Consider the following 110428-nt stretch of genomic DNA (forward strand, 5'->3'; position numbering starts at 1 on the left):
AGCGGGATGTTGAGATAGCGGGCGACCGCTTCGGCCAGCACCCTGTTGGAATTGCCCGCGAAAAGCTTCATGCACCGGTCCTGGTGAAGGATGGAGACTCTGGCAGACTCTCTTGAGCCCCTTAGTCGGGGCTTTTAGCGGCCCGTGCCGGTATTGCAAGCGTCGTGATCGGAATCGGCCGGCTAATCTCAATAAACGTCTACGACGAGGAAAGCCGGCAACATGTCAGCCCGCCAGTCACCCCGCTTGGCCGCCAAGCCATGTGGCAAACTGGTCGATCGTCTGGTCGGCGATCGCCTGCATGGTCTCCGGCGCGACCGCAGCCCAGCCTTCGCCACCATTGGCCGAGGGCGCCTTTTGCTGGCCATTGATGCGATGCAGCCGGTTGCCTGCCGGGTCATAGACGTCCCAGACATAGATGACGGTGGTGTCCTTGCCTTCCGACATCGTCGAGAAATAGCCCTTCAGCACGTGCGTAGGGGTCTGGCCGGCGCTACCGGCCAAGGTGATGCCGCGCTGCTTGGCTCGCGTCTGAAGCTCCGCGGTCAGCGGTGTCGCGGCTTCCACCGAGGCGCCGACGATCGGCGCTACCTGCAGGCGGGTTCGTGCGATGACGGCGGCGCTCTTTGCCGGCGGCACGGTCGTGGTTGCAGGCTGCGCAGTGGCGGAAGGCTCTGTTGCTGCGGAAGGCTGCGCGGTCGTTGCAGGTGTGGTGGGCGTTGCAGCCGTGCCGGTTCCGGTCGTTGGTACGGCCTGTGTCGACTGCGAGGCGATGGCGGAGGGTTCGAGAACGTCCTTCGCGTTGGTGCAGGCGGCCAGCATCAGCGCCGCGAGCAATGACACGGTCGTCACATGCGATCGCCTCATTTGCCTCAAAACTCCCTGGCGATGAACGCCCCTTGCATTCTTACCATTATGGATTCATTGCACAATCAAGTCGAGATCATGGCGGGACAGCGGTTTCGGCTGCGATTCGGTCGTCAGATACGTGCGGCCGAGCGTCATTGCCGTCTCGGTTTCGGAGTCCATGATGATCATGTGGGCGAACAGCGTCATGTTTGGCGCGATGGGTTCGGGATTGCCCTGATAGAACATCGGCATGTCCATCCATGATGGGGTGAATCGGGCACCGAGCGAATAGCCGCAGGCGTTGAGCCGGTGTTTGGTCAAGTTGTGCGCCTCGAGCGTGCGGGCATGCGCCTCGAACACGTCGCCGAAAGTATTTCCGGGCGTCATCGCCTTTTCGACGGCCAGAAGTGCGGCGCGTGCGGCATCGAACAGTTCCTGGTGACGTTTCGACACCTTGCCGGTCAGCACCGTGCGCATCATCGCAGCATGGTAGTGGTGGAAGACGCCGGCCCATTCGAGCGTCACCTGGTCGTTCTTGCTCAGCTTGCGACGGCCGGCCTTGTAACGGCAAAGCAGCGCGTCCAAGCCAGAGCCGATGATGAACTCGTTCGCCGGATAATCGCCGCCGCCGGCAAAGATCGCGCCCTGCATGGCAGCAAGGATCAGGGCTTCGTCGCCACCCTGCTTGATCAGCGGCAGGGCCGCATCCAGCGCGTCGTCGGCGAGATTTGCGGCCTTTTCCACCTTGGCGATTTCGGCCGGGCTCTTGAACAGGCGCAGCCGGCTGACGATGCCGGACGCGTCGGCGATCTGGCCAAAGGTCTGCAATTGCTCGTCCAGGCGCCGGCCATTGTAGGCGGTCAGGCCGTGGGTGTCGTATTCGACTCCGATGCGGGCGCCGAGCAGGTCGAGATCGTTGAGCAAATTGCGCAGGTCGATCGCCGGATTGGCGCCGTCGCGATCGGTCCACAGCACGATGTTGTCGATAATCGAGGTGTGGCGCGCCTGGCGCAGATCGGCCGAGCGCGTGAGCAGGATCATCGAACCGTCTGCCTTCACCACCAGGCACTGAAAGAAGCAGAAGCCGAACGTATCGTAGCCGGTCAGCCAGTACATGCTCTCCTGTGCAAACAACAGGACGGCATCGAGCTTCTTCTCGGCGATCTCGATCATCAGCCGATCGCGCCGCGCGTCAAATTCCGACCGTTCGAAATGCAGCGCCATTATTCAGTCTCCAAAACGATTGCCGAAATCTGCCGCCCGTAATCCGGCTCCTTGCGATGGGTGCTGCGCCGGTAGGAATAGAACAGATCCTCCTCGGCGTAGGTGCAGCGTCCAAGCCCATCGGCGGTGACGCCGGCTCGAGTCAGCCGATCGACCGTATAGAGGTTGAGGTCGAACATTGCATGTCCCGACTTTGCGGACGGCGCGAAATAGCTGATATTGTTGGCATCGGCCTCGACGAAGCGGGCGATGAATTCCGGCCCGACTTCATAGTTTTCGGGGCCGATGGACGGACCGAGAACCGCAACGATGCGCTCGCGCCGGGCGCCGAGGCCCTCCATCGCCGCAATGGTGTTTTCCAGCACGCCCGACAAGGCGCCCTTCCAGCCGGCATGGGCTGCGCCGATGACATGCGCCTCGGCATCGGCGAACAGCACCGGTCCGCAATCGGCGGTCGAGGCGCCGACGGCAATTCCTGGCCGGTCGGTGACGACGGCGTCGGCCCTTGGCCGCTCGCCGGGAAAAGGCTCCCTCGCGATGATGACGTCGGGCGAATGGATTTGGTGGGCGGTCAAGAGATGGCTCGGGGGCACACCCATCCAGTCGGCGACGCGGCGGCGGTTCTCGGCTACCTGCGTCTGGTCGTCGCTCGAGCCGGTGCCGATGTTGAGGCCTTGATAGATGCCGCTGGAGACGCCGCCAACACGGGTGAAATATCCGTGGCGAATGCCTTGCGCCCGCACTTTTTCCAGCAGGGGCGACCGAACGGGATCCGGTTTGGTCTGATTCAGCATGGCGGCGTTGTTGTCCGTGCGGGCGATTTCGTCAAGCGACAGTCCAAAAATCGGCGACAGTCCAAAATGGGCGACAGTCGGAAATTGGGAGAGTGGGAGAGGCGGCAGCGAAAAGTCAATCCGCCGTTGGAAAAGGCGGAACGGCGATGCCGGCAGGCAGGACAGCAAGCACCTTGAACAGGTCGCCCATGGCTTGCGGGCCGGCGAGGCGTTCGACCTCGCCTGCAATCTTTTCGCGAGCCGCTTCATCGGCATTGGCGCCGAGCTGGCCGGCGCGTTCGAGAAGACCCATTTCCACCAGAAATTCGCCTTGCGTGGAGAGATGGGCATCGAGGCCATGCGCCCGCACAATCGCGGCAAGGGCGGCGAAATCGACATGGGCGGTGAGATCGGCTTCGCCCGGATTGGCCAGCACATCTTCGTGATCGTGCTTGCGCAAGGCCTGCAACGTGTCGCCGATCCCTGGCCGGAAATAACCATAGTCGAGGAACAGGCCGGCGCCACCGAGCCGGTCCAATCGCTCAGCGATGGTCGCCATCAGCGCGGCTCGGGCCGGCGCGACCTCGACGATCGCGCCCTGTGGTGCGTTTTCGGCATCGTCCGGCAACAGCGTCGGATCGACCGAGCCGGCGCCGGCGAAGAAGTGCAATTCGTCAGCGTCATCGAGGCCGATCATCCGTTCGCGCCAGCCTGTTCCGGCACGGACGAACTGGCGGATCGGCACCGCGTCGAACAATTCGTTGCCGACGATGAAAAGCGGGGTCTGCGGCAGCGTGGCGATGCTTTCGTGCCAGCCGATCGTCGCCGGCGTGGCGGCAAGCGTTTGCCTTTGCACATCTGCCAGCCGCGGGCTGGTCTCGATCATGGCGAACGATGCGCCGGCGGTCAGCGCCGGATCGAGCCGCGAAAGCGTGCGCAGCATGTCCTTCATCAGCGTGCCGCGGCCGGGGCCGATCTCGGCGATGGTGACCGGCATCGGCCGGCCGGTCGCCAGCCAGGCTTCGTAGAGCCAGACAGCGACCAGCTCGCCGAACATCTGGCTGATCTCCGGCGCGGTGACGAAGTCGCCGGCAGCCCCGAACGGCTCGCGCGTCGTATAGTAGCCGTCCCGCGGATCGAACAGGCAAAGCGCCATGTATTGGTTGACGGGGATCGGCCCCGCCGCACCGATCAGCTCAACGATGCGGGCTTTCAGTCGGGTCATACCGGCTGTGGCTGTGTAACCGGCTTTGCCGTCGCCATCGCCCAGATGCCGGCCAGCAGCATCGGCAGCGACAGCACCATGCCCATCGTCAGCCAGCCGGTGCCGAGGAGGTAGCCGAGCTGCTGATCGGGCTCGCGGAAGAATTCGACGAAGATGCGCGAGAGACCGTAGCCGGCGATGAAGGCGCCGCCGACGAAGCGCGGCGTCTTCAGCTTGAGCCTGGAATGGGTGAGGAAGCGCAGGACCAGGAACAGCACCAGGCCTTCAAGCAGCGCCTCGTAGATCTGGCTCGGATGGCGCGCAAATGGCCCGCCATTGGGGAATTCGACCGCCCATGGCACGTCGGTCGGCCTGCCCCAGAGTTCGGAGTTGATGAAATTCGCCATGCGGACGAGGCCAAGGCCGACCGGCACGCCGGCCGCCACCACGTCGAACAGCGACCATGTGCGGATACCGCGCGACCAGGAAAACAGCGTCATGGCGAGAATGACGCCGAGCAGCCCGCCGTGGAACGACATGCCGCCCTGCCAGACGGCAAGGATATCGAGCGGATGGGCGATGTAACGTGGCAGGTCGTAGAACAGCACGTAGCCGACACGCCCGCCAAGCACCACGCCGATGGCCGCCCACACGATGAAGTCGTCGAGGTCCTCGGGTTTCATAGGCACCGTGCCGTCGGGCCAGAGCCTTGCATTGGTGACGAGCCGCTTGGCATACCACCAGGCGAAGAGAATGCCGACGATATAGCCGACGCCATACCAATGCACCGCCAGCGGCCCGATCTTGACGATGACCGGGTCGATATTGGGAAAGGGCAGGGCGGCCAACGGCAGCATAAAATATTCGCTCAACAGGCTCTCCCGGTTGCGATCGTGTTCGGGCGCGGACCATGCGGCAGGGTTTTGGCGCGGTCAAGGCGACGTGGATGCTTGCATTCCGCGTCGCGCGCCACTACGTCAAATCGAGCAAGCGAGGATTTGCCATGTCGACCGGACCGAACCGCATTCTCGATGAATTCGCCAAGCTGATGACCGACGCCGCAGGTGCCGCGCAAGGCGTGCGCCGCGAAGTGGAAACCGCCTTCAAGGGGCAGGCCGAGCGTGTTCTCAACTCAATGGACCTGGTGCAGCGCGAAGAATTCGAGGCCGCCCGCGATATGGCGGCGAAGGCCAGGGAGGAAAACACCCGTCTCGCTGCGCGCATCGAGGCACTCGAGGCGAAGCTCGCCGAATTGACCGGGCAGGCCGCACCTGCGGCCGCGGCAAAGCCCAGATCCAAAAAATAATCGTTAAACTTTTCCACAAAGCACAATCGCAAAAAGCGCTTTGTCGTGAATCGCTTACCGGCATTGCGTGAATCTTTGTGACAGCGGCTTTCCACATGCGAATGACGCAGTGCGAAAAATTGGGCTGGTCACGCGACTCCCGATCAATAGACTGAATTTGTTGCATGATTCGGAGCAGGGTCATGCGCCGGGCGGTGGGGTCCGGTCTGGGGTCTTTGCGTTGACGAAGTCCCGGCCGTCCGAGTTCTAGACAGAATTGTTCGTCGTGTGTGCCCCGCGGAGCGTGTGGGTTCCCCCTGAACGATAGGAAGCATTCCATGGAACTTCTCGAACTCGAATTCTCGCGCGAAATCCATCCGGTGGATGTCATCGAGCAGGTGGCTCACAACAACGACTGGTCCTTCGAACGGGCCGGCGACGACGAGATTTCGATTTCGGTTGCCGGAAGCTGGACCGACTACCACGTCTCATTCTCCTGGATGGAGGATTTCGAGGCGCTGCATCTGGCCTGCGCCTTCGACATCAAGGTGCCGGAGGCGCGCGCGCTCGAGGTGATGCGGCTGCTTTCGCTGATCAACGAGCAGATGCTGTTCGGCCATTTCGACCTCTGGGAACAGGAGGGCGCGATCATGTTCCGCCAGTCGCTGCTGCTCGCCGGCGGGGTCGAGCCGTCGAGCCAGCAGGTCGAGGTGCTGTTGTCGTCGGCACTCGAAGCCTGCGAATGCTATTTCCAGGCGTTCCAGTTCGTCGTCTGGTCGGGAACCTCGGCCAAGGATGCGCTGGCCGGCGTGCTGTTCGAGACCTACGGAAACGCCTGAGCCAGGCCTGACCCTCAATGAGTTCGAGCAGCCAGCGCAAGCCCGAGATCAGCTTCGCCGATTTCGACCGGGTCGATATCCGCGCCGGCACGATCGTCGAGGCCGAGCCGTTCCCCGAGGCGCGCAAGCCGGCGATCAAGCTGAAGATCGATTTCGGCCCGGCGATCGGGGTGAAGAAATCGTCGGCGCAGATCACCAAATATTATGCGCCCGAGACGCTGATCGGTCGGCAGGTGTTCGCGGTGGTCAATTTTCCGCCCCGCCAGATCGGACCCTTCATGTCGGAAGTGCTGACGCTTGGCTTTCCCGACGAAGAGGGTGCCGTCGTCCTCGGCGCAATCGAACGCAAGGTGCCGGACGGCGGCCGGTTGTTTTAGCTTCGTCATCCACGGGCGGAGCGGGAGCGAAGCGGACGCGCAGACCCGAGGATCCATGCCGCAGCAGTGGTCGATGAATAGGACGGTCCAGAATCGCGTTGTTCTTTCCTTGGCCGCTCCTGTGGAGCAAGGCGGCTCGCCGCCTCAACCAACTAGTTCTTCACCGAAGGGGCCGCTCGCAGGTCACGGAATGGATCCTCGGGTCTGCGCGTCGGCTTCGCCGCCGCTGGGCCTGTGGATGACGAAAGGTAATGTCAGTTTTTGCGTCGCTCCCAGCGCTTCCTCGACCGTGTCGAGAAACATTTCCGCGCAGGCTTTCCAGCTATAGCGCATCGCCCGTTCGCGCGCCTCGGCGCGGTCGACCTGGAGCGCGGCGAGCGCGGCTTCACGCAAATCGTTCGACACCGCTCCGCCAACGCCGTCGCCGACAATGTCGATCGGTCCGGTCACCGGATAGGCTGCGACCGGCGTGCCGCTGGCCAGCGCCTCGATGATGACATTGCCGAACGTGTCGGTGCGGCTGGGAAAGACGAAGACATCGGCCGAGGCGTAGATTTCGGCCAGTTCGTCGTTCGGGCGGTGGCCAAGGAAATGGGCATCGGGGTATCTGGCCTTGAGCCTGGCCAGTTCCGGCCCCTCGCCGACGATCACCTTGCTGCCGGGCAAATCCAGGTCGAGGAAGGCGGCCAGGTTCTTTTCGATCGCAACGCGTCCGACGCAGAGGAAGATCGGTCGCTTGAGCCCCAGATCCTTCCTCTTGTCCGGCCGGAAATGGTCGGTGTCGACGCCGCGCGTCCATGGCCTAAGCTTGGTGAAGCCGCGCGCCGCAAGGTCGTCTGCCAGCGACTGGGTGGCGACCAGCGTGCCCTGTCCGGAATTGTGGAAATCGCGAAGCCAGCGATAGGCCCACGCTTCCGGTATAGGCAGCCGCGCGCTCAGATATTCCGGAAAGCGCGTGTGATAGCTTGTCGTGAACGGCCGGCCGGCCTTGCGGCAATAGCGCCGCGCCATGATGCCGAGCGGGCCTTCGGTGACGATATGGATATGATCGGCGTTGCGCGCTTCGATCAGGCGCGCGACGTGTCTTGGCCTCGTCAGCGCCAGCCGGATATCCGGGTAGGTCGGCAGGGGCAAGGTGCGAAATATGTTCGGGGTCAGGAAGTCCGTCTCGACGTCGAAGGATTTGAGGGTTTCCGAAAGCCGTTCCAGCGTGTGGACGACGCCGTTGACTTGCGGGCGCCAGGCGTCGGTGACCATCAGGATGCGCATAGCAGCCCTTTGCTTGAAAGGTCGTCGGTTCCCTTGATGCGAGGCCGCAAGGCCGAATCAATCAGGATCACGCGCTTCATGCGCGCTCTTCAGCATGGTTTCATGACGCCCCGATGAAAGCATAGCCGATGGCCGTCTACAACCACTGGAAAGCACGATGCGTAGGTTCAAAGTGTCAGAGCGTACTTTGTGCGTCCAATTGGACGCACGTCGCTCTAATCAGGCCGGAACCTTGATGACGGCGCGCAAGCCGCCGAGCGGGCTCTTGTCCAGCATGATGTCGCCGCCATGGCTACGGGCAATGTCGCGTGCGATGGCAAGGCCAAGGCCGGTACCGCTGGCATCGAGATTGCGGGCCTCGTCAAGCCGCACGAAAGGCTTGAACACGTCCTCGCGCTTTTCGGGCGGAATGCCCGGACCGTCGTCGTCGATGGTGACGAGCAGCGAGCCGCGGCCGTGGTTGGCGTTGATCTCAACCGTCTTGGCGTAACGGAAGGCGTTGCCGACGACATTGGACAACAGCCGGGCAAAGGCGTGGGGGCGCACATGCAAATTTGGGTCGCCGGAGAGCGTGGTCGACAGTTTGCGTTTGCGCAGCGTGGCCTCCTCGCCGAGCTTGTCGAAATAGGCTTCAAGATTGAAACGGCCGGCGTCTTCCGTCGCCTCGCCGCGGGCAAAGGCGAGATAGCCTTCCAGCATCGACTGCATGTCATCGATATCCTGGCCGAGCGCCTCGGTGTCGGCCTTGGTCCCGGTCAGCGCAAGCTGCAGCTTGAAGCGGGTGAGGATGGTTCTCAAATCATGACTGACCCCGGTCAGCATGGCGGTGCGCTGTTCGAGCTGGCGTTCGATACGCTCGCGCATCTGGATGAAGGCAAAGCCGGCGCGGCGAACCTCCTCGGCGCCGCGCGGCCGGAAATCGAGCGGCATCGGCCGGCCCTTGCCGAAACTTTCGGCGGCCTCGGCCAGCGTCAGGATCGGCCGGATCTGATTGCGCAGGAAAGGGATGGCGATCATCAGCAGCACCAGCGAGGTGCCGACCATCCAGATCAGGAAAATGTGCGTGTTCGAGGCATAGGCCTGGCTGCGGCGCACGAAGGCGCGCAGCACCTTGCCCTCGAGCTGGACACGGACCTCGATGATATTGGAATTGCCGACCGTATCGATCCAGAACGGACGGTTGATCTGATGGGTGATCTCGGACGAGAGAATTTCGTCGAGGATCGAGAAGAACGGCTTTGGACCGGGCGCCGGCAGCGGATCGGGCGGAAGCAAGTCGATCTTCAGCTGCATGCGATCCTGCGCGATGCGGATGATGTTGGCGTAGTCGGCGTCGTTCGGATAGGTTTCCACCATGTCGACGATCGCGGCAATGTCGCGGACCGTGGCCTGCGACAGGCGCTGTGTCACGGTCTGCCAGTGGCGTTCCATGAAAACAAAGGCGAGGACCGATTGCAGCAGGATCATCGGTGCGATGACGATGATCAGCGAGCGGGCATAGAGCCGCTTCGGCATGTAAAGCGAAACGAGGCGCCAGAACCGTTTCCAGGCGAGCGGCACCGCCTTCAGTACCCGCGTGGCGCGAGCGCTCAAGCCGCGATCTCCCGGCCGTTCCAGTTGCGTGGTCGCCATTCGCCCTTTTTGCTCATCTTCAGCCACTCAACAAGGGGCTGTGGGCGTCAGTCTATTCCACGCTGAGCCGATACCCAATACCGCGCACGGTCTGCAGCCAAACCGGATTGGACGGATCGCGTTCGATCTTGCGGCGCAGCCTGTTGATCTGGACGTCGATGGTGCGTTCGCCGACTTCGGACTCGTCGCCGACAAGCTCATGACGCGGTATCGTTTCGCCGGCCCGCGCCGCGAAGATCGCCAGGATCTCCTGCTCGCGGTCGGTCAGCTTCAGAGCCTCGCCGCCGCGCTTGAGCTCCCGCCTGGCGATCTGGAACGTGTAGGGGCCGAAGACCAGTTGCTCGACTTTGGGCGTCGTAGCCGGACCGCCGCGGCGCAGGATGTTGTTGATGCGCAGGATCAATTCGCGGGGATCGAAAGGCTTCGGCAGATAGTCGTCGGCTCCGGCCTCGAGCCCGGTAATCCGGCTGTCGGTCTCGGAGAGCGCGGTAAGCATCAGGATCGGCACGTTCTTGCTTGCCCGCAGCGCCTTGGCCAGATCGACACCGGTTTCGCCCGGCATCATGATATCGAGCACGAGCAGATCGAAATCGAGGCCGGCGAGCTTGCGCCGCGCTTCGCCGGAATTTCCGGCAACGGTGACGCGAAAGCCGTTTTCGGTCAGATATTGTTTGAGAAGATTGCGGATACGGGTATCGTCATCAATCACCAGCAGATGCGGCGCGTCGTCGTCCGGTGCTGCCGGTTGATCAACCCTTTCAATGGTCTCCATGGCTTTTCCCTGACGTTTTTGCTGGCACAATGTCGATCTGCGCTCTTAGTTCCGGATTGACCATTGCTTCCAGGAAGCGCTCGATCAAGGTGCGTTCGGTGGCTCCGGCATCTTCCAATGCAGCATGGATGCGGCGTGACTGTGGCCGTGCCAGCGCCAGTGCCAGAGCGCGGCCCTTGGCTGTCGGATAGAGCTCGCGCTGGCGGCGGTCGCGCGGGCCCTGCAGCTGGACGATGTGGTCGGTGTCGATCAGTTGCTTGAGCACGCGCGCCAGGCTCTGCTTGGTGATCTTCAGCACGTCGAGGAGTTCGGCGACCGTCAGGCCAGGCCTGCGATTGACGAAATGCAGAACCCGGTGATGGGCCCGGCCGAAGCCATAGTCGGACAGGATCTGGTCCGGATCGGAGGTAAAATCGCGATAGGCGAAGAAGAACAGTTCGATGATGGCAAAGTCGATGCCGTCCTCGTCGGTGATCGCCGTCCTGATCGGTTTTCCGGCTGGGTGGCTGCGATCTGTCATCTTTTCTCCGTGCGAAGGGGAAATTATGTCAGTACTATTGACGTAATTTCCCGGCAATGCTAATTTTTGACAAGCTTTTCGGCGGATTGCGAACGAAAAGGCAAGGGAAGGCCGTTTTTCCGGAACTTCCTGTGTTTGCCAGAGCTTATATATCCGCCTACGCTTCGAGATACCGGCCGCCCGGCGCGGCTGACAAGAAACGCGCAACGATAATGTGCGGGCGGGCGCCCGCGGGAGGTTACCATGGCATCCGTTCCCTTTGACCAAATGGACGGCTTCATCTGGATGAACGGCGAGTTCGTCAAATGGGCCGACGCCAAGATCCACGTGCTGACCCATGGCCTGCACTACGCCAGCGCGGTGTTCGAGGGCGAGCGCGCCTATGGCGGCGAGATTTTCAAGCTGACCGACCACAGCGAGCGCCTGCACGAATCGGCACGCCTGCTCGGCTTCAAGATTCCCTATTCGGTTGCCGAGATCGACGACGCCTGCCGCACGCTGTTGAAGAAGCAGGGTTTCCAGGATGCCTATGTCCGGCCGATCGCCTGGCGCGGCAGCGAACAAATGGGCGTTTCGGCGCAAAACAGCCGGATCAACTGTGCCATCGCCATCTGGCAGTGGCCGAGCTATTTCGATCCGGCACAGAAGCTGAAGGGCATCCGTCTCGATCTGGCCGAATGGCGCCGCCCCGATCCGCGCACCGCGCCGTCGAAATCCAAGGCTGCCGGCCTCTACATGATCTGCACCATGTCCAAGCATGCCGCCGAAGCCAAGGGCTATGCCGACGCCATGATGCTCGACTGGCGCGGCCAGGTTGCGGAAGCGACCGGCGCCAATATCTTCTTCGTCAAGGACGGCAAGATCCACACGCCCACCCCCGATTGCTTCCTCGACGGCATCACCCGCCGTACGGTGATCGGCCTTGCCAAGGATCGCGGCTTCGAGGTGATCGAGCGCACCATCATGCCGGAAGAGCTCGAAGGCTTCCAGCAGTGCTTCCTCACCGGAACAGCGGCCGAGGTGACGCCCGTTTCAGAGATCGGTCCATACCGATTCGAGGTGGGTGAAATTGCCAAGACTCTGATGAACGACTATTCTGCGGCCGTTCAACCCAAGCACGCAATCGCCGCAGAATAACGAAAGTCACAGCTTTTTTTATAAGTAGGGGCGGTTTTCGGGCCGCCCCTTTATTTAAGCACTTCTGCATTTGACTTTCGTCCAATTCGGCGTCTCATGATGCTGTCGGCCCGGGAGGCTGGCAGCTATGGAGGGACTGGTAATATGGACATGAACACGCTTCTTCCGATCATTGTTCAGGTGATTATGGGTATCATCGGTGGCCAGGCGGTGGGCGCGGCGATCAAGACAGCTGCAGTGGGGCAGCTTACCAAAATCCTGGGCGGCGCCCTTGGCGGCGTCGGCGGTGCGGCCATCCTCGGCAGCCTGCTCGGCGGCGGCACGATCGATCCGGCTGCAGCCGCAGCGGCAACGAGCGGATTGGGCAGCGCGCTGAATGTGCAAAACATCCTCGGCGGTGCCGGTGGTGGCGCCATTCTGACGGCCATCATCGGCGCGGTCATGAATGCGACGAAGAAGTCAGCCTAGCGGTTTCGGGCTTTTGCATGGGCGGCTTCGGCCGCCCATTTCTTTTTTGCGTTGTGGCGACAGCCGGATGCGGTGGACGACGTTCGCGCGTGGATCTACATCAGGGGCGACACAGCGAAAGGACGATCATGGGTCAGCTCAACGCCGGCGTCGTGCCGGTCACGGCCTTCCAGCAAAACTGCACCATCCTCTTCGACATGGACGACAGACAAGGCGTCGTCGTCGATCCGGGCGGCGACATCGAGAAGGTGCTGGCGGTGCTCAAGAACAATGCGATCAACGCCGGCGCGATCTGGATCACGCATGGTCATATCGACCATGCCGGCGGCGCCATGGAGCTGAAGGAGGCGCTCGGCGTCGAGATCATCGGCCCGCATGAGGCCGACCGTCCGTTGCTTGCCAATCTCGAGAAACAGGCGAAACACTACGGCATCACCGATCCGGTGCGCAATTGCGTGCCCGACCGCTTTCTCAGCGAGGGCGATACCGTCTCGTTCGGCCAGCACGCGTTCGAAGTCTTTCATTGCCCCGGCCACGCGCCCGGCCATGTCGTCTACTACAATCGTGCTGCTAAGTTCGCCCATGTCGGCGACGTGTTGTTTCGCGGCTCGGTCGGGCGCACCGACCTGCCGGGCGGCGACCACGCCGCGCTGATCGCCTCGATCAAGGACAAGCTTTTGTCGCTCGGCGACGACATCGGCTTCATCTGCGGCCACGGTCCCGGCGGCCGCTTCGGCGAGGAGCGCCGGAGCAATCCATTCCTGATTTAAAACGCGTTGCGGCTGAGGAGCCTCACGCGACGCGCATCGGTCTCCTGCCTTTATGCATGCCTACGACCAAAAAGCGCTGGCCTGGCGGACAGCGCTTTTGTTTGGGGGCAGGGAAGCCTCAGTTCGCGGTGCAGAAATGCTGTTCGCCGTCATAGCCGGTGAATGTGCCGGTGCGGGCGTTGAAAGAGCGGTAGCGATCCGAACAATATTCATACCAGCCACGGGTCCATGGCTCGGCATAGCCGTCATTGTAGACGACTCGCGGTTCCGCGTAGTAGCGGCGCACCGGGGCGGGCCGTGGATAACGACCATAATCGTCATAGCCGGGGTCGTAATAGCTGGGCTGCGGGTTGTTGAGCGCACCAACGATCAGGGCGCCGGCCGCGAGGCCAAGGACGCCTGCCGCGATCGCATCGCCATTGCCACGATGGTGGTGCCGGTGACGCCAGTCACCAGCGCTGGCCGCTGGCAAGGTCGCGAGCGTGGTCGCAACAATCGCGGCGGACAGGATGGTGGTCTTGAAAATTCGGTTCATGTCGGTCTCCTTCGTGCCGGCCCGGGTAATCTGGAGGATGCGGTCCGGCTTTACCGAAGCTAATAGGCGACCGTGGCTGAACGGGGGCTGAACGAAATTGACGGGATGGGATCAGTCGATATTCATCGATCAGGCATGGCGCAAGGCACAAATATCGTACGCTCAACAAGGAGCGGACCTGCACGAAGGGGACCGTCCGACGCTGTCTCGAGCTCGGCTCAGCCGACCGACAGGTTGACGGCTTTCGGACCCTTGCCGCGTTTGTCCGGCTCGGTGTCGAATGTTACCTTCTGCCCATCCTCAAGACCGGGAAGACCCGACGCCTGCACGGCCGAAATGTGAACGAAGACATCCTTCGCGCCATCATCCGGCGTGATGAAGCCGAAGCCTTTGGCATGATTGAAGAATTTGACGGTGCCGGTCTGCGGCATGGGAAGCTCCTTTGATCCCATCAAGTCAAGTCTCGGGCCGGCAAATGCCCGAGTGGAAATTTGTCCTTTATTTTAGCGCTATCGGCAAGAGAAAGTTTTGCGAGCATTCACATGCCGCCCTGCCACGAAAAAGGCGCGACGAAAACCGCCGCGCCTTCGAAACTCGGGTCCGGCCCTGAAAGCCGGTTCAAGGCCTTTGGAGGGGCCTCATTCCTGGCACGTCCGGGCGGACGTGCGCGCGCCGACGGTTCAGTCCGCGCGGAGATTGACCGCCTTCGGCCCCTTGCCCATGCGGTCGGGCTCGACGTCGAAGGTGACCTTCTGGCCATCGACGAGCGTGCGCAGGCCCGAAGCCTCGATCGCGGAGATGTGGACGAACACGTCCTTGGCGCCGTCATCTGGCGTGATGAAGCCGAAGCCTTTGGTAGCGTTGAAGAATTTAACGGTGCCGGTCTGGGCCATTGGGGAAACTCCTTCACCCGTGTCAGTCTTTGTGGTTTGCCCGCCGCCTGACGCCGTGGGCAAGTCCGGTGGTTGCTTCGGCAGTCATGCATTGGCGCATGGTCAAAACCCCCCGCCGAAAAACGGGGCCGTCAGAGATTCACAGTATCGGGGAAAGGTCGTCCAAAACGTTCCGCTCTCCGGGTCGCAAATGCCCGAACACGAAATTTATCGCACGGAAAGGTGATCGTTGCAAGGTAGCGTCCGCGGGCCGCCCAATGGGCGCATTCCGACGCATGGCATCGATAGGACGGGGTGCTCGCCCGGTCATCGGCCAGCGCCTGGCCACGCATGGTCCAGCGGGCTGGGGGCTTGCAAACAGGGGTTGCGTTTGGCGGTGGAATGGCGAGGATCGGCTTGGAATGGAGCGCGCGCGTTTGCGCCGGAGCGGGGGCTCGAGGGAGATATAGTTATGAAATTTCTTGCGGCAGTCTTCTCGCGGCAGGGTTTTGCCATCCTGTTGCTGTCGGCAGTTCTTGCAGCCTGCACAGCGGTGGTGGTGGAGGAAGGACCGGGGTACCGCCCGCCAAGGCCCGGGCCGCAATTCTGCACCAGGCAGTATGATCCGGTCTGCGCCCGGCGCGGTGGCGACCGCCAGACCTTCGCCAATGCCTGCCTTGCCGAGCGGGCCGGGTATCGCATCATCCGCGACGGCCAGTGCCGCGACGGCGGCGGCGGTGGCGAAGAGCAGACATTCTGCACACGCGAATATGCCCCCGTCTGCGCACGCCGCCGTGGCGAATTGCGCACCTTCCCCAACGCCTGCGAGGCTCGCGCCGCCGACTATCGCATCGTCGACGACGGTCCCTGCTGAGAGGCTGGTTTCCTCCCCGTCTCCGGACGGGGGGAAGCCATCTATCAACCGGACACAGGCAGGTGAGGGTAGCTGGCGCCTCCTGCCTCTACGCCGGCAGCCTCGCTCTATGGCAGTGGGCGATGAACTCGGCCCTAGCCAATCCTGACCATATGGCTTCGGACGTTGTGTGATCTTTGATCCGATCCGCGCGGTGGCTGGATGAATGCCGGGCTGCTCATCCGTCCGCCGCTAGCCCTTGGACTTCGGCTTCAAACCGGCTTCCGCCTGCTTGACGGCCGAGCCGAAGGCGATGCCGGCTTTGCTGCCGCCTTGTCCTTCTTGGGCTTGCGTGTCTCGCGGTTGCTGCTCTGTTGACCCTTCGCCATTTCCTGGTCCCTCGTGATTGGTTAACGGTGGCGGCTGATGTGGGTCCTAAAGGGCGTCGCGTTGAAAAGGATTCAGCCGACGCGCTTTAAGTTTTTATTTTTACGCATGTCGTTGTCCCAAAACCGCTTCGCACGTTTGGGCGACATGCATTAGGCGCTCGGATTGTCGGCCACTTCGAGATTGTCTTCCGTGGTGACCCGCTCGTAGGCCTCCTCGTCGCTGCGGATGCGGTATTGCGGCGAGCCGTCCTTGACTGGCAGCTTGCTCTTGATTTGGAACAGCTCTGCGGTCTTCTGGACAAGGCCGGTGCGGCTCTTCATGCGAACGGTCTGGCCGATCGCGAAAAGATGCGCGGGCGTGTCGGTGCGCGGGCGCGCGTTCTGCTGGAAGCGGATCATGCAGCATTCTCCTGGTCGCGCTTCAGCGCGGTTTCGAGTTCGGCGAGGTCGATGGCGACCAATTGGCTGGTCTGGCTTTTCACCGTCCTTGCCGGCAGATGGATAGTGGCGACACGGCGCCAGGCAAGCCACGACGTGCTATCGATAAGCTCCTCATCGCGGTCGATGTCGTAGTCGCCGGCCGGCAATTTTCCTTCCAGGCCGCCGAGCATGAAGGGTGCCTCGAAATGCGCTATGGAATGGGTAGTTCGGCCAGACATTCTCGTGCCTCGAAGTCTCGTTTCCGGCTTGGATCCGATAGGTGATGCCCGCTTTGCGGCACCGGGACTTAAACGTCGTGTGTCCCTGTATCGGCAATTTGGGTATCGGCGATCTGGATGAGTTTGGCGGGTCGAGAACCTCTGACGCCGCGAGATGCCAAGCTTGGCCCAAAAAACGATCTCAATTCTCTAATCCGAAATTGCGGTTTATTCAAGAAGATTCCTGCCGGATCGTGATCCATTCACAAAATTCGCTCTCTATAATTATTTGTAGAATGCTGATATGATTCAAGAGCTTTCTGAAAATGTCTGAGACGTCGCCGGAACTTTTGTACCGGCATCTATGTTTTATTTCGTTCGAAAGGAAAAATTTCATGATCTCTGTGAAAACCGGGAGTGGCGTAACCGTAACAGTCAATCCCGTCGTCAAGCCGACCGTCGGGCCTGCGAAAGTCATGTCGGCGCGTCTGACGATACGAAGTGACGAGGCAGCAAGGCGTAAGATCGCCGACACCGACGGCACGCTGCGGCGGGCCAGACAGGTTGCGGAGACCAACCGCCTGATCTGACATAGCCGGTTTGCAGTGCCTACAGCGCGTTGCGCGTCCTTTTGGACGCGCAAAGGGCGCTGTAGTACTTTGATCTGCATGATCCTTTTTAGAACCTCCGGTTCGGGTCATGCGCTGAGGAGCTCGATCATGACGCCAAATTTTCCCAACCGCAGCCGCTCCTATGACGCGACGGCCAAGCGCATTCGTTTCGTCGGCCATGACGGCATGTTCGAAGTGCCGTTCTTTGTGGAGATTGCAGCGCTTTCGGCGGCAAGTCCGGCCACCAGTGGAGCGGAAGCCGAGTATATCAGCGCCTTCGATGCGGAGCGTTCGTCGATCCAGGATGTTGCGCGCGAAGCCTGTTCGCACGGCCGCAAGATGTGCTGACGCAGGCCGATTTCCGGTAAGCTGGCCTGCTAACCCTTGAACCTGCCGCGCCGATGGCCTAGATCGCGGCAGGCGGACAAAACACGGCAGGTTTCCCATCAACAGAGATCCGAGAAGACCGGCAGGCGCGGGCGCCAATTTCGGCTCAGGCGGACAGCAGCCGCTAGGGCTCGACCAGCGCGTGCAGCAGGCGCTGCAATTGCATCAGGCCGGCCGCCGGCAAGAAGCCGAGATGCTCTATCGGCAGGTGCTGGCGCAAAAGGCCAATCACGCAGCGGCAGCACATTTCCTCGGTTTGCTGCTGCACCAGACCGGGCGCAGCGCCGAAGGACTCGATCTCCTCGAACAGTCGGTGCGCCTGCAGCCCAAGAATCCAGATTTCCTCAACAATCTCGGCACGGTGATGCGCGACCTCGGCCGTGTCGGTGCAGCCGTCGATTTCTTCCGTGGCGCGGTGGCGCTGCGGCCGGACCAGCTCGCGGCGCGCGACAATCTCGGCTCCTCGCTTAAGCAGCTCGGACAATTCGAGGGCGCGGAGGAGATTTATCGCGGCACCATCGGTCGCAACCCGTTCCATGTCCGCGCCCGCATCGGGCTTGCCGAAACGCTGCAGGAGGCTGGGCGGCTCGACGAGGCGCTTGCCGTCTTCCGCGAAGCACTGGCAATTCGGCCGAAGGACGCCGATTTGCTGCACGGTCTGGGCGTCGGGCTGATGGAGAAGGGCAGCCTCGGAGAGGCGGCGGAGCATTTCCGGCAGGCGCTGGCGGTCGATCCCGGCATGGCCAGGGCCTGGCTGATGCTCACCCAGGTCAAGCGCCAGCAGGAGCGCGACGCCGAGCTTGCTGGGATGGAGGCGCAGCACGCCAAGGCGCCGGAAGGCAGCCTGGCGCGCATGCAGCTTTCCTTCGGCCTCGGCAAGGCCAATGACGATTTGAAGGATTATGGCCGTGCCTTCGATTATTTCGCCGAAGGCAATGCGATCCGCCGCACGGGCATCGACTACGATGCGGCCAAGACACGCGCCGAATTCGAGGCGATGAAGGCGGTGTTCGACAAGCCCTTCTTCGACAAGCACAGACCGAGCGGGATCGCCGACGATACGCCGATCTTCGTCGTCGGCATGCCGCGCTCCGGCAGCACGCTGGTCGAGCAGATCATCGCCAGCCATCCGCAGGTCTATGGCGCCGGTGAGCTCGGCATATTGAAGACGGCGCTCGGCAAGCAGTTTCCGCCTGCTATGAAGGGCGGCTTTCCCTGGGGCATCGCCGACATGCCCGACAAGGCCTATGCCGAGGCAGGCCAGGCCTATCTAGACCTGCTGCACGCCCGCTATCCGGGTTTCCGGCACGTCACCGACAAGATGCTCGGCAATTTCCTTTTGGTAGGCTTCATCCATCTGATGCTGCCCAAGGCCAAGATCATTCATTGCGTGCGCGATGCGGCGGCGACATGCCTGTCGATCTACAAGGTGCATTTCCGCGGCGACAGCCACCGCTACGGCTACGACCTCGGCGAGCTCGCCGATTTCCACAACCTCTACACCGATATGATGGCGCATTGGCGCACCGTTCTGCCTGATGTCGTGCATGATGTGCGCTACGAAGATTTCGTCGCCGACCAGGAAGGGCAGACGCGGGCGCTGATCGCCCATCTCGGCCTGCCATGGGACGATGCGGTGCTGTCGTTCCACGAGACCGACCGGCCGGTGCGCACGGCGTCGGCGGCGCAGGTGCGCCAGCCGATGTACCAGGGCTCGGTCGATCTGTGGAAACGCTATGGCGACCGGCTCAAGCCGCTGCTCGACCGGCTGGCGTAATGCGGGCCTACAGCTCGATGAACGGCTGAAAGCCGCCGAAGATCATGCGCTTGCCGTCGAACGGCATCGTCGACAAGTCGCCGTTCAGGCGCGGATCGGCCATCACCTTGGCCATTACGGCATCGCGGCTCTGCCGCGATTCATAGACGGCCCACGAGAAGACGACGACCTCGTCGTCCTTGGCCTGAACGGCGCGCGGGAACGAGGTGACCTCGCCATAGGGTACATCGTCGCCTGTGCATTCGACAAAGGCGAGCGCACCATGCTCCTTCCAGATGGCGCCGGCTGTTTCCGCCAGCTTTTTGTAGGCATCGAGATTTGCCTTGGGCACGGCAAGTACGAAGCCATCGACATAGGACATTTTGGTTCTCCCTGGGTTGGTGGCGCTGTTCAGCTAGGCGGCCTTCACGGGCGCGTTCATTGCCCACTCGACACCGAACGGATCGCGCATGTTACCCCAGCGATCGCCCCAGAACATCAGTTGCAAGGGCATCACTTCCTGGCAACCGGCATCGATGGCGCGCTGCCACCAGGCGTCGATGTCGTCGCTGCCCAGGTGGAGCTGCATTGTGAAGCCCTGCGGCTTCACCGCGGCCATTCCGTGCTCGGGATAGAAGTCGGAAATCATCAAGGTCGAACCGTTGATGTGGAGATGGATGTGCATCGTCCGGCCCTGCTCGTCCGGCGGGTAGAAGAAGACCTGCTCGGCGCCGAACGCCTTCTGATAGAATTCTGAAGCCTTGAAGGCGCCGTCCAGCTGAAGGTAGGGCGTCAATCCGCCGAGGACTTTGGCTGCGGGCTGGGTTTGGGGCTGATCGTTCATGTCTTGCTCCTCTCTGGTTGGGCGTTGCGAACCACAGGACGAATGAGGCAGCGACGATCCTACATGGCCGATGCGTTTTTTTAATGCCGACCGCGCGACGGCCGGTCCTTCTCAAGGAGCCAGGCCAATACGCGGGCTGTTCTGTGCGTCGACGACGATTTCCGGCCAGCCGATGTCCTTGCGGAGTTCGATCGGCAACGTAAGGAGGGCGCGCTCGCTGCGGTAGCGGGCGCGAGCCGCCGAATAACGGGTCGCTATGCGACCTACGGATGACAGAATAGACATGATGCTCTCTCCTCGATTGGCGCCGGCATCACCGTGTCGGCAACCCAAGGACGTGGCGCGCGGCCATGATCCGACAGATCGCGGAGAATTTTCTGTCGCAGGGCCTTATGTCGGGATACGTCTCAGATGACGGATGCGGCCAGAGCGGTGTCGTAATACTCCACCATCTCGATGATTTTGCCGTCGCGTAGCGTCCAGAAATCGGCGGTGCGCATGACAAACTCCTCGCCGGTGGTTCGGCTTGTCATATGGATCTCGACCTGCGCCGCAACCTTGTCGCCGCCGTCGATGATCTCGACCGGGATGAAGCGCCGGTATTCGAAATCGTCGTCCAGCGCCAAAAGCCGGGCAAGGAACTCCTGCTTACCTTTGGCCACCCCGGCATAGCGCGACTGCGCCGGCGACCCAGCGGAAGACGATATCATCGGCGCAGTCGACCAGCGCGCCCTCAATGTCACGTTTTGCATAGGTATCATACAGGTTCTTGACGACGTCCGCGCCACGCATGACCGTTTTCCTCCCTCGGTTTGCAAGACTTCAGGATGCGCCTTTTTCGGCTCGCGGGGAAGCGTGGGCCGGCAGCACCTTGAATGCCGGCCCGGCAGATGCGTGGCTTTCCTCAGCCATTCCCCTCAGCCACCGATCGAAAGAAATCCCCCGGGCTGTCGATCTCGGTCAACCGCCGCTTCTCGATCAGCCAGAAGCGGTTGCCGATCGCCCTGATGAAGGAGCGGTCGTGCGAGGCAAGCACGCAGCTTGCCTGATGGGCGAGCAGTTCCGCTTCCAGTGCCTCCTGGCCGTCGATGTCGAGATGGTTGGTCGGCTCGTCGAGCAGGTAGAAGTTGGGATTGGCGAGCCTCAGCGCCAGCATCATCAGCCGCGCCTTCTGCCCGCCCGACAGCGCGCCGATCCTGCGCTCCTGCATGTCGATGCTCACGCCCGCACCAGCCAGCAGCGAGCGGGCGCGCTGCTCGCCGACATCGAATCTGCGCGAGAGCATCGCCAGCGGCGTGTCGCCGCCGCTGATGCCCGACAACGCCTGGTCGCTGTAGCCGAGCACCGTCGACGGCGTCACCTTCACGCCTTGCGCTGCCGTCTCCGGCTCGACGACGGCAATTCTGATCAGGCTGATGAGTCGCGACTTGCCGACACCGTTACGGCCGAGCAGGACGATGCGGTCGCCTTGGCAGATGTGGCGCTTGCCGGTCCTGAACAGCAGCGTTCCGTCAGGCGTTTCGACCGCCAGGTCGTCGAGCGTGATCAGCACCTTGGCATGGGTGCCGCGATTGGCGAGCTTTATCGCGCCCGCCGATCTTTCGCGGTGCGCCGGTGCTGCGACCTCCTCGAGGCGCTGGGCGCGCTGGTTGAGCTGCTTGGTCTTGACCGTCAGCAGGTCGCTGCCCGAATTGATGCCGATGTTGTTAAGCTTGGCCGCCTGCCGGCGCAATTGCTGCGCCGCCCTCATGTCACGCTGGAATTTGCGCTCGGTCGAGGCGTCGACTTCGCTCAACGCATCGCGTGCCTTGGAATAGGGCAGCGAGAACACCGGCGATTGTTCTGGGCGCAGGAACAGCGTCCGGTTGGTCGTTGCGTCGAGGAAGGCCCGGTCGTGGCTGGCGATCACCACCGGCACTTCGCGCGGCAGCGTGTTCAGCCAGGTCTCGAGCTGGCTGATCTTGGCGAGGTCGAGATGGTTGGTCGGCTCGTCGAGAAGCAGGACGTCCGGATCGGTGACCCAGACGCGGGCGATCAGCGCCAGCCTTTGCCAACCGCCGCTCAAGGCCCGCATCGGCCGCTCGCGCATCGGCTGCGGTACGTCGAGTGAATCGAGAACCACGTCGACGCGCCATTGCTCGCTTTCAGCCTGCTCGGCCGGCAAGGCGTCGGCCACCACCCGCTGAAAACCGTGCTCGGCCAATGCTGCGGGAACGGCTTGCTCGACATAGCCGACGCGCAGGCCGCGCGTGCGGGTGATGTCGCCTGATGTCGGCTCCATTTCGCCGGTCAGACACTTCAGCAAAGTGGACTTGCCGCGCCCGTTGGCGGCAACGATGCCGAGGCGGTAGCCAGTGCCGATGGTGAGATCAAGGTTGGAAAAGAGCGGCGCACTCATGGTGACGCCGAGGGATTTGAGGCTGATCAGGGCCATGTGGGTTTCTCTGGTCTGCCCGGAGGGAGGTTCCGGTTCGATGCACTTTGACGGTGCGCTTGCCTTCAAAATCGGCGTTGCGGCACCACGAAGGGCAGACCAAGAAAATCGAAGCGGGAGAACCCGGACCGTCTCTGATCAGCCCTGCAAGCAAGCTCGCAGGGCACAGACAGGGCCGCGCTGACGGTGGTGGTCGAAAGTCACGCAGCCCTCCTTTCAAGACGTTTTGAGTGGAAACTGGCTACACCAAGGGCAGGGTCGATGGCAAGGGGTCCTGCTCCACCTTCTCCCCTTGTGGGAGAAGGTGGCTGCGAAGCGGTCGGATGAGGGGTGTTCCAGCTAGGCACCGACGGCGATCCGTCCAGCACCCCTCAACCGTCTCGGCGCTACGCGCCGATCCACCTTCTCCCACAAGGGGAGAAGGGAAGCTACCTACCGTCCCGGCCGCCCGGTCTTGCCGGGTCGGCGCTTCTCACGGCGGGCATCGGCGGGGTTTTCGTAGGAGCCGATGCCGGCACGTTCGCGCTTGACTGGCTTGTCGCCCCCAACGGGCTTTTCGGTCCGTCGCACCGTCATCTCGTCCAGCGAATTCTTCTTGAACAGCGGCTTGGTCGAGTCGCCTGGGATACCGAAGTCGGAGCCGTGCGCCTCTTGCGCCGACTGTTTCTTGAACAGCGAGCGCGACACCGCGCCGGCGGGCGTCGGCATGTCGGTGCCCGGCCCCATGGCGTCGAGCGAAGGTTTTGCGAAGAGCGGCTTCTTGACCGGCACGGCGCCGTCGGCGCCCATCTCGTCGAGATGCGGCTTGCGGAAGAGACTCTTGCCGTCATTGTCGACCGTGCGGTGGATGGCGCGGCCCTTGTTGTGCTTGCCCTTTTCGCGGCCCGAGACCGGGCTTTCCATGTCGGCATATTTGGCCAGCGGATCGTCGGAGATGGACAGCTCCATCTCGCGCAGCCGCTTGATCTCGTCGCGGATGCGGGCCGCCTTCTCGAAGTCGAGGTTGGCGGCGGCGTCACGCATCTGCTTGTCCATCGCGTCGAGATGGGCTTTCAGATTGTTGCCCATCATCGCGCCGGCGCTATCGGTGAACTGAGAGATGTCGGCGCGGACGTGGTCCTTTTCGTAGACCGAGTCCAGGATGTCGGAGATGCGCGACTTGACCGATTCCGGGGTGATGCCGTTGGCCGCGTTCCACTCCATCTGCTTCTCGCGACGGCGGTTGGTCTCGGCCATCGCCCGTTCCATCGAGCCGGTGACCTGGTCGGCGTAGAGGATGACCTTGCCGTCGACATTGCGCGCGGCGCGGCCGATGGTCTGGATCAGCGACGTTTCGGAGCGCAGGAAGCCCTCCTTGTCCGCATCGAGAATGGCAACGAAGCCGCATTCGGGGATGTCGAGGCCTTCGCGCAAAAGGTTGATGCCGACCAGCACGTCGAAGGCGCCGAGACGAAGATCGCGCAGGATCTCGATGCGCTCCAGCGTGTCGATGTCGGAATGCATGTAGCGTACGCGAATGCCCTGCTCGTGCAAATATTCGGTCAGGTCCTCGGCCATGCGCTTGGTCAGCACTGTGACCAGCGTGCGGTAGCCGGCCTTGGTGGTCTCGCGGATCTCGCCGACGACATCGTCGACCTGGGTCTTGGCCGGGCGCACCTCGACCGGCGGGTCGATCAGGCCGGTCGGGCGGATGACCTGTTCGGCAAAGACGCCGCCGGACTGCTCCATCTCCCAGCCGCCGGGCGTCGCCGAAACCGCGACGGAAAGCGGGCGCATGGCGTCCCACTCCTCGAAGCGCAGCGGCCGGTTGTCCATGCAGGACGGCAGACGGAAACCGTATTCGGCCAGCGTCGCCTTGCGGCGGAAGTCGCCGCGATACATGCCGCCGATCTGCGGCACGGTGACATGGCTTTCGTCGATGAAAACCAGCGCATTGTCGGGGATGTATTCGAACAGGGTCGGCGGCGGATCGCCCGGCTGGCGGCCGGTGAGATAGCGCGAGTAATTCTCGATGCCGGCGCAGGAGCCGGTCGCTTCCAGCATCTCGAGATCAAAGCGGGTGCGTTGCTCCAGCCGCTGCGCCTCAAGCAGGCGACCGGCCCGTTCGAGTTCGACCAGCCGATGCTTGAGCTCCTCCTTGATCGACTTGATGGCCTGGTTCAAGGTTGGGCGCGGCGTCACATAGTGCGAATTGGCGTAGATCTTGACGCTCTTCAACTCGCCGGTCCTCTGGCCGGTCAGTGGGTCGAATTCGGTGATCGCCTCGATCTCGTCGCCGAACAGCGAGATGCGCCAGGCGCGGTCCTCAAGGTGGGCCGGAAAGATCTCGATCGTGTCGCCGCGCACGCGGAACGAGCCGCGGACGAAGTTGATGTCCTGGCGCTTGTACTGCTGGGCGACGAGGTCGGCGAGCAGCGCGCGCTGGTCGAGCCGGTCGCCGATCTGCATCTGGAAGGTCATCGCCGTGTATGTCTCGACCGAGCCGATACCGTAGATGCAGGACACCGAGGCGACTATGATGACGTCGTCGCGCTCCAGCAGCGAGCGCGTCGCCGAGTGGCGCATGCGGTCGATCTGCTCGTTGATCGAGGATTCCTTCTCGATGAAGGTATCCGTCCGCGGCACATAAGCTTCCGGCTGGTAGTAGTCGTAATAGGAGACGAAATACTCGACGGCGTTTTCCGGGAAGAATTTCTTGAATTCGGAATAGAGCTGGGCGGCCAGCGTCTTGTTTGGGGCAAGGATCAAAGCAGGGCGCTGCGTCTCCTCGATCACCTTGGCCATGGTGAAAGTTTTTCCCGAGCCGGTGACGCCGAGCAGCACCTGGGTGCGGTCGTTGTCATTGACGCCCTCGACCAGATCCTTGATCGCCGTCGGCTGGTCGCCCGCCGGCTCGAAATCCGACACCATCTTGATGGCGATGCCGCCTTCGGATTTTTCGGGTCGGGCCGGGCGGTGTGGCGTCCACAGCACGCCATCCTTGTGCAAGGGGTTGCCGGATTCGATCAGTGCCGAGAGCGCCGCTACCGTGGCGGTGACGCCGCCGGAGGCCATGGTCTCGGCTTCCTCCAGCGAAACATCGAGGCCGGCGACCGGATTGAGACCGGCCGCGGTGCGCTCCCTGGCAGACGCCGCGCCGCCCATCGAGGTGCCGCGTGCCGTGCGGCCGGGGGAGGAGGAGCGTTCGGGGATCTTTTTCGCCGTCTTCGGCGATTTGCCGCCGTCCTTGCCGCCATTTTTGTCGGAACCGACTTGCCGCCCTTCCTTCTCCGCTTCCTGCTCGATCTGCTCGGCCCAATCCGCGATCGAGCCGGTCAGCTGCGTGCCTGAGAATTCGGCCTGCGGCGCCTCGGCAAAGCCGCCCTTGTGCAACGGCTCCGAGGCATCGAGGAAATCGGTCAGCGGGCTGCGCCGCTTGGGCAGCGAAGCGCGATCATCACGCGCCGGCGGCGGCGTTTTTTTATCGGAAAGTTTGGCCATGCCTCGAATATGGGAGGTATCGGCCAAAATGGAAAGAGCGGAGGGACCGGGGGCGCGAGACGAAACCAAGCTGCTGACACAAGGGTGTCAGGAGCGATGTCGAAACGCGCCCTCAGTTGAACCACAGCGCGAATGTCAAAAACCCGGCGCCGCCGAACTGGCGCTGGATCTGGTCGAACTCCTCGCCAGTTAGGATCTTTCCGGTCTCGAGATAGGGCGCGATGGCCGGACCGGTGATCGACAGCACAAGGTCGAAGGGTTTTGGTTCGTCGAAGAAGCGCTTCATGTTGATGCCTTTGTCGGCGATGCGAAAATGCGGCAGCAAGGTGCGGCCTTCGAGCAGATCCTCGGCCATATCGAGCGCGGCGTGCCAGGCCTGGACCTGCTCCTCGCCGACCTCGAGGCCGGTGAGTGGGCTGGCGCCTTTCTGTTGCGGGCCCGGCAGCCATTCACGGTCGTTGTCTGTCTCGGCGCGGATCGCCTTCCAGTCTTCGCGGGACAGCCGGATCATTTCCATGAGGTGGCGGCGCGCCGCCTGCCGGCGCTCCGGCTCGACGACCGGCCAGTTGACCAGATGAACCAGCGAGATGAAGTCGGCGATGCGCCATTCGGACGACAACAATGCCGCCGCTCATGCCGCCGTCTGGTGGAACCAGAGCGTCCTGCAGCGGCAGTTTGGCGCGCGGAAACAGCATGTGGAACGAACCGTCGAAGGCGTTCTTGAAATCATGCGCCAGCCAGAAACCCGCCTGCGCCATCAGGAATTCGGCATAGCCCTGCAGCCAATAGCCGTCGGCTCGGTCGAAGCGAAAGGTGAGGGCGGGTGCAGCCGGGTCTGGCGCACCGCCGCGTGACAGGGATGCCATGATCGCGGCGGCACTTTCGTCCGGCGCGATCTGGCCGTCCTCGTTGAGATCGATGCCAAGACGGGTGAGGTCGACCTCGATGCCGATATCGGCACCGGCGGGCACGGAGCCGAGCGTGGCGGCGGATTTTTCCAGCCGGTCACGGAAGGCGACCAGGATGGTGCGGAAGCCGTCGTAGGTCAGCGGCTCGGGATTGGGATTGTCCGGCACCGGCAGCCGCATCAGCGGCAGCATGAAGGATTGCGGGCTTTCGAAACCGTGGCGGTGCAGCCCGCCGGCCAGGATCTCCAGCGCGGTGAAGAATTGGCCGGCGCCGGCGGCGTAAACCGACGCGGGATCAGTGGGCGCGGCGGCTTCCAGCGCAGTAAGCGTGCTGTCGCGGTCCGCTACGGTCTTTGCCTCGAACAGGGCGGCCGGTTCGGGGGCTGCGGCCCCGGCGGAAGAAACCGGCAGCAGCAGAATGAGGGCGGATGCCAGCAGGCTCGAAAATCGCGTCATCTTGGTCCTCCGGTATGCCGTTCGGCGGCAACCATATACGCATCTTGTGTGATACGCCTACTGCGGGGCATCTGGCAGCACGATTCCGAACGGAGGCGCTTCGCTATATCGTGCGCATCGTCTACCGTGGCCGTTCATCCCCGGTGCAGGCTGCGCGTGTCGAACTATCCGCTTTCCTACAAATTGTCTTGGCTGCCGCGCTTCTTAAAGCCTTCGCTCAGCGGCGATCGCCAAGGCTTTGCGCCGGCGGCTGGAACGATGATCGAGCCGCCATCGGCGCGGACGGTGCGGCTCGCCTTTGTCGGCGATATCTCGGCGGTGGCCAATCGCAGCGCGCCGCAATGCGACCCGGCGATCGCCACGCTGCTCGGCTCCGCCGATCTGGTGATCGGCAATTGCGAAAGCCCGGTGGTGGAGCGGCCGAGCGCGACGATGGGAACGAAGCTTGGCACCCATCATGCCATGACCGAGCGGTTTCTCGCCGAGGCGCTGGCGGCGGCCGGCATCTCGCGCGAGAAGCTGGTTTTGTCGCTCGCCAACAACCATGTGCTCGACCAAGGCGTCGAGGGTTTCGACGAGACCGTGGCGGCGCTGACCCGTCTCGGCATCCGCAGCATCGGTACCGCCGCCGGCGGGCCGGTCAAGCGCCTTGTGGTCGGACCGCTGACAATTGGCTTTGCCGCCTTCACGCTGTGGCGCAATGCCGGCGCGGCTGCGTTCGCGGGCCGTGTGTCGATGCAAGGCGACCCGGCACGATGGCCGCGGGCAGCCGCCGTCGACCTCACCTGTGCCGTGCCACATTGGGATTGGGAATTCCGGCATTTTCCACAGGCCGCAACGCGGGCATTGGCCCGGCATTTGGCCGCGCAAGGCGTCGGGCTGATCGCTGGCCATCATGCCCATGTCGTGCAGCCGGTGGAGCGGATCGGCAAGGCGCTCGTCGCCTATGGGCTCGGCGATTTTCTAGGCACCGCCTTTGCGCGCCAGCCGTGGCCCGGCCGCATGGGGGGCATCCTGACCGCCGATATCAGCGCTGACGCCGGCACGCGTGGCGCCATTGCCGCCTACCGGCTGCATCCCTTAATGCGGCTGCGCGCCGGCGACCATGAGCGGCTGGTTCCCGTTGAGGCGCTGGAGGGCGCATTAAGGCAAAAGGTTACGGCCCGTTTCGTTGTGGTTTTTGGTAACGGGAATTGATAGCCATAGTTGACTGGTGGCTCAGATGAATCGTGTGCGCTCACCACCATCCCAACGCTGTAGTCGCGCGCCTTTCCGCAAAATCGGCTACTGTCCGAGCTGGGTGTTCGGTCTTTCGACGGGGGATGGCGATGGAAGCAGCGGATTTTATGCCAAGTGAAGCTGACATCGCCGGCATCAAAAGGAATCTCGAGGCCTATGAGGTCGAAAGGGTTGCGGCCTACCGGCAAGTCCGCTGGCGGGTGCCGCTGTTCATCGGCCTGGTGCTGTTGTCCGTGGCGCTCGTCGCCTGGCTTTTCAACACGGTCGCCGATCCATACGAGCGATGGTTCTCGACGCCGCATGTGCTGCTCTATGTCGTCGGGTTCGTGGCGGCGATCCTGCTCTATTTCCAGGCGATCAAGCCGGCGAGCACCTTGCAGCAATCGTTCCGCAAAACGCTGCTGCCGATCATCTTCGGTTTCATTGAAGATATGCGGTACCAGCATGAGGCGACGCCGAATTCGTTCGATCGGCTGCCGCGCGAGACGATCGGCACTTTTAACAGCAAGCGCTTCGACGACATCGTATCCGGCCGCTACGAGGGATTTCCGTTCGAGCTTTACGAAGCCGATCTCCGGCAAGGCACGGGCAAGAGCGGCACGATAGCATTCAAGGGGATCGTCGTCGCCTTCGAGACCATCGTGCCGTTCCCCGGCATATTGGTGGCCGCCCGCCGGACTGACGTGGCCGTCGGGTTCTTCCGCGGCATGTTCGCCAGCAAGATGCAGGAATTATCATGCGGCGTGCCCGAGCTCGATGCCGCCTACGACTTCCGCACCGACAATGTCGAGGCGGCGCAGCCGCTGGTGAGTGGCCGTCTGGCGCAGGCGCTGACATGGCTCAGCGAGACCTGGCCTGATGATCCGGCGCGGGTTGCGCTCAATGGCGGCGACGGTTTTCTACTGTTGCCGCAGACGAAGGACTTCTTCGACCTGCCTGATAAATCGGTGCCGCTAGACTACGCCAAGCATGTCGCACCGATAATATCAGACATGGGCGCGATGCTGGCAACGGCGGCGCTGGTGCGCAAGATCGGCGCAAAGGACGAGGCGGCGGGTTAGCCGCTGACGTTCAGCCATGGTCGGCTGCGATCAAGGCGCTGAGCGGCATCGCCTGAAGGCGCTTACAAACCGTTCGGCATTTTCGCCGCCAGCCAGTTCGCCGACCGCTTGGCCATTCCGAGGGTCGCGGATGCGGCGCGGCCAAGGTCGGTCTTGACCAAGGCGTAACCGTTCTTCGTGCGATACAGCACCGAGCGTCCGCCATCGACCGCAGCTTCAAAGGCGACCGGCCTGGCAGCCTCTGTTTCCGTGGCTGCTGCCTGCGACCCGACAGCAACGCTGGGCCGGCGGCTCAATTCGGACGGGAGTGGGTCGTTGGCGGTCTGCGCTGCCGCCGCCAACTCAAGCGTCGAGGCCGTCGCGGCAAGCTGCGACGAGGTCTGCGTCGCCCGGCAGATGCCGGACACGAGCGGGTAGTTGAAATTGCGCGCGTGCGACATCTGGCTTTTCATCGCCGCTTCGCAATCGGCGATGGTCGACCACTTGGCCGGCGTCTCGCCGATATACTCGCAAAGCCTGGCATCGCAGTCGCAGCCGACGATGGTCATGGCGACAAGGGTGGTCTTAATCACGGTCTTGTCCCTTCGAATTGCCTTGGCGAGTGCTACAAGGACGTGCTGCGCTGGTGCGTTCCCCAATCGCCGTAGATCAAGGCGGGATTTGGCCGCGATTGTGGAATGTGCGTGGCGAAGCACAAGGGAAGGTTTCAGGAGTTCCGCCTGTGGCCGAACGGCATCAGTAGTCGCAGACGTGCTCAAGCTTGGCGCCTGCCTTCATCAGCGCCGGCAGAACGGTGTGCAGCTCGATTGCGCCTGGTGATGAAGATCGTGCCCTCGGCACCGCAGATCGCGCTCGGCCAAGGTGTCCGGCGTACGCTGAAACCGCGCCAACAACATCGCGGGGATGGCCATGAAAGACAGTCGGCGCCGGGATTTCTCCCAGCGCCTCCCTGTCAGATCAGGACACGGTCGCGGCAGCAACTTCCGTAAAGACGTCGCGCCATGCCGGCCTTGATGTTGACGGTCCTGCCAGCCACCGCCCGAGGGCAGCGTCCGTTCGGGACCTCGCCAGTCTCCACCCTTGCGAGCTTCGTCCAGCGCGCCATCGAAGGGTTTTGCCGTCCTTCATGGCAGCATCGGTCCGCCGTAGGCGTTTGCACGCTTTCCGCGGCCCCGTAGGTCTCGGCATCCCTCGTCAAAACAGGCAAGCCTGCTTTCATTCGGGGGCCGTACGGGCCTCAGGAAATCCGCCGTTTCGCTTTGTCTTTCGACTTGGCAATCGGTAGCCGCCTGAGATGGGTTTAATGTACGCCGAGTAAGCGTTTGGCGAAACAGCCACGAGCCTGTGGATAGCGGGATTATCGGGGACCAAGTTCGGCGTCAGAGCGTTTTTCTGGACGAGATGCAGGGGCGGGACACGCCCTCATCTGCGGCGAGCAGCATGATCAGCATTCGGCTCTTGCCCCACATCGCGGCGCGGGCTTCAATGCCGGCAAAGGATTTAGGACAGCATTGTCGCTGCGATCCTTTGCGGAGGGCGTTCTTGAAGATCGGGGTGGTTCTCAATCCGATTGCCGGTGGCGGCCGGCTCAAACGACATTGGCCGGAGGTCAGTGCTTCGCTCAGGAAACATTTCGGCGATTTCGAGCTGCGCGAAACGCAGGCGATCGGCGACGCCGAACGGCTGGCGCTCGTCCTTGCCGCCAGCGGCTTCGACCTGGTGATCGCGGCGGGCGGCGACGGCACCGCCAGCGAAGTCGCCGACGGGCTGCTGCAGGCGTTTGCGGAAGGCGGTCGGACGGCCGAGCTCGGCCTGCTGCCTTGCGGCGCCGGCATCGATTTCGCCCGCGGGCTCGGCCTTTCGGGCGAGGTCGACCTGACGCTGAGGCGCATCGCCGGTGCCAAGGCCCACAAGGTCGATGCCGGCCGCATCTCCTATGTCGATGACCATGGCGCGCTGGCCAGCCGCCATTTCATCAACATTGCCAGCCTCGGGCTTTCGGGCGCCACCGACCGCGCGGTCAACGCCGACAAGCGCAAGGGCAAGGTGTCGGCCAAGGCGCTGTTCTACTGGCGCACCGTGTGGGAATTCCTGCGCTACCGGTTCCAGGACGTTGTGATCACCGTCGATGACGGCGTCCCGGTCGAGGCGCGCGTGGCGCTGGTGGCGGTGGCCAACGGAAAATTCTTCGGCGGCGGCATGATGATCGCGCCGGATGCCGAACTGGACGACGGTCAATTCGACATCGTCATACTGCGTGCGGCCGGCAAGCTGAAACTGATCTGGGATATCCGTCTGCTCTATGGCGGGCGGCACCGCAACCATTCGGCGATCACCATTTTGCGCGGCAAGAAAGTGGTTGTCGAACCGCTCGGTGATGCGCAAAAGAACGCCGCGCTGGTCGACGTAGACGGCGAATCCCCCGGGCGCATACCGGCCACCTTCGAGATCCTACCCGGCGCGCTGACGCTCAGATATTGAATCAAGGTGCTGAGAGACTGATTCAAGTCCCTTCGGGTGCGATTCCGACGATCCAGCCAATATGCTGAAATCGCTAGAGAATTGCCTGACGTCAGGCCTCGAGCCTGGCCGGAAAACCAGGGGCGCGAAGGTCGGTCCCGACGGCATCTTCCAGAAGCTTGACGATCATGGTCGACCAGGCGCTGCCACCATAGGTGTCCTTGCCCTGTTCGAATGTGGCTTTGACGCGCGCGGCGAGATCAAGCGGCACGCCGAATTTTTCGCCCATGCCCAATGCAAAGCCGAGGTCCTTCAATGCCAGGTCCATGGTGAAGCCGATGTCGTAGGACCCGTTCAGCACCAGCTGGCTCTCGGTCTCGTGGACAAAGCTGCTGCCGGACGAGGCTGATATGGCGTGGAAGGACTGGGCAAGATCCAGCCCGCCCTTCCTGGCCAGCATGAGCGCTTCGCCGGCGGCAACGAGATGGATGAAGGCCAGCATGTTGGTGATGACCTTGATCACCGCCGCCGAACCGATCGGGCCCATCAGGAAAGACCTTGCGCACATCGCCTCGATGGCCGGACGGTGGCGCGCATAGAGTGCCGCATCGCCGCCCACCAGGGCGGTGATCTTGCCGGCGGCCGCCAGATGCACGCCGCCAGTGACCGGACATTCGAGCGTTTCGACGCCACTCGCCTTAGCCAGGGATGCAAGGCGCACGATCTCGTCTTGGCCATTGGTCGACATCTCGACCCAGCTTCCGCCTTTGGGCAGGCCTTCGAGCAATCCGCCGAGGCCGGCCAGTACCGCCTCGCTGATGTCAGGCGACGGCAGGCAGGTGATGGCGTTGCCGGCCAGGGCGGCGGCCTCGGCTGGGCTCTTTGCGGCGGTGGCGCCGAGCGTCAACAGGCGCTCGACAGCGGCGGGATCGCGGTCGAAGACAGTGACGGCAAAGCTGTTGCGGAGCAGGCTGGCGGCGAGGTGACCGCCGAGATGGCCAAGACCGATGAAGGCGTAGCTCTCGCGCGCGCTCACGGCATTAACGGCGTCTGCATCATCTGCAGATGCAGGTCCTTGCCGGTCCAGGGATGCGCCTCGCAGACGGCTTCGTCGAGTTCGACGCCAAGGCCTGGTTCCTTCGACGGAATGACGTTGCCGTCCTGCCATTCGATCTTTTTCTTTAGCAGCTTTTCGTGAAAGCCGTCCCACTGCTTCAGCGATTCCAGGATGAGGAAGTTGGGCAAGGTCACGCCAAGCTGGATGTTGGCCGCACCGACGATCGGCCCGCAATAGCAGTGCGGGGCGACCTGGATATGATAGGCCTCGGCCATGGCGGCGATCTTCTTGGTTTCGAGAATGCCCCCGGAGCGGCCGAGGTCGGGCTGCAAAATGGTCGCCGCGCGGTTCTCGATGACACGGGCGAATTCGAACTTGGTCGTCAGCCGTTCGCCGGTGGCGATCGGGATCGACGTGCCACGCGCGACCTGCGCCATCACTTCGGGCATGTCGGGCGGCACCGGCTCCTCGAACCACAGCGGGTCGTAAGGTTCGATGGCGCGGGCCATGCGCAGCGCGCCCGACGCGGTGAACTGGCCATGCGTGCCGAACAGGATGTCGGCTCTTGTGCCGACCGCCTCGCGGATCGCCTTGATCATGCGGGCGGAGAGGTCGATGTCGACGAGACGCGGCTGGTGTCCGTCAAAGGCGGTATAGGGGCCGGCCGGGTCGAGCTTGACCGCGTTAAAACCCTGCTCGACATATTCGAGCGCGCATTCGGCCGCCATATCAGGGTCGTTGTAGACGTTCTTGCCGCGCGCGTCCTCCGAATGGACGCTGCCGCTGTGCGGGTAGAGGTAGGTATAGGAACGCAGCGTTTCGTTTACTTGGCCGCCGAGCAGCTTGTAGACCGGCTTCCCGGCCTCCTTGCCGATAATGTCCCAGCAGGCGATTTCGAGCGCCGAAAAACAGCCCATGCCGGACACGTCGGGGCGCTGGGTGAAGCCGGACGAATAGGCACGGCGGAAGAAGGTCTCGATGTCGTGCGGGTCTCGGCCGACGAGATAGCGCTCGGCCATGTCCTCGATCATCTTCGCGGTGACGTGGGCGGAGAAGGTAGCGTTGTAGGCCTCGCCGTAACCGACCACGCCGCCATCGGTGGTGAGCTTGACGAAGATGAAATACTTGCCGCCGATGCCGGGCGGCGGGTTGCCGACAACCCAGGTCTTGACGTCGGTGATTTTCATCTTTGGTCCTCCAGAACCAGTTCGGCGCCCTTCCATCCGGTCACGATCGAGGCGGCGTTGGTGTTGCCGGTGATGTTATCGGGAAAGATCGAGGCATCGATGACGCGCAAGCCGGCGAGGCCGTGAACCCGCAGGCGCGGGTCGACGACGGCGCGCGCAGCGTCCGGTCCCATGCGACATGTCGAGACCGGGTGGTAGACAGTGCCGGAGCGCTTCCTGAAATCCTGAATGAGATCCGCGTCGGACTTGATTGATGGGCCCGGCAAAACCTCTTCCTCGATGATGTCGGCCATCGCCGGCATGGAAGCGATCTTCCTCACGAACTTCACCGCCGCCAGCATTTCGGCGACGTCCGCTTCGGTCGAGAAGGCATTGGCGGCGATCTTCGGATAGTCACGCGGATTGCTGGAGCGGATCATGATCTCGCCACGGCTCGATGGACGGCAGTTGGACAGGCCGATGGAAAAGCCCGGCCACGGGTCGGGCGTCAGGATCGGGCGCTCGCCGCCCTTCGGGATGACGGTCGAAAACGCCTGGAAATAGAGCTGCATATTGGGCCGCGAAAGCGCCGGGTCGGTGCGGAAGAAGCCGCCGGCATTGTTCATCGACAGCGACAGCGGGCCGGAGCGCATAAGGATGTATTGCATGCCGACCATGAGCTTGCCCCACCACGGCCGCAGGATCTGGTTGAGCGTCGGCAGCCTGCCCCGATACGTGTAGTTGATGCCCACATGGTCCTGCAGGTTCGCGCCGACATTCTCATTGGCGTGAATGACGGGAATACCGAGCGCTCCAAGGAGCGCCGAGGGACCGATGCCGGAAAGTTGCAGCAATTGAGGCGAGTTGATCGAGCCGCCCGACAGAATGACTTCGTGGCCGGCGCGGGCAGTCTTCGACTCACCGTTCTGCAGGTACTCAATGCCAACGGCACGCTTGCCCTCAAAAAGGATTCTGGTCGCCAGCGCATTCATCTCGACGCGGACGTTTTTGCGCTTCATCGCCGGCCGCAGGAAGGCACGGGCGGCCGACATGCGGCGGCCGTTTTTGGTGGTGATCTGGTAGATGCCGGCGCCTTCCTGGGAGACGCCGTTGAAATCCGGGTTGAACGGCAGGCCGGCCTGATTGGCGGCCGCCAGATAGCGCTTGGTGAGCGGATGGACTGAGGTCGAGCAGTCGGTAATGTGCAGCGGACCGCCGACCCCGCGCCACTGGTCGGCGCCGGCCTCATTGTCCTCGAGCGCCTTGAAGGCAGGCAGCAGATCGTCGAAGCCCCAGCCGGGGTTGCCGGCCGCCGACCAGGCGTTGAAATCCTCGCGCGCGCCCCGGATCCAGACCATGGCGTTGATCGAACTCGAGCCGCCGAGCAGCCTGCCGCGCGGCCAATGATCCCTATTGCCGGCGAGGCCGGGGTCCGGCTCGGTCTTGTAGTTCCAGTTGACCGCCGGGTCGAAGAAGGTCTTGCCGTAGCCGAGCGGCATCTGCACGTAGAAGCGCCGATCGGTGCCGCCGGCCTCGAGCACCAGCACCGAGAAGCGGCCCGAGGCCGATAGTCTTTCGGCCAGAACCGAGCCGGCCGAGCCGGAGCCGACGACGATGAAATCATAGCTCTGCATGGTTGATGAGGCCGGCTCCGAATTTTCGCTCAACCTAGACGCCGCAAGCCGCCGCGATCACCGGACCTTCCGGCACCCTCTGTGAAAAAAGCGACCGGTACTTCGTTTGCATTCGGTGTCCTGCCCGAAGTTGCCTTTGCCTTGTGAACAAGCAGTCCAAGCATCATACGCCATCATCAGCATTTTGCATGAAATCATAACGCATGATCGGGCGGGCTGGCATCCTGTGAGCGAGCGACACTGAACCCGGCGCGAGCGAAGGTGGAAACGTATGCACTGCCGGAAGCGCTCGGCGCGATTGGCTCTCAAGTCCTGTTGCTTTCCGCTCGAACGTCGTTCCGGCGACGCTATGGGGTCAAGTCCAAGACTGCTGTCCTGCTCCGCATGTCGTCGGGGAGGGAAACGTGCTCGTGCGTGATCGTCCATCTGTCTTCAGATCGACGAAATGCATTGCTCACGCGCACCCAGTAGTCGACTTTCGCGCCGGTTTTCAAGGTGCCATGCGCTCGGATAAGCATCCATGCGGCGGCAACCGCGTCGCCGGCTGCGACATCCAGTTGGCCAAGCTCCTGGCCAATCGGACCAGACCAGCGGGGAAACCAATCCAGGAACCGCTCGCGATGGGCGTTGGATCCCACATACCGAAGCGGCGGTACGAGGTCGAAATAGACTATGTCGTTGGAGTAGTGGGACATAAGCCACTCGATGTCTTTGGCGCCCATGGCAGCCGATCGGCTCTCCAGCAGTTCCCTGATCGCGGCTTCAATGCCTGGCACCGTCTCCTCCAATCTCATCATTTCGCCCGCTTGCCGGGTCCGAGGCTGTCCTCCCAAATCGTCATCAAAGTAACCACCGATGGTGCCCCCCGACAACCAGCGAACTCAGCGCAGCCTAGACGCGACGGCTTCCCCGCGTCGCCGCGCCTTCCGGCATGCGTTGTGAAAAATGCGACCGGGAATATTCGGTTTGAATGTCGCTCAGTTACCAGATTCGCGTCTGCGCCCATCCGGGTTGAACAGCGCCGCCTCCTCATTGGCTTCTTCCAACAGGAAGGCGAAAACGCTCGAGTAGGATTTGACGTCACTCTCCCAGCGAAAGACGCTTCCGTCCGGATTCATGCCAATTAAATTTCTATTATCTCCGAGCGAACCAATAAAGATAACATCGTCCGGTGCGCTGATGGGGCGTCTCTGTACATTCGGTACGAGTATGGAGAAGGGTTGTTGGCCCGCTTCCACCAGATTTGTGCGTGACCAGCTACGTCGGAGCCCATATATATTCAAATAATTCGCAAACAGACCTATGCCGTTATGGAGCATGAGAAAACAACGGAAATTATCTGGAAGTCGGTCCGAAAGTTCAGTCTCCATCTGCTCAATTCCGGTGGCGCCAAGTGGTGCATACAGCTGATGCAGATACGCTTCAGGCGCGCGATGTGGCGTATGGCCGACCCACTCCGTTCCATCCGGATATGTCTTGTAACCGAGACTTTTCCATCCATCGACCAATGCCCGGATTTCTCTGTAAGCACGAGCGTCTTCTTCGTTTGACCATTCTTCCTGCGTGCGCATGCTTTTAGCGGCTCCCTGAGATAACTGGACCGATCGGTTCTCCATCGATGACGTTGCGCAGTCTACTCTTAGTGCATGCGCCGCGCAGCATGCCCGCCAACACAGGTGAGAGGGTACGTTGACGTATAATCATCGCCTCGCTACGGGATCGGGACAATCGATCTCGAGGGGATTTGGCGCATGGTGCATTACGCGGACGGCCGGCCGATCGGCGATCTGACGCTGCGCACGCTCGCCATGCCATCGGACGCCAATGCGGCGGGCGATATCTTCGGCGGCTGGGTGATGGCGCAGATGGACCTTGCCTGCGGCATCCGCGCCGCCGAGCGTGCCAAGGGCCGCGTGGTGACGGCGGCGGTGAAGGAGATGTCGTTCGCCAAGCCGATGAAGATCGGCGACACGCTTTGCATCTACACCCATGTCGAACGCGTCGGCCGCACCTCGATGACGCTCAAGGTCGAGGCGTGGGCGCAGCGCTATCTCTCCGACCTGATGGAGAAGGTCACCCATGCCGATTTCGTCATGGTCGCGCTGGACGGCGAAGGCAAGCCGAAGGCCGTTCCGGCCGAAAGCTGATCGACTGGATTTTCGAAGCCCGAATTGACTGGTTGCCTCCTCGCGCGGTTTGCCCCCTCATCCGGCCTTTCGGGCCACCTTCTCCCCGCTGGGGAGAAGAGGTCGGCGCCAGCGCTGGCGATCTCCTCTCCCCTCGGGGAGAGGTCGGATTGCCCCGAATTGCCCTTCGCAATTCGGTTGGCAATCCGGGTGAGGGGGCATTTTCCCAGACGCGATAGCCCATGCCGTGCGGGGATCCGGGCAGCGATCTCGCGGGGTCTTTGCCTGACGGGTTCCCGCAAGCACCTGCGGCACGACCGAAGGATCCTGAGGAGACAATGTGTCAACACATCCTGAACACTGCCGTGGCGAGCGCCTTTGCCGCGCTGCTCTGGCTGTTCATCGGCAACCGCCTTTGCCGAGGTCATGCAGGGCGATCTAGACGCTACCTGCACGTCGGAAAACCGCACCATCGACGGGCAAGCGATGTGCGTTGCAACGACGTGCCACACCGGCGCGATGAGCGTGAGCAATTGCTGCAAAGGGGCGGCCTGCGCCACCAACGCAAGGTGGTCAATCGGCCCCGAAATCGAAGCAGATCGAAAGCCGTCTGCGGGCCGGAATGCAGATGCAGCCGTAGAAATCGTCTACGCTACACGCCCTGCACAAACCCTTGCAGCGCAAGAGTTTCAGGCATGAATCCCATCGAACCTCGCCCGCGCGGCCTTGACCCGCTCGGTGTTCTTGCGCGCCCATTCGCCGAGCGCACCGACCGGCACAAGAAGCTCGTAGCCAAGATCGGTCAGCTCATAGTCGACGCGCGGCGGAATGGTCGGAAACACGGTGCGGGTGACGAAGCCGTCGCGCTCAAGCCCGCGCAACGTGGTGGTCAGCATCTTCTGCGAAATGCCGCCGACGGCGCTGCGCAATTCGTTGAAGCGCAGCGGCCCGTCACCGAGCTTGCCGACGACGAGTACGGTCCATTTGTCGCCGACGCGCTGCAGGATTTCCGAGATGGCGCGGCAGTCCTCGGTGCGGTGCGGGTGCCTTGGTAACAAAAAGGTGCCTCCTTGCGCCTCGTGAGTGCAGTCACTCATATAGCTCAGGTATCTAAACGATACCAGAAATTTGCCTGAAGGAGAGCCCCTCTATGTCCAAACCCAAAATCGCCATTGTCGTCGGTTCGACCCGCGCCGCACGATTTGCCGACGTTCCGACCCAGTGGATCGCCAAGATCGCCAAGTCGCATGCCGACATCGACGTGGAGGTGGTCGATCTGCGCGACTTCCCGCTGCCGTTTTTCGACGAGGTCGCATCGTCCGCCTGGGCGCCGTCGCAGAATGAAGTGGCAAAGCGCTGGCAGAAGAAGGTCGCCGAGTTCGATGGCTTCATCTTCACCGCCGCCGAATACAACCATGGCCCGACCGCTGTGCTGAAGAACGCGATCGACTACGCCGCCAATGAATGGAACAAGAAGCCGGCCGGCTTCGTCGGCTATGGCAGCGTCGGCGGCGCACGGGCCGTCGAGCAGCTGAGGCTGCATGCGGTTGAGCTGCAGATGGCGCCGGTCAAGTCCGCCGTCCATATTGCCTGGGCCGATTTCCTCGCCGTCAGGCAAGGTGAGAAGAAGCTCGACGAGCTCGAGCACCTGAACCAGGCGGCAACCGCGCTGGTAAATGACGTTGCCTGGTGGGCAAAAGTGCTGAAGGCGGCGCGTCAGGCCGACGCCGTGGCCGAGGAAGTCAAGGCGGCCTGAACCGCAGACCAGAACAATCCTCCCAAGGATTCCGGGGCGGCGCTTGCGTCGCCCCTTTTTTGATTCAGGCTAGGGCTGGCTGCCGCGCCTGCCGGGGCCTGATGATGCAATCGGCAAGGCGGTTCATTTCGTTCAGCTCATCCGCATGGTGCTGGCCCCACTCGCAGAGCGCCAGAAGAATAGGCTCGAGGCTAAGGCCGAGCCGCGTCGCCGAATATTCGACGCGTGAGGGAATTTCGGCAAAGATCTCGCGTCTGACAAGACCGTGTTCCTCCATTTCACGAAGCTGCTGGATCAGTACTTTCTGGGTGATATCGGGCACCAGCGTCTTCAGCACCGACAGCCGCCGGGGGCCGTCGAAGAGATGGTAGAGAATAACGGCCTTCCATCGGCCCGAGATCACTTTCAGGGCCCGTTCCGCCGGCAGCAGAGGCAGTCTCTTGGTTGGCAGCCTTTTGGTCAGCTTGGCCATGGTCACCTCCTGGTCAGCAGGGGACAAATGAGTGTGTAGTCGCGATCAGGCAGATAGTGGCAAACAGCATCCGATGCCATAGCGATGGGTGCATGCCATGAGAGCCATTCAACTGAAGCGTTTCGGCGGTCCCGACGTCCTCGACGTCGTCGAAATGCCGAAGCCGCTGCCGGAGGCCGGCGAGGTGCTGATCCGTGTTCGCGCGGCCGGAGTGAATTTCTTCGAAGTGCTGATGCGCGGCGATCGATACGCGGTCACGCCGGACTTGCCTGTCATTCTCGGCGTCGAGGCTGCCGGCACCGTGGAGGCACTTGGTCAAGGGGTCGACGCCTCCCTGACGGGGACACGCGTCGCGGCGCCGCTGTTCGCTTCGAAGCGCCCGTTTGGCGGCTATGCCGACTATGTGACGATCGACGCAAAGCTGGCCGTTCCTCTGCCGGACATACTCTCATTCGAAGACGCGACGGCGTTGATGGTGCAGGGGCTGACGGCTTTTCATCTGCTGCGGCAAAGCCCGCCCGCCGGCAAATCGGTGCTGGTCACTGCAGCCGCGGGCGGTGTCGGCTCGTTGCTTGTCCAGCTCGCCAACCGCCAGGGCGCCAGCACCGTGATCGCGGTCGCCGGCAGCAGGGCCAAGCTCGATCTTGCCCTGTCGCTTGGAGTCGATGCCGCGGTCGACTACAGCATGTCGGATTGGCCCGCGCGTGTCCGGGAAGCGGCAGGCGGCGCCGGCGTCGATGTCGTCTACGACATTGTCGGCGGCACGATGACGGCGGCGTCGCTGCAAGCTCTCGCGCCTGGCGGAGAGCTGGTCTTTGCGGCGCTGGGCAGATACGCGATCGGCGCTGCGGAACTGGAAGCGATGATCACCCGGAACAAGTCCCTGCGAGGTTTTGCCCTGCTTCCGCTGCTCTCTGCCGATGGCCTCAGGGCCAGCCTGTCGGAGCTTTTCCACCTGGCCGCCGGCGGCCAGCTTGCCGTGACGCAAGGCGGCCGCTATCCGCTCGACCAGGCCAACGAAGCGCATCGCCTGCTGGAGGAGCGACGCTCGACCGGCAAGGTCGTCTTGATACCTTAGAGCAGCGGTTCGGCGTTTCCGTGAAACGATGAACCGCTCTTAGTGGTCGACGATTAACTGCGCACAGGCCAATCGTGGAACCTGTCCGCTTTGCGCCCAAAAGTCGGCCCTTGCCGCGGCTACGGTGGATGTCGCGGTTGCGCCATTTCGAGACCTCCGAGCAATCGCCGGCAATGGGAGACCCTGAGTGCTCCGTCGCCGAGAAATTCGGCCTTTTTGCCGGACCGGCCCCCCCACATTGACGGGGATTCGTTCTCATGAGACGGTCCCTTTCGGGAGGAGAGACGGCTCCAAGGTGGAGCATAAGGACAATGACCGAACGTGAAATGAAGCTGGCCGAGGCCGCGAAGCTGGTGCGGCGGGGCAAGGTCTCGCGGCGTGATCTCATCCAACTGGCGTTGGCCGCAGGCCTGACGCTGCCGGTGGCGAATGTGATGTTCGTCGGGGTCGTGCGCGCCGAACCCAAGAAGGGCGGCACCTTGAAGATCGGCATCGGCGATGCCGCCGCCACCGATTCACTGGACCCGGGTAGTACCAACGTCAACCAGTTCACCGGCACCGCGCTATTCGGAACCTTGTCGAATGGCCTGACCGAGATCGATTCCAAGGGCAACGTGGTCCCCGACCTCGCCGAGAGCTTTGAGCCGTCAGACGGCGCCAAGAAGTGGGTGTTCAAACTGAGGAGAGGCGCCACTTTTCACAATGGCAAGACGGTTACCGCCGACGATGTCGTGGCCTCGGTCAGGCATCATAACGTCGAGGGCACGAAATCGGTGATGAAATCGCTCTTGGCTTCGGTCAAGAATGTCGTCGCCGACGATACCGAGACGGTGGTGTTCGAACTCGACGGCGGCAATGCCGACTTCCCCTACATCATGTCGGACATCCCGGTCATGCCGGCGAAAGAGGGCGGCGTCGACTGGGAGTCGGGCATCCGCACCGGCCCCTATATGCTCGAGAAATTCGAGCCCGGCGTCATCGCCACCTTCAACAAGAACCCGAACTACTTCAAATCCGACAAGGGCTGGTTCGACCATGTCGAATGCCTGGCGATCAATGATGTAACGGCGCGCACCAACGCGCTCTACACCGGCGAGGTCCACTACATGGATCGCTGCGATCTGAAGACGCTCGACATTCTGAAGCAGAACCCCGATCTCGTGATCTTGGAGACGACGGGCTACGGCCACTACGTCTATGTCATGAACGTCCAGAAAGCGCCCTTCGACAATCCCGATGTGCGTAATGCGATCAAGTACTCGCTCAATCGCGACGAGATCGTGCAGAAGGTGTTTCTCGGCCACGGCGCCATCGGTAACGACAATCCGATCGCACCGACCGTCAAGTTCGCGATCGATCCGCAGCCGAAGCACGTCTACGACCCCGACATGGTCAAGAGCCTCCTCAAGAAGGCGGGGGCCGAGAACACCCGGTTCGACCTGTCGGTCGCGGATGCCGCCTTCGCGGGTGCGACCGACTCGGCTCTCCTTTGGCAGGAGCATGCCCGGGCGGCCGGGCTCAACCTGAATGTGATCAGGGAGCCCAACGACGGCTATTGGAACAATGTCTGGCTCAAGAAGCCGTTCTTCGCCTCTTACTGGGCAGGCCGGCCGACGTGCGACTGGATGTTCACCGTCGCTTATGCGGCGGAAGCGGTGTGGAACGAAACGTTCTGGAAAGATCCGCGCTTTAATGAGCTGCTCGTCGCCGCCCGCTCGGAGACCGACGATACCAAGCGTGCCGGCATGTATGCCGAAATGCAGCAATTGCTGCATGACGACGGCGGGCTGGTGAACCTGGTCTTCAACTCCTATGTCGATGCCCACACCAAGGCTCTCGCCCACGGCGAGGTGGCGTCGAACTGGCCGATGGACGGGCAGAAGATCGCGGAACGCTGGTGGTTCGCCTAGACTAAGACTAGCTAGCCCGTGTACTCATAAAATTGGGACGGCGGACTGGACGGGTTTGATGTCCCCTTGTCCCCAACAGCGGCTCTGGAGCGGACATCGCAGCAGGTCCGAGTTGGGCCACAAGCGGAAATCGCCGGCGGGCGTCCAGTGTCCATCAATTACCTCTGATCTTGGACAACGCGTCCTTTGCGTAAATGCCAACCAGAGTTTCATTCTGGAGTGCCACGAGCGCAGGTATCGCAGCTTGTGCCGGAGGCCCGATCTTGCCCAGCGCCTCGATGGCGTCCCGGCGGAGATACTCAACCTTGAGCGTTTCAACCAGAGCCGGAACGACTTGTGACGCCGCTGGTCCAAACCAGCCCAGTCGCTTTGCTGCATATTGCTGGGAAAAGGGATTGCCGGTCTCAAGCTCTGCTTCCAGGCTCGTCACGGTGACGTCCAGCGGCAGCGCAGCGATACGGACACCGTCATTCAGGCGCTCCCGGACGCTTGCGTGTTCATAATCCCATTTGAACGAGAGGTGTAAGGTGTCGGGAAGGTTTTCGAGCCCTTTCTGGTCTAAACCCGGTCGGAACTTCAGTAGCATTTGTCTCGCTTCTTCCCGGCGACCGAGCTGCGCCAGCACGGAACTAAAAGGTAGAAAGAGCGCAGTTGCGTCTGGGTTTCGCCTAACGCCTTCTCCGAACACCTCAGCCGCTTGTTTCAGATCGCCCATTGCAAAAAGCGCCAATCCACGCGCGAGAACGTAGTGGCTTGGATAGTTCGGGTTGAGCCGCATGGCGGTCGCGACGAAATTCAACGCCTCTGCAGGTTCGCCTGAGATCGTCAGCGCCCAAGCCGTTGCGATGTGTGCCTCGGGGTCGTTGGGATCCAAAGCAATCGCTCGACCGGCATTCCTGCGTGCATCTTCGGCCAGACCTTGATAGACGTCCCGCAAAGCCTCGACCGTATAAGACAGTGACGTTGGATATTTTTTGGCCAGCTCTATGTAATCGTGAGCTCCCCACCAGAAATAGGGTTCGTCCCTACCGAGTTCTTTACCCCAGAGTGACTCCACGACGCGGAAGTAGGCCAGCGCCAGGGCGGCATAAGCGCGCCCATATTCGGGATCAAGTTCGGTTGCTTTTTTCAAGGAAGTAATGGCCGCAGCTGTGTCCTTTGCGTTGTAACGGAGATAAAGGCTCCAACCCTCTTCGAAAGCTTCCTTGGCTGCAATGTTGTCCGGGTTGGCGCGGGCAATTTCCGTTTTTTCGGTGGTGGTGAGATTGACCCTCAACGCTTCGACGATCTTTGCGACAAAAACGTCCTGGACCGCAAAAATATCAGCGACGTTTCCATCGAACCTGTCCGCCCACACATGGCCGCCGGTGAGGGCATCGATGAGCTGTGCGTTGACTCGCACCTGCTCGCCGGCTCGCCGTACGCTCCCCTCGAGAACGTAACGCACGCCAAGTTCTTCCGCGACCTGACTGATTTTCACCGGCTTGCCACGGTAAGCGAATGTCGAGTTCCGCGCGATTACGAACAGGCCGGAAACCTTTGAAAGGTCGGTGATCAAGTCATCGGTCATGCCATCAGTAAAGGTTTCTTGCCCCGCCTCCTCAGACATATTGGTGAACGGCAACACAGCGATGGATGGCTTGTCAGGCAGCGGGAGCACCATTCGTGCCTTCGAGGCCACCTCGACCGGCGGTCCTGAACCGTCCCCAAGCACCTTCCAAAGCGCTACACCTGCGGCGACCAGGATCAGCGCCATCGCCGCGACAGTCAGCCGGCGCCACTCGACATGAGGTTTGCGTTTTGCTGGAACCGTCCCGGATGGGGAGCGTGCCCGCGGGCCTACCCGATACAGGCGAACTGGTTTTTCGATGTTTTTGACTTGTTTTTCACCCAAAAATTCGAAGTCGAAACCCAGCTTTCTCTCGACCTGATCGAATGCCGTTCCCGAAATCAGGACGCCTCCGGGTTCGGCCATTTCTTCCAGTCTCGCCGCGACATTTACGCCGTCGCCATAGATGTCCTGCCCTTCGACAATCACATCGCCAAGGTTTACGCTAATGCGGAATTCGAGCTGTTTTTCCTTCGGCAGCTCGGCGTTGCACTCCGCCATCGTCTCTTGGATTTCGACGGCGCAACCAACTGCATCCACCACGCTGGAGAATTCTACCAGCGCGCCATCGCCCATGAGCTTCACGATGCGCCCCTTATGAGCGGTAATTTTCGGATCGATCAGATTCTCGCGGGTGCTCTTGAGGCGCGCCAAAGTATCCGCTTCGTCAGCTTCCATAAGGCGGCTGTAGCCGACAACGTCGGCGGCGAGAATCGCGGCAAGCCTGCGCTGCATGCCAGCTCCAAACGTGAGGCACGCTCGCTGTCATGATAGGCGAGTTTTGCTCCTGAGCCTAGGGGTGCTCAGGTCGGTTTCGGGTCACGTCACGACGACGCCCACACCCGTCTGAATGTCCGCTCGTGAAAGATTCGCAGACCGAAGCAGCCAGTCCGCTCCCGGCCAAGAGCCGCCACGGGGCTTACGCCATGATGGCTAAAGCGTCCGCGAAAAAGCTTTCGCCGCCGAAATTTCCCGATTTAAGAGCCAACACCATGTCGCCGTGACGACCTCCAATACTGTGCAACACGGGCACGCCCGCAACGATTTCCTGCCCGAGTCCAAATGCGGGAATGGCAAGCCGGTCGACCACCGCGCCGGATGTCTCTCCGCCCGCGACGATCAGGCGGCGCACGCCCCGCTCCACCAGGCCTTCGGCAATGGCCGCAAGGGACTGCTCAATGACTTGGCCGACCGCATCGCGTCCGTAGCGGGTTTGCAGCCTAGATACATCATCCGGATTCGAGCTGCTGGCGATGATGACGGGAGTTCGGGCCATCCGCTCGGCCGCCCAATCGAGGGCAAGCCTTGCCTCCTCCCGTCCGTTCATAAGCTTTTCCGGATCGAGCCGCAGGACCGGCATTGTCTGCTCGGCTTTGGCGATCTGTTGCAAAGTCGCCTGTGAACAGCTTCCGGCAAGAATAGCTGCTGGTCCTGCGACCGGCTTGCCGTACATAGCAGTCCGCTCGTGGCGACGTACGGTGCCCGCCGCGATCAGGCCGCGGGCAAGACCCAATCCCAGACCCGAGGCTCCGATCGACAATCGCTGACGAAGCGCCGCCGCGCCGATTGCTTCGAGGTCGCTCTCGAACACGGCATCGGTGATGGCCGCTCCGTTCCCATCGGAGGCAAGCCGCGCCAGCCGCTCGACGATCGCCTCGGCGCCGCGCGCAACGATTGCGAGATCGACGAGTCCAACCGCCGCAGCACTCTGCCGAGCTAGAACGCGGACCAGGTTGGCATCGTGCATGGGGTTGAGCGGATGATCCTTCAGCGGGCTTTCGTTGAGCGGCGCCGCACCGACGAACAGATTGGCCTGATAGACGGTGCGACCGGTCTGCGGAAAGGCCGGCGTCACCAGCACCGTTGCTTCACCGGCATCGGCGCGCAGGGAATCGAGCACCGGGCCGATATTGCCCGAGTCGGTGGAATCGAAGGTGGAACAGATTTTGTACATGACATGATCGGCGCCGCGCTCGCGCAGCCAGCGATCAGAGGCACGGGCACGTTCGACCGCCTCAGATGCGGCGATCGACCGGATCTTCAGCGAAACGACAATCGCATCGACTTCGGGCAAAGCCAGGTCGTCCGTGGGAATTCCGATGGTCTGGATCGTACGCAGACCCTCTTTGGCCAGCGTGTTCGCCAGGTCCGAGGCACCGGTGTAATCGTCCGCGATGCAGCCGAGCGAGAGCGTCATGGTAGAGCTCCACGCTTGCCACCTGAAATTGGGCGCTGGTGCTCGCCGGTATAGCGAGCGAGCCAGCTGAGCCCGTCGAGCGTCTTGCTCCTCGGCCGGTATTCGCAGCCGACAAAGCCGGCATATCCTAGCCGGTCCAGCTCATCGAAAATGAAGTGATCATTGAGTTCCCCTGTCGCCGGTTCATGCCGCGATGGCGCGCTGGCGATCTGGATGTGACCAATGAGCGACATCACCCGGCGAAGCGCCATGGTGACGTCACCATGCATGATCTGGCGATGGTAGATGTCGAATTGCAGCTTGAGATTGGGTAGCGCCAGGTCGCGGACAAGAGCTTCTGCGAAGCCGAAGTCGTTGAGGAAGTAGCCCGGCATGTCACGGCTGTTGATCGGCTCGATCAAGAGATCGATGCCTCGATGTTCGAGTTTTCCGGCCGTCCAGACGATGGCCTTCCGGTAGGCCTCGACAGCTTCCTTGTCGTCGCGAGAGGCAATCCCCGACATGAGATGGAGGCGCTTGACGCCGGTCGCCTCTGCGTAGGAGAGCGCTGTTTCAACGCCGACCTGAAGCTCGTCGAACCGTTCTGCCAGGGCGGCCAGTCCACGTTCACCGGCAGCCCAGTTACCGGGCGGCAGGTTGAACAGGACCTGGCTAAGACCGTTCTTTGCGAGGCGTTCCGCGATCGCATCGGGCCTATGCTCGTAAGGGAAAAGGAACTCGACCGCTTCAAAGCCGGCATCGGCGGCGGCAGCGAACCGGTCGAGGAACGGCCATTCGTTGAACATCATGGTGAGATTGGCGGCGAATCGGGGCATGGCTGGGTCCGGTCCTGGTCAGGTTTGCGGTTCGCCGGGCAAGTCGGTGCCCGTGATCCGTGCGTAGAGTCGGGCGACCGAGGCATCGTCATCGCGCCCCATCCCGGCCGCCGAGGTCATCAGGAACATCTGCAGCGCTGCGGCCGCGACCGGCACGGGGAACTTGGCGCTGCGCGCCATATCCTGGATGATACCGAGATCCTTGACGAAAATGTCGACGGCGCTGCGTGGGGCATAGTCGCCGTCGAGCACGTGCGGAATCCGGTTCTCGAACATCCATGAATTGCCGGCCGAGGCGGTGATGACCTCGTAGACCTTGCGAATATCGAGCCCTTGCCGTGCGGCCAAGGCGATGGCTTCGCTCGCTGCCGCGATATGCACACCGGCGAGCAACTGGTTTATCATCTTGAATGCCGCGCCGACGCCCGGTTCATCTCCAAGTTCATAAAGCTTGGTTGCCATCGCGTCGAGTGCGGGCCGCGCCCTGGCAAAGGCGGCGGCGCTGCCAGAGGCCAGAATGGTGAGGGCGCCTTCGGCCGCACGGACCGACCCACCGCTGATTGGGGCGTCGAGATAGAGCCGTCCGGTGGTTTCCAGCCGGGCGGCCAGATTGCGGGCAACGCCAGGATCCATGGTGGCTGAGGAGACGAACACCGCGCCCTCTGACAAGGTTTCGGCCACCCCATCCGCGCCGAAGAGGATCGCTTCGGTCTGCGCCGCATTGACGACGACTGAAACCACGGCGTCCGCGGCCTGGGCGGCCTGGGCGGGGGTTTGTGCCCCCCGGCCGCCGGTGGCGACAAAGCGCGCCACCACCTGCTCGTTGACGTCGAAGCCCGTCACCTCGAACCCGGCGCGGCGAAGCGACGTCGCCATCCCGAACCCCATCGAACCGAGGCCGATAACCGCGGCCCGTAGTGCGGCTGCAGCTGGGATATCCTTCTGCTTGTCGTTGGTGGCCATGATGGAAACTCCCTGCATGAGGCGGTTCGGCTAGCGGTTGACCAGTTTGGGTGGGACCGTCAGCACCAGGATCGCGCCGACCATCAGAATTGCGGCCAGCTCGTACATGCCGACCTGGGTCGTTCCTGTCAGATCCTTGAGATAGCCAACGAGATAGGGGCTGACGAAGCCGGCGAGATTTCCGACCGAATTGATGAGCGCAATACCAGCCGCAGCACCAGTTCCGCCGAGGAACGCTGTGGGCAGTGACCAGAACAGCGGCGCACAAGTGATCGCACCTGCCGCGGCCAGCGACAGAAAGGCAATTGCGATGGTGGGATCGGGCGAGGCGGCTGCGACCACAAAGCCGACTGCTCCAAAGAGAGCGGGAACCACCAGGTGCCAGCGGCGCTCGCGATATCTGTCGGCGCTGCGGCCAAAAAAGTTCATGGCGATCACAGCGCAGATAAACGGGATTGCGCTGATCAGTCCGATGTTGAAGTTGCCGGCGATGCCAGTCGCCTTGACCAGCGTGGGCATCCAGAACGTCAATCCGTACTGGCCCATTACGAAGCAGAAATAGATCAGACACATCAGCCAGATCCGGGGATCGCGAAAAATGCCGGCGACGGAGTGTGAGCGTTCCTTGCCGTGCTCTTCCTGGGCGATCTCTCGCTCGATCGCCTGCTTCTCCGCTTCGCTCAGCCACTTGGCGTGACGGATGCCGTTGTCAAGGAAGAAAAAGACTGCGATGCCGAGCAGGATTGCTGGAACCGCTTCGATCAGGAACATCCACTGCCAGCCAGCAAGGCCGTTGCTGCCATGGAACGAATCCATGATCCAGCCAGAAAGCGGATTACCGAAAATCCCCGAAATGGGGATCGCTGACATGAATATCGCGATGATCTTGGCGCGCCGGTGCGAGGGATACCAGTAGGTGAGGAAGAGGATGATGCCGGGGTAGAAACCAGCCTCGGCGACACCGAGCAGGAAGCGCAGCAGGTAGAACATCGGGGCAGATGCAGTGAACATGAAACCGGCCGAAATCAGGCCCCAGGTGATCATTATGCGGGCGATCCAGACGCGTGCCCCTACTTTGTGCAGGATGACGTTGCTCGGGATCTCGAACAGGAAATAGCCGATGAAGAAGATGCCGGCGCCAAGGCCGTAGACGGTTTCACTGAAGGCAAGATCGGTCGACATCTGCAGCTTGGCAAAGCCCACGTTGACGCGATCGAGATACGCAACGACATAACACAGCATCAGAAACGGTACGATGCGCCAGAAGACTTTTCTGTATGCATTCCTTTTGATGTCGTTTTCTGCTCCGGCCTCAGCCGGAAGCGTCGGGGTTAGTATTGTCATCTGTTTCCTCCCATAACGTAGGGGTGGGTCCCTCAGGGTCTCACGCCCCCGGCTGAGTTTTGGCAGCGCTTGCATAGTCCGATAGCATGAGAATGGCAGCGCTGCCAAACGAAAAGTGGCAGCGCTGCCAAATTCTGTTGAGTGCGGCGCCTGAATGTGACAAAAGAAGCGTCAGGAATTGGAGTCGTACCGACGCATCGAGCTGAGAAAGTGGAATGCAGAGCGAAGCAGAAGAAGGTACGCAAACCGGCGCGATGATAACCCTCACCGACGTTGCGCGCGCGGCTGGCGTCGGCGAAAGTACCGCCTCGCGCGTGTTGCGCGGGCATGGTTCCTTCTCGCCCAAGACACGCGAGAGTGTACTCACTGCCGCGCGGAGCCTCGGCTATGTGCCAAACCGGATCGCGGGAACCTTGGCCTCCATGGGGTCCAAGCTCGTCGGTGTCGTCATTCCTTCGCTAAGCAACATCGTCTTTCCGGATGTTCTGCGCGGCGCCAATACGGTACTGGTCGGCGCCGGCTTTCAACCTGTCGTCGCGGTGACCGACTACGATCTGGAGCGAGAGGAGAGCGTCATCGAGTCACTCCTCAGCTGGCGTCCAGCCGGGATTATGGTAGCGGGGGTCGAGCACACCGAGCGCACCGGAGCCATGCTGCGGAACGCCCGCATCAGAGTGGCCGAATTGCTCGATACCGATGGCGAGGGGATCGACATTGTGGTGGGCTTTTCCAACCGCAAGGCAGGCCGGGCAAGCGCTCAGCATTTGATGTCGCGCGGCTATCGCTGCATCGGCTACGTCGGCCACGACCTCAGCCTAGACCTTCGCGCGGCCAAGCGCTTCGCATCGTTTCGCGCGGCCCTGGGCGAAGCCGGGCTGAGCGTCATTGGAGAAGAAATCATTCCTGCCGCGTCCTCGATCGAAGCCGGGCGTGACGGGCTGGCTCAATTGCTGGAGCGTTGTCCCGATCTGGATGCGGTTTACTTCTCCAACGACGACATGGCGATCGGCGGCTATTTCCACTGTCTCGCCCACGGCATCACCATACCGGACCGGCTGGCGATCTTCGGCTACAACGGTCTCGATGTCGCCAGAAGTGCGCCGCAGCCACTTTCGACCATCCTGACGCCGCGAGTGACCGTCGGTGAGATCGGAGCACGGCTCGTCTGCTCCGATGGGCCATCCGCAGTGGTCGATATTGGGTTCGAGCTGATTGAAGGGGCGACGACGTGACTGAAACCAAGCTGAGGAACGATATCTGCCGCTTCGGACGGTCGTTGTTCGAGCGCGGGCTGACGCCGGGATCGTCAGGCAATATCAGCCTGCGGCTCGATGATGGCGGCTGGCTGGTCACACCCACCAATGCCTCGCTGGGATTCCTGGATCCTGCCCGAATTTCACGCCTCGATGCGCAAGGCCGGCTGACCTCCGGCGATGCGCCGACCAAGGAAATTCCATTGCATACTGCGCTCTATCAGACGAGGGCAGAGGCGCGCGCCATCGTGCACCTGCACTCGACCCACGCAGTCGCCCTTTCCATGCTGCCGGAAATAGATCCCAAGGCGGTGCTGCCGCCGATGACGCCCTACTACCTGATGCGCGCCGGACAAACCGCGCTGGTGTCCTATCATCGCCCAGGCGACCCGGCGGTTGTCGCTGCGATCAAGGGCCTCGCCGGGCGCTACTCCTCAGTGCTGCTGGCAAACCACGGTCCCGTGGTCGCGGGCGAAACGCTCGAGGCCGCCGTATTCGCTACCGAGGAGCTGGAAGAAACCGCCAAGCTTTATCTGCTGCTACGCGGCCTCAATCCCCGCTACCTATCGCCGGAACAGGTCGCCGATTTGGTGCGGGTTTTCGGGATATCCTTGCCGGAGCAAGACGGGCACCACCATTAGGAGCTAACCGGAACAGGCTCATCCCTGCTTGCGAACAGGCCCAGACATCGTGTTGATTATTAGCGCACTTCGCGATGGCCGCCGGGCAGGCGCGTGGCGATGAGCTTGTCGATGCGGCGGCCGTCGAGGTCGACGACCTCGAAGCGCCAGCCCTGCGCATCCACGCATTCGCCGGTCGCCGGGAGGTGGTGCATGTGCGACAGCACGTAACCGGCGACGGTCTCGTAGTCGCGGTTCTCGGGCAGGTCGATGCCGAGAACGTCCGCCATCTCGTCGGCCTGCATGTAGCCGGCGAGCAGCCATGAGCCGTCCTCGCGTTTGACGGCGTTTTCCTCGTCGCCGGCGTCGAGGTCCGCCCGGAAAACGCCGGTGATGGCTTCCAGTATGTCCGCCGGGGTGACAATGCCTTCGAAATGGCCGTATTCGTCATGGACCAGCGCCATCGGCACGTTGGATTCCTTGAGTGTCGAAAGGACATCCAGCGCGTCGGCCTGGTCATGGACGATGGGAGCGGTGCGCACGTGCCGGCGCGGGTCGAGTGCGCGACCGCCAAGCATCGCGGCCAGCACGTCGCGGGTCTGGACGACGCCGATCATGGCGTCGACACTGCCATCGCCGGCTGGCAGGCGCGAATGCTGGGTCTCCATCAAGAGCTTGCGGGTCGCCACGTCGTCGGACTGCAGGTTGATCCAATCGACCTCGGTGCGCGGCGTCATCACCGCGCGGACGGCGCGGTCGCCGAGCCGCATGACGCCGGCGATCATGCGCCGCTCGTCGGATTCGATGGTGCCGTGATGCTCGGCCTCGGCGACCAGCATCTTGATCTCCTCGTCGGTGACCTTCTCCTCGCTTTCACCGCGTTGGCCAAGCAGCCACAGCATAGCGCGGCCGGAAATGTCGAGCAGGAAGACCAGCGGCGCCGAGACGGTGGCCAGGATGGTCATCGCCGGAGCAACCCTGGCGGCGACGCGTTCGGGATCGCGCAGCGCGATCTGCTTGGGCACCAGTTCGCCGATGATGAGCGAGAAGTAGGTGATGAGGGCGACGACGATGCCGACGCCGATCGGGTCGGCAAGGCTTTCGCGGATGCCGGTCGATGTCAGGAACGCGGACAGCCGCTCACCGAGCGTGGCGCCGGAAAAGGCGCCTGACAAAACACCGACCAGAGTGATGCCGATCTGCACGGACGACAGGAATTTGCCTGGATTGGAGCCGAGCGCCAAGGCGCGTCCGGCACCCGTCACGTTGCGGTCGATCATCGCCATGAGGCGGGCAGGCCGTGACGAGACGATGGCAAGCTCGGACATTGCCAGAAGGCCGTTCACGCAGATGAGGACGACCACGATAGCGATTTCAGCGTAAAGCATGAGGGGTCAATAGCATTGCGGCGAGGCCTTCGAAAATAGATGGACGTCATTTTTCATGGCGGCGGGCGCAACCATCTCGCACGGCATCCCATGGTGGCGACGAAAAATGCTCGATCAGGGCGACGATGAGCCGGAGGCGAGCGGCTCGTCTTGCGCCTACGGCAACTGCAGCAGCACGCCCACTACGGCCTTGCCGTCGGTGAAATAGGGATCACCGCCGCCATTGCGCCCGGTCTTTGTCGCACCGATGCCTGATATCTCGCTGGTCGAGATCAGCATGCCTGCGGCAGAAAGCTCGCGGATCAGGAAGTCGCGCTCGGCGTCGATGTCGGGACCGATATGGTGGGTGATCGCGCCGGTGTCGTGGCTGAGGCCGACGCCGCGATCGAAGCTTGCCGCACCCAGCCAGAGCGGCCGGCCATCGTCTCCGGTCGCCTCTGTCTGCCAGAAGCGGACGTGATGACGCCGGTCGGCACTGTCGCCGACCGGCTTCTCGAAGGCCAGATCCTGTGCGCGGCCTTCGAATAACAACCGGCTGACCGGCGCGTCGGGATAAGGCCGATCGAACAGCACGCTTTCGCCGATCTCGATCGCGGTCTTCAGCGTGAGGGCGTCGGCCGTATCCCATTCGGCGACGGCGAAGGCGTGGACCAGCTCTTTTTTGGTACCAACGAGGCCGACATTGATCGGATCGCCCGCAATGCCCTGCGGCGTGTGCGTCACCATCTCGAAGCGCTGCGTTCGGAAGTTGCGGTCCCGCAGGGTCCAGAATTCCGGTGCGGCGAAATAGGCGAGCACGAGATAGCCGGCACAGAACGCCACCAGCCAGGTCGTTGCGCGTCGTCGAAGGCTTCGTCGGCTCACGAGACACCACCGTGGTGATATGACATCACCTTATGTGGCGTCATTCTACGCGGCGGCGCAGACCTTGGGCAGTGGGCACGCGCTCGGGCTCAGCGGCAGGCGCGGTAGCCGTTCTTCCGGTTCTTGATGTCGAAATGGAAATGGTTGCGGTGGTCGTAATTGTAGCCGGGGCCGAGCACGGTGGTGAAATACTGGCAACCGTCAGCGCGCACAGTGTTGAGGAAGCCGCGGGTGCGGAAGGCGAACAGGCCGGGCTTGCGCACGTCGATCTCCTTGCCATTGCCGAGCTCGATGCTCATGACGTCGAGCGCGTTGCCCTTGCCGTGCTCCGACAGCGTGCCTTCGCCGGCGATCCTGCGGCAGGAATAGCTCGAGCCCTGGCGAATGGTCCTGACGCCGGAGAAATAACGCCAGCGGGCGGACGGGACGAGTTCGTTCCTGGTCCAGCCGGCGAAGGTGGCGGCCATGTCGCAGGTCAGTGTCGCGGCCGGCTTCATCCCGATCCTGCCGATAGCCGAGACCTTGACTGGATAGTCGATGCCGCACTGGCCTTCGCGGATCGGCGCAAGGTCGGTGTAGACGACGCCCAGGCGCTTCAATTCCTTGCGGCAGTCGATCTCGCTGGCCGGCATCTGTTCGGTCGGTGCCATCGGCTCGTCCATGCGCGGGTAGGCGGCGGTCATGTATGGGTTGGACGGGACGAGGCGCTGCATGCCCGCGTAGTTCGGAACGGCTGATGTCTGGCTGCCGACATCGACGGCCGGTTCCAGCGAAAGTACGCTGCCGGTGGTGCATGCCGAGATCGCTGCGATGGCAAGCGCGCCGGGAATCATACGCGCGCGTCTGGTTTGCCGCACGGCGACAAGCGCGGCGTGAAATATCCCGGCCATCGACAAGATCCCTGTCCCCGAGCCTGATCCGATCAGGCTCTGTCTCGTTGTTTGATCATGATCTTTCTCCGAAAACCGGATCCCACTTTTCGCTGACGCGGACCTGCGGTTCGGGATCATGATCAGATGAGACAGAGCTTAACCGCCAAGAGTAAAGGAAAAATCAGCGGCCGCGTTTACGGCTGCGGCCAAATTGCGGCGCGCATTCCGGTCGTCACTGGCAGAAGGTGCCGCCGTTGCGGCGCGGTGCAAGATCGAGATGGAGATGCAGCGAATGATCCGCATCGCTGCCCGGGCCGAGCACGGTCTTGAACGGTCCGCAAGCTGCCTTGCGCACCGCGTTCAGGAACTTCGCGTCCTTTTCCGGCGGCACTGGGCCGACGTCGATCCTTCTCCCGTTCGACAAGGTGAAGCTCGCGATATCGAGCGCGTTGCCGAAGGCGTGCTCCGACAATTTCCCGCCGCCATTGCGTTGTCGGCAGACAAAGGCGGATGCTTGGCCGACCGACTTCAGTTCGGCGCCGAGCTCAGCCTTGGCCGCCGGCTGGATGATATCGGTAGCGAAGCGCGCGGCGGCCTCGGCCATCTGGCAGTTCAGCTCGGTTTCGGGGCTGATATCCAATGACTTGCCCAGCGTCTTTAGCGCGATCGGATAGGGGATAGAGCAGCCGACCGCCGCATCGTGCTCGGCCTTGCGTTCCTCGAAGTCGACACCCATCGACTTCAGCCGCCTGCGGCAAGCAAGTTCCTCGTCCGGCATTTTTTCCTGCGGCACAGAGGCCGAGCGCGGGTCGGGAGGGAATTCTTTCTCCTGCGCTTGCGCCGGCTTCTCCGGTGTTTTCGGGACGGTGGCCGGTGGTTCGGCCTCGGCTGGCTTTTCGCTCGGCGTTGGAGCGATTGCCGGCGGCTCCGGCCGGGCTTCCTTATGCTGGTCCGACGTCTGCTGGTCCATTTTGTCGGTCGCAGGTTGATCCGCAGGGCGCGGTTCGGGAACCGGCACGTCGGCAGGTGCGGTTTCTTGCGCCGATTGCGATCGATTGAGCTCCGGGACGGGCACGGTTTCAGGCAATTCCGGAGCTTGGGCCAGGGCCGCTCCTGCGGACAGCACCGCCGACGTCAAAGGCAGCGCCAATCTGTTCAATCCGGCCAATCTGTTCAATCCGGCCAATCTGATCAATGTGGCCAATCTGATCAATGTGGCCAATCTGATCAATGTGGGAGGGGTCAGCGCCGCCATCCGCCGTTAACGGTGAGCGAATGCGGAAGTTGCCTGAACGAGAGTCTTGGCCGATCACGAACGGTAACCGCGGTGTTACGCACCGATCGCTTCCAGCCCTTCCTCCAGCCAGTCGGCCAAGAGCGGCATGCCGAGCAGATATTTCGCCGTGCGCTTGTTCGCGCGCTCGCGCGCGGCCGTCAGCGCGTCCGCCCATTCCGAAGCGTCATAGTCGCCGCGGCCAACCCATGCCAGGGCGACGAGTTCGGCCGCCTCGTCCACATTGAGGTCGTTGATCAGTTCGCGCAATTCTTCTTCGGTGAGGTTTTCGGAACTTTCCTCGACGAGACCGTCATGATGATGATTGTCATGCGCCTCGCCGTCGAGTTCTACCTCGTGCTCGGCGCCATCGGCATAGTCTTCGTTGACGGCGGCGCTCAGCGCCTTCGCCTTTAGGATGAACAGGCGCACCGTGTCGGGACCGATCGAAAGCTCCCATTCCTTTTCAAGGCGCCGCCGCACTGGCCTTCTCCGTACACTCCGTTTGCTGTATGTTGGATGATAGCGAATTTGCAGCGCTCGTCACGTCACGTTCGGCTCTTCAATTTTGCGGCCGGCACCGACCGTTTCTAGAAGGTTTCAGCGGTTACGACTTTTTCCGGGATGAAACGGCTTTTGCTTGGCGTTAGTCCTGCATTGTCATGCTTCAAGGAGGGTTAGATGCGCAGACGATTGCTGATCCAGGTTCTGGCGGTTGCCGCCCTGCCGCTATTTGCTGTTCCGGTGTTTTCGGCCGGTGAAGGTGGAGGCGGTGGCAATGGCGGCCAGACGACACAGTGCAAGAAAGGCATGGTCTGGGACAAGAAGCTGAAGAAATGCGTTGCGCCCAAGCAAGGCATGCTGGACGACGACAACATCTATGAAGCCGGCCGCGCGCTGGCGATGGCCGGACGTTATGACGAGGCGATCGCCGTGCTCAGCCTGGCTGCGGACAAGAAAGACCCTCGCATCCTCAACTACCTCGGCTACTCGCACCGCCATTCCGGACGCGTCACCGTCGGTCTCGGCTATTACGAGGAAGCGCTGCGCATCGATCCGAACTATACGCTGGTACGTGAATATCTCGGCGAGGCGCATCTGCAGATCGGCGATCTCGCCGGCGCCCAGGAACAGCTCCGCGAGATCGAGAAGCGCACCGGCAAGGGATCTCGTGAATACGGCATGCTGTCTGAGCAGATAGACCGTTTCATGAAGAGCTGATTCGAAGCCCAAAACACTCCTCACTCCGGCTGTGAGCAATCGCAGCCGGTTCTTTTTACCGCTCGCCCGGCCAGCCGTGCTGCCGTGACGGCATTTAAAAAAAAGGGCGGGTGAATTTTTCAAAACCGATTTTTTGGCGTGAAAAACCCACGAAGATTGCTATATTGGGGGAAATTGCGGTGAGACGGTTCCGTTAGCCCGAGGCTGCCGGACCGTTTTCTTTTTGTACCCATCGACAAGGTCGCTCCCGGAATGCGGGGGCGGCGGCAGGAAAGGTCAGGCATCATGAACAAGGTCCCGATGACAGGCGAGGGGTTCGCGTCATTGAAGGAAGAACTGCGCTGGCGCCAGCAGGAAGAGCGGCCGCGCATCATCGAAGCGATCTCCGAAGCGCGCTCGCATGGCGATCTTTCCGAGAATGCCGAGTACCACGCGGCGAAAGAGGCGCAGAGCCTCAATGAGGGTCGCGTCAATGAGCTCGAGGACTTCATCGCCCGTGCCGAGGTGATCGATGTCACCAAGCTCAGCGGCGAAAAGGTCAAGTTCGGCGCGACCGTGGTGCTGGTCGACGAGGACACGGAAGAGAAGAAGACCTACCAGATCGTCGGCGACCAGGAAGCGGATGTGAAGTCGGGCCGCATCTCGATCTCCTCGCCGATCGCGCGGGCGCTGATCGGCAAGGAAGTCGGCGATGCGATCGAGGTCAACGCGCCAGGCGGTGCGCGGGGCTATGAGATCGTCCAGGTGCAGTTCATCTAGGGGTAGAGCGGGCAGGATTTGTCCTGAATCGCACTGTTTTAGCCCGAGGTTTGCGCTGCCCCTCATCGCCGGCAGGCGGATGAGGGGCGGCGCCGACCTTTCCATTTGGATTGATTCAATAAATCAACGTCTTCCGGTTGTCAGATCGTGCGCTTGGCGCTCCATAAGCCTCTCTGCCTCCGCCACCACTTCCGCAGGCACGACACGGCCGCCGGGCGCGGCCAGCAGCGTTGACGAGAACGGCCCGCGCGGGCCGGTCAGGCCGGGTTCTGTCGCCAGAAACACCGCGACCGTCGGCAGGCCGAAGGCACTGGCGAGGTGGGTGAGACCGGTGTCCGCGCCGATGACCAGCACCGATCGGCCGATGATCGCGGCGATCTCGGCAAGCGGTGATTTCGGCACCAGCACGGTCTGCGGAACGGCTTGGGCGATCGCCTCGGCAATCGCCTTTTCCCTGTCGTTAGACCAGGTGGTGACCGGCGTCATTCCTCTTCCCACGAGAAGCCGGGCAGTTTCGATCCAGTCGCCGACCGGCCATTTCTTGTCCTCGCGGCTGGTGCCATGCAGCAGGAAGGCGGTTTTTTCGCCGACAAAATTCGAACCGCCGGCCGGCGGCACGATGCCGGATTCGAGCCCGGAAAAATCCGGTTCATAGCCGAGCGCCAGCCCGAACAGCCGTCTTGTGCGTTCTATGGCGTGCAGATCGCGCGGCACAGCGTAGCGGCGGTCGTAGAACAAAGTCGCCGAAGGCTCGCGAGCGCTCGACCGGTCGAAGCCGGCGATCGGCGCCGCGGCCTGTTTCGCCACCAGGGCCGACTTCGCCAATCCTTGCGCGTCGACGACGAGATCGTAGCGGCAATCCCGCAAGGCGCGGCGCAATCCCGCTGCCTCGCGCCATGTGCCGCGGCCGAGTGGGCTTGTGCGCCAGCGCCGGATTGCCACTGTGTGGATGGTTGCGATCGCCGGATGCAGCGCCACGATGCCGGCAAAAGCCTCTTCCACACACCAGTCGAGCGACACATCCGGCCGGTTGCGGCGCGCATCCTCGACGGCCGGAAAGGTGTGGATGACGTCACCCATCGAGGATGTCTTGACGATGAGCACCCTCATGCGGCGGCCGGCATTTCCAGCAGCCGTTCCGCCGCTGCCGCGACCTGTGCCACCTCGAGCGTGCTCAGGCAATTGAGATGGCCGAGCGGGCAGATTTTCCGGTGGCAGGGCGAACAGGACAGGCCGAGCCAGACCAGTTCGCGCTGCTCGGCGAGGGGCGGCGTATTCTGCGGCGAGGTCGAGCCGTAGACGGCAACGATCGGCGTGCCGACCGCGGCGGCAACATGCATCAGCCCACTGTCGTTCGACACCGCAAGCCTGGCGGCGGAGATCAGGTCGATGGCGTCCTCCAGCCGCGTTTGGCCGGCGAGATCGACGACGCCAGGTGCAAGCGTGGCGATTTCCGCCGTTACGTCGGCGTCGTTCTTCGATCCGAACAGCGCGACCTCAAAACCTTTGGTCATCATGTCGCGGGCAAGGCCGGCATAGCGTTCGCTCGGCCAGCGTTTGGCGGGCCCGAACTCGGCGCCGGGCATCAGCGCGACAAATTTTTTCGCCTCCAGCCCGAAGCGGCCCAGCAATTCCGCCTGGTTTTTTGTATCGACAGCGAGCTTGGGAGCGCGGAACGTGCCCCCTTGCGCGAGGCCGAAATAGGCCTGCGCCGTGCGCCGTTTCAAATGGTCGGGCAAGGGAACGATATCGGTCAGCAGCCCGTAGCGCATTTCCTTGAGATGGCCGACGCGGCGCGGAATGCGGGCAAAGAAGGGGACGAGCGCCGACTTCCAGCTCCCAGGCATGACATAGGCGATGCCGTAGTGGCCGCGCAGCAGGCGGCCGAAGCGCCTTCGCATGCGGAATTCCAGCGCGCCGGATTTCGGCGGCAGATCGATCTGCTGGCGTATTTCGGGCATGCGCTTGACCAGTGGCGCCGCCCATGCCGGGGCCAGCACATCGATCGCGGCGTGCGGGTGAAGCTCTCTTAGCGCCGAGAACAGGCACTGCGCCATCACCATGTCGCCCACCCAGCGTGGGCCGATCACGAGGATCGTTGGGCTTTCAGCCATTCGACATAGTCTCTGACGCCGGTTTCCACTGTGCGAAACTGACCATTGTAACCGGCGGCGCGCAACCGGGACATATCAGCTTGCGTAAAACTCTGGTAGCTGCCCTTGAGGTGGTCGGGGAAGTCGATGAACTCGATCTCGCCTTTGCCCAGCGTGCCGATCACCGTTTCGGCAATGGCGCGGAACGGCTGGGCAAGGCCGGTGCCGCAGTTGAAGATGCCGCTTGAGCCCCGTTTCCACAACCACAGATTGACGTCGGCAACGTCGCCGACATGGATGAAATCGCGGCTCTGCTCGCCAGGTCCGAAACCGTCATAGGCGCCGAACAGTTTCGGGTTCTGGCCTTGCTCGACCTGATTGAACAGATGGAAGGCGACCGAGGCCATGGCGCCCTTGTGCGCCTCGCGTGGCCCATAGACGTTGAAATAGCGCAGGCCCGCCACCGGCGAATGATCGGTATCGAAGACGGTGCGGCGGACATAGTCGTCGAACAGCTTCTTTGAGTAGGCATAGGCATTGAGCGGGCGCTCGCATTCCGGCTCCTCGCGAAACTCGGCGCCGCCGCCGTAGACCGAAGCTGAGGAGGCATAGAGGAAAGGCAGCCGCAGTGCCAGGCAGGCATGCAGCAGCCGCTTCGAATAGGCGTAGTTCACCTCCATCATGAACTTGCCGTTCCATTCGGTGGTGGTCGAGCAGGCGCCCTGGTGAAAGACGGCCTCGATGCGGCCGAGGTCCCCGGCCTCCATCCGCGGCAGGAAATCGTCCTTGTCGAGATAATCGGCGATCTGGAGGTCGGCGAGATTGGCGATCTTGTGGCCGTCGGTCAGGTCGTCGACGACGACGATGTCGCTGATCCCTTCGGCATTGAGCGCGGCGACGATGTTTGAGCCGATCATGCCGGCGCCGCCCGTAACGATGATCATGAAAGCCTCTGGTATCTTATGCCGATTCCGGCCCTTATAGGGGAGGCTTGCGAGGCTGTCGATAAAGCAGGTCGCAATCCGGCGGTTGGATGAGCGCCACAGTGCCGCCGCAAAGCTCTCGCTTCAGTCGGCGATCCACCGGCGAAGCGTGACAGGAGCAAGGCAATGCCGTCGACCGAACTGCTCATCGCCTTTTTCGCCACCACCGCGATCTTTGCCTACATCCCCGGTCCGGCGATGCTTTACGCTGCTGCACAAACCATGGCGCGCGGCCGTTGGTCCGGCTTGACGGCGGCGTTGGGTATCCATCTTGGCGGCTATGTGCATGTCATTGCGGCCGCAGCCGGGTTGTCCGTGCTTTTCCACGCCGTGCCGACGCTCTACGTTGCGGTCAAACTGGCCGGCGCACTCTATCTGATCTGGCTGGGCGTCTCGCTGTTCCGCGCCAGGGCGCAAGACGATGCTGTTATGCCGGGCATTGAGCCGAAATCCGCCCGCCGCGCCTTTTTCGAGAGCATCACCGTCGAGGTGCTCAATCCCAAGACAGCGATCTTCTTCATGGCGTTCCTGCCGCAATTCATCGACGCGTCGGCGACATTTCCCGTCTGGCTCCAATTCCTTGTCCTCGGGACGATCGTCAATCTGATGTTCTCTTCGGCGGATGTCATGTGCGTGGTGCTGGCAGGTGCGATGGTCACCAGGCTGCGGCGCTCGAGCCACGCGCAGCGCCTTATGCGGCGTGCGGGCGGTGCGGTGCTCGTCGGATTGGGCGTTCATGTGGCTTTGCAGAAAAGCTGATCCGTCAACCGGCGTTGGCTGTGATCCGCTCGGCGCGCCTGCCGTTGCGCTGGGCCGAATTGCGGTATATCCGCTTCGCCATGAACGACCAGCCCTGCCAGTCCAGCGTTTTAACATCGGGACCGGCTCTCATTGCACGTCGCGGATGACATGAGCGAGCAATACCTGCCTTCTCCCGAACCCCTTCACCGCGCCATCTCGCGATTCGGCAACGTCACCGTGCTTGTGGTCGGCGACTTCATTCTCGACCGTTTCGTCAACGGCGTCATCGAGCGGATTTCGCCTGAGGCGCCCATTCCGGTGCTGCGCGGGCGTGGCGAAACGTCGGCGATGGGCGGCGCCGGCAATGTCGTCGCCAACATCGTCTCGCTCGGGGCCGCCGCGATACCGGTCTCGGTGATCGGCGCCGATCAGGCCGGCGACAATCTGATGCGCATTCTCGCCGAGTTTGGCGTCGACACTGGCGGCCTCGCGCAGGACGCGAACCGGATGACCTCGTCGAAAAGCCGCTTCAGCGCGCTCAACCAGCAGGTGCTGCGCTTCGACGAAGAGGAAATCAAGCCGCTGAGCGACGCGGAGCGGGCGACGCTGATCCGGCATTTCCGCGCCGCGCTCGCGCAAGCCGACATCGTTATCCTGTCCGACTACGGCAAGGGCATGTTGCTCGACGGCGTCGCCGGCGAGCTGATCTCGATCTGCCGCGAGGCGGGAAAGCCGGTGCTTGTCGACCCCAAGGGCCGCAATTATGCGTGCTATGCCGGGGCGACGGCGATCACGCCCAATCGCAAGGAACTCGGCGAAGCGGTCGGACGCGCGGTGTTTGGCGATGACGAGATCGTGGCCGCGGCACGTGAGCTGATCTCGGCACACGGCTTCGATTTCGTCGTCGCGACGCGCAGCGAAAAGGGCATGAGCGTCGTCGGCTCGGACGATGCCCGCCACATCGCCACGCAGGCGCGGGAAGTGTTCGACGTTTCAGGCGCCGGCGATACTGTCATCGCGACGTTTGCGCTGGCTCTGGCTGCGGGCGCCGACCGCGTCATTGCCGCCGCCATTGCCAACGCGGCGGGTGGCGTGGTGGTTGGAAAGCGCGGCACCGCGCGGCTGACGGTCGAAGAGCTTACCGGCGCGCTGTTTCGCTCGCACGGACCGATTGCCCATAAGGACGCGATCCTCGATGCCGCTGCCGCCGCACGGTTGGTGGCGACGTGGAAGGACGAAGGCCTGAGCGTCGGTTTCACCAATGGCTGCTTCGATATCCTTCACGCAGGCCATGTCAGCCTTTTGCATGCGGCACGCAGCCAATGCGATCGACTGGTTCTCGGCCTCAACAGCGATGCCTCGGTGCGCCGGCTGAAAGGGCCAGGGCGCCCGGTCAACGACGAGCATGACCGGGCCTGCGTGCTGGCGGCGCTTGCCTCGGTCGATGCCGTCGTCGTCTTCGAGGAGGACACGCCGCTCGCGCTGATCGAGGCGCTCAAGCCCGACATACTGGTCAAGGGCGCCGACTATACGATCGATCAGGTGGTCGGTGCCGAAATCGTGCAAAAGGCGGGCGGCCGCGTCGTGCTGGTCGATCTCGTCGTCGGCAAGAGCACGACCGGCACGATCGGCAAGTTGCGCGCCGGCAGTACAAACTGAGGTTTTCATGTCCGAACTGAACGAATACCTGGTCCGCTCGGCGGCCGCGATCACCGCGATGGTCGAGCGCGACCTCACCAGCGAGATGGAGCGGGCGGTGACCGCCGTCGTCGCGGCGCTTTCTCAAGGCAAGGCGCTGCTGATCTGCGGCAATGGCGGTTCGGCCAGCGACGCCATCCACATCGCCGGCGAACTGGTCGGCCGCTTCCTGAAGGAGCGCAAGGCCTACCACGTCATCGCGCTGCCGGCCAATGCGGCGGTGCTGACCGCCTGGGGCAATGATTACGGCTTCGACACGGTGTTCTCACGCCAGGTCGAGGCACATGGCGCGGCGGGTGCTGTGCTGCTCGCCATCTCGACCAGCGGCAACTCGGCCAGCATCCTTGCCGCCGCCGAACAAGCGCGCATGATGGACATGACGGTGATCAGCCTGACCGGCGACACCGGCGGCAAGCTCAAGCCGCTCTCCGACATCCTGCTCAACGTGCCCTCGACCTCGACACCGATCATCCAGCAGGGGCATCTTTGTCTCTATCATCATCTGTGCGAAATGGTGGAAGCGCGCCTCTGTGATGGCTGACAGGGACGCTGTCACGACCTCGCAGCCGTATCCGCTCGAAGAGCCTGGGCTCTGGGTCGAACGGATCGGTACTGCGGCCTTTCCAACTGGCACGCCGGCGCTGTTCCTCGACCGCGACGGCACCATCAACGTCGATAGCGGCTATCCCAGCGATCCGGCCGACATAGTGCTGCGGCCGGAGATGCTGCCGGTGATCCGAACGGCCAACATCGTCGGCCTTCCCGCGATCGTAGTCTCCAACCAGTCAGGCATTGCCCGCGGCTATTTCGGCTGGCCGGATTTCGCCGCAGTCAATGCCTGGCTGCTATCGCTTCTCGAAACGCAGAATTGCCGGATCGATCTGGTGCTCGCCTGCGCCTACCATTCGAGCGGGACGGGTGAACTCGCAGTAGGTGACCATCCGATGCGCAAGCCCAATCCGGGCATGCTTCTGCGCGCCCGCGATCTGCTGGCAGTGGATATCGGCCGATCGATCATCGTCGGCGACAAGGCCGATGACATGGAAGCCGGCCGGCGAGCCGGGCTATGCGAAGGCTGGCTGGTGCACGGCAGATCCAATCGGACTTCTGGCGATGGTATGTTCGCGACGCGCAAACTGACGACCTGCAACGACCACAGCAAACTCTGCGAGGCCATCGCCGAACTCGGCAGGGATTAGGTTCTCATTTCCCTGAAAGCCACCAGGCCCTCATCCTTGACGCGGCGAATGGTCAGCGCGGTGCGCACCGTATCGACATTCGGCGCCGAGGCCAGTTGCTCGATGACGAAAGTCTGGAAGGTGCCGAGGTCGCTCGCCACGCAATGCAGCAGGAAGTCGGATTCGCCCGACACCATCCAGGCGTCGCGCACGATCGGCCAACCGCGGGTGCGTTCGGCGAAGGTTTTCAGCTCCGCATCGGCCTGGTGATGCAGGCCGATAAGGCAGAAGGCGACGACATCCAGGCCGAGCGCCGGCGCATTGAGCAGGGCGCGATAGCCGCGGATAATGCCGGTCTCTTCCAGCCGCCTGACACGGCGCAGGCATGGCGGCGCCGAAATGCCGACGCGGCCGGACAGCTCGACATTGGTCATTCGCCCGTCGTGCTGAAGCTCGCGCAGGATCTTCCAGTCGATGGCGTCGAGATCGGCTTTGAGCGGCATGGATACCTCGGCGCTTCACGCAAGAATCTTTCGTGATTTTGTAATTAAACCACTTCGGTGTCCATTCCATCCCTTCAGAGACCGTTTGGAAACTCTACTCTGGCGGCCATCTGATGGCGTTTTCTGCGCTTCCGGTGCTCACGGACCAGCGCATGACCCCGGAAACCGATTTCGGTTTCCGGAAAGGATCATGCGCAAATGCAAAGTGTTAGAGCGTCCTTTGCGCGTCCAATTAGACGCGCAGCACTCTAATGTCCGCTGCGCTCGAAACCACCACCATATGACTCGCCGGAGCGAATTTCGAAACAGTCGCTAAGTCGGTGATTTCTGGACAGTCACCGCGCAAGATGTTCATGGATCGTCTGTTTGTGCGGAAGCTTTCCGGGGACGACGGCGCGGTCGTCTTGCTGGCGTCGCCTGCAACACCTAGATTAGGGGCCGATATCGATCCCTGTGCCGGACGCTTCATTCGCGTCCGGTTGTTGTGAAAGCCCGTCCATGACCACCAAGCACGCGCCTGTTCTCATCATCGGCTCCGGTCCCGCCGGCTATACGGCGGCAATCTACGCCGCCCGCGCCCTGCTGAAGCCGATGCTCGTCGCCGGCCTGCAGCAGGGCGGTCAGTTGATGATCACCACCGATGTCGAAAACTATCCGGGCTTCGCCGATCCGATTCAGGGTCCGTGGCTGATGGAACAAATGCTGAAGCAGGCCGAGCATGTCGGCACCGACGTCATCAACGACATCATCACTGAGGTCGACCTCAATGTGCGGCCGTTCCGCGCCAAGGGCGATTCCGGCACCACCTATACGGCCGACGCGCTGATCATCGCCACCGGCGCGCAGGCGAAATGGCTGGGTATCCCGAGCGAACAGACCTTCATGGGCTTCGGCGTATCGGCCTGCGCTACCTGCGACGGCTTCTTCTATCGCGGCAAGGATGTCGCCGTGATCGGCGGCGGCAATTCGGCGGTGGAGGAGGCGCTCTATCTTTCCAATCTGGCAAAGAGCGTGACGGTCATCCACCGGCGCAGCGACTTCCGCGCCGAGCGCATCCTGAGCGAGCGGCTGTTCAAGAAGGACAATGTCCGCGTCATCTGGGACACCGTCGTCGACGAGATCACCGGTCAGTCCGGCAAGATGCCGCTGCCGCCGTCGGTGGAGGGACTGAAGCTGCGCAATCTGGTGACCGGCCAGGAGATGCATCTGACGGTCGACGGCGTATTCGTGGCGATCGGCCATGCGCCGGCGGTTGAGCTGTTCGCTGGCAAGCTGAAGCAGAAGCCGAACGGCTATCTGTGGACGGCGCCGGATTCGACCTGCACCGACGTGCCGGGCGTGTTCGCCGCCGGCGACGTGACCGACGACATCTACCGCCAGGCAGTGACGGCGGCGGGGCTCGGCTGCATGGCCGCGCTCGAGGCGGAAAAGTACCTCGCCGGGATCGAAGTTCACCGCGAAGCGGCGGAGTAAGGAAGCGGCCGAGAAAAGCCGCGCAAAAGCCTGATTTTTCATTCAAACGCCAAAAAACAGAGCGAGGGGCATCATGGCGTTGGACTGGGACAAGCTACGCGTGTTTCACGCTGCGGCGGAAGCTGGGTCGTTCACCCATGCCGCCGAGACACTGCATCTGTCGCAATCGGCGATCTCGCGGCAGGTCAGCGCGCTCGAACATGACGTCGGCGTGCCGCTGTTCAATCGCCATGCCCGCGGCCTGGTGCTGACCGAGCAGGGTGAGATGCTGTTCCGCACGGCGCATGACGTGCTGATGAAGCTGGAGACGATCAAGTCGCGGCTGACCGAGGCCAAGGATCGGCCCTCCGGCGTGCTCAGGGTGACGACCACGGTCGGGCTCGGTGCGGGCTGGCTGACCGAGCGCGTGCAGGAATTCATCGAGCTCTATCCCGAGATCAGCCTGCAGTTGATCCTGGCGAACGAGGAACTCGACCTCACCATGCGCCGGGCGGACTGCGCGATCCGGCTGCGCCAGCCGCAGCAGCCTGATCTCATCCAGCGCCGCCTGTTCACCGTGCATTTCCATCTCTACGCCGCGCCTTCTTACGTCAACAAGTATGGCAAGCCGGCGTCGATCGCCGAGTTGAAGAGCCATCGCATCGTCACCTTCGGCGTGCCGGTGCCGGCGCATTTGTCGGAATTGAACTGGCTGGAAACGGTCGGCGATTTCGAAGGCGGGCAAAGGGTGCCGACGCTGCAGATCAACGACATATTGTCGATAAAGCGCGCGGTACAGGGTGGCGCCGGCATCGCCATGCTGCCCGACTATGTGGTCAGCAAGGACTCAGGGCTGGTGCAATTGCTGCCGGAGACCGAAGTGCCGTCCTTCGACACCTATTTCGCTTATCCCGATGCGATGAAGAACCAGGCGAAACTGCACGTCTTCCGCGATTTCATTATCGCCAAGGCCCGAAGCTGGTCGTTCTAACCTTCAGAAAATCGCTCCCCGCCTTGCACCGTCGACGATCAGCTCTTACGGGCCGCGCCATGGGGTCAGGCGGGGCAGCCAGCCTGGGACGGCGCGGCGGTAGGCCTCGTAGCCGGCGCCATAGCGGCGGGCAAGCGTCGGTTCCTCGTAGTACTTCACGAACGAGACCATGGCGATGGCGGCGATAGTGGCATAGGCGACGAGAGCCCAGCTCGAAAACAGCAGTGCCTGGCCAAGGATGATCGACAGCACCGCCACATACATCGGGTTGCGGACATGGCGGTAGATACCACCGACAACCAGTCGCTCGGTCGGCGCGACCGGGGCGGGCGTGCCCAGGCCTTCGAAAGCAAAACGGGCGAAGGCATGAAGCAGCAAGGCCGCTGCGACCACAATCAGGACCCAGCCGACCGGGACGAAGCCGGGCTGGGTCGACCATGGCAGACGATAGCGATCGGTCAACAGCCAGGGCAGCAATCCCGCGACCATGCCGGGCGCTGCGATGAAGAATAGCGCGCTGCCGGCGATCGCCTGACGTGTCCTCATCGAGGCTTCCTTCTAGAGCGACGTCCCGTCCACTTGGACGCACAAAATACGCTCAAGCACTTGAAATCTGCGCATCGTGCTTTCCGAAAAGCGATTCCTATCTCGGGCCGATGCGGCTGCTGCAAAAATAAACGCGTATTGCCTGATTCGCCGTCATTCGTTGTTTTTGCGTTCCGGGCCGAGAATTGGCTCTGATTCGCTATTTCCCAACGATCTTTGCCTGGCTGTGCACCGCATTTCGACGATTCTGCTGGTCCTATGAGGCCAAGGAATGGGTTAGACCACAGCCTGTGTCATTTTGCATGCGTGTGTTGCAAAATAGATGCTTGTTTCTTGAGCATGATGAGCACATATATAGATCATCTCCTGGGCGCGTTCTCCTCCCATTAGCGCCCTCGAGTGTTCCCCTCTGGAGGTTAGCCCTAACAGGCACTTCCAATCAAACTCAGCCGGATCTTCATTGATCCGGCTTTTTTGTTGCCCGAAACCTGCTGGCCCTGAGGGAAAGCCGACCGAAATTGTCACGTAACAGTGACATGTAACCTCAGGTAACCTGTCACAGCCGCCCAGCATCGACTAAGCAGATCATAGGACGCGGTGTGGTTCGTGCGGGAGATGGGGGCATCACTCGGGCGATCCGGGCTCAGGCGGCTACCGCGTCCGAACCATTCTTCCGCTGAGGCCGTCAGGCGCTGGCGGCATGTGCGGCGGACCTGCCGTTTCGCCTCCCACGAAGACGGTCCGCAAGAGAGCGGCGTCCGGATCATTGCGGACGCCGTTTCCTTGTGTTCTGCAGCCTGCGATACTGGCGCCAAAATCCAGTGTCAGGCGGCCTTGCCATTGGCGTTCAACGCCTCGTCGGCCAGGCGGCCGGTGAGTTCGGCCATATGGTCGAAGACGGCGCGATAGCTGGCCACGCCCGCGGTAGCCGAACGCAGCTCGATGATCAGGTCGCCGATCTCGGCCTGCGGCATGGTCGCCTCGACGACATCCCATCCCGGCCAGCCGGGCCGCGCATCGTAGCCGAGGATCTGGCCGCGCCGCTGCGGGATCAGGGCGATGATCCTCGACGTGGCGTCGGACGGCGTGACGATCTCGACCTTCATGACCGGTTCGAGCAGCACTGGCGAGCAGGCGGCCATGCCTTCCTTCATCGCCAGCTTCGCCGCCATCTGGAAGGCCATGTCCGACGAATCGACGGCATGATAGGAGCCGTCGGACAGGTTGACGGCGACATCGACCACCGGAAAGCCGAGCGGGCCGGATTTCAGATAATCACGCACGCCGGTCTCGACCGACTGGATGTAGGTTTTCGGCACGGCGCCGCCGGTGATGGTATCGGTGAACTGGAAGCCGGAGCCGCGCGGCAGCGGCTTGATCTCGATCACAACGTCGCCGAACTGGCCATGGCCGCCCGACTGCTTCTTGTGGCGGCCACGCTGCTGCGCCGTTTTGCGGATCGTCTCGCGATAAGGCACGGCCGGCGCATGGCCTTCGACCGGGATCTGGTTCTTGCCCTCCAGCCGCTCGCGCACGACACGCAGATGCATCTCGCCATGGCCTGACAGCACGGTTTCGGCCGAATCCTGATTGTGGCGCAGGCTGAGCGAGGGGTCTTCTTCGGCAAGTCGCTGGATGGCTGCCGACATCTTCACTTCGTCTTTGCGTTCCTTCGGGCGCAGCGCGAAGGCAAAGACCGGCTGCGGCGGCATCAGCGTGACCAGTGGCTTGATGCCGCCCTTTGCCGAGCTCAAGGTCTGACCGGTCGTGACGTCGTCCAGCTTGCCGAGCGCGACTGTGTCGCCGGCCCTGGCCGAGGCGAGCTTGGTCTGGTCCTTGCCGAGCATTTTGTAGATGCCGGAGACTTTTGCCGTGGTGCCATTCGAAAGGAAGAGCTCGGAGGCGTCGGCAAGCTGGCCGGCCAGGATGCGCGAGACCGACAGCTTGCCGCCATGCGCGGTGTGAATGGTCTTCATCACCTGGACCACGGTCGCATTGCCATCAGGTGCACCAAGGCGCTTGCGGGTCGCCTCGACGTCGGGCGCGTCGTGGCGGATCGTCTTCAACAGGCGCAGCACGCCATTGCCCTTCTCGGCGGTGCCGATCAGCACCGGCGTCACCGCGCCGTCACGCAGATCGGCGGCGAGGTCGTCGAAAATCGCGTCCTTCGGCGGCTCAATCTCTTCGAGAAGCTGCTCCATCAACTGGTCGTCATGATCGGCGAGCGTCTCCAGCATGGAAAAGCGCGCTTCCAGTTCGCGCGCCTTGTCGTCGCTGGGAATCTGGGCGACCTCGCTTTCGGCATATTCGCGATAGATGTAGGCTCGCTCCAGAGCGAGATCGATCGAGCCGATGACGACGCCGTTCTTGCGCAGCGGAATCTGGCGAAGCAGCAACGGCACCGAGCTTGCCGGCTGCAGCATCTTCAGCGTGTCGCGCACGCCTGATATCGCCTTATCGACCTTGTTGAGGAACATGATGCGCGGCACGCCGAGATCGTCGAGCTTGCGCATGATCAGCTGCAGGGCAGGGATCTTCTTCTCGTCGGCTTCGGCGACGACCACGGCGATGTCGCAGGCGGCGAGGACCGGCTCTGCCTCGAAGGAGAATTCGATGGAGCCGGGACAATCGACGAAAGTGAGTTGCTCGCCCATGAATTCGGTGGTCGCAAACGTCGCCTCGACGCTCATAGCGTGGGCGCGTGCCTCGGGCGAATGATCGGAAACGGTGTTTCCCGAGGAAACGGGATTCTGGCGGGGAATGGCGCCCATGCGGGCCAAAATGGCTTCGAGAAGTGTCGTCTTACCGCTTGCAAAGGGACCGACTATGGCAATGCATTTCGGTCCCGTGCGTCGTCCTCCGGCGCGAGTTCCCATGACTGACCTCCACTCAGGCGTTTCCCTGGGAGCGGCGGCCGGCCTGTCGACCGTCGCGGGCGGGGCTTTTTCAGTTTGCCACCTACCCAAAGGCATCGTCCCACGGGTGAGCCGGGAGGGCAAGGGATTTGAGGGTCGCCTGATGTCGTAGATGTTGAGCCGTGATCGGCGAAGCCGTCGGATGCGAGCCCAGCCTCCCATCAAGTCCCGCGACAAAGCCCGTCGCCGAACAGCCGCAAAAGCGGTTGCGCCATGATGGTTATCGGACGAAAGTGCCCGCTTCTTGCGACAAAAAGGAACGACCAATCGCCGACCGATCCGCCATCAGCTTGAGGACTCGCGACGATGAAGATCATTGCCTGCGGCAGCGTGCCGACCGCCATTGCGCCGGAAAAGTACTTCACCGGCCGCGTGTGGCAGACGCCGATCATCGAGAAGGAAGCGCCAGCGCGGCTGCGCGCCATCATGGTCAGTTTCGAGCCCGGCGCGCGTACCCACTGGCATACGCATCCGCTGGGCCAGACGCTCTATGTCATATCAGGCGCCGGCCTTGCGCAAAGCTGGGGCGAGCCGGTACAGGCGATCAGGGCCGGCGACGTCATTTCGTTCGCGCCTGATGAAAAGCATTGGCACGGCGCCGGTCCAAAATCGGCGATGGCGCATATCGCCATGCAGGAGGCGCTCGACGACGTCCATGCCGACTGGCTGGAAATGGTGACAGACGAGCAGTATGGCGGCTGAGGCTTTTGAGCCCACCAAACCCGACTGCGAGCCGGGTTTGGTGTTCGAGATGCGCCTGATCAGGTCAGCGAGGCGGTGAAGCGCTGGATGCGCGTGCAGGCCTCCTCGAGCAACGCCTCCGACGTGGCATAGGAGATGCGGAAGTTGGGGCCGAGGCCGAAGGCCGAACCGAACACGACCGCTACGCCCTCGGCCTCGAGCAGCTCCGAGCAGAAGGCTTCGTCGCCGTCGATCACCTTGCCGGCTTTGGTCTTCTTGCCGATCAACTGGGCGCAGGACGGATAGACGTAGAAAGCACCTTCGGGTGACGGACATGTGATGCCGCGCGCCTGATTGAGCATCGATACGACGAGATCGCGCCGAGCCTGGAAGATCGCCTTGTTTTTCGCAATGAAATCCTGCGGACCGTTCAGCGCCTCCACCGATGCCCACTGGGCGATGGTGCAGGCGCCGGAGGTCTGCTGGCCCTGTATCATATCCATCGCCTTGATCAGCGCCACGGGCCCGGCCGCATAGCCGATGCGCCAGCCAGTCATGGCATAGGCCTTCGAGACGCCGTTCATGGTCAGCGTGCGCTCATAAAGCTTCGGCTCGACCTCGGCGATGGTCTTGAAGACGAAGTCACCATAGATCAGGTGCTCGTACATGTCGTCGGTCAGCACCCAGACATCGGGATGCTTCAACAGCACGTTGGCCAGAGCGCGCAATTCAGCCTCGGTGTAGGCGGCGCCCGACGGGTTCGACGGTGAGTTCATCAACAGCCATTTGGTGCGCGGCGTAATCGCCTTTTCCAACGCCGCCGCCGTCAGCTTGAAGCCGTTGTCGATGGAGGTGTCGGCAAATGCCGGGGTGCCGCCGCAGATCGCTACCATCTCGGGATAGCTGACCCAGTACGGCCTCGGAATGATGACCTCGTCGCCGGGATTCAGCGTCGCCATAAAGGCATTGAATAGGATCTGCTTGCCGCCGGTGCCGACGATGGTCTGCTCCGGCCGGTAGTCGAGATTGTTCTCGCGCTTGAATTTTTCGACGATCGCCTCGCGCAGCGGCACGATGCCCGAAACCGGAGGATATTTCGTTTCGCCGCGGCGGATAGCCTCGATCGCAGCGTTCTTGATGTTGTCCGGCGTGTCGAAGTCGGGTTCGCCGGCACCCAACCCGATCACGTCGCGGCCGGCGTTTTTCAGCTCGCGTGCTTTCTGCGTCACCGCGATAGTCGCGGAAGGCTTTACGCGGGAAAGGACGTCAGCAAGAAAGGCCATGACGATGTTATCTCCTTGGGGATGCAGGCGGTCCATCTCGCCGCGGCGCTTCTCATGTCGCATCATTCCGCCAAGCGCAAGCACTGTCGGATGAGCCAGATCTCAAATCCCCGGCAAATTCGGCAACAATAAATTCACCTACAGGCGGTAAAACCTCGAGTGGCTGGATCACGACCCATTCCGCCAGTCTCGCAGAGCGAGGAACCGTGTCGCGCAGCATCGAGCATGTCCATATCGTCCGTCATGACGACGGCACCGCCAGCGGTGTCTGGGGCATCTATACGCTGCAGAGCGCTTTCCAGCCGATCTTCGCCTTCAGCAACGGCAAATTGTCCGTCACCGGATTCGAGGGGCTGATCCGGCCGTTCCGCGACGGCGAGCCGCAGTCGCCGGTGAGCTTTTTCAACACCTGTCCAACGGTCGACCGCCTGCATATCGAGGCGCTGACAAGGACGCTGCATCTTTTGAACGCCGGCGCCTGCCTGCCGCAAGAGGCATTCATTTTCATTAACTTCGACCCGTCGGTGTTCACCGATCGCAGCATCGCCGACAAGGCGCTGCGCGACATGCGGCTGGTGCTGCATGAGGCTGAGATCGATGCGAACCGGGTCGTCTGCGAGGTGACCGAGCAGAAATCGGCGTCGCAGGAAACGCTCTACAATTTCGTCGAGGCACTCAGGGCCAACGGATTTCGCATAGCGGTCGACGACTACGGCGCCGACGAGTCCGACATCAACCGCATCAAGGAGCTCAGGCCGGACATCGTCAAATTCGATGCCCACTGGATCATGCAACTGATGGAGTCCGGCGCCGGTTTCGCACTGCTCACCGCGATGGTGGCAAGTTTCGAACAGCAAGGCATCCGCACCGTGTTCGAGGGCATCGAGGAGAGCTGGCAGCTTGAACTGGCTGAGAAATCGGGAGCCTCGATGGTGCAGGGATTCGCGCTGGCGCGCCCGGAGCTTGCGCCGACCAGCTTTCACGTCTTCGGCAAGGACAGGCAGATGCCGGTGGCAGTGCCCGATGCCGACGAGGCGCCTGCGACTGTCTCGCCTTCGCCGAGGCCGAAACGGGCTTTCGGACGCAAGGTGGTGCCATGACCGGGCGGCCCGACAGGCGGCGCAATGTCGGCGAGGCAATCTTTGCCGACGAGGTCGGTATCGAATACGGCGTCTATGGCGCGTTCCGGCTGAGGAGCGCCTACCAGCCGATCTTCGCGCCGCGCGGCAGGTTTTTGAAGGCCGTCGCTGTCGAAGGCCTGATCGAGCCGCACCGCGCCGGCAGGTCGGTCGCGCCACGCGTATTTTTCGAGGGCGTACCCGTGGCGGATCGCCTGTTCGTCGAGACGATGTGCCGGGTGCTGCATCTCCGGAACTTCCGTAACATCGGCGTCGACGGGCTCGACCTATTCTTCAACTACAATCCGTTGATCAACGATGACCCCGGGCGAGCGCTGGCTGAGATCAGGCTGATGACCAGGCATCTCGCCGAGTTCGATCTGTACCCCGGCATGCTGGTCTGCGAAATCACCGAACAGGCGGCCGACGACAAGGTGCTCGTCAGCCTGGCCCGCGAGATGCGGCGTGACGGCGTCCGCATCGCCATCGACGATTTCGGGACCGGGCATTCGACGGAAGAGCGGGTTGCGCTTGTCCGGCCCGACATCGTCAAGATCGATGGCACCTGGTTCGCGGAATTCTGTCGCCATGCCGCCGCCGAACGATTTTTCCGGCCGCTGGTCTCAGCGTTGCACGACCGCGGCACCAAGGTGCTGGTCGAAGGCATCGAGCAATCCACGCATCTGCGCGTGGCACTGGACGGCGGCGTCGACCTGATGCAGGGTTTTTACCTTGCCCGGCCGGCGCTGGCCGGCACGAACTTCGACGAGGAGCCGCTGCCCATCGACAGGCTGCTTGGCAGGGACAACAACGTCGTGCCGTTGTTTGGGTGATCTATCAGCGGCGCTGATGGTTGCGCCAAAACAAATCACTGGATGAAGCCCTCGCTGCCAGGATAATTGCCGGTAAAGGCGGCTCCCGAGGGGAGCGGCGATGGGAGCAAAAATGACTACACTCTATGGAATGATCGACAGCGGCAATTGCTACAAGCCGCGGCTGTTGATGGCCAAGCTCGGCATCCCTTTCACCAATGTCGAGGTGAGCTCGCACACCGGCGACACGCGCAAGCCCGACTATGTCGCCAAGAACCCGAACGCCATGGTGCCGCTGCTCGAGCTTGACGACGGCAGGCGGCTTGCCGAATCCAACGCCATCCTGCTTTACCTCGCCGAAGGCACGCGGTTCCTGCCGGCCGACAGATACGGGCGGGCGCTGGCCTATCAGTGGCTATTCTTCGAGCAGTACAGCCACGAACCCTATATCGCGGTGCGCAAGGCGCTGCTCACCTTTCCCGAACGGGCCAAGGATGCGACGCCGGAACGGCTGGCGGTTACGCTGGAGCGCGGCAACAAGGCGCTCGGCGTAATGAACAAGCATCTGGCGGGCAGTGCGTTCTTTGCCGGTGAGGCATTCAGCGTCGCCGACATCGCGCTCTACGCCTATACGCATACGGCCGAGATGGGCGGTTTTCAGCTCGACGCCTATCCGGCGGTGGCGGCCTGGCTGAAACGAGTGGAGGCCGATCCGGGGCATGTGCCGATGGAGTGGCTGCCCTGATTTACTGGCGCACATTGCGATTTTCTGAGCAATGTTGACGATTAGCGAAAGCTTCGGCGAAGGACGCCGCATCGCCGGTTTCGCTAACCGTCGGCGTCTGAATCGAGGCAAACAAAAAGGCGGGACAAAATCCCGCCTTCCATGCTTGGTAGCCTGATCGGGAGCGTTTGGTCCGGGCCGGCAGCAATCTGCTGCTTCGGCTTGTCGGGGTTTTTCGCTCCGGTGCGCTTCTCGCGCGACCGTCAGTACATCCGTGACTTGCCGCGCGCCCCGAGCTATCGCCCGGCGCGCGCCATTCGCAAATCAGGCTGCCTTGCTCAGAGATCCAGCGGACGACTTGCCAGTGCGGCGGTCCTGCTCGATCTCGAAGTTGATCTTCTGGCCTTCGACCAGGGTCGACAGCCCAGCGCGCTCGACTGCGGAAATGTGGACGAAAACGTCCGCGCCGCCGCTGTCAGGCTGGATGAAGCCGAAACCCTTGGTGGAATTAAACCACTTGACCGTACCTGTTGCCATTTCGATAGTCCTTATACGTTTGCTTTAGCTTGACCGAACCGAAGTCCAGCCGGTTTGTATCGAGATTTTGGAGATAGACGTCAGCAAACGCGAATATCGCGAGGCCCGGATCGATCGGCCGAAATATCAATGAACCTCATATAGTCCGCTTCTTCGCAAAAAACAAGACGGCACGAAAAAAGCCGCTGATGCGACGCTGCCCAACGGCCGCCCCAATCGCGTGAAAGCCTTGCAACGTCGCGCGTTGCGGAGGGTTCGCATCGCCTATCGCGCACCTTGCGGGGAAGGATCGTGCCGCCTTCGGGCGCCCGGTCCTGTTTTTGGGAGAGGACCATGAAAACTGTTCTGCTTGCCGCCTGCCTGACGATAATGGCCGCCGAGGCGCAGGCGATCTCGCGCTATGACCCGAGCCGCATGAGCTGCGGCACGGTGCGCGCGACGATCGCGCGAGAGGGCGCCGTCATCCTGCGTTACCAGTCGACGCGCACGCCGGGGCTGCCGCTCTACGACCGCTATGTGCGGAGCCAGCGTTTCTGCAACATGGGGGAGGTCAGGGCACGGGCGTCAGTGCCGAGCGCCGATACGAACTCCTGCATCGTCTACAAATGCAAGCGGGTGGACACAGACCGGCGCTTCCGCCGGCGCATCTTTCCGGACTAGAGCGGTTCATCGTTTCACCGAAACGCCGAACCGCTCTATCTCTTTGTTTTTGCGCAATTCCGGACGGAAAACCGTTTCACACTTTTCCTGGAATTGCTCTAGCTACGTCCGGCCTCAGAATCCGAATGATACCTGCGCCGGCGGCGGCGGGCCGACACGCACGCCTTCCATCGCCAGCATCTTTTCCTTGGTGGTCGAGCCGCCCGGCGCAGAAAAACCGCCGATCTTGCCGCCGGCGGCAAGAATGCGGTGGCAAGGGATGACCAGCGGCACCGGGTTGGCGCCGAGCGCCGCACCCGTCTCACGCGCCAGCCCGGCATGGCCGGCGCGCTTGGCCAGTTCGCCATAGGTGGTGGTCTCGCCGAAGGCCAGCTTGCGCGCCGCGTCGTAGATGGCGAGGCGGAAATCGTCGACGCCAGTGAGATCGACCGGCACACTGGAGAAATCGATGTCTTCGCCGGCTGCATAGGCCTGTATCGATCCGATCAGCTCGGTAACCCATTGCGGTTGGGCGCTCGAACCGGCGCTGCCGGCATGGCGCAGCAGCCGGCGTTCCACCGCGTCGCGGTTGCGCTGGGGCAGGCAAAGCCTCGTCAGTCCGGCCTCGCTCCAGGCGATGCCCATGAAGCCGATCACGGTTTCGAAGACCGCGTGGCCGGCGGTGGTCTGAGAGGTGCTTTCCATGATGTGCTCCTTTCCGAAAGAACGGATGGGAATCCAGTACATATCGAGAACGAGATATCGGATTTTCAGGTTGCTGTTGCCACCCGAAAATCATTCGAAGTCCGCAACAGGCTGCGGATTGCCGGGGGAAAGGCGCTGGTGTAAGGACTTTCTTAACAGACGAACCGGACCCGAGCGCGGCTTGCCAGCAAAAATCATTTTTCCCGCGATCGGCGTGATGCTCGCTGCGGCCGGTCTCAGCGGCTGCAGCTCGACCTCGCAGACGAAGGCCGTGCCTTCCCTGACTGAAACCGCCGCCGCGGGCGCTGATGCCGGCTTTACGCTGGCGCTGCCCGACACGGTTTCGGTGCTGCCGGAATCGTCCGGCATCGCGCCTGTCCAGACGGTGGCGCTGGCCGTCAACCCCGCCGCGACGCCTGCCCAGCCAGCAGCCTTTGCCGGACCGACCCCGCTGGCCGCAACTGCACCTGCAGCCATGACGGTCGGTGCCGCCCCAGCCGGCGCAGCACCTGTCTATGCGACGGTCGCCATGCCGGTCAGCGGCGAGACAGGCAAGACGATGCCCGGCGTTCAACAGGCTGCCTATGTCGTGCCTGACGATCCGTCCGCCCTGCTTTCGACCAGCCCTGCCAAAGAGTATTCCGCCGGACCGCGCGGCGAGATCGAGCGGCTGATAGAGAAATATGCCGTCCTCTATGAGGTGCCGGTCGATCTGGTGCGCCGCGTCGTGAATCGTGAGAGCACCTTCAATCCCAAGGCCTACAATCGCGGCCATTGGGGGCTGATGCAGATCAAGCATGCGACGGCGCGCGACATGGGCTATGACGGGCCGGCGAGCGGGCTGTTCGACGCCGAGACCAATCTGAAATATGCGGTGAAATATCTGCGCGGCGCCTGGCTGGTGGCCGGCGGCAACGCCAAGCGCGCCGACCGGCTCTACCAGAGCGGCTATTATTACGACGCCAAGCGCAAGGGCATGCTGGAACAAACCGGCCTAGGCCGGGATCGCGCTCGGCGTCGCCTACAGCCCGATGCCTGAACACATGCCTGAGCCGCGCCCGCCGGCGCCGAACGACATAAGGCTGCGCAAGATCCTCGACGACACGCTTGCCCCGCCGCGTTGGCCGGAAGGTTTTATCATGCGCGGCTTCGAGGCCGCCGACGCGCTCGCTTTGCATGCGCTGCTGACCACCGTGTTCGATGATGGCGCCGATGGGCCGTTCGTGGAATGGTGGCCGCGCATTTCAAGCGACGCGGAATTCGACCCTGCCTTGTGTTTCCTGGTTATCGACAGCAAGGGTCGGCTGGCAGGCGCGGCACTGTGCTGGACGGGGGCGTTCGTCAAAGACCTTGCCGTCCACCCCGAGGCGCGCGGCCGAGGCATCGCCGAAGCGCTGATGTGGCACGTCTTCGCCGCCTTCCGCGCACGAGGCGCTTCGCATGTCGATCTCAAAACCAGCACGGTGGAGAACGCCGCCGCCGTCAGGCTCTACGAGCGGCTGGGAATGTTCGAAGTCGTCTGGGAAGGCTAGCCCGGCTCTGGTCGGTTCCGCCGTCACGCTGCGGAAAGTGTATTGTTGTGAAACTGCTTCACTTAGCTCGCCAACGGCAAATGCTAACACCCTGCCACGCCGTTCGGTCGGGGTAACGAGCGGAAGGTGTCGGAGGGGGCTGCACCGGCATCTGTCAGCCGCATTTCACGGCCGGTCCCGAGGTGGGTTCGGGATCCGCCTGCTCGTACGCTATCTGGCACCGCCCGCGAATCTTCCTGTTTCCAAGGCCAACCCGCTTTGTTATCGCTCAGTCGGGCGCGTTGCCGATCTTCTGCTTGAGCTCGAGCGCCCAGGAGCGGCCTTCGTCGCCGCCCCATAAAAGCCAGGCGATGTAACCGGCCGACGGGTTTTCTTCACTGCCGAAGTTGCGGCCCTTCTTGTCGGCCTCATGGCGAGCGAAATAGCTGACCATGCGCTGGATGGTAGAGGGCGAAAGCTTGTCGCGGTTCTTGAGCTCGGTCGCCCGCGCAACCGCGACCTCGGTGCCGCCGCGGCCAAATATGCCGCGCAGCCTGAGGCCCATGGCGGCATTGTCGGCGACGATCTGCGGACAGCGCAGGTCGATTTCGTCATTGTCGGCTTCGCGCATGGTTCTTCCTCGATATGGACCTATAGTCCTGAACGAAAAACGCGGTGAGATGCATCCGTTCCGCAGCGCTATTGCTTCGCAGTCGTCGGAGCCGGCCTGAAAGGAACTGTCCACCAAGGCGACAAGCTGCATCTTGCCTGTATTCGTCTCACGGTTAAGCTTTGTTACAGCGGGGGCTCTCGAAAACCGGAGAAACACGATGCGGCTTTCAAAAACCGGCCTCCCCATCTTGATCCTCGCCGTTCCGCTATTCGCCAATGCGGCGCGGGCGGCCGACGATTGCGCCAATGCGATGGATCAAACGACCATGAACGAATGCGCCGGCGAGTCGCTCGCGGAGGCCGACAAAAAGCTCAACGTCGCCTACAAACAGATCGAGGGTCGGCTGAAGGACAATGCGGCGTCAAAGAAGCTGCTGGTCGATGCGCAGCGCGCCTGGGTCGCTTTCCGCGATGCCGAGTGCAAATTTCAGGGCGGCCCGCCCGACATGGCCGGCAGCATGTATCCAATGGTCGTTGCCGGCTGCCAAGAGGCCGTCACCGATAACCGGCTGAGGGATTTCCAAGGCTATCTCAATTGCCAGGAAGGCGATGCCAACTGCCCGGTGCCGGCGGCGCAGTAACTTCGTTTGTCCCGCTATCCCATGTGAGGTCCCCCTCATCCGACCGCGGAGCCTGTCCTCGGGCTTGCCGGAGGCAAGACCCGTGGGCGGCCACCTTCTCCCCGGCGGGGAGAAGAGGTTGGCACCGGCGTTGACAGTCTCCTCTCCCTTGGGGGAGGTCAGCAGCGAAGCGGGGGCTGGGTGAGGGGACTTCTGCCGCCTGCGTGTGCAAAAATGTCGGAACCGTCCTTCGCGATGCGTCCTTGAGAGGCAAGGCGCGTTGCCGCGAACAGGCAGGCGTCGTCAAACGCACGGCTGATGGAGATGACGATGATCACCTTTCCCAACGAATCCCAGGAATACCGCGCCGCCCGCGAAACCCTTTTGCAGAAGGAGATCGAGCTGCGCCGCGCCATGGAGGATGTAGCCGTCGCCCGTCGCGCACTGCCGCCGGGCGGGCTGGTGCCTGAGGACTATGTGTTCGACGGGCTTGGCCCCGACGGCAAGCCGGCCCGGATAAAACTGTCGGAGCTGTTTTCGCCTGGCAAGGCCACACTGATCGTCTACTCGATGATGTTTCCGCGCCATCCGCAGGAGACGCGCGACGTGGCGACAAGCGGCGGCACGGCGAAGCTCGCGCGGGCCGACCAGCCATGCCCGTCCTGCACGGCGCTGCTCGATCAGTTCGACGGCGCCATTGGCCATCTGGAGGCCGCCGGCTTCAACTTCGCCGTGGTGGGCAAGACCGCGCTCGAAAACCTGATCACGCTTGGCCGCGACCGTGGCTGGACGAACATGCGGCTGCTCTCCTCGGCCGGCAACAGGTTCAAGCGCGACTACCACGCCGAGGCCGACGACGGCGCGCAGTTGCCGATGCTGTCGGTGTTCCATCGCGACGCCGATGTCATCCGCCATTTCTGGAGTTCGGAGCTTGGTTTCGCGCCCACCGAACCCGGCCAGGACCCGCGCGCCGTCGGCACCTGCGAGCCCTTGTGGAACCTGATGGATTTCACACCTGAAGGCCGGCCGGACTGGGACGAGCAGCTGCAGTATGCCGGCGCGTGCTGCCACTGACCTTGGCAGCCAAGCACATTCCGGCGTATCGGCGCCGGGCTGTGTTGGCAGAATCGCCGAAACCTCATTCCTGTCCCCTCGCGCAACTTCGCCGCTTGTGTCGCGTTGGACTCTTCGAGGATCACAAACCCGGAGATTTCCTGTGAAACCGCATCTCACGCTTGCCATGGTCGCTTTGCTTGCCGGCACGCCGGCGGCCTTCGCCCAATCCGCCACGTCGGCCGACATACCGGCTGTCGGCGAAACCAAGATCGAGACCGAGATCTTCACCAGAACCGTCCCCAGCGCCAACCGCTTCGAGATTGAAAGCAGCAAGCTGGCCGAACAAAAGAATGTCGCCGCCGATGTGAAGGATTTCGCCTCGCTGATGATTAGGGATCACACCAAGGCTGGCGAGGATTTCAAGGCAGCTCTCGAACAGAGCCAGACCACGGCCTCGGTGACAGCGAGCGGCCCGGCTTTGCTGCCGAAAGACCAGGCGATGCTCGACCAGCTCAAGGGCTTGGATGGCGATGAATTCCAGGCGAAATACATCCTCCTGCAGACCGAGGCACACAAGCAGGCGTTGGCGCTGTTTTCAACCTATGCCCAGTCGGGCGAAGATCCGGCGCTGAAGGAATTCGCCAAGAAGACGCTACCGACGCTGCGGGCGCACGAAGAGCGCCTAAAGGATCTGGTGGCCGCCCACAGCTAATGCATGTCGCTGCCCTCGGGCCTGACCCGAGGATGCGCGGCAGTTTTGGGATAACGACATGCGTAAAACGAGAGCTTAAAGCGCGTCGCGACGCGCTTAAAGCTGGCGCAGCTCTCACGTGTTCTTGATCTGCTCGACCGCGGTCACCAGCAGTTCGTCCATAACGCCGCGAATCTGAACATCCGACTGGGCGACGCCCGCCGCGTCGAAGTCGGCGCGTATTTTGCGTAACACGTCGTCGTCCCCGGCCTCTTCGAAGTCAGCGCGCACCACCTCTTTCGCATAGGCGTCGGCGTCCTCACCGGTTTTGCCGAGCTTTTCAGCCGCCCATAGGCCGAGCAGCTTGTTACGGCGCGCCATGGCCCTGAATTTCGTGTCCTCGTCCATCGCAAACTTCTTTTCGAAGCCTTCCTGACGGTCTCTCATACTGCTCATGGTGTGCCTCGTTCAGATGTGAGTCTCCGACCTTCCTCGATGGAGAAGAAGAGCGGCGGGCCGAACATGGCGCGCATAGATGTCATAAGCAAGACCGGACGGTTCCTGCCGAACGGCAATCGCTTCGGTTGGAGCTGCCCCTCACCCTTACCCTCTCTCCGTAAGCACGGGGAGAAGGTTCCGGCAGGGGGTTGAGGGGCGGCGCTGACTTCGGCATCGATCTCCGTAGCCGATGGCCTTCGCACCGATGTGATTTGACGTTGCCGCGCCGTGACCTACTCTCGAATGCGGTGGGATGAGGAGACGAGCGATGCAGTCACCTTTCAACGGGCTTCGCAGCGTCACGCTGACAGCGGCAGTGATTCTTGCCGCCGCCACCGCGGCCTATGCGCATCACGGCTGGTCGTGGACCGAAGACGGGTTTTTCGAACTCCGGGGCAAGATCACGGCCATCTATATCGGCAATCCGCACGCCACGCTGGATGTCGACGCGGAGGGAGAGACCTGGCGGGTGGAGATGGCGCCACCGTCCCGCACGATCGCCGCCGGCTTCACGGAGGAGGTCGCCAAGGTTGGCGACGAGGTGACCGCGATCGGCAACCGCTCCCTCGACGAGACCGAAAAGCGGATGAAGGCGGTCCGCGTCATCGTCAACGGCAAGAATTATGATGTCTATCCCGACCGCGTGCCGCCGGCGTGAATGGACGAGTTCCTCGCCGGCATCGAGCAACTCGCCTTCGTGCGGGCACTGAAGGCCTCCTTCGTCGCCTACCCCATAGTCAATGCGCTGCACATCATGTCGATCGGCGCGCTGCTGACCAGCGTCTGGCTCATGGATCTCCGGATCTTGGGCGCCTTCCGCTCGCTGCCGCAGGCGGCGTTTGTCGCGCTGCTGCGCCGCACGGCATTGATCGCGTTCGCCGGTGCGCTTGTCACCGGGTTGCTGCTGTTTTCGGTCAGAGCGAGCGAGTATGCGGCGAAGCCGATTTTCCTCACCAAGATGACGCTCATCCTGCTCGCCGGCATCAACTTCCTTGTCTTCTTGCGTTTGTCCCGCGTGAGAGGCGGTGAGGAGCCTGTTGGCGGGACCGTCGCCCTGGCTGTGCTCTCGCTGGTGCTGTGGACGTCGGTGCTGATGGCTGGGCGGTTTATTGGGTTTCTATAGCATCGTAGCGTGCCAATCGTCTCAGGTTTGAATTCGCATATCAGCCGGCGTTGGCGCCGCCCCTCATTGCCCTACCGGGCATTTCTCCCCGTATAGTGACGGGGAGAAAGAAGCCTGCGCCGATGATTTCGCCAATCACCGAAGTGGCAAGAAGAGCGCCGACGTTGCGGCCAGCCCCCTTCTCCCCGTCACTATGCGGGGAGAAGGTGCCGGCAGGCGGATGAGGGGCGGCGCCGTGGCGTATCATGGCGGCTTGTGGGCGTAATTTCTTAGCTAAAATACTCCTGCAGCGGCCGCACCTCCAGGCTCCCCGCCCTAAGCGCCGCAATCGCCTCCGCCACCGCAGCCGCACCCGACAGCGTCGTGTAATACGGCACCTTCTGCATCAGCGTCGCCCTGCGCAGCGACTTCGAGTCCGACACCGCCTTCTGGCCATCGGTCGTGTTGAAGACGATCTGCACTTGGCGGTTGCGGATGGCGTCCTCGATGTGGGGGCGGCCTTCCAGCACCTTGTTTATTTTCTCGGCGACGACGCCGTTTTCGGCGAGAAAGCGCTGCGTGCCTGAGGTGGCCAGCACTTTAAAACCCTGGCCGGCGAGGCGCTTGACTGCCGGCAAGATGCCTTTCTTGTCGTCGTCGCGCACCGAGACGAACAGCGTGCCCGCGCGGGGGAGATCAACACCCGCCCCGAGCTGGCTCTTGGCGAAGGCCAGCGCGAAGTCACGGTCGAGGCCCATGACCTCGCCGGTCGAGCGCATTTCCGGTCCGAGCAAGATGTCGACGCCGGGGAAACGGGCGAAGGGGAACACCGCTTCCTTGACCGCGATGTGGCCGGGATTTCTGGGGTCGGGCATGGCGCCGTAATGGGCGAAGGCGTCTTCCAGGCTCTCGCCGGCCATGATGCGGGCGGCAATTTTCGCTATAGGACGGCCGATGGTCTTTGCGACGAAGGGCACGGTGCGCGACGCCCGCGGGTTGACCTCCAGCACATAGACCGTGCCGTCCTTGATCGCATATTGCACGTTCATCAACCCGCCGACATTGAGCGCGCGGGCAAGTGCGGCCGTCTGGCGCTCCAGCTCGTCGACGAGCTCCGAGGGCAGCGAGTGCACCGGCAGCGAGCAGGCACTGTCGCCCGAATGGATGCCGGCCTCCTCGATATGTTCCAGGATGCCGGAGACGAAGGTCGACGTGCCGTCGCATAGGCAATCGACATCGACCTCGATGGCGCCCGAGAGATAGGTGTCGAACAATAGCGGGTTCTTGCCCAAGAGCGTGTTGATCTGGCCTGTCTTGTCGTTGGGGTATTTCTGCTTGATGTCCTCCGGCACCAGGCCGGGCACCGTGTCGAGCAGGTAGGTCTGCAGCATGCTTTCGTCGTGGATGATCTGCATGGCGCGGCCGCCGAGCACATAGGAAGGGCGCACCACCAGCGGGAAGCCGAGCTCGCCGGCGACGAGGCGGGCCTGCTCGACCGAATAGGCGATGCCGTTCTTTGGCTGGCTGAGGCCGAGCTTGTGCAGCAGCTTCTGGAAGCGGTCGCGGTCTTCGGCGAGATCGATCATGTCGGGCGAGGTGCCGAGGATCGGGACGCCGGCCTTCTCCAGCGAATCCGCCAGCTTCAGCGGCGTCTGACCGCCGAACTGGACGATGACGCCGACCAACTCGCCGGACGCCTGCTCGGCGCGCAGGATCTCCAGCACGTCCTCCGGCGTCAGCGGCTCGAAATAGAGCCGGTCTGACGTGTCGTAGTCGGTCGAGACGGTCTCCGGGTTGCAGTTGACCATGATCGCCTCGAAGCCGGCGTCGCGCAGCGCGAAGGCCGCATGGCAGCAGCAATAGTCGAACTCGATGCCCTGGCCGATGCGGTTGGGCCCGCCGCCAAGGATGACGACCTTCTTGCGCGACGACACCTGCGCCTCGTTGGCGAGGGCGCCGGCGAAGGGCGTCTCATAGGTGGAATACATGTAGGCAGTGGGCGAGGCGAACTCAGCGGCACAGGTGTCGATGCGCTTGTAAACTGGATGAACGTCGAGCTTTTCGCGTATCTTCTGGATCTCCTCGACGTCCTTTCTGACCAGTGACGCCAGGCGGGCGTCCGAAAAACCCATCGCCTTCAGCATGCGCAGATTGGCGGCGTCCTCGGGTATGCCGTGCTCGCGGATGCGGTCTTCCATGGCGAGGATGCTGGCGATCTGCTCGAGGAACCACGGGTCGATCTTGCACATGGCGTGCACGTCTTCGAGCGAGGTGCCCATGCGGATCGCCTGCGCCACCATGCGCAGCCGGTCGGGCGTCGGCGTGCCGAGGGCGGCGCGGATGGCGTTGCGGTCGTCGGCGTGGCTGGCCGCGCCGTGCGCGATGCCGGGGATCTCGATCTCGTCCAGACCCGTCAGGCCGGTTTCAAGCCCACGCAACGCCTTCTGCAGCGATTCCTGAAAAGTGCGGCCGATGGCCATGACCTCGCCGACCGACTTCATCGCTGTGGTCAGCACCGGCTCGGCGCCGGGGAATTTCTCGAAGGCAAAGCGCGGGATTTTGGTGACGACGTAATCGATCGACGGTTCGAACGAGGCCGGCGTCGCGCCACCGGTGATGTCGTTCTCCAGCTCGTCCAGCGTGTAGCCGACGGCGAGTTTTGCGGCGATCTTGGCGATGGGGAAGCCGGTCGCCTTGGAGGCGAGAGCGGAGGAGCGCGAGACGCGCGGGTTCATCTCGATCACCACCAGACGGCCATCGGCCGGGTTGACGGCGAACTGCACGTTGGAGCCGCCGGTCTCGACGCCGATCTCGCGCAGCACCGCGATCGAGGCGTTGCGCATCATCTGGTACTCTTTGTCGGTCAGCGTCAGGGCAGGGGCGACGGTGATCGAGTCGCCGGTGTGCACGCCCATCGGGTCGATGTTCTCGATCGAGCAGACGATGATGCAGTTGTCGGCCTTGTCGCGGACAACCTCCATCTCATACTCCTTCCAGCCGAGCACGCTTTCCTCGATCAGCACCTCGGTGGTCGGCGAGGCGTCGAGGCCGGACTGGACGATCTCGTAGAATTCGGCGCGGTTGTAGGCGATGCCGCCGCCGGTGCCGCCCATGGTGAAGGACGGGCGGATGATGGCGGGCAGGCCGACATGGTCGAGCGCCTGTGCGGCGATCGCCATGGCGTGGCTGATGTAGCGCTGCTTGCGGTCGCCCTCGCCGAGGTTCCAGCTTGTTTCCAGCGCGTCGAGCGCGGCGTCGAGGTTTTCGGGCTTCTCAGCCTTGAGTGCGGCGCGCTCGCCCTCGTGCGTCTTGCGGTCGGCGTTCTTGACGTCGGTGGCGTTGGCCAGCATCGACTTCGGCGTTTCCAGGCCGATCTTGTTCATCGCCTCGCGAAACAGCGCGCGGTCCTCGGCCTTGTCTATTGCGGTGGCGTCGGCGCCGATCATCTCGACATTGTAGCGTTCGAGCACGCCCATGCGGCGCAGCGACAGAGCGGTGTTGAGCGCGGTCTGGCCGCCCATGGTCGGCAGCAGGGCGTCCGGCCGCTCCTTGGCGATGATCTTGGCTACCACTTCGGGCGTGATCGGCTCGATATAGGTGGCGTCGGCCAGCTCCGGATCGGTCATGATGGTGGCCGGGTTGGAATTGACCAGGATGACGCGAAAGCCCTCTTCCTTGAGCGCTTTACAGGCCTGGGTGCCCGAATAATCGAACTCGCAGGCCTGACCGATGACGATGGGGCCGGCCCCGATGATCAGGATCGACTTGATGTCGGTGCGTCTTGGCATATCGAGGGTCCGTTCGGCAGGCGGCTTGCACGAAAAACCGGACGGGAAGACCCGGCCGGTTGTGCTCGCGATTCTGGTATCAGGCTAGGAGGGCCTTATAGGGAAGAGTTTTGCCTGATGTAACCCCCTAAAATGCGAGTAGGGCAGTAGGGCAGAAGGGCAGTAGGGCAGTAGGGCAGTAGGGCAGTAGGGCAGTAGGGCAGAGGTTCGAGCGCCCTTTAAACATATTGCCCTACTGCCCTACTGCCTTATTCCCCTTAGCCACTCATCCCCCAGCGCCAACTGATCCGTGATCTCGAAGCGTTCGGACACGCCGACACGGATCAGGTTCAGGCTGCCCTCGCGGGTGTAGCGGAATTCGCCTAATGCATTCGAGCCGGCGGGCCGACCGGCCTGGAAACTGATGACGCGGGTGCCGCCATCGGGCCAGGTCACGGTCACCTCGGCTTTGTCGCCCGTGTGGACAACGCCTGCCTTGCAGCTGGTCATCGGCTGGCCGACATAGCGCGCGCAAGGAATCTCGTTGCGGGCACCCAGGGCCGGCGCGGGCCTCCCCGGCGGCTGCAGCCGTGCAACGGTCTGTGCGTTGGCCGGAGGCGCTGTATTGACGGCGCGATGCCGGATGGGCTCCTCCGCTGCTGCGGGCGACTGCGTCTCGCTGGTCGAAGGATTTCCGCTGGCCGCGAGCGCCACGCGGTAAGCGTCTTCGATGGCCGCCCTGCCGATTGCGTCGGCGGCTGTCATCGTGGTTTCCGGCGCGCCCAGGCGCGCTGTCAGGTCGGGCAGCGGCTGATCTGCGGATACCAGGTTCGAGGCCTCGGCTGCAGGGGCCGTGCCTTCGCCGGTCGTTTCGGCATCCGCATCCGAAGCGGCCGCCGGATTGTCGGGGTTCAGGTAGCGCGCGGGAGCCCATCCCGTCAGTTGCGGATTGTCAATTTCTGCGACCTTGCACCAGCGGTAGCCATTGACGTCGTTGCAGCCGAGATTGTTGACGCTCGTACCGTTAGGCAGCCGAGCCTTGATCTTGCCCATCGCCGATGCCGTGGCGCGGACGTTCAGGAGATCGCCTGGAGCGAGGTCGGTCACGATGGAAACGATCGGCGCCTCCTCGGCTTTGGCCGGCAGCAGCGCCGTCAGCAGGAGAAGGGCGGCAGTGAGCGCGTACAGCGTCGTTCGGAGCGTAACTGTGCGCCTCATCATTTTGGCCGTGGGCGATAGAAGCATTCCCGGAGGTACGGCCTGGCACGGAAACGCCACCGCATTCCAGGTCGATTTTATAAACGACGACATGGCGCTATGTAAGTCGGAAAATGCGGCCCCGGCATGAACAAAGTTCAGCGTGCGGCATGAGCAAGCTCAGTCTGGAATGAACGCGTTCCGCGTTCAGCCTGGGGTATGAACTCGTACCTCGTTCAGCCTGGGGTATGAACTCGTACCTCGTTCAACCCGACATAAACCCGGTTCGCAGCGCGTGGGCCCATTCCGGCCGTCCCGCCTGTTCGGCCTGCCGCGCTGCCGCCTCATGGTCATAGTCGACGGCGATGGCCGCAAAACGGTCGGGGCGGCCCGGCTCACCCAGTTCGACAATGCCGTAGCGTGCATGCGGAGAGCCTTGCTCGGAGACATGCGCCGGTGGCGTGTCGTCGCCATAAGCGGGGCAGCCGATGCTGCCCGGATTGAAGACGACAGGGCCGTCGGGGATACGGATCAGTTCGCTGCGGTGGCTATGGCCGCACAGCACGATGCGGCAAGCGGGATCGAGCGCGGCCAGCCGTCGCTTGATGGCGGCCAACGGTGCGCGCACCAGCCGGCCGCCGGCCATCGTATCGGTCAGATATTTTTCGTCGTGGTCGGGCCGGGCATGGAAGGCAACCACTCCCGGCGCGATCTCCAGCGTGAGGGGCAAGGCCAACAGCGCCTCGCGCTGGGCTGACGTCAGCCGTTCCTGCGCATAGCGGTCGGACGGCCACATGGCTTCATCGGCGGTGTCGCGGGCGACGCGGCGGTCGTGATTGCCGCGCACCGTCGGCAGGGCGAGCGCTTCAAGCCGCGCAAAAGTCTCGCGCGGCCAGAGCGGGCCGGAGACGCAATCGCCGAGATTGACGACGAGGTCGGCGCCGCCGCGCTGCCGCAGATCGTCGAGCACGGCGTCCAGGGCGAGGACGTTGCCGTGGATATCGGCGAGGACGGCAATGCGCATGGGAAGCTCCCTTGGTTCGAAGCACGGCATAGCAGGAGGACTTCCAGGACACCAACCAATCCTGGCGAGTTGTGCTCGGTACTGGCGGGTGCCGGGAGACGGCTATGCTTGGATTTTGATCTCGTTGGCGCCTACCGCGGGCAGCGCCGTATCTTTGACGGCAGCGGCAATGACGCTGTCGAGCAGGCCCGGAAAGCGGGCATCGAGGTCGTCGCGGCGCAGCGTGATCAGCCGGCTGGTGCCGACCACCTCGGTGCGTGTGACGCCGGCCTCGCGCAATTTGGCAAGGTGATAACTGAGATTGGTTTTCGAGCAGAGGTCGAGGAACTGGCTGCAGTTCAGCGGCACGCCTTCCTTGCTGGCGAGATAGCGCACGATGGCCAGCCGGGTGGGATCGCCGAGCACGGCAAGCACGTTGGACAGGCTGATCTGGTCGGCGGTGGGATGGGGCAGGGTCATGCCCAGGAACTAAGCGCAATCAGGGCCGATTTCAACGCATCTCCTCCTTGATGGATGCACGCAGTTTCCACCTCCCGCCACCTTGTCCTGACATAGAGCTGTCAGGAGGGTTCCGCTATTCTCGGGTGGCTTCATTGACACCATGCCCCATTTTGTACAATTGTTCAATAACTTTTGAACTAAGGATTTGTTGCCATGGACAGACGCCTCATCTGGCTTGCGCTCGGATCATTCACGATCGCGACCGAAGGCTTCGTCATTTCAAGCCTGTTGCCCGACATTGCGGCCGACGCCGCCATCTCCGTTCCACTCGCCGGCACGCTGATCACCGCCTTCGCGCTCGCCTATGCGCTCGGCACGCTGATCCTGGCGACGCTCACCGGCGAATGGGACCGTCGGCGCGTCATCTTGTGGACGCTGGTGTTTTTCGTGCTGGGCAATCTGGCGGCGGCGCTGAGTTCCTCGTTCGAATTGCTGCTGATAGCGCGCATCGTCATGGCGCTGTCGTCCGGCCTGTTCGCGGCGACGGCGCAGGGGACGGCAGTGGCGCTTGTCGATGATCATCACCGCGCCCGCGCCATTGCCGTCGTCGTCGGCGGCACCACGGTGGCGGTGGCGGTCGGCGCGCCGCTCGGCGCGCTTGTCGCGACCGCCGCCGGCTGGCGCGGCACGTTCTTTGCCATCGCCGGGCTCGGCGCACTGGCCGGCGCAATCCTGTGGTACCGGCTGCCGCGGGGCATCGTCGGTACCAAGCTGCCGCTCAGGCAGCGGCTGGCAGCAACGCTTCGCCCCGGCGTGCCATCGATCCTGCTGACCACGCTGCTGGCGCTCACCGGCGCCTTCACGGTCTTTGCCTTTGTCGCGCCGCTAGCCATCGAAGGCGGGGGTTTGAGTCCGATCGCGCTGCCCGGCATGCTGCTTGCCTTCGGCGTCGGCGCCGTCATCGGCAACATTGCCGGCGGGCAGGCCGCCGACCGCTTCGGCGCGACGCGCACCGTCAGCTGGTCGCTGGCGCTGAGTGCGGTCATGCTGGTCATGCTTTCGGTCATCCCGGCATTCCTGCCGCACAGCATCGCCGGGCCGGCGCTGATGGCCATGATGGTCCCGTGGGGTATCGTCGGCTGGGCGTTCCCGCCGGCGCAGGCCAGCCGCATCATCAGGCTGGCGCCCGACGCAGCGCCCATCGTGCTGTCGCTCAACGGCTCGGCGCTCTATCTCGGCGTGGCGCTGGGCGCCGTCGTCGGCGGCACGGTGCTGCGCTATGGCGCGCCAGCCGATCTCGGCCTGGTCGCAGCAGTGTTCCCGATCCTGGGTCTTGGCGTCATGCTCGCCGGCCACCGGGCCGCCCGGGCGATTGCCATGCCGGCGGAGTAAAGTTCTGGCTACCGGCCGTCCGAGACCTCAGGGCGCAGCCGGCGGTATACCAAAATCCAGCGCGGCGATGTCATCCAGCGCCGCGCGCAGCCTTGCCGCCTGCTCCTTGCCGACTATGTCCTCGAAACGCTGCTGGGCGACGCGCCACAGCTTCATCGCTTCATCGAGCTTGATCAAGCCTTGCGGCGTCAGCCGCACGCGCTTGATGCGGCGGTCGTCCGGATCAGTGAAGGTCTCGACATAACCGTCGCGGATCAGAGGCTTCAACGTGTGGCCGAGCGCCGACAGGTCCATGACGAGGGCCGCGGCAATGTCGCCCATGGCCGGCTCGTCGCCGATATGGATTTGGTAGAGCAGGCCCTGCTGCGTGGCCTTCAGACCCGAGGGGGCCAGCACATCGTCATAGAACTGGCCGAGCTTGCGCGTTGCGCGGCGCAGCATGGCGTTGCTGCAAAGGGTCAGGCCGGGGAGGGTGGCTTTCGGCATCGTGTTTCCTTGACGGGGCGAGATGATGTCCAGCCGCCGCCCCACAAATAATCTTCGGTTCCATCATTGACAAGTTAATGGCATATGCCTACTTCGCGAATGGTGGCATATACCACTAAATGAGATCAGATGGCTTGCCGGCGAGGCGAGTGGCGATTGCCTATGCCACCGGCGCCTAGGTTGAAGCGAAGCAAATCGGTCGAGAAGGAACAGTAGAATGAGTGGACAAAGCAACAAAGGCACGGCGGTGGTCACCGGCGCTTCGTCGGGTATCGGCGCGGTTTATGCAGACCGGCTGGCGGGTCAGGCCTATGATCTGGTGCTGGTGGCGCGGCGCGCCGACCGGCTCGAGGAACTGGCGGAGAAGCTGCGCTATGCCTATAGCCGCAAGGTCAGCGTGATCAGTGCCGACCTCGCGGACGACAACGATCTGCGCCGCGTCGAGCAGGCCATATCAGCCGACGAGAGCGTCACGCTGCTGGTTAACAGCGCCGGCCTCGGTGGGGCGCAAGTGGTGGCGACAGCCGACGCTGACGTCGCCGAGCGCATGATCAAGGTCAATGTCGTGGCGCTGACACGTTTAACACGCGCCGTGCTGCCGGGCCTGATCGCGCGCAACCGCGGGGCCATCGTCAACATCGCCTCGGTGCTCGCCTTCGATACCTCCTTCGGCGGCATCTACAGCGGCACCAAGGCTTACGTCGTCAACTTCACCGAGGCCTTGCAGCGTGAAGTCGCCGGCACCGAGGTGAAGGCGCAGGTCGTGCTGCCGGGCGCTACCCGGACCGATTTCTGGGAGGTTGCCGGAAGCGATATCGATAACCTTCCGAAGGAGATCATCATGACGGCCGACGATCTGGTCGACGCCGCACTTGTTGGTCTGGCCAGGGGCGAAGCCGTCACCGCGCCGGCGCTTGCCGATGCGGCCAAGCTCGACATTTTTCTCGGCGCCCGGCAAGCCTTTTACGGCAGCCTGCACGCTGACAAACCGGCTGCGCGCTACGCGGCTTGAACCAAGGCGTGGCGGTTGGCGTCTACGCCGGCCGCCACATCGGAATGATCGAGGCGGCGAGCAGCAGGCCGAGCGCGATGTTGAGCGCGCGCCACTGCCGCTCGGTTCTGAGCAGCCGGGCAAGCAGCGTGCCCGCCATGCACCACGCCGACAGCGACAGCGCGGCTGCCAAGCCAAAGACCATGCCGAGCAAAACGGCAAGCTGCAGCGGTCCGTCGGCGAGTGCTGCAAACGACGCCGCAGCGCCCAGCCCCATGGCCCAGCCCTTGGGATTTATCCATTGCAGACCGGCGCCACCGAAAAAGCTGTTCGGCCTGGTCATGGTCATGTCCAGATTGGGTGGGCCGCTGCGGCCGATCTTGAAGGCGAGCCAGATCAGATAGAGCGATCCGGCTATCTTCATCGCCAGTTGCAAGGACGGAGCGGCCGCCAGCAGACCGGCGAGCCCGGCCGCACCGGCCGCGGCCACCGTGGCCAGGCCGGCCGCACTGCCGGCCATCAGCGGAACTGAGCGGCGAAAGCCGAACTGTGCCCCGGACGCAGTCGACAAGGTCGTGGCCATGCCGGGCGTGGAGGTCGAGACCAGCGCAAACAGGACGAGCGGAAGGATGGTCTCAAACATGCTGTTTCCTCTGTTGGGAACCAGCATGCTAAGCATGGGTATGCATCAGTAAATGCAATCTTTGCTATGCCTAACATTAGAGGATATAATGCAGCCCATGATCCGCAATCTAGACACGGCTTTGGTCCGGACTTTCGTCACCGTCGCCGACAAGGCCAGCATGACGGCGGCGGCCAACGCGCTGCATTTGACGCAAGGCGCTGTCAGCCAGCAGATCAAGCGTCTGGAGGAGGTTTTCGGCTGCAGCCTGTTCGAGCGCGACCGGCGCGGTCTGAGGCTGACCCGTTCCGGTGAGCGACTGTTCGGCAAGGGCAAGCGCCTGCTCTCCCTGAATGACGAGATATGGGCCGAGATGGCGACCAGCGCGGTCGCGGGTGAGGTGCGGCTCGGCGTGCCGTATGATCTGGTTGGCACCATGCTTGCGCCGATGCTGAAGACCTATGCCGAAACCTATCCGCAGGTTGAGATTTCGCTGGTCTGCGCCTCGTCGCCGGAACTTGCGGCGGCATTGGCGGCTGGTACGATAGACCTTGCCGTGATCGAGGAACCGGTGGGCCCGTCCGCCGGCGAATGTCTCGCCATCGACCGGCTGGTCTGGGTCGGCTCCAAAGGCGGCATCGCTCGCCACAAACGGCCTTTGCCGGTTTCGATGGTGGCCGAAACCTGCGCCTTCCGCCCGGCGGTGCTGGCGGCGCTCGGCGAGCATGGGCTGGAATGGCGGACCGTGTTCGAGAACGGCAATCTCGACGCGACGACGGCGACGGTGCGCTCGGACCTGGCCGTCACCACCTGGCTGGCCTCCACCGTGCCTGCAGACCTCGACATCCTGTCCGCCGATCCGGAGCTGCCGGCCTTGCCGAATTTCTCGATAAACCTGCATCTGCCGAAGCATGGCGTCGAGCCCGCCGCGCGGGAGTTTGCCGCGTGCATCCGCGACGGGCTGGCGCGTCGGCAACAGGCGGCGTGAGGGTATTGACTGGAAGCGTCGCGCTGCCCCTCATCTGGCTGCCGCCATCTTCTCCCCGTATAGGGACGGGAGAAGGACGCCGTCATCGATGGTTTCGCCAATCAAGGGGGTAGCTGGGAAGGGCGCCAACCGTGCGCCGAGCCCCTTCTCCCCGTCTCCATACGGGGAGAAGGTCCCGGCAGGGGGATGAGGGCAGCGCCGCCTGTCGGGGATGATCCCCAGCATGCTTACTTCCAGTTCTTACGCCGTTCGAGCTCGGCTTCGGAAGGCTGTTCCGGCACGAAAGACCCGGTCTTGATCTCGCCGGCGCGCTCATAGGTCGCCATGATGACACCGGTGCTCGACGTCTGCGAGCGGGTGAGCTTGAAGGCGGCGGGCATCGCGCCGTCGCCGAACAGCCGCTTGCCCTTGCCCAGCACCAGCGGGAAGATCAGCAGGCTGATCTCGTCGATCAGGTCGTTGGCGAGCAAGGTCTGGATCAGCTCGCTCGATCCCTGGATGAGCAGGTCCGGCCCTTCCTCCTGCTTGAGCTGGCGCAGAGCCGCCACGACGTCGCTGCCGAGCGACCGGCTGTTTTGCCACGACAGCGTGTCGGGCCTGTGCGTCGCCACATATTTGGTGACGGCGTTGAAGCTGTCAGCAATCGGACCGCTCTGATACGGCCAATGCGCGGCGAAAATGTCATAGGTCTTGCGGCCGAGAAGCAGCGCGAACGATTTCGAAAACGTCTCGCCCATGGCGGCGCCCATCACGTCATCCCAGTAGTGAACCGTCCAGCCGCCGAACTCGAAGCCGCCGACCGGGTCTTCCTCCGGTCCGCCTGGTGCTTGCATGACGCCGTCGAGGCTGACGAATGTTGCGGTGATGATCTTCCTCATTGGAACGCTCCCTTTTTCATCATCCGTGCGGTCGGGTCGGATTTCGGCCAAAGGACGGTCGAGCAGACACCGGTCCGACAGGGACCGGAAAATTTCTGGCGCGCCAGCCAGCGACGATCGGCAAGCACGGAATGCCTCGCCTCGGCGACGTCACGGCGACCGCCTGCCGCCAACGTCTTGCGACGAGAACCAGACGTCGCCGATGATGGCGGTAGCGGTGCGGTCCGGCGCCTTGCCGGCCGTCAGCCAGATCGAACGGCTTCGTGCCGCCTTGTCGCGGTCGAGGACCTTCGCCGCGGGGGCTACTGCCGAGGCGCCGGTGCAAGGGATGAACCATGACCGCATAAAGGGATCGCAAGCAAAACCCTGTTCGGTGCGGGTCACCATCACCGCGAGGCCAACGCGTTCGGCCGGACGCCACGGAAAGACCATGCGGCCGCCGGGCTTCAGTGCCTTCAGCCACTCGGCCGGCGGTGCCACGATGCCGGCATTGACATAGATGATGTCGGACGGCGGCAGGCGAGAAGTTACCGCATCGCCATGGATGACGTTGACGTTTTCATACGATTCGAGGTTGGACGCCGCGCGGCTGGCAAGGTCGGCGTCCAGTTCGAAGGCGGTGACGGCGCCAGGTGAAACCAGCCGTGCCAGCAGAGCTGTGTAATAGCCGGTTCCGGCGCCGACATGGATGACGGCCTCGGCGGGTTCCGGCGCCACCTTGCCGATCCACATGGCGTGCAGGAACGGCTCGCCATTGTTGATGCCCTTGTCGGCATCGAGCGCCACCAGCACATTCTGGTAGATGTGCACCGGATCGGCGCTCGGCGTTTCGATCGCGCCGCCATTGGCGACAACCTTCCACGGTCCCGGGCCGAGAAAAGCTTCGCGCGGCACTCCGGCGAAAACTGCTTCGAGACGCGGATCGGCGGAACCTGCTTGGGCGGCCATCAGCCGAGCATAAAAACGGCGCACATCGGCGAGATCGGTCATGGCATCAAGATAGCGCAGACTGCCGATTTGTCGCGTCAGTCCAGATCGCCTCTGGCTGACGCATCAGCGCCGAGAAGCTTGAAGCGTTTTGCAAGGCAATGATGGCGACACGCTAAGTCTGCCGCCCACCGCCTTTTCCGGAACCGCCGCGTTGCCGCTGCGTTTGAGGTCGTGCCAAGCGATTGGCGCGAGACCGAGGAGGATATCATGGGCGTTGAACAGGCACCGACAGCGAAGGGCAAGCAAGCGGCCGAGGGACTGAAGCAAGCTGCGGCGAAGGACGAACGCAAGACGGAAGCGGAAACCGGCCGCCCGCTCAAAAAGGGCGCGGCCCGCTTCGACGAGCGGTCGAAAAGCTCGGACGGCAAGAGCGCGGGTACCAAGCAGAAGATCTGAGCGTAACCGCTAAGTCCAAGACCAAAAAAGCCGTCGGCCGGGCTCTCAGCCGCGGGTGTCGTGCACCGACTGACCCCAGAGCCGGCGGCCCTTCATGCGAAAAATACTGTGACTTGGCGCAACCATTGAGATAATTGTTTGTTGGGTCGGATCGGGCCATGAGATCGGCCAAGTACCGATACGTGCATCGCGAGGAGTGCCATGCTCTGGAAGGGTCGTCGTCAAAGTGACAATGTCGAAGACCAACGCGGCCAGGGTGGCGGGTTCAACCTGCCGCGCGGTAGGCCCGGCCGGTTCCGCATCCCGGTCGGCGGCCGCTCCGGCGGCGGAATGTCGCTGTCGACCATCATCATTCTCGTGGTCCTCTATTTCGGGCTGAAGGCCTTCGGCATCGATCCGCTGCAGATCCTGGCCGGCGGCGATGGTGGCGTGGGGCCGGGCGGCGGCCAGATCACCGACAATAGCGGGGAGGGCACCGGTGCGCCGGCCTCCGACGAGATGAAGCAGTTCGTCTCAACGGTGCTGGCCGAGACCGAGGACACCTGGACCGGCATTTTCCAGGCCGAGGGCCTGACCTACGAAGACCCCAAACTGGTCCTGTTCAGCGGTCAGATCCGCTCAGCCTGCGGCTTCGCCTCTTCCGCGGCCGGCCCGTTCTACTGCCCCGGCGACCGCAAGGTCTATCTCGACACGACCTTTTTCCAGCAGCTCGACCAGCAATTCGGCGCCTCGGGCGATTTCGCCCAGGCCTATGTGATCGCGCATGAGGTCGGCCATCATGTCCAGAACATCACCGGCATCCTGCCCAAGTTCAATCAGATGCGGCAGCAAATGGGCGAGGCCGAGGCCAACCACATGTCGGTGCAGGTCGAGCTTCAGGCCGATTGCTTCGCCGGCGTCTGGGCGCATTTCACCGGGCAGAAGGGAATCCTGGAGCAGGGCGACATGGACGAGGCGCTGAACGCCGCCCAGCAGATCGGCGACGACACGATGCAGAAAAAGATGCAGGGCTATGTCGTGCCGGAAAGCTTCAACCACGGCACCTCGCAGCAGCGGCAGACCTGGCTGGCGCGCGGCTACAGGAGCGGCAAGCTGTCGGACTGCGATACGTTCAACACTCCGATCTAAGGTGTTCGAACACTCCCGCTTAAGTTGCCACGCGGCGGCAGGGCACGTCAGCTGATGTCAGGATAGGACTGCCGAGTCCGTTCTCTTATTGTTCCGTAAGACAGGCTCGCCTATAACGAGCCCGCGCCTTTGCCCCAAGGCGGTCTGAGGAGCCGACGCCATCATGATAGACCCCCAAACCGCCAGGCGGGGCCTTGCGCTCGTTTTCACCACGCTGCTGCTCGATATCATCGGCTTCGGCATCATCATGCCGGTGCTGCCGGCCTATCTTAGGGAATTGACCGGCGTTGGCATCGGCGAGGCGGCGATCGAGGGGGGCTGGCTGTTCTTCGCCTATGCGGCGATGCAGTTCGTTTTCGCACCTGTCATCGGCGGGTTGAGCGACCGGTTCGGACGGCGGCCGATCCTGCTCGCCTCCGTCTTCACCTTTGCCATCGATAATCTGATCTGCGCTGTCGCCTGGTCCTACCCGATGCTGTTTATCGGACGCGTGCTGGCCGGCATTTCCGGCGCCAGCTATTCAACGACTTCCGCTTTCATCGCCGACATCTCGACCGATGAGAACCGGGCGAAGAACTTCGGCCTGCTCGGTATCGCCTTCGGCGTCGGCTTCGTCATCGGACCGGTTCTGGGCGGGCTGCTCGGCACGTTCGGGCCACGGGTACCGTTCTATTTCGCCGCCGCGCTTGCTTTCCTGAATTTCCTGATCGCCCTGTTTCTGTTGCCCGAAACGCTTGATAACAAGCACCGCCGCCGCTTCGAGTGGAAACGCGCGAACCCGGTCGGGACGCTCATCCAGATGCGCAACTACCAAGGCATTGGCTGGATCGGGCTTGTCTTCTTCTTGATGACGCTTGGGCATATGATGTATCCGGCGGTGTGGTCGTTCGTCTCCAATTACCGCTATGGCTGGAACGAACAGCAGATCGGTTTCTCGCTCGGCGCCTTCGGTCTGTGCGGGGCCATCGTCATGGCGACGGTCCTGCCGCGCGTGATCCCCAAACTTGGCGAGTGGAAGACGGCGGTACTCGGTCTTGCATTCACGGCACTCAGCGCCTTCGGCTACGCCTTCGCGTCGCAAGGCTGGATGATCTATGCGGTGATCGTCGTCGGCTGTCTGGAAGCCTTGGCCGATCCGCCGCTCAGAAGTCTCGCCGCCGCCAAGGTGCCGCGTTCGGCGCAGGGCGAACTCCAGGGGGCGATGACCTCGATCTTCTCGATCACGTCGATCATCACGCCGCTGCTGTATACGGCGATCTTTTCCTGGTTCACCGGTCCGGGCGCGCCCGTGGTGTTCGGCGGGGCCCCTTATCTGCTCGGCGCGGTTTTTCTCACGCTGGCGCTCATCGTCTTCGTCACGAAAGTGGCCAAGCCGACGCCGAAGGAAGTCAAACGCATGCATGCGCAAGAAGCGGTGACCGACGGGGTTGATCTTCGTTAAGAGCGAAAAAGCATGAAGGCGGCTCCATTTCCGCCGTCGCCGCCAGTCAATCCGTTTTAGCGCAATTGCGGGCGCAAAAGCCGATACTCACTTTTCGTGGAAAATGCTCCAATGCATGTCGCCTAAAAGTGCGCCCAGCGGTTTTGGGACAACGACATGCACAAAAACAGGAACTTAAAGAGCGTCGCAGGAATCCCTTCAGACGCGACGCGCTTTAGGTGCGCTCCGCCACCGCCAGCTCGCCGCGCTTTTCGCGGATGAGATTGACGAAGCGGCGGAACAGATAGTGCGAATCCTGCGGGCCGGGCGAGGCTTCGGGATGATGCTGGACCGAGAAGACCGGTCTTCCTGTCAGCGTGATGCCGCAATTCGAGCCGTCGAACAGCGAGACATGGGTTTCTTCGACGCCGCGCGGCAACGAGTCGGCATCGACGGCAAAGCCGTGGTTCATCGAGACGATCTCGACCTTGCCGGTGGTGTGATCCTTGACCGGATGATTGGCGCCGTGATGGCCCTGATGCATTTTGGCGGTTTTGCCGCCCAGCGCCAGCGCCAGCATCTGGTGGCCGAGGCAGATGCCGAACACCGGGATGTCGGTCTTCAGCAGGTCCTGGATGACCGGAACGGCATAGTCGCCGGTGGCTTCCGGGTCGCCGGGACCGTTGGAGAGAAAGATGCCATCGGGCCGCATGGCGAGGATCTCCTCGGCGCCGGTGTTGGCCGGCACCACCGTGACCTTGGCGCCAAGACCGGAAAGCAGGCGCAATATGTTGCGCTTGACGCCGTAGTCGATGGCGACGACATGCATGGACGGATCGGTCTGTTCGCCAAAGCCCTCGTCCCAGACCCAGGGCGTCTCGCGCCAGACCGAGGACTGGCCGGAGGTGACGTCCTTGGCCAGGTCAAGCCCGATCAGGCCGGACCAGGCGGCGGCGCGGCGCTTCAGATCGTCGATGTCGAAGATGCCGTCGGGCGCGTGCGCGATGACGGCGTTGGGCATGCCTTTTTCACGGATCAGCGCTGTCAGCGCGCGCGTGTCGATGCCCGAAAGCGCTACGATGCCACGCTTCTTCAGCCATTGGTCGAGACCAGCTGCGGCGCGATAGCTGGACGGATTGGTGACGTCGGCCTTGAACACGGCGCCGACGGCGCCGGCGCGCGCGACCGGGTTGAGATCCTCGATGTCCTCGTCATTGGTGCCGATATTGCCGATATGCGGAAAAGTGAAGGTGACGATCTGGCCAGCGTAGGACGGGTCGGTGAGGATTTCCTGATAGCCTGTCAGCGCGGTGTTGAAGCAGACTTCGGCGACGGCGGAGCCGGTGGCGCCAAGGCCGCGGCCCTCGATGACGGTGCCGTCGGCCAGCACCAGCAAGGCCGTCGGCTTCTCAGTGGCCCAGGGGGCGGTCGTTGCCATGGCGACACTCCTAAAGGGCTGCGCCCTTCGATCGGTCCGACGGACCACTCTGCGCAGCAAACCGCGCGCAGCGGCGATTTCGCAGCCAGCGCGCGCAACAAAAATTCAGTTCATGCAAGGCCCAGTACATAGGGGAAGGCGCCAAGGCGGTCAATGATGCCACGCCGTACGAGCCTTGGATTTATTTCGTCGAACAATATCAGCGGTTTGCCGGGCGACGTCGAATTTGCCATGGGGTTTCGGCACGGCTATTGTCCGTCGCATTGGAAGGAGAAAGCATCATGCGCGACAAAATCGCCGAATCCCTGAAGAGTGCGATGAAGGCGCAGGACAAGCGTCGGCTGCCGACCTTGCGGCTGATCCAGGCGGCCATTCACGATCGCGACATCGCCAATCGCGGCGCCGGCAAGGAGCCGGCCACCGATGACGAGATTTTGCAGATCCTGGCCAAGATGGTGAAGCAGCGCGAGGAGTCCGCCAAGGCTTTCGACGACGGCAAACGGCCGGAGCTTGCCGCACAGGAGCGCGACGAGATGGCTATCATCCGAGACTTCCTGCCGACGCAACTGGGCCAGGCCGAGACCGAAACGGCGATCCGCGCCGCCATCGCCGAGACCGGCGCCAGCGGCGTCAAGGACATGGGCAAGGTGATGGCTGCACTCAAGGAGAAATACGCGGGCCAGATGGATTTCTCCAAGGCGAGCGGCATCGTCAAGGGACTGCTGCAGTAGGGATTTTCCCCGCTCTTGCGATGTTCATAAGGCTTCGACGAAGGCGACCGCGGGGAGCCAAGCCTGGCCGGATGTGGACGATCCTTAAGCGCTCTTTGGTTTCTGAGAGCGGGTGGTGGTAGCTCGCCCCGACATGTTCAGTGCCACGGCGGCGCGAATGAGCGCCTTCAACGCCTCTTCATCGATCTTGTCGCCCTCATGGATATCGATGGCGCGCCGGGTGCTGCCTTCGAGGCTGGAGTTGAAGAGGCCTGAAGGGTCCTCCAGCGAGGCGCCCTTGGCGAAGGTCATCTTCACGACATTCTTGTACGTCTCACCGGTGCATATAATTCCGGCGTGCTCCCACACCGGAACTCCTCTCCACTTCCACTCCTCGATCACTTCGGGATCTGCCTGCTGGATGAGGGTTCGGACCCGAGCGAGCATCTCGCCCCGCCAATCGCTCAGCTCGTTGATTCTCGCATCTATCAACTGAGAGGGAGTGACTCCTCCTGCTCCTTCCTTCGAGCCGCTCTTCTTCATGGCTGTCGTCGCTTTGGTCATGATTGGTCCCAGTGGCTTTGTGCACGTCGGCGTCGGGCGTGTCACGACGGCATCGATGTGGCAAGCCATTTGCCGTTTCGGCGCGTTCGACAAACTCTCGACGTCGAGGAGGAACCTTCGTCCCTCCAGACCCGTTTTGCAACGAGGATCATACGAAATTGGAGCCTCGATTTGTCGGCGCGTTGCTTGAACATTATCGGCGCCGCCACCAGCGCCGGCGCCTATTCGCCGGGGCAGGAACAAGCCCCCGCGGCCTTTCGGCGACATGGGCTCGCAGAGGCGCTCGCGAGCCGAGGCAGAACCATCAGGGATGATGGCGATGTTGCATCATTCCGATGGCGACCGGATCCCTCGCAGCCGCAGGCTATGAACCTGGAGGCCGTGCGCCACGCCTGTGACATGGTCGCAAGCCACGTGGCGACGGCGATCGCAGCGCAGGAAGACGTGCTTGTTTTAGGCGGCGATTGTACTGTGGAGCTGGGAACGGTCGCCGGAGCGAACGCCGCCGGTGCGCGGATCGGACTCGTCTACATAGACTTCGACGCCGATCTCAACACACCTGACACGAGCGACGGCGCCTTGGACTGGACGGGTGTCGCTCATATGCTCGATATCCCCGGATGCGAGCCTTCGCTCGCCAGGCTCGGCCCAACTCGTCCGATGCTTGTGCCTCAGCAACTCCTCTATTTCGGCGTCGAGAACATCACTCCGCCCGAAGCCGCGGTGATCAGAGATAACGCGATTAAGGTTATATCGCGTGAGGAAGCTTTGAGTGATATCGAGGCGGCGACGGCGCGCGCGGCCGACTGGGCGGCCCGCTTTGACTGTGTGCTTATTCACTTCGATGTCGATGCACTCTCCTTTGTCGATTTTCCGATTGCTGAGAATGTGCGCCGTTGCGACGGTCTCAGACTGGAGGACGCCGCCTTCGCGCTAAAGCAGTTGACCGCCCTTTCGCAATGGCGCGGCCTGACCATCACAGAAGTTAATCCGGCCCATGCGCCAGACGAGTCCGCCGCGTTCGCCCGCTTGAATGAGGTGCTTGCAGACGCCCTTGGGTAATTCGCGACGCATCTCACATTCGTTCGCCGGGCAAATGGCTGGCTTGCTTCACCCAAGCGGCAAATTGAGCTTCGTCGAGCTGGTCCTCATAAACGTCGAGATAGCGCACTTCCTTGTGCTTGGACTTGCCGGGAGGAAGAGGACGCAGTGACGTGCCTCGGAAGAAGGTCACTTTGACGTAGCGGGTGAAGACATGGAACGACAGGAACCAGCCCTGGCCTTCGATGCCGTAAAATGGCGAGTTCCATTTGACTGTCTTGTGCACACCGGGGACGGTGCGCGCGATGATCGCGTCGAGACGGCGCCCGACGTCGCTTTTCCAGCCCGGCATGGCCGCGATGTAGGCCTGCACGGGAGCGTCGCCTTCAGCCTTCGCGATCTGGGGGTTGCCGCCTGCGAGGAGTGCCGGTTTCGCGGCCTTGCCGGGCTGCGGCTCCGGCGTCGCCTTGCGCGGTTTGGTCGGTTTCGCAGCGACCCGCTCGGCGGCGGCCTTCGCCGACTTCTCGGATGTGTGGTCGGCCATTGTGTTCACTCCAAGTGGTAATCGATGATACTTGATTTTAGAAAGCCGCCCCTGAAGATCAATTTCGGAATCCTATTGATCTCTGCCAAACCCACAAGCGCACAGGCAGAGGCTTTCTCTCCAAAAGGCGGACGTCGCGGAAAGCCTGCGCTACCGGATCGATTTGTGGAGTCTGCCGTTCTATTCGGCTGCGGCCGGCAGCGGCGGCGTGGTGTTGCGGCGCCACTCCTGGAGATGCGAGGCAAGCGCGACCGCCACGGCGACCAGCATGGCCATGGCGCCAACCACCGGCAGGCTGCGATAGCCATAACCGGCATTGAGCATAGCGGCACCGAGCGAGGCGGCCAGCGCGATGCCGACATTGAAGCCGGCCGGGATGAGCGATGAGGCGAGGTTGGAGGCATCCGCCGTCCAGGTCAGGATACGGGTCTGGATCGGCGTGCCGATGGCGAAGCTGAGTCCGCCCCAGACAGTGATCGCCACGACCATCGGCACCGAGTATGGGCTGACGGCGTAAATGACGGCAAGTGTCACCGCCTGCATGAAAAGCATGGTGATGAGCGAGGGCATCAGTTTCCAGTCGGCAAGCCGCCCGCCAAGAAAGACGCCGATCGTCGCGCCGACACCGTTGAGCAGGAGCACCCAGGGCACCAGCCCCTCGTCGAGGCCGGTGATTTCAAGCAGCGTCGGCGTGATGTAGGTGAAGAGGCCGAACTGACCGATCATCAGCATCAGCATGAGGATCAGCGACGTCCAGACCTGCTGGCGTGCGAGCACGCGAACCTCGCTGCCGAAACTGACGGACTGGCGCGACGATCCCGTCTTGCGTGGGAGGAGGGCGGCCATGGCGGCGATGGAAACCACACCGAGCGCACACATCACCCAGAACGTCGCACGCCACCCCCAAATGTTGCCGATCGCCGTGCCGGCCGGCACGCCGATGACATTGGAGACCGTGAGGCCCGACAGGATGAGCGCAACGGCCATTCCGCGCTGGTCGTGGCGGACCAGGCCGACCGCGACCACCATCGCGACGCCGAAATAGGCGCCGTGCGCCACGGCCACCGCAATCCGCAACAGCAACATGGACGCGAAGTCGGGTGCAACTGCGCAAGCGGCCTGGCCGATGGTGAAGGCTGCGGCAAGGCCAAGCAGCAAGGCCTTGCGCGAAATCGTCTTGGTGGCGAGCGTCAATAGCGGTCCGCCGATTGCGATGCCGCCGGCGTAGCCGGAGACGAGGTAGCCGGCAGTTGGGATGGAGACGCCAAGGCCATCCGCCACCTGCGGCAGCACGCCGGCGATGACGAACTCGGTGGTGCCGAATGCGAACGCAGCGATGAACAGGGCGATGAGGGGAAGCATGACGCGGGAAGGCGATCCTTGAATGAGATGGCCTCAAATCACGAACGAGAGCCGCGGGCAATCCAGAAATTGTCGACGCCGCTTTAGGTTTTCTTGATCGGGCTGGCGCGACGGTTTTTCCTTCTCCCTTTGTTGTGGGAGAAGGACAAGGCTCCGGGATTACCCGGCCTTCAACCGCGAGCCGGTGAGCAGGCCGCGTTCCTCGAGCACGGGATAAGCCATCGAGGCGAGCAGCGAGTTGATCTGCTTCAGGTCGCGGATGGTGTCGAGATGGATGGAACTGGTCTCGACGCTCTTGGCGGTGCCATCGCGCAGCCGCACGAAATGGCTGGCGCTGGTTTCCTTCTCGCGGTCGCGCAGCCGGTCCTTTTCGAGCACCAGCTGGCGGGCGGTCTCCGGATCGCGCGAGACCAGCACGTTGAAGGCAAGCCGTGCGTTGGCGAGCACCGAGGCGTGGAAGGCGCAAAGCTCGCGCCAGCCTTCGGGCGTGAACTCCAGCCCGCGCTCGAGCTTCTTCCTGACGTGCACCAGCATGTTGCGCACGATGATGTCGCCGACCTGCTCGAGCTTGACGCAGGCGCCGATCAGCTCCTGGCAGCGCAACGCCTCGTCCTCGCTCAGCGGGTTCTTCGTGACCTTGGCCAGATAGAGCTTTATCGCTGCGTGCTTCTTGTCGACCCGGTCGTCGAGTGCGGCCAGCGCCTTGATCTTGTCGGCGTCGGCGCTCTCATAGAGCTCGATGATGCGCTTCAGCATGATCTCGACCGTCTCGCAGACCCGCACCACCTCACGGGTGGCGTTGGCCAGCGCCTGGCTCGGCACATCCAGCGCGCTGTCGTTGAGCGCGGACAGCTCGACGACGTCGAGCGCTTCGGCCGGCGCTGGTTTGGTCCCGAGCGCCACGATCTTTTCCGAAGCGCGGTAGACGAGGCCGGCCAGTGGCAGGCCGGCAACCAGGATCAGGATGTTGAACAAGATGTGTGCGTTGACGATCTGGTCGGGCACGGTGGCGCCGAGAAAGGCGACCGGCGGCTTCAACCACAGGAACATGATCAGCATGGCCAGAGAGCCCATCCCGCGCATCAGGAGATTGCCGATCGGTACGACACGCACGCCCGGCTCCGCATTGCGGGTGAGCAGCGGCGCGATGATCGACGAACCCAGATTGACGCCGAGCACCAGCACGATGCCGAGTTCGGGCGGGATGAAGCCACGGCCGGCGAGCGTCACCATCAGCAGCACCGCGGCGATCGAGGAATGAAACAGCCAGGTGACCAGCGCCGCCAGCAGATAGGCGGTGACCGGGTCGCCGGAGAAGTAATCGACGACGACCGGCATCAGCGTGCTCTGGCGCAGCGGCTCCGATGCCTGGCCGATCATCTCCAGCGACAATACCAGCAGGCCGATGCCGACCAGGATGCGGCCGAACTGGCGCCAGTCGCGCCGCTCGGTGGCCATGAACATAACGGTGCCGGCGACAAGACAGACCGGCACCAGCAGCGACAGGTCGAAGGTGAGCAGCTTGACCACCAGTGCCGAGCCGATCTCGGCGCCCCGCACCGCAAGCTGGCCCGATATGCCGCTGACGATGCCGGCGCCGGCGAAGGAGCCGACCAGCAAGGTGACGGCGGTGGAGCTTTGCAGCGCGATCGCCAGGCCGCAGCCGGCAAGAACCGCCATTAAAGGATTGCGCATGGTCGCGCGCAGCTTGTGGCGCAGCACATCGCCGTAGGCGCGCTCGACACCTGTCTTCACCAAGCGGGTGGCAAACAGCATCAGCGCCACCGCGCCGGCAAGATGCAGCAAAACGACCGAACCGCTCATATCAGGCTCGCATTCCGACAGGCGCCAGCGATACCGGCGCCGTGACGGCAAAAAGGCAAAAGAGGGGGGCGAATCAAGGGCATTGCAAGGGTCGATACTACTCCGATTACTTTTAGCCGGATAATAAATTTTGCCCAATTCGGCCGGCTGTTGGTGCGCGACAGGGTGTGTCGGAAATGGATGGATCGCAAAATGGTTGCATTGCCGGCCGGCTTCTGGATGGTGGCGCGGTCGAGTGCCGACGACCCCTTCAAATCCGGTTTAAGCTGAATGTTGAATTAGCTATCTTAAATACATGAAATCATTACAATAACGTAGTCCGCGTGTTCAGTTTCGGTTCATTCTTCGGGCTCTATTGCTTGGGCATCGACAACCAAAGGAGCACCCCCGTGATGAAACGCATCATTCTTTCCGCAGTCGCCCTCTCGATGCTGGCTGCCACGTCCCTGCAGGGCCAGGCAGCGCCGCTGAACGCGCCGAATGCACCGCAGTCGAACTACAGCCAGGTCGACTGGAACCAGCCCGGCAAGCATGTCGACGTCAAGAAGCGCGTCGTGGTGAAGAAGAAAGTCGTCGTGAAGAGAAACCACTGGCGCAGTGGTCAGAAATATTCGAGCTGAAAGCGCCACCAGCCGATCCGCGACTATCGGCACTATGGCCTGCGTCGTCCGGGCCGCGGCCAGGAATGGATCCGCGTCGGCAACGATTATCTCTTGGTGAGCGTCGTCTCCGGCATCATCTTCGGCGCGATTGCCGCGCACTGACCGTCAAAACGTCGATCGGCACTGCGCCGGACACATGAAAAGAAGGCGGTCCGCAACGACCGCCTTCTTTTTGCGCTGTGAAAACCGGGTATGGTCCGCATTAGGAGTCGTCGAGTTTCGCCGGCGTGATTATATGGAGGGCAAACGAGCCGTTCCCAATGCGCTTTCCACCTGCCTTCCTCGACGAGATACGCGACCGCGTGCCGATTTCATCGGTGATCGGCCAGCGTGTTGCGTGGGACAGGAAGAAGACCAACGCGCCGCGCGGCGACTATTGGGCGTGCTGTCCCTTCCATGGCGAGAAGAGCCCGTCCTTCCATTGCGAGGACAAGAAGGGCCGGTACCATTGCTTCGGCTGCTCGGTTTCGGGCGACCACTTCAAATTCCTGACCGAACTCGACGGGATGAGCTTTCCCGAAGCAGTCGAGAAGATCGCCGACATGGCCGGCGTGCCGATGCCGGTTCGCGATGCCGAGGAGGAACGGCGCGAAAAGGAACGTGCCAGCCTGACCGAAATCATGGAAATGGCGACTGCCTTCTTCCAGGAGCGGCTGCAGGGACCGGAAGGCGCAAAAGCCCGCGCCTATCTGCGCGACCGCGGGCTGACACCGGCAACGCAGCAGTCGTTCCGGCTCGGCTATGCGCCCGACAGCCGCAACGCGCTGAAGGAGCATCTTGCCGCCAAGGGCGTGCCCAAGGCCGATATCGAGGCATGCGGGCTGGTGCGCCATGGCGACGACGTCCCGGTCTCCTACGACTGGTTCCGCGACCGCATCATGTTCCCGATTCCGGATTCCAGAGGCAAGATAATCGCCTTTGGCGGGCGGGCACTGGCAGCCGATGCGCTCGCCAAATACATGAATTCGCCCGACACCGAGCTCTTCCACAAAGGCAATGTGCTCTACAATTTCGCTCGTGCGCGCCAAGCGCTGGGAAAGGGGGCGCTGGCCAAGGGTGGCACGGTCATCGCCGTCGAAGGCTATATGGACGTGATCGCGCTGGCGCAGGCCGGTTTCGAGAATGTCGTGGCGCCGCTCGGCACCGCGCTGACCGAAAACCAGCTCGAACTCCTGTGGCGGATGGCCGGTGAGCCGGTGCTGTGCTTCGACGGCGACCAGGCCGGACTGAAGGCGGCATGGCGCGCCGCCGACATGGCGCTGCCGGCGGTTCAGGCAGGCCGCTCGGTGCGCTTTGCGCTTCTGCCCGAAGGCAAGGACCCTGACGATCTGGTCAAGGCCGAAGGGCCGGACGCGTTTCGCGCCGTGCTTTCCGAGGCGCGGCCGCTCGCCGATCTTTTGTGGATGCGCGAAACGGCCGGCGGCATCTTCGACACGCCGGAACGGCGGGCGGAACTGGAAAAGACGCTGCGCGAACTGACCAGCCGCATCCGTGACGAGAGCTTGCGCTATCACTACCAACAGGAAATGCGCGAGCGGGTGCTAACCTTTTTCGGCACCCAGCGCGGCGCGCGGCAAGGCTATCAAGGGGGGCGCCAAGATGGGCGGCCCGGCGGGCGCTTTCAGGGCAAGGGCTCGGCTCCTGGCGGACAGTTCGCGCGCGGCGGCAATGCCGGTGGACGCACCGCGATCACCGAAAGCCTCGGCCGCTCGGCGCTTGTCAAGCGCGGCAGCGAGGGGATGTCGGTGCGCGAGGCGACGATCATCGCAGCTCTTGTGAATCATCCGGCGCTGATCGACGAGAATTTCGAACATGTCGAGTTCCTCGACCTCGCCAACACCGATCTGAAGCGATTGCATGCGGCCATTCTCGATGCGATGGCGCATGACATGGCCAACGACCGCGACGCGGTGATCGCGACGATCGAACGGGCCGGCTGCGGCGAGATCTGGGCGCGCGTGGTGGCGCTGATCAAACGGGCTCGGCAGTGGCCGGCGCTGGAAACAGCCGGACTTGACGATGCCCGCGACGCCTTCAGCCAGGCGCTCCACTTGCAGCGCAGCGCGCGCACCTTACATAAGGAGCTGAAACAGGCGGAAGCGGCGCTCGCCAGCGATCCCACAGACGAAAACTACCGGCATCTCGTCGAGATCCAGGCGCAATTTCGTGATGTGCAAGCAACGGAAGCGCTGATCGAAGGGTTCGGTGTGTCCTCGGGCAGGGCCGGGCGGGTGTAGGTCGAAGCTTACGAAAGAGTGAAAGTGCAGAACCGTGCTTGCGCGTCGAATCAGCCGCGGCGCTTTAAGTCGGGTAATTGATTCGCTTTTTTCATGCGAATCATGCGAGAGGCGCTTGACCTTCTGGCAGAATAACGGAATCAGGACGATTCGAAACGTTAACCCGCGCCGGCGTCGACGGAAATGCAGCGATGTGAGATACCGGTCACTGGACAGGC

The 110428-nt window shown here is 62.7% G+C and carries 112 protein-coding genes and 3 pseudogenes (1 of these 115 only partly in view); 50 read left to right on the forward strand and 65 right to left on the reverse strand.

All coding sequences use genetic code 11. The annotated features are described in order from the left end of the window. From EN807_RS11025 to lgt, 6 genes are all read right to left on the reverse strand, one after another. Positions 1-71, reverse strand: the 5' portion of a protein-coding gene (locus tag EN807_RS11025) for a ribose-phosphate pyrophosphokinase (protein WP_128204445.1). 865 nt of this gene lie to the left of the window's left edge; the window shows 71 of its 936 coding nt (coding positions 1-71); its start codon is at positions 69-71; its stop codon lies beyond the left edge, outside the window. A gap of 166 nt (positions 72-237) precedes the next feature. Next, positions 238-867: a hypothetical protein gene (locus EN807_RS11030; protein ID WP_127318311.1), complete on the reverse strand. Its 630-nt coding sequence runs from the start codon at positions 865-867 to the stop codon at positions 238-240. A 54-nt stretch (positions 868-921) separates the two neighbouring features. After that, positions 922-2073, reverse strand: coding sequence for a Xaa-Pro peptidase family protein (locus tag EN807_RS11035; RefSeq protein WP_127212533.1), 1152 nt, complete (start codon positions 2071-2073; stop codon positions 922-924). Further along, positions 2073-2867 (reverse strand): peptidoglycan editing factor PgeF, encoded by a 795-nt coding sequence (gene pgeF / locus EN807_RS11040; protein WP_127212534.1) that lies wholly within the window; start codon positions 2865-2867, stop codon positions 2073-2075. The genes EN807_RS11035 and pgeF overlap by 1 nt, the downstream gene beginning before the upstream one ends. A 115-nt stretch (positions 2868-2982) precedes the next feature. Then, positions 2983-4071, reverse strand: coding sequence for a class I SAM-dependent methyltransferase (locus tag EN807_RS11045; RefSeq protein WP_135934940.1), 1089 nt, complete (start codon positions 4069-4071; stop codon positions 2983-2985). Continuing rightward, a complete protein-coding gene (gene lgt / locus EN807_RS11050; protein WP_135934941.1) occupies positions 4068-4922 on the reverse strand; it encodes a prolipoprotein diacylglyceryl transferase in 855 nt (284 codons plus the stop codon). Before lgt ends, EN807_RS11045 begins: the two co-directional genes overlap by 4 nt. Positions 4923-5053: 131 nt before the next feature. On the opposite strand from lgt, the gene EN807_RS11055 reads away from it, so the two are divergent. The 3 genes from EN807_RS11055 to EN807_RS11065 all read left to right on the forward strand — a co-directional run bounded on the left by EN807_RS11055 (position 5054) and on the right by EN807_RS11065 (position 6551). Further along, complete coding sequence (locus EN807_RS11055) at positions 5054-5356, forward strand: accessory factor UbiK family protein (RefSeq protein ID WP_065012050.1); 303 nt, start codon at positions 5054-5056, stop codon at positions 5354-5356. A gap of 317 nt (positions 5357-5673) precedes the next feature. Further along, a complete protein-coding gene (locus EN807_RS11060; RefSeq protein ID WP_006202532.1) occupies positions 5674-6174 on the forward strand; it encodes a YbjN domain-containing protein in 501 nt (166 codons plus the stop codon). Between the two features lie 17 nt (positions 6175-6191). Continuing rightward, on the forward strand, positions 6192-6551 hold the full coding sequence (locus EN807_RS11065; protein ID WP_135934942.1) for a tRNA-binding protein: 360 nt from the start codon (positions 6192-6194) through the stop codon (positions 6549-6551). 183 nt (positions 6552-6734) lie between these two features. On the opposite strand, the gene EN807_RS11070 is transcribed toward EN807_RS11065, so the two are convergent. From EN807_RS11070 to EN807_RS11085, 4 genes are all read right to left on the reverse strand, one after another. Further along, positions 6735-7820 carry a glycosyltransferase family 1 protein gene (locus EN807_RS11070; RefSeq protein WP_246684058.1) on the reverse strand — a complete coding sequence of 362 codons (1086 nt, stop codon included), beginning with the start codon at positions 7818-7820 and terminating at the stop codon, positions 6735-6737. 219 nt (positions 7821-8039) lie between these two features. After that, positions 8040-9452, reverse strand: a complete 1413-nt coding sequence (locus EN807_RS11075) for an ATP-binding protein (protein WP_135934943.1) — start codon at positions 9450-9452, stop codon at positions 8040-8042. Positions 9453-9504: 52 nt separating this feature from the next. Further along, positions 9505-10224 carry a response regulator transcription factor gene (locus EN807_RS11080; RefSeq protein ID WP_036267167.1) on the reverse strand — a complete coding sequence of 240 codons (720 nt, stop codon included), beginning with the start codon at positions 10222-10224 and terminating at the stop codon, positions 9505-9507. Beyond that, a complete protein-coding gene (locus tag EN807_RS11085; protein WP_029349986.1) occupies positions 10211-10744 on the reverse strand; it encodes a MarR family transcriptional regulator in 534 nt (177 codons plus the stop codon). The genes EN807_RS11080 and EN807_RS11085 overlap by 14 nt, the downstream gene beginning before the upstream one ends. Positions 10745-10987: 243 nt before the next feature. Here EN807_RS11085 and EN807_RS11090 point away from each other — a divergent pair, with 243 nt between their 5' ends. The 3 genes from EN807_RS11090 to EN807_RS11100 all read left to right on the forward strand — a co-directional run bounded on the left by EN807_RS11090 (position 10988) and on the right by EN807_RS11100 (position 13119). Beyond that, complete coding sequence (locus EN807_RS11090) at positions 10988-11881, forward strand: branched-chain amino acid aminotransferase (RefSeq protein WP_029349987.1); 894 nt, start codon at positions 10988-10990, stop codon at positions 11879-11881. A gap of 144 nt (positions 11882-12025) precedes the next feature. Next, the gene (locus EN807_RS11095) at positions 12026-12349 is read left to right on the forward strand and encodes a hypothetical protein (protein WP_127318323.1); all 324 of its coding nucleotides are present in this window, start codon (positions 12026-12028) and stop codon (positions 12347-12349) included. A 128-nt stretch (positions 12350-12477) separates the two neighbouring features. Next, positions 12478-13119 (forward strand): MBL fold metallo-hydrolase, encoded by a 642-nt coding sequence (locus EN807_RS11100; protein WP_135934944.1) that lies wholly within the window; start codon positions 12478-12480, stop codon positions 13117-13119. 118 nt (positions 13120-13237) lie between these two features. On the opposite strand, the gene EN807_RS11105 is transcribed toward EN807_RS11100, so the two are convergent. From EN807_RS11105 to EN807_RS11115, 3 genes are all read right to left on the reverse strand, one after another. Next, on the reverse strand, positions 13238-13654 hold the full coding sequence (locus tag EN807_RS11105) for a BA14K family protein (RefSeq protein ID WP_095519179.1): 417 nt from the start codon (positions 13652-13654) through the stop codon (positions 13238-13240). A gap of 218 nt (positions 13655-13872) precedes the next feature. After that, positions 13873-14085, reverse strand: a complete 213-nt coding sequence (locus EN807_RS11110) for a cold-shock protein (RefSeq protein ID WP_008877668.1) — start codon at positions 14083-14085, stop codon at positions 13873-13875. A 249-nt stretch (positions 14086-14334) separates the two neighbouring features. Further along, entirely contained in the window at positions 14335-14547 is a 213-nt protein-coding gene (locus EN807_RS11115) for a cold-shock protein (RefSeq protein ID WP_023799871.1), read from the reverse strand. A gap of 451 nt (positions 14548-14998) precedes the next feature. On the opposite strand from EN807_RS11115, the gene EN807_RS11120 reads away from it, so the two are divergent. After that, on the forward strand, positions 14999-15400 hold the full coding sequence (locus EN807_RS11120; RefSeq protein ID WP_135934945.1) for a Kazal-type serine protease inhibitor domain-containing protein: 402 nt from the start codon (positions 14999-15001) through the stop codon (positions 15398-15400). Positions 15401-15918: 518 nt separating this feature from the next. Here EN807_RS11120 and EN807_RS11125 read toward each other — a convergent pair. Then, a complete protein-coding gene (locus EN807_RS11125; RefSeq protein ID WP_135934946.1) occupies positions 15919-16167 on the reverse strand; it encodes a hypothetical protein in 249 nt (82 codons plus the stop codon). After that, positions 16164-16427: a hypothetical protein gene (locus EN807_RS11130; protein WP_135934947.1), complete on the reverse strand. Its 264-nt coding sequence runs from the start codon at positions 16425-16427 to the stop codon at positions 16164-16166. The genes EN807_RS11125 and EN807_RS11130 overlap by 4 nt, the downstream gene beginning before the upstream one ends. Before the next feature lie 374 nt (positions 16428-16801). Between EN807_RS11130 and EN807_RS11135 the strand changes: the two genes are divergently transcribed. The 3 genes and pseudogenes from EN807_RS11135 to EN807_RS11145 all read left to right on the forward strand — a co-directional run bounded on the left by EN807_RS11135 (position 16802) and on the right by EN807_RS11145 (position 19181). Next, a complete protein-coding gene (locus tag EN807_RS11135; protein ID WP_135934948.1) occupies positions 16802-16996 on the forward strand; it encodes a hypothetical protein in 195 nt (64 codons plus the stop codon). A 129-nt stretch (positions 16997-17125) separates the two neighbouring features. Further along, positions 17126-17385: pseudogene (locus EN807_RS11140) on the forward strand (DUF1488 domain-containing protein). 161 nt (positions 17386-17546) lie between these two features. Next, complete coding sequence (locus tag EN807_RS11145) at positions 17547-19181, forward strand: tetratricopeptide repeat-containing sulfotransferase family protein (protein WP_135934950.1); 1635 nt, start codon at positions 17547-17549, stop codon at positions 19179-19181. Positions 19182-19188: 7 nt separating this feature from the next. Here the strand turns inward: EN807_RS11145 and EN807_RS11150 are convergent, their stop codons facing one another. The 8 genes and pseudogenes from EN807_RS11150 to EN807_RS11175 all read right to left on the reverse strand — a co-directional run bounded on the left by EN807_RS11150 (position 19189) and on the right by EN807_RS11175 (position 27282). Further along, on the reverse strand, positions 19189-19542 hold the full coding sequence (locus tag EN807_RS11150; protein WP_135934951.1) for a DUF1428 domain-containing protein: 354 nt from the start codon (positions 19540-19542) through the stop codon (positions 19189-19191). Positions 19543-19575: 33 nt separating this feature from the next. Beyond that, positions 19576-20004, reverse strand: a complete 429-nt coding sequence (locus tag EN807_RS11155; protein WP_135934952.1) for a glyoxalase/bleomycin resistance/extradiol dioxygenase family protein — start codon at positions 20002-20004, stop codon at positions 19576-19578. A 111-nt stretch (positions 20005-20115) separates the two neighbouring features. Next, entirely contained in the window at positions 20116-20289 is a 174-nt protein-coding gene (locus EN807_RS35490) for a hypothetical protein (protein WP_189522387.1), read from the reverse strand. 122 nt (positions 20290-20411) lie between these two features. After that, positions 20412-20666 carry a nuclear transport factor 2 family protein gene (locus tag EN807_RS11160; RefSeq protein ID WP_246684059.1) on the reverse strand — a complete coding sequence of 85 codons (255 nt, stop codon included), beginning with the start codon at positions 20664-20666 and terminating at the stop codon, positions 20412-20414. Next, positions 20653-20796 carry a hypothetical protein gene (locus EN807_RS36440; protein ID WP_246684060.1) on the reverse strand — a complete coding sequence of 48 codons (144 nt, stop codon included), beginning with the start codon at positions 20794-20796 and terminating at the stop codon, positions 20653-20655. Before EN807_RS36440 ends, EN807_RS11160 begins: the two co-directional genes overlap by 14 nt. 112 nt (positions 20797-20908) lie before the next feature. Next, the gene (locus tag EN807_RS11165) at positions 20909-22438 is read right to left on the reverse strand and encodes an ABC-F family ATP-binding cassette domain-containing protein (RefSeq protein WP_135934953.1); all 1530 of its coding nucleotides are present in this window, start codon (positions 22436-22438) and stop codon (positions 20909-20911) included. Between the two features lie 432 nt (positions 22439-22870). Beyond that, complete coding sequence (uvrB, locus tag EN807_RS11170; RefSeq protein ID WP_135934954.1) at positions 22871-25918, reverse strand: excinuclease ABC subunit UvrB; 3048 nt, start codon at positions 25916-25918, stop codon at positions 22871-22873. A 112-nt stretch (positions 25919-26030) separates the two neighbouring features. After that, positions 26031-27282 (reverse strand): annotated as a pseudogene (locus tag EN807_RS11175) (hypothetical protein). A 156-nt stretch (positions 27283-27438) separates the two neighbouring features. Between EN807_RS11175 and EN807_RS11180 the strand changes: the two are divergent. Together EN807_RS11180 and EN807_RS11185 are read left to right on the forward strand one after the other, a co-directional pair. Beyond that, positions 27439-28479 (forward strand): CapA family protein, encoded by a 1041-nt coding sequence (locus tag EN807_RS11180; protein ID WP_135934955.1) that lies wholly within the window; start codon positions 27439-27441, stop codon positions 28477-28479. Positions 28480-28610: 131 nt separating this feature from the next. Further along, positions 28611-29582, forward strand: coding sequence for a DUF3137 domain-containing protein (locus EN807_RS11185; protein WP_135934956.1), 972 nt, complete (start codon positions 28611-28613; stop codon positions 29580-29582). Between the two features lie 62 nt (positions 29583-29644). Here the strand turns inward: EN807_RS11185 and EN807_RS11190 are convergent, their stop codons facing one another. Continuing rightward, positions 29645-30154, reverse strand: coding sequence for a hypothetical protein (locus EN807_RS11190; protein ID WP_135934957.1), 510 nt, complete (start codon positions 30152-30154; stop codon positions 29645-29647). Between the two features lie 970 nt (positions 30155-31124). Here EN807_RS11190 and EN807_RS11195 point away from each other — a divergent pair. Then, a complete protein-coding gene (locus tag EN807_RS11195) occupies positions 31125-32063 on the forward strand; it encodes a diacylglycerol kinase family protein (protein ID WP_135934958.1) in 939 nt (312 codons plus the stop codon). Positions 32064-32154: 91 nt separating this feature from the next. On the opposite strand, the gene EN807_RS11200 is transcribed toward EN807_RS11195, so the two are convergent. From EN807_RS11200 to EN807_RS11220, 5 genes are all read right to left on the reverse strand, one after another. Then, complete coding sequence (locus EN807_RS11200) at positions 32155-33078, reverse strand: NAD(P)-dependent oxidoreductase (RefSeq protein ID WP_135934959.1); 924 nt, start codon at positions 33076-33078, stop codon at positions 32155-32157. Further along, the gene (locus EN807_RS11205; protein ID WP_135934960.1) at positions 33075-34286 is read right to left on the reverse strand and encodes a mandelate racemase/muconate lactonizing enzyme family protein; all 1212 of its coding nucleotides are present in this window, start codon (positions 34284-34286) and stop codon (positions 33075-33077) included. Before EN807_RS11205 ends, EN807_RS11200 begins: the two co-directional genes overlap by 4 nt. Further along, positions 34283-35899 carry a GMC family oxidoreductase N-terminal domain-containing protein gene (locus EN807_RS11210; protein ID WP_135935841.1) on the reverse strand — a complete coding sequence of 539 codons (1617 nt, stop codon included), beginning with the start codon at positions 35897-35899 and terminating at the stop codon, positions 34283-34285. Before EN807_RS11210 ends, EN807_RS11205 begins: the two co-directional genes overlap by 4 nt. Positions 35900-36246: 347 nt before the next feature. Further along, positions 36247-36675: a nuclear transport factor 2 family protein gene (locus EN807_RS11215; RefSeq protein ID WP_189522388.1), complete on the reverse strand. Its 429-nt coding sequence runs from the start codon at positions 36673-36675 to the stop codon at positions 36247-36249. 201 nt (positions 36676-36876) lie between these two features. Further along, positions 36877-37470 carry an SMI1/KNR4 family protein gene (locus EN807_RS11220; protein WP_164783932.1) on the reverse strand — a complete coding sequence of 198 codons (594 nt, stop codon included), beginning with the start codon at positions 37468-37470 and terminating at the stop codon, positions 36877-36879. A gap of 180 nt (positions 37471-37650) precedes the next feature. On the opposite strand from EN807_RS11220, the gene EN807_RS11225 reads away from it, so the two are divergent. Next, a complete protein-coding gene (locus EN807_RS11225) occupies positions 37651-38046 on the forward strand; it encodes an acyl-CoA thioesterase (RefSeq protein WP_091579483.1) in 396 nt (131 codons plus the stop codon). A gap of 668 nt (positions 38047-38714) precedes the next feature. On the opposite strand, the gene EN807_RS11235 is transcribed toward EN807_RS11225, so the two are convergent. After that, on the reverse strand, positions 38715-39083 hold the full coding sequence (locus EN807_RS11235; RefSeq protein WP_029350030.1) for a helix-turn-helix domain-containing protein: 369 nt from the start codon (positions 39081-39083) through the stop codon (positions 38715-38717). A gap of 92 nt (positions 39084-39175) precedes the next feature. Between EN807_RS11235 and EN807_RS11240 the strand changes: the two genes are divergently transcribed. Continuing rightward, the gene (locus EN807_RS11240; RefSeq protein WP_065011992.1) at positions 39176-39781 is read left to right on the forward strand and encodes an NADPH-dependent FMN reductase; all 606 of its coding nucleotides are present in this window, start codon (positions 39176-39178) and stop codon (positions 39779-39781) included. 64 nt (positions 39782-39845) lie between these two features. Here EN807_RS11240 and EN807_RS11245 read toward each other — a convergent pair whose 3' ends face one another. Beyond that, positions 39846-40253, reverse strand: coding sequence for a helix-turn-helix domain-containing protein (locus tag EN807_RS11245; protein WP_135934963.1), 408 nt, complete (start codon positions 40251-40253; stop codon positions 39846-39848). Between the two features lie 97 nt (positions 40254-40350). Between EN807_RS11245 and EN807_RS11250 the strand changes: the two genes are divergently transcribed. Both EN807_RS11250 and EN807_RS11255 read left to right on the forward strand, forming a co-directional pair. Further along, positions 40351-41331, forward strand: a complete 981-nt coding sequence (locus EN807_RS11250) for a zinc-binding dehydrogenase (protein ID WP_135934964.1) — start codon at positions 40351-40353, stop codon at positions 41329-41331. Positions 41332-41642: 311 nt separating this feature from the next. Further along, a complete protein-coding gene (locus tag EN807_RS11255; protein WP_135934965.1) occupies positions 41643-43241 on the forward strand; it encodes an ABC transporter substrate-binding protein in 1599 nt (532 codons plus the stop codon). A gap of 154 nt (positions 43242-43395) precedes the next feature. Here the strand turns inward: EN807_RS11255 and EN807_RS11260 are convergent, their stop codons facing one another. From EN807_RS11260 to EN807_RS11280, 5 genes are all read right to left on the reverse strand, one after another. Next, complete coding sequence (locus EN807_RS11260; RefSeq protein WP_135934966.1) at positions 43396-45585, reverse strand: adenylate/guanylate cyclase domain-containing protein; 2190 nt, start codon at positions 45583-45585, stop codon at positions 43396-43398. Between the two features lie 184 nt (positions 45586-45769). Next, complete coding sequence (gene otnK, locus EN807_RS11265) at positions 45770-47047, reverse strand: 3-oxo-tetronate kinase (RefSeq protein WP_135934967.1); 1278 nt, start codon at positions 47045-47047, stop codon at positions 45770-45772. Further along, on the reverse strand, positions 47044-47862 hold the full coding sequence (gene otnI / locus EN807_RS11270; protein ID WP_135934968.1) for a 2-oxo-tetronate isomerase: 819 nt from the start codon (positions 47860-47862) through the stop codon (positions 47044-47046). The genes otnK and otnI overlap by 4 nt, the downstream gene beginning before the upstream one ends. Positions 47863-47880: 18 nt before the next feature. Next, on the reverse strand, positions 47881-48825 hold the full coding sequence (ltnD, locus tag EN807_RS11275; protein WP_135934969.1) for an L-threonate dehydrogenase: 945 nt from the start codon (positions 48823-48825) through the stop codon (positions 47881-47883). Positions 48826-48855: 30 nt separating this feature from the next. Continuing rightward, positions 48856-50169, reverse strand: a complete 1314-nt coding sequence (locus tag EN807_RS11280) for an MFS transporter (protein WP_135934970.1) — start codon at positions 50167-50169, stop codon at positions 48856-48858. Between the two features lie 215 nt (positions 50170-50384). Here EN807_RS11280 and EN807_RS11285 point away from each other — a divergent pair, with 215 nt between their 5' ends. Then, the gene (locus EN807_RS11285; protein WP_135934971.1) at positions 50385-51401 is read left to right on the forward strand and encodes a LacI family DNA-binding transcriptional regulator; all 1017 of its coding nucleotides are present in this window, start codon (positions 50385-50387) and stop codon (positions 51399-51401) included. Beyond that, complete coding sequence (locus EN807_RS11290) at positions 51398-52063, forward strand: aldolase (RefSeq protein WP_135934972.1); 666 nt, start codon at positions 51398-51400, stop codon at positions 52061-52063. The genes EN807_RS11285 and EN807_RS11290 overlap by 4 nt, the downstream gene beginning before the upstream one ends. 59 nt (positions 52064-52122) lie before the next feature. Here the strand turns inward: EN807_RS11290 and EN807_RS11295 are convergent, their stop codons facing one another. The 4 genes from EN807_RS11295 to EN807_RS11310 all read right to left on the reverse strand — a co-directional run bounded on the left by EN807_RS11295 (position 52123) and on the right by EN807_RS11310 (position 56316). Further along, on the reverse strand, positions 52123-53430 hold the full coding sequence (locus EN807_RS11295; RefSeq protein WP_127317521.1) for a hemolysin family protein: 1308 nt from the start codon (positions 53428-53430) through the stop codon (positions 52123-52125). A gap of 156 nt (positions 53431-53586) precedes the next feature. Then, positions 53587-54294 carry an LssY C-terminal domain-containing protein gene (locus EN807_RS11300; RefSeq protein WP_135934973.1) on the reverse strand — a complete coding sequence of 236 codons (708 nt, stop codon included), beginning with the start codon at positions 54292-54294 and terminating at the stop codon, positions 53587-53589. 89 nt (positions 54295-54383) lie between these two features. Continuing rightward, positions 54384-55184: an extensin family protein gene (locus tag EN807_RS11305; RefSeq protein ID WP_135934974.1), complete on the reverse strand. Its 801-nt coding sequence runs from the start codon at positions 55182-55184 to the stop codon at positions 54384-54386. Between the two features lie 214 nt (positions 55185-55398). Continuing rightward, positions 55399-56316 carry an extensin family protein gene (locus EN807_RS11310; protein ID WP_246684063.1) on the reverse strand — a complete coding sequence of 306 codons (918 nt, stop codon included), beginning with the start codon at positions 56314-56316 and terminating at the stop codon, positions 55399-55401. Between EN807_RS11310 and EN807_RS36450 the strand changes: the two genes are divergently transcribed. After that, a complete protein-coding gene (locus EN807_RS36450) occupies positions 56222-56431 on the forward strand; it encodes a hypothetical protein (protein ID WP_246684162.1) in 210 nt (69 codons plus the stop codon). The two genes, EN807_RS11310 and EN807_RS36450, sit on opposite strands and share 95 nt — an antisense overlap. Before the next feature lie 65 nt (positions 56432-56496). On the opposite strand, the gene EN807_RS11315 is transcribed toward EN807_RS36450, so the two are convergent. Then, positions 56497-56922: a DUF3775 domain-containing protein gene (locus tag EN807_RS11315; RefSeq protein ID WP_135934976.1), complete on the reverse strand. Its 426-nt coding sequence runs from the start codon at positions 56920-56922 to the stop codon at positions 56497-56499. Between the two features lie 198 nt (positions 56923-57120). On the opposite strand from EN807_RS11315, the gene EN807_RS11320 reads away from it, so the two are divergent. Together EN807_RS11320 and greA are read left to right on the forward strand one after the other, a co-directional pair. Continuing rightward, entirely contained in the window at positions 57121-57660 is a 540-nt protein-coding gene (locus tag EN807_RS11320; RefSeq protein WP_135934977.1) for a tetratricopeptide repeat protein, read from the forward strand. A 285-nt stretch (positions 57661-57945) separates the two neighbouring features. Next, positions 57946-58419 (forward strand): transcription elongation factor GreA, encoded by a 474-nt coding sequence (greA, locus tag EN807_RS11325; protein WP_065012064.1) that lies wholly within the window; start codon positions 57946-57948, stop codon positions 58417-58419. A gap of 123 nt (positions 58420-58542) precedes the next feature. On the opposite strand, the gene waaC is transcribed toward greA, so the two are convergent. The 3 genes from waaC to rfaD are packed head-to-tail and all read right to left on the reverse strand — an operon-like array spanning position 58543 to position 61456. Beyond that, a complete protein-coding gene (gene waaC / locus EN807_RS11330; protein ID WP_135934978.1) occupies positions 58543-59529 on the reverse strand; it encodes a lipopolysaccharide heptosyltransferase I in 987 nt (328 codons plus the stop codon). Then, complete coding sequence (waaF, locus tag EN807_RS11335) at positions 59526-60533, reverse strand: lipopolysaccharide heptosyltransferase II (RefSeq protein WP_135934979.1); 1008 nt, start codon at positions 60531-60533, stop codon at positions 59526-59528. The genes waaC and waaF overlap by 4 nt, the downstream gene beginning before the upstream one ends. Next, positions 60506-61456: an ADP-glyceromanno-heptose 6-epimerase gene (gene rfaD, locus EN807_RS11340; RefSeq protein ID WP_127317514.1), complete on the reverse strand. Its 951-nt coding sequence runs from the start codon at positions 61454-61456 to the stop codon at positions 60506-60508. Before rfaD ends, waaF begins: the two co-directional genes overlap by 28 nt. A 165-nt stretch (positions 61457-61621) precedes the next feature. Between rfaD and EN807_RS11345 the strand changes: the two genes are divergently transcribed. From EN807_RS11345 to EN807_RS11360, 4 genes are all read left to right on the forward strand, one after another. Then, positions 61622-62254, forward strand: coding sequence for a LysE family translocator (locus tag EN807_RS11345; RefSeq protein ID WP_135934980.1), 633 nt, complete (start codon positions 61622-61624; stop codon positions 62252-62254). A 150-nt stretch (positions 62255-62404) separates the two neighbouring features. Next, positions 62405-63895, forward strand: coding sequence for a D-glycero-beta-D-manno-heptose-7-phosphate kinase (gene rfaE1, locus EN807_RS11350; protein WP_135934981.1), 1491 nt, complete (start codon positions 62405-62407; stop codon positions 63893-63895). A 7-nt stretch (positions 63896-63902) separates the two neighbouring features. Next, the gene (locus tag EN807_RS11355) at positions 63903-64475 is read left to right on the forward strand and encodes an SIS domain-containing protein (protein ID WP_128204612.1); all 573 of its coding nucleotides are present in this window, start codon (positions 63903-63905) and stop codon (positions 64473-64475) included. Continuing rightward, a complete protein-coding gene (locus tag EN807_RS11360; RefSeq protein ID WP_135934982.1) occupies positions 64468-65133 on the forward strand; it encodes an HAD family hydrolase in 666 nt (221 codons plus the stop codon). The genes EN807_RS11355 and EN807_RS11360 overlap by 8 nt, the downstream gene beginning before the upstream one ends. Here EN807_RS11360 and EN807_RS11365 read toward each other — a convergent pair. Continuing rightward, entirely contained in the window at positions 65130-65615 is a 486-nt protein-coding gene (locus tag EN807_RS11365) for an Lrp/AsnC family transcriptional regulator (RefSeq protein ID WP_135934983.1), read from the reverse strand. The genes EN807_RS11360 and EN807_RS11365 overlap by 4 nt on opposite strands. Before the next feature lie 498 nt (positions 65616-66113). Between EN807_RS11365 and trxB the strand changes: the two genes are divergently transcribed. Continuing rightward, positions 66114-67088 carry a thioredoxin-disulfide reductase gene (gene trxB / locus EN807_RS11370; RefSeq protein ID WP_135934984.1) on the forward strand — a complete coding sequence of 325 codons (975 nt, stop codon included), beginning with the start codon at positions 66114-66116 and terminating at the stop codon, positions 67086-67088. A gap of 73 nt (positions 67089-67161) precedes the next feature. Beyond that, a complete protein-coding gene (locus tag EN807_RS11375) occupies positions 67162-68058 on the forward strand; it encodes a LysR family transcriptional regulator (protein WP_023799796.1) in 897 nt (298 codons plus the stop codon). Positions 68059-68103: 45 nt separating this feature from the next. On the opposite strand, the gene EN807_RS11380 is transcribed toward EN807_RS11375, so the two are convergent. Together EN807_RS11380 and EN807_RS11385 are read right to left on the reverse strand one after the other, a co-directional pair. Continuing rightward, positions 68104-68604, reverse strand: coding sequence for an isoprenylcysteine carboxylmethyltransferase family protein (locus EN807_RS11380; protein ID WP_135934985.1), 501 nt, complete (start codon positions 68602-68604; stop codon positions 68104-68106). A gap of 824 nt (positions 68605-69428) precedes the next feature. Continuing rightward, positions 69429-71480: an elongation factor G gene (locus EN807_RS11385; RefSeq protein WP_135934986.1), complete on the reverse strand. Its 2052-nt coding sequence runs from the start codon at positions 71478-71480 to the stop codon at positions 69429-69431. Positions 71481-71825: 345 nt separating this feature from the next. On the opposite strand from EN807_RS11385, the gene EN807_RS11390 reads away from it, so the two are divergent. After that, complete coding sequence (locus EN807_RS11390; protein WP_095519142.1) at positions 71826-72221, forward strand: cupin domain-containing protein; 396 nt, start codon at positions 71826-71828, stop codon at positions 72219-72221. A 59-nt stretch (positions 72222-72280) separates the two neighbouring features. Here EN807_RS11390 and EN807_RS11395 read toward each other — a convergent pair whose 3' ends face one another. Continuing rightward, on the reverse strand, positions 72281-73483 hold the full coding sequence (locus EN807_RS11395; RefSeq protein WP_135934987.1) for a pyridoxal phosphate-dependent aminotransferase: 1203 nt from the start codon (positions 73481-73483) through the stop codon (positions 72281-72283). A 206-nt stretch (positions 73484-73689) separates the two neighbouring features. On the opposite strand from EN807_RS11395, the gene EN807_RS11400 reads away from it, so the two are divergent. The 3 genes from EN807_RS11400 (at position 73690) to EN807_RS11410 (ending at position 76158) form a co-directional block, all read left to right on the forward strand. After that, positions 73690-74583, forward strand: coding sequence for an EAL domain-containing protein (locus EN807_RS11400; protein ID WP_135934988.1), 894 nt, complete (start codon positions 73690-73692; stop codon positions 74581-74583). Beyond that, positions 74580-75434 (forward strand): EAL domain-containing protein, encoded by an 855-nt coding sequence (locus EN807_RS11405; protein ID WP_135934989.1) that lies wholly within the window; start codon positions 74580-74582, stop codon positions 75432-75434. Before EN807_RS11400 ends, EN807_RS11405 begins: the two co-directional genes overlap by 4 nt. A 112-nt stretch (positions 75435-75546) precedes the next feature. Beyond that, positions 75547-76158, forward strand: coding sequence for a glutathione S-transferase family protein (locus EN807_RS11410; RefSeq protein WP_127318709.1), 612 nt, complete (start codon positions 75547-75549; stop codon positions 76156-76158). A gap of 303 nt (positions 76159-76461) precedes the next feature. On the opposite strand, the gene EN807_RS11415 is transcribed toward EN807_RS11410, so the two are convergent. After that, on the reverse strand, positions 76462-76674 hold the full coding sequence (locus tag EN807_RS11415) for a cold-shock protein (RefSeq protein WP_023678332.1): 213 nt from the start codon (positions 76672-76674) through the stop codon (positions 76462-76464). Between the two features lie 333 nt (positions 76675-77007). Between EN807_RS11415 and EN807_RS11420 the strand changes: the two genes are divergently transcribed. Beyond that, the gene (locus EN807_RS11420; protein WP_127318711.1) at positions 77008-77334 is read left to right on the forward strand and encodes a hypothetical protein; all 327 of its coding nucleotides are present in this window, start codon (positions 77008-77010) and stop codon (positions 77332-77334) included. Positions 77335-77448: 114 nt separating this feature from the next. On the opposite strand, the gene EN807_RS11425 is transcribed toward EN807_RS11420, so the two are convergent. After that, positions 77449-78018 carry a methylated-DNA--[protein]-cysteine S-methyltransferase gene (locus tag EN807_RS11425; RefSeq protein WP_135934990.1) on the reverse strand — a complete coding sequence of 190 codons (570 nt, stop codon included), beginning with the start codon at positions 78016-78018 and terminating at the stop codon, positions 77449-77451. 181 nt (positions 78019-78199) lie between these two features. Between EN807_RS11425 and EN807_RS11430 the strand changes: the two genes are divergently transcribed. Continuing rightward, entirely contained in the window at positions 78200-79057 is an 858-nt protein-coding gene (locus EN807_RS11430) for a lytic transglycosylase domain-containing protein (protein ID WP_135934991.1), read from the forward strand. Between the two features lie 4 nt (positions 79058-79061). Beyond that, positions 79062-79550: a GNAT family N-acetyltransferase gene (locus EN807_RS11435; RefSeq protein WP_135934992.1), complete on the forward strand. Its 489-nt coding sequence runs from the start codon at positions 79062-79064 to the stop codon at positions 79548-79550. Between the two features lie 268 nt (positions 79551-79818). On the opposite strand, the gene EN807_RS11440 is transcribed toward EN807_RS11435, so the two are convergent. Continuing rightward, the gene (locus tag EN807_RS11440; protein WP_135934993.1) at positions 79819-80160 is read right to left on the reverse strand and encodes a hypothetical protein; all 342 of its coding nucleotides are present in this window, start codon (positions 80158-80160) and stop codon (positions 79819-79821) included. A gap of 199 nt (positions 80161-80359) precedes the next feature. Here EN807_RS11440 and EN807_RS11445 point away from each other — a divergent pair, with 199 nt between their 5' ends. The 3 genes from EN807_RS11445 (at position 80360) to EN807_RS11455 (ending at position 82529) form a co-directional block, all read left to right on the forward strand. Then, positions 80360-80782, forward strand: coding sequence for a lysozyme inhibitor LprI family protein (locus EN807_RS11445; protein WP_135934994.1), 423 nt, complete (start codon positions 80360-80362; stop codon positions 80780-80782). A 309-nt stretch (positions 80783-81091) separates the two neighbouring features. Then, positions 81092-81835: a DUF899 family protein gene (locus tag EN807_RS11450; protein ID WP_135934995.1), complete on the forward strand. Its 744-nt coding sequence runs from the start codon at positions 81092-81094 to the stop codon at positions 81833-81835. Between the two features lie 142 nt (positions 81836-81977). Further along, complete coding sequence (locus tag EN807_RS11455; RefSeq protein ID WP_135934996.1) at positions 81978-82529, forward strand: DUF4142 domain-containing protein; 552 nt, start codon at positions 81978-81980, stop codon at positions 82527-82529. Between the two features lie 114 nt (positions 82530-82643). Here the strand turns inward: EN807_RS11455 and EN807_RS11460 are convergent, their stop codons facing one another. Next, positions 82644-82964: a DUF1476 domain-containing protein gene (locus EN807_RS11460; RefSeq protein ID WP_029350111.1), complete on the reverse strand. Its 321-nt coding sequence runs from the start codon at positions 82962-82964 to the stop codon at positions 82644-82646. A 310-nt stretch (positions 82965-83274) separates the two neighbouring features. On the opposite strand from EN807_RS11460, the gene EN807_RS11465 reads away from it, so the two are divergent. Together EN807_RS11465 and EN807_RS11470 are read left to right on the forward strand one after the other, a co-directional pair. Further along, entirely contained in the window at positions 83275-83664 is a 390-nt protein-coding gene (locus EN807_RS11465) for a DUF6152 family protein (RefSeq protein WP_135934997.1), read from the forward strand. Next, a complete protein-coding gene (locus tag EN807_RS11470) occupies positions 83665-84129 on the forward strand; it encodes a DUF6644 family protein (protein ID WP_135934998.1) in 465 nt (154 codons plus the stop codon). It abuts the gene before it with no gap. 269 nt (positions 84130-84398) lie between these two features. On the opposite strand, the gene carB is transcribed toward EN807_RS11470, so the two are convergent. The 4 genes from carB to EN807_RS11490 form a co-directional block, all read right to left on the reverse strand. Next, positions 84399-87896: a carbamoyl-phosphate synthase large subunit gene (gene carB, locus EN807_RS11475; protein ID WP_135934999.1), complete on the reverse strand. Its 3498-nt coding sequence runs from the start codon at positions 87894-87896 to the stop codon at positions 84399-84401. Positions 87897-88136: 240 nt separating this feature from the next. Further along, positions 88137-89093 carry an SH3 domain-containing protein gene (locus tag EN807_RS11480; RefSeq protein ID WP_189522389.1) on the reverse strand — a complete coding sequence of 319 codons (957 nt, stop codon included), beginning with the start codon at positions 89091-89093 and terminating at the stop codon, positions 88137-88139. Positions 89094-89337: 244 nt separating this feature from the next. Further along, positions 89338-90096: a metallophosphoesterase family protein gene (locus EN807_RS11485; protein WP_135935000.1), complete on the reverse strand. Its 759-nt coding sequence runs from the start codon at positions 90094-90096 to the stop codon at positions 89338-89340. Between the two features lie 102 nt (positions 90097-90198). Next, positions 90199-90555, reverse strand: coding sequence for a helix-turn-helix transcriptional regulator (locus tag EN807_RS11490; protein ID WP_135935001.1), 357 nt, complete (start codon positions 90553-90555; stop codon positions 90199-90201). A 195-nt stretch (positions 90556-90750) separates the two neighbouring features. Here EN807_RS11490 and EN807_RS11495 point away from each other — a divergent pair, with 195 nt between their 5' ends. Beyond that, positions 90751-91929 carry an MFS transporter gene (locus EN807_RS11495; protein WP_135935002.1) on the forward strand — a complete coding sequence of 393 codons (1179 nt, stop codon included), beginning with the start codon at positions 90751-90753 and terminating at the stop codon, positions 91927-91929. Positions 91930-91956: 27 nt separating this feature from the next. On the opposite strand, the gene EN807_RS11500 is transcribed toward EN807_RS11495, so the two are convergent. Next, positions 91957-92415, reverse strand: coding sequence for a MarR family winged helix-turn-helix transcriptional regulator (locus EN807_RS11500; RefSeq protein ID WP_135935003.1), 459 nt, complete (start codon positions 92413-92415; stop codon positions 91957-91959). 217 nt (positions 92416-92632) lie between these two features. On the opposite strand from EN807_RS11500, the gene EN807_RS11505 reads away from it, so the two are divergent. Continuing rightward, positions 92633-93427, forward strand: coding sequence for an SDR family oxidoreductase (locus EN807_RS11505; RefSeq protein ID WP_135935004.1), 795 nt, complete (start codon positions 92633-92635; stop codon positions 93425-93427). A 22-nt stretch (positions 93428-93449) separates the two neighbouring features. On the opposite strand, the gene EN807_RS11510 is transcribed toward EN807_RS11505, so the two are convergent. Then, positions 93450-94049, reverse strand: coding sequence for a LysE family translocator (locus EN807_RS11510; protein WP_135935005.1), 600 nt, complete (start codon positions 94047-94049; stop codon positions 93450-93452). Between the two features lie 97 nt (positions 94050-94146). Between EN807_RS11510 and EN807_RS11515 the strand changes: the two genes are divergently transcribed. Beyond that, positions 94147-95016 carry a LysR substrate-binding domain-containing protein gene (locus EN807_RS11515; RefSeq protein WP_065009286.1) on the forward strand — a complete coding sequence of 290 codons (870 nt, stop codon included), beginning with the start codon at positions 94147-94149 and terminating at the stop codon, positions 95014-95016. A 227-nt stretch (positions 95017-95243) separates the two neighbouring features. On the opposite strand, the gene EN807_RS11525 is transcribed toward EN807_RS11515, so the two are convergent. Both EN807_RS11525 and EN807_RS11530 read right to left on the reverse strand, forming a co-directional pair. Beyond that, the gene (locus EN807_RS11525; protein ID WP_128343495.1) at positions 95244-95894 is read right to left on the reverse strand and encodes a dihydrofolate reductase family protein; all 651 of its coding nucleotides are present in this window, start codon (positions 95892-95894) and stop codon (positions 95244-95246) included. Positions 95895-96044: 150 nt separating this feature from the next. Further along, the gene (locus EN807_RS11530) at positions 96045-96884 is read right to left on the reverse strand and encodes an rRNA adenine N-6-methyltransferase family protein (RefSeq protein ID WP_135935006.1); all 840 of its coding nucleotides are present in this window, start codon (positions 96882-96884) and stop codon (positions 96045-96047) included. A 207-nt stretch (positions 96885-97091) separates the two neighbouring features. Between EN807_RS11530 and EN807_RS11535 the strand changes: the two genes are divergently transcribed. The 3 genes from EN807_RS11535 (at position 97092) to EN807_RS11545 (ending at position 99849) form a co-directional block, all read left to right on the forward strand. Then, positions 97092-97280, forward strand: a complete 189-nt coding sequence (locus tag EN807_RS11535; RefSeq protein WP_135935007.1) for a hypothetical protein — start codon at positions 97092-97094, stop codon at positions 97278-97280. A 201-nt stretch (positions 97281-97481) separates the two neighbouring features. After that, positions 97482-98408: a neutral zinc metallopeptidase gene (locus EN807_RS11540; RefSeq protein WP_135935008.1), complete on the forward strand. Its 927-nt coding sequence runs from the start codon at positions 97482-97484 to the stop codon at positions 98406-98408. Between the two features lie 163 nt (positions 98409-98571). Continuing rightward, entirely contained in the window at positions 98572-99849 is a 1278-nt protein-coding gene (locus EN807_RS11545) for a TCR/Tet family MFS transporter (protein ID WP_135935009.1), read from the forward strand. A 214-nt stretch (positions 99850-100063) separates the two neighbouring features. On the opposite strand, the gene carA is transcribed toward EN807_RS11545, so the two are convergent. Further along, positions 100064-101266 (reverse strand): glutamine-hydrolyzing carbamoyl-phosphate synthase small subunit, encoded by a 1203-nt coding sequence (gene carA, locus EN807_RS11550; RefSeq protein ID WP_135935010.1) that lies wholly within the window; start codon positions 101264-101266, stop codon positions 100064-100066. A gap of 281 nt (positions 101267-101547) precedes the next feature. On the opposite strand from carA, the gene EN807_RS11555 reads away from it, so the two are divergent. Beyond that, on the forward strand, positions 101548-101997 hold the full coding sequence (locus EN807_RS11555; protein WP_135935011.1) for a GatB/YqeY domain-containing protein: 450 nt from the start codon (positions 101548-101550) through the stop codon (positions 101995-101997). Between the two features lie 84 nt (positions 101998-102081). Here EN807_RS11555 and EN807_RS11560 read toward each other — a convergent pair whose 3' ends face one another. Beyond that, complete coding sequence (locus tag EN807_RS11560) at positions 102082-102540, reverse strand: DUF1801 domain-containing protein (protein ID WP_135935012.1); 459 nt, start codon at positions 102538-102540, stop codon at positions 102082-102084. Positions 102541-102726: 186 nt separating this feature from the next. On the opposite strand from EN807_RS11560, the gene EN807_RS11565 reads away from it, so the two are divergent. Further along, positions 102727-103602: an arginase family protein gene (locus tag EN807_RS11565; RefSeq protein ID WP_189522390.1), complete on the forward strand. Its 876-nt coding sequence runs from the start codon at positions 102727-102729 to the stop codon at positions 103600-103602. A 13-nt stretch (positions 103603-103615) separates the two neighbouring features. On the opposite strand, the gene EN807_RS11570 is transcribed toward EN807_RS11565, so the two are convergent. The 3 genes from EN807_RS11570 to EN807_RS11580 form a co-directional block, all read right to left on the reverse strand. Further along, positions 103616-104125, reverse strand: coding sequence for a DUF1801 domain-containing protein (locus EN807_RS11570; RefSeq protein WP_135935014.1), 510 nt, complete (start codon positions 104123-104125; stop codon positions 103616-103618). Between the two features lie 180 nt (positions 104126-104305). Then, on the reverse strand, positions 104306-105487 hold the full coding sequence (locus EN807_RS11575) for an MFS transporter (protein WP_135935015.1): 1182 nt from the start codon (positions 105485-105487) through the stop codon (positions 104306-104308). 159 nt (positions 105488-105646) lie between these two features. Continuing rightward, positions 105647-107311: a Na/Pi cotransporter family protein gene (locus EN807_RS11580; protein WP_135935016.1), complete on the reverse strand. Its 1665-nt coding sequence runs from the start codon at positions 107309-107311 to the stop codon at positions 105647-105649. Positions 107312-107703: 392 nt separating this feature from the next. Here EN807_RS11580 and EN807_RS37625 point away from each other — a divergent pair. Further along, positions 107704-108075: pseudogene (locus tag EN807_RS37625) on the forward strand (RcnB family protein). A gap of 158 nt (positions 108076-108233) precedes the next feature. After that, positions 108234-110210: a DNA primase gene (gene dnaG / locus EN807_RS11590; protein ID WP_135935017.1), complete on the forward strand. Its 1977-nt coding sequence runs from the start codon at positions 108234-108236 to the stop codon at positions 110208-110210. Positions 110211-110428: the final 218 nt, after the last annotated feature.

The organism is Mesorhizobium sp. M5C.F.Ca.ET.164.01.1.1 (assembly GCF_004792125.1).
Classification (GTDB): domain Bacteria; phylum Pseudomonadota; class Alphaproteobacteria; order Rhizobiales; family Rhizobiaceae; genus Mesorhizobium; species Mesorhizobium wenxiniae.

Coding starts and splice junctions, on each gene's coding strand:
- EN807_RS11450 (WP_135934995.1), top strand. CDS start 81,092: ATGATCACCTTTCCCAACGAATCCCAGGAATACCGCGCCGCCCGCGAA.
- EN807_RS11390 (WP_095519142.1), top strand. CDS start 71,826: ATGAAGATCATTGCCTGCGGCAGCGTGCCGACCGCCATTGCGCCGGAA.
- EN807_RS11460 (WP_029350111.1), bottom strand. CDS start 82,964: ATGAGCAGTATGAGAGACCGTCAGGAAGGCTTCGAAAAGAAGTTTGCG.
- EN807_RS11245 (WP_135934963.1), bottom strand. CDS start 40,253: ATGGCCAAGCTGACCAAAAGGCTGCCAACCAAGAGACTGCCTCTGCTG.
- EN807_RS11260 (WP_135934966.1), bottom strand. CDS start 45,585: ATGCAGCGCAGGCTTGCCGCGATTCTCGCCGCCGACGTTGTCGGCTAC.
- EN807_RS11100 (WP_135934944.1), top strand. CDS start 12,478: ATGGGTCAGCTCAACGCCGGCGTCGTGCCGGTCACGGCCTTCCAGCAA.
- EN807_RS11090 (WP_029349987.1), top strand. CDS start 10,988: ATGGCATCCGTTCCCTTTGACCAAATGGACGGCTTCATCTGGATGAAC.
- EN807_RS11495 (WP_135935002.1), top strand. CDS start 90,751: ATGGACAGACGCCTCATCTGGCTTGCGCTCGGATCATTCACGATCGCG.
- EN807_RS11060 (WP_006202532.1), top strand. CDS start 5,674: ATGGAACTTCTCGAACTCGAATTCTCGCGCGAAATCCATCCGGTGGAT.
- rfaE1 (WP_135934981.1), top strand. CDS start 62,405: ATGAGCGAGCAATACCTGCCTTCTCCCGAACCCCTTCACCGCGCCATC.
- EN807_RS11435 (WP_135934992.1), top strand. CDS start 79,062: ATGCCTGAGCCGCGCCCGCCGGCGCCGAACGACATAAGGCTGCGCAAG.
- EN807_RS11405 (WP_135934989.1), top strand. CDS start 74,580: ATGACCGGGCGGCCCGACAGGCGGCGCAATGTCGGCGAGGCAATCTTT.
- trxB (WP_135934984.1), top strand. CDS start 66,114: ATGACCACCAAGCACGCGCCTGTTCTCATCATCGGCTCCGGTCCCGCC.
- waaF (WP_135934979.1), bottom strand. CDS start 60,533: ATGGCTGAAAGCCCAACGATCCTCGTGATCGGCCCACGCTGGGTGGGC.
- EN807_RS11135 (WP_135934948.1), top strand. CDS start 16,802: ATGATCTCTGTGAAAACCGGGAGTGGCGTAACCGTAACAGTCAATCCC.
- EN807_RS11105 (WP_095519179.1), bottom strand. CDS start 13,654: ATGAACCGAATTTTCAAGACCACCATCCTGTCCGCCGCGATTGTTGCG.
- EN807_RS11415 (WP_023678332.1), bottom strand. CDS start 76,674: ATGGCAACAGGTACGGTCAAGTGGTTTAATTCCACCAAGGGTTTCGGC.
- EN807_RS11440 (WP_135934993.1), bottom strand. CDS start 80,160: ATGCGCGAAGCCGACAATGACGAAATCGACCTGCGCTGTCCGCAGATC.
- EN807_RS11465 (WP_135934997.1), top strand. CDS start 83,275: ATGCAGTCACCTTTCAACGGGCTTCGCAGCGTCACGCTGACAGCGGCA.
- EN807_RS11540 (WP_135935008.1), top strand. CDS start 97,482: ATGCTCTGGAAGGGTCGTCGTCAAAGTGACAATGTCGAAGACCAACGC.
- EN807_RS11305 (WP_135934974.1), bottom strand. CDS start 55,184: ATGGCCGGGATATTTCACGCCGCGCTTGTCGCCGTGCGGCAAACCAGA.
- EN807_RS11570 (WP_135935014.1), bottom strand. CDS start 104,125: ATGGCCGACCACACATCCGAGAAGTCGGCGAAGGCCGCCGCCGAGCGG.
- EN807_RS11490 (WP_135935001.1), bottom strand. CDS start 90,555: ATGACCCTGCCCCATCCCACCGCCGACCAGATCAGCCTGTCCAACGTG.
- EN807_RS11225 (WP_091579483.1), top strand. CDS start 37,651: ATGGTGCATTACGCGGACGGCCGGCCGATCGGCGATCTGACGCTGCGC.
- EN807_RS11080 (WP_036267167.1), bottom strand. CDS start 10,224: ATGGAGACCATTGAAAGGGTTGATCAACCGGCAGCACCGGACGACGAC.
- EN807_RS11255 (WP_135934965.1), top strand. CDS start 41,643: ATGACCGAACGTGAAATGAAGCTGGCCGAGGCCGCGAAGCTGGTGCGG.
- rfaD (WP_127317514.1), bottom strand. CDS start 61,456: ATGATCATCGTTACGGGCGGCGCCGGCATGATCGGCTCAAACATCGTC.
- EN807_RS11575 (WP_135935015.1), bottom strand. CDS start 105,487: ATGCTTCCCCTCATCGCCCTGTTCATCGCTGCGTTCGCATTCGGCACC.
- EN807_RS11485 (WP_135935000.1), bottom strand. CDS start 90,096: ATGCGCATTGCCGTCCTCGCCGATATCCACGGCAACGTCCTCGCCCTG.
- dnaG (WP_135935017.1), top strand. CDS start 108,234: ATGCGCTTTCCACCTGCCTTCCTCGACGAGATACGCGACCGCGTGCCG.
- EN807_RS11425 (WP_135934990.1), bottom strand. CDS start 78,018: ATGGAAAGCACCTCTCAGACCACCGCCGGCCACGCGGTCTTCGAAACC.
- EN807_RS11075 (WP_135934943.1), bottom strand. CDS start 9,452: ATGGCGACCACGCAACTGGAACGGCCGGGAGATCGCGGCTTGAGCGCT.
- EN807_RS11065 (WP_135934942.1), top strand. CDS start 6,192: ATGAGTTCGAGCAGCCAGCGCAAGCCCGAGATCAGCTTCGCCGATTTC.
- EN807_RS11345 (WP_135934980.1), top strand. CDS start 61,622: ATGCCGTCGACCGAACTGCTCATCGCCTTTTTCGCCACCACCGCGATC.
- EN807_RS11085 (WP_029349986.1), bottom strand. CDS start 10,744: ATGACAGATCGCAGCCACCCAGCCGGAAAACCGATCAGGACGGCGATC.
- EN807_RS11525 (WP_128343495.1), bottom strand. CDS start 95,894: ATGAGGAAGATCATCACCGCAACATTCGTCAGCCTCGACGGCGTCATG.
- EN807_RS11165 (WP_135934953.1), bottom strand. CDS start 22,438: ATGGCCCTGATCAGCCTCAAATCCCTCGGCGTCACCATGAGTGCGCCG.
- EN807_RS11385 (WP_135934986.1), bottom strand. CDS start 71,480: ATGGGAACTCGCGCCGGAGGACGACGCACGGGACCGAAATGCATTGCC.
- EN807_RS11070 (WP_246684058.1), bottom strand. CDS start 7,820: ATGCGCATCCTGATGGTCACCGACGCCTGGCGCCCGCAAGTCAACGGC.
- EN807_RS11410 (WP_127318709.1), top strand. CDS start 75,547: ATGACTACACTCTATGGAATGATCGACAGCGGCAATTGCTACAAGCCG.
- EN807_RS11470 (WP_135934998.1), top strand. CDS start 83,665: ATGGACGAGTTCCTCGCCGGCATCGAGCAACTCGCCTTCGTGCGGGCA.
- EN807_RS11240 (WP_065011992.1), top strand. CDS start 39,176: ATGTCCAAACCCAAAATCGCCATTGTCGTCGGTTCGACCCGCGCCGCA.
- otnK (WP_135934967.1), bottom strand. CDS start 47,047: ATGACGCTCTCGCTCGGCTGCATCGCGGACGATTACACCGGTGCCTCG.
- EN807_RS11395 (WP_135934987.1), bottom strand. CDS start 73,483: ATGGCCTTTCTTGCTGACGTCCTTTCCCGCGTAAAGCCTTCCGCGACT.
- EN807_RS11055 (WP_065012050.1), top strand. CDS start 5,054: ATGTCGACCGGACCGAACCGCATTCTCGATGAATTCGCCAAGCTGATG.
- carA (WP_135935010.1), bottom strand. CDS start 101,266: ATGGCAACGACCGCCCCCTGGGCCACTGAGAAGCCGACGGCCTTGCTG.
- EN807_RS11285 (WP_135934971.1), top strand. CDS start 50,385: ATGCAGAGCGAAGCAGAAGAAGGTACGCAAACCGGCGCGATGATAACC.
- EN807_RS11125 (WP_135934946.1), bottom strand. CDS start 16,167: ATGATCCGCTTCCAGCAGAACGCGCGCCCGCGCACCGACACGCCCGCG.
- EN807_RS11445 (WP_135934994.1), top strand. CDS start 80,360: ATGCGGCTTTCAAAAACCGGCCTCCCCATCTTGATCCTCGCCGTTCCG.
- EN807_RS11120 (WP_135934945.1), top strand. CDS start 14,999: ATGAAATTTCTTGCGGCAGTCTTCTCGCGGCAGGGTTTTGCCATCCTG.
- ltnD (WP_135934969.1), bottom strand. CDS start 48,825: ATGGCCACCAACGACAAGCAGAAGGATATCCCAGCTGCAGCCGCACTA.
- EN807_RS11515 (WP_065009286.1), top strand. CDS start 94,147: ATGATCCGCAATCTAGACACGGCTTTGGTCCGGACTTTCGTCACCGTC.
- EN807_RS11510 (WP_135935005.1), bottom strand. CDS start 94,049: ATGTTTGAGACCATCCTTCCGCTCGTCCTGTTTGCGCTGGTCTCGACC.
- EN807_RS11530 (WP_135935006.1), bottom strand. CDS start 96,884: ATGACCGATCTCGCCGATGTGCGCCGTTTTTATGCTCGGCTGATGGCC.
- EN807_RS11130 (WP_135934947.1), bottom strand. CDS start 16,427: ATGTCTGGCCGAACTACCCATTCCATAGCGCATTTCGAGGCACCCTTC.
- EN807_RS35490 (WP_189522387.1), bottom strand. CDS start 20,289: ATGTCTATTCTGTCATCCGTAGGTCGCATAGCGACCCGTTATTCGGCG.
- waaC (WP_135934978.1), bottom strand. CDS start 59,529: ATGAGGGTGCTCATCGTCAAGACATCCTCGATGGGTGACGTCATCCAC.
- EN807_RS11115 (WP_023799871.1), bottom strand. CDS start 14,547: ATGGCCCAGACCGGCACCGTTAAATTCTTCAACGCTACCAAAGGCTTC.
- EN807_RS11110 (WP_008877668.1), bottom strand. CDS start 14,085: ATGCCGCAGACCGGCACCGTCAAATTCTTCAATCATGCCAAAGGCTTC.
- EN807_RS11375 (WP_023799796.1), top strand. CDS start 67,162: ATGGCGTTGGACTGGGACAAGCTACGCGTGTTTCACGCTGCGGCGGAA.
- EN807_RS11545 (WP_135935009.1), top strand. CDS start 98,572: ATGATAGACCCCCAAACCGCCAGGCGGGGCCTTGCGCTCGTTTTCACC.
- EN807_RS36440 (WP_246684060.1), bottom strand. CDS start 20,796: ATGCGTGGCGCGGACGTCGTCAAGAACCTGTATGATACCTATGCAAAA.
- greA (WP_065012064.1), top strand. CDS start 57,946: ATGAACAAGGTCCCGATGACAGGCGAGGGGTTCGCGTCATTGAAGGAA.
- uvrB (WP_135934954.1), bottom strand. CDS start 25,918: ATGGCCAAACTTTCCGATAAAAAAACGCCGCCGCCGGCGCGTGATGAT.
- EN807_RS11320 (WP_135934977.1), top strand. CDS start 57,121: ATGCGCAGACGATTGCTGATCCAGGTTCTGGCGGTTGCCGCCCTGCCG.
- EN807_RS11555 (WP_135935011.1), top strand. CDS start 101,548: ATGCGCGACAAAATCGCCGAATCCCTGAAGAGTGCGATGAAGGCGCAG.
- EN807_RS11280 (WP_135934970.1), bottom strand. CDS start 50,169: ATGACAATACTAACCCCGACGCTTCCGGCTGAGGCCGGAGCAGAAAAC.
- EN807_RS11150 (WP_135934951.1), bottom strand. CDS start 19,542: ATGTCCTATGTCGATGGCTTCGTACTTGCCGTGCCCAAGGCAAATCTC.
- EN807_RS11580 (WP_135935016.1), bottom strand. CDS start 107,311: ATGAGCGGTTCGGTCGTTTTGCTGCATCTTGCCGGCGCGGTGGCGCTG.
- EN807_RS11360 (WP_135934982.1), top strand. CDS start 64,468: ATGGCTGACAGGGACGCTGTCACGACCTCGCAGCCGTATCCGCTCGAA.
- pgeF (WP_127212534.1), bottom strand. CDS start 2,867: ATGCTGAATCAGACCAAACCGGATCCCGTTCGGTCGCCCCTGCTGGAA.
- EN807_RS11210 (WP_135935841.1), bottom strand. CDS start 35,899: ATGCAGAGCTATGATTTCATCGTCGTCGGCTCCGGCTCGGCCGGCTCG.
- EN807_RS11220 (WP_164783932.1), bottom strand. CDS start 37,470: ATGCGCACGCAGGAAGAATGGTCAAACGAAGAAGACGCTCGTGCTTAC.
- EN807_RS11365 (WP_135934983.1), bottom strand. CDS start 65,615: ATGCCGCTCAAAGCCGATCTCGACGCCATCGACTGGAAGATCCTGCGC.
- EN807_RS11560 (WP_135935012.1), bottom strand. CDS start 102,540: ATGACCAAAGCGACGACAGCCATGAAGAAGAGCGGCTCGAAGGAAGGA.
- EN807_RS11500 (WP_135935003.1), bottom strand. CDS start 92,415: ATGCCGAAAGCCACCCTCCCCGGCCTGACCCTTTGCAGCAACGCCATG.
- EN807_RS11505 (WP_135935004.1), top strand. CDS start 92,633: ATGAGTGGACAAAGCAACAAAGGCACGGCGGTGGTCACCGGCGCTTCG.
- EN807_RS11420 (WP_127318711.1), top strand. CDS start 77,008: ATGAAAACTGTTCTGCTTGCCGCCTGCCTGACGATAATGGCCGCCGAG.
- EN807_RS11045 (WP_135934940.1), bottom strand. CDS start 4,071: ATGACCCGACTGAAAGCCCGCATCGTTGAGCTGATCGGTGCGGCGGGG.
- EN807_RS11535 (WP_135935007.1), top strand. CDS start 97,092: ATGGGCGTTGAACAGGCACCGACAGCGAAGGGCAAGCAAGCGGCCGAG.
- EN807_RS11250 (WP_135934964.1), top strand. CDS start 40,351: ATGAGAGCCATTCAACTGAAGCGTTTCGGCGGTCCCGACGTCCTCGAC.
- EN807_RS11480 (WP_189522389.1), bottom strand. CDS start 89,093: ATGAGGCGCACAGTTACGCTCCGAACGACGCTGTACGCGCTCACTGCC.
- EN807_RS11185 (WP_135934956.1), top strand. CDS start 28,611: ATGGAAGCAGCGGATTTTATGCCAAGTGAAGCTGACATCGCCGGCATC.
- EN807_RS11095 (WP_127318323.1), top strand. CDS start 12,026: ATGGACATGAACACGCTTCTTCCGATCATTGTTCAGGTGATTATGGGT.
- EN807_RS11155 (WP_135934952.1), bottom strand. CDS start 20,004: ATGAACGATCAGCCCCAAACCCAGCCCGCAGCCAAAGTCCTCGGCGGA.
- carB (WP_135934999.1), bottom strand. CDS start 87,896: ATGCCAAGACGCACCGACATCAAGTCGATCCTGATCATCGGGGCCGGC.
- EN807_RS11380 (WP_135934985.1), bottom strand. CDS start 68,604: ATGAGGACACGTCAGGCGATCGCCGGCAGCGCGCTATTCTTCATCGCA.
- EN807_RS11035 (WP_127212533.1), bottom strand. CDS start 2,073: ATGGCGCTGCATTTCGAACGGTCGGAATTTGACGCGCGGCGCGATCGG.
- EN807_RS11030 (WP_127318311.1), bottom strand. CDS start 867: ATGAGGCGATCGCATGTGACGACCGTGTCATTGCTCGCGGCGCTGATG.
- EN807_RS11295 (WP_127317521.1), bottom strand. CDS start 53,430: ATGCTTTACGCTGAAATCGCTATCGTGGTCGTCCTCATCTGCGTGAAC.
- otnI (WP_135934968.1), bottom strand. CDS start 47,862: ATGCCCCGATTCGCCGCCAATCTCACCATGATGTTCAACGAATGGCCG.
- EN807_RS11355 (WP_128204612.1), top strand. CDS start 63,903: ATGTCCGAACTGAACGAATACCTGGTCCGCTCGGCGGCCGCGATCACC.
- EN807_RS11205 (WP_135934960.1), bottom strand. CDS start 34,286: ATGAAAATCACCGACGTCAAGACCTGGGTTGTCGGCAACCCGCCGCCC.